The sequence below is a fragment of the Virgibacillus dokdonensis genome (assembly GCF_900166595.1).
Classification (GTDB): Bacteria; Bacillota; Bacilli; order Bacillales; family Amphibacillaceae; genus Virgibacillus; species Virgibacillus dokdonensis.
In genome coordinates, this window is record NZ_LT745763.1 from 2,306,859 (window position 1) to 2,422,201 (window position 115,343).

Here is a 115,343-nt window from a genome sequence, read left to right on the forward strand (position 1 = left end):
CTCTTGACGAACAATAACACCTTTAGAGAAATTTTCTTTACGTAAAATTTCCGCAATACCGTCCCGTATTTGACTTTTTGAAGCCATCCCAACAATACCGTAACACTCTACCGCAGCCCCTCCAGCAATCGTTGCAATTACTTCGTTTGTTATTGTTACTTGACCATCATTTGTATGCAGTTCAATGGACATTTGAATCCTCCTTTTAGTACCTGCTCACATTCTAAAAACATTCTACTACATGCAACTATATTTTAAAAGTCAAAGATGATTGCAATATAAAATTACCCCTTCTTACAATGTACGATTTCCATGCATCTGTCAAGCGTTTTTTCTTGATGTTCTATAGATTGTCTACTTTATTCATCTATTCATTGAGAAAACTTACAAAACCTGATCTAAACAAAATGCTTTAGAAATTTTAACGGAGACTCCTCGAAAATGGACAGTCATATTCTTCGTGCGATGTTTCACTGTCGTAGCTTTCCTTGTCCAGTGGAAAAGCGTAGTTTTTTCCACAGCGGTCACTAGCTACATTTCGCTTATGCATTTATAAAACAATTGTTGCATGAAACTGCCAGTAAAAGTGTACATGAATAGAGTACTGGAAATTTTGAGGTCATAATTATGTTGAGAAAAACTTGATACATACCAACGCAAAACAATAATTGCAAATAAACTAATGTTATGGTAAATTATATAAGTATGAGGTTTAAGTTGAAAAGAAAGAAGTAGGAGGGATAGCATGGCCAGAAAATGTGTTGTTACTGGACGCCAGACTCGCACTGGAAACCACCGCTCTCACGCAATGAATTCAAACAAGCGAAAATGGAAAGCTAATGTACAAAAAGTACGCATCATGGTAGATGGTAAACCGAAAAAAGTTTATGTTTCTGCACGCGCCCTAAAATCAGGGAAAGTGGAACGCGTATAATATACAGCTTCACACATTAGTTATAAATAAGCACCTTTTAATAAAGGTGCTTATTTATATGGAATTACAGTATATTATTGTAGTTTTTCTTATACTATATACCTTTAAACTTTTATACTTTCCTAGGGTATAAAAAAACAAGCCATGATCAATTTCATGGCCGCTTTTCAACAATAATTTATACCTCACTCGTCTTCTTGCAGTTTACTTCTCTTTCTTAAATGTACCAATAATCACTCTTACAAATCCACCTATAAACTTTGGGAGCTTAATCGTATAAAATTTCATGAGTTCGCCCTCCTCTTTACAAACAAAACTAACTAGAAATCTAATCACGGCTCTTTACTAATAATAATATGCCTTCTTTGTAAGAAAAAGTACCACTATTTCTAATTAGCTTGTTTGAAATACATAACGTGGACCCCCATGAAATATTCGCATTCGTTAAAGGGTAGTAAAAATGTGTTAGCGTAATACCTTTCACTTCTTTCGAAAAAGGCACGAAAGAAATGATCGGATAATTGATATCATGTAGAACTGTGTACTTGCCTGGAAACGTTAATTCTAAATAATTCGCTATGTCAATTATAATTCCACGAATCCCTTTCGATAAAATAACATAAAGCAATTGTACATTGATGAACTCGTGATCTTTACGCCCTCCTGATACACCAAATAAATAGATTGTGTCCGGATCCAGTTCATAAGCTTTGTTTAAAGCTAATTCTAAGTCTGTTTCGTCCTTTTCAGAAGGATAAACATGAACGTAGTGTGCATGTTTATCAATTAGCGATTTTTCCTCTTTCGTTGTAGAATCAAAATCCCCAATAGCATAGGTAATTGGCAAATCGTAAGTAGCTAAAACCCATGCACCTCGATCAGCACCTATCCAAAAATCCACCTCTTCCTTGTATGTTTTTAAATCAGGATGGTTTCCAGGTGCATTACCTACAATGCCTACTACAGTCACGTTAATTAGACCCCTTTACTGCCTGCAAAATTTCCTGCATCGCCTTGTTACGATCTTCTTGGGCAAAAATAGCACTTCCCGCTACGAGTACATCGGCACCAGCATCTACACATCGTTTGGCAGTTTTGGAGTTAACCCCTCCATCAACCTCAATCTCAAAAGAAAAACCAAAATCTTCACGCCACTTATTTACTAACTTTATTTTTCCTAACGTACCATCAATAAACGATTGTCCACCAAATCCAGGATTAACTGTCATAATTAAAATTATATCGATGTCAGGTAAAATAGGCAGTAACGTTTCAGCAGGAGTAGCAGGATTAATGACTACGCCTGTTTTCATTCCATGTTCTTTGATAAGCTGAATAGTTCTGTGTAAATGTTGGCAAACTTCTTGGTGCACTGTAATGATATCCGCTCCTGCCTTAGCAAATGAAGGTATAAATTGATCTGGATTTTCAATCATAAGATGAACATCCAACGGAAGATTTGTTACAGGACGAATTGCTTCAACGATTGGCGGTCCTAAAGTAATATTTGGTACAAAATGACCGTCCATCACGTCGACATGGATATAGTCAGCTCCAAATTGGTCTACTTCCTTCACTTCTTCCCCTAAACGAGCAAAATCTGCAGCTAAAATGGATGGTGCTAATTTTATCATATTAATACCTCGGCTTTCTTAATTTGATTTCTTCGTAAAAACGTACATAATGGTCATAGCGATAACCCGTTATTTCACCGTCTTCAACCGCTTGCTTAACGGCACATTTAGGCTCTTTTATATGCATGCAGCCACGGAATTTACAATTTGCTTTTCTTTCTCTTATCTCTGGAAAACAATCAGCTAGTTCAGATGCGCTTAAATCTTGAAATTCCAAAGAACTAAAACCGGGTGTATCTGCAACAAGTCCGCCAAACATAGGAAGTAATTCCACATGTCTTGTTGTATGTCTTCCTCGACCAAGACTATCGGAAATTTCTCCTGTTTTTAATGCAAGAGAAGGATCTATCGCATTGAGTAATGTTGTTTTTCCTACACCCGATTGCCCAGCAATGACTGTAATTTTATCTTTTAAATACCGTTTCAAAATGGATGTATGATCGGAATGCTTAACGGATAGTAACTCCACGTCATAACCGATTTTTTGATAATCTTTTTGATATTTTTCAAATCGATCTCTTTCCTTTTCCGCGACATCCAATTTGGTAAAGAAGATAACTGGCTTAATCAAATTGGATTCTACTAAAACCAGGAAACGATCAAGCAATGTTGCATTAAAAGCAGGCTTCATTGCAGAAGTAACTATGATTGCTTGATCAATATTTGCAATCGGCGGGCGAAGTAATTCGTTATCTCTTTCATGTATTTCTAAAATATATCCTTCATTGTCACCACTAAAGTCAAAGGTTACTACATCACCAACTAAAGGCGTTATTTTTTTTTTACGAAAAACTCCCCTGCCTTTACATTGGTACAGATCTCCGTCAGCTTGTACATAGTAAAAACCGCTTATAGCTTTAATTATTCTCCCTTTTGCCATCTATTCACCTTCTTTATAAGCAATTACTTTATTCGAAATAACTTCTCCATCTCGCTTTATAATGTATTCGGCCTCGCTATCAGGTGCAATTGTAAGTGAGAAAGTTACTTCTGTATCTTCGGTTATTTTTTCCTCCATATAAACTTCAGATAATTCATTCTCCATATCTTCAATATATATAGTCACCGTTTGCTCTGGAAGTTCTTCTTGTTCCTCTGTCTCTTTCTTAGGTTTATAAGGAACTGTATAAGCAACTTCATGCGTTTTAGGAGGCATTTCTTCAGGCCCGGAAGAAATGACTACGGTTACTGTCGCACCTTCTTCCAATTCAGTATCTGTTTCTGGATCTTGGCGAATAACTTCTCCTTCTGGCGTTGTATCAGAGTGATCTGTTTCTTTATTCATCTTTAGTCCATAGTTTTTTAAATATTCTTCAGCCTCTGCTTCTGTCATCCCTTTTAAATTATTTAAACGAACTGTCTTAGGCCCGCTACTAATGCGGAAGATTACCTTTGTCTCACTCGGTACAACTTCACTGTCTGGACTAGGTTGAATCTGTTCAATAATCTCTCCAATTGGTTTGTCTGAATTCACTTCGTACGGATCTAGCACCTCATAACCATCTTCTTCTAGCAAACGTTTTACCTGTTTAAAATCTTTTCCCACATAATCAGCAAAAGAAGCTGTTTCTTTACCTTTACTAATCAATAGCTTAATCGTCGACTCTTCCTTTATTGAGGAACCAGCGTTTGGATCGGTACCTACAACATTACCTTCTTCAACCTCATCGGAAAAAACTTCTTCCTTATCTACAATTAAGTTTAAATCTTCCAGCTTGGTCATTGCTTCTCTATCTGTCATATCTGTTACATCAGGTACAGTAACATCTTTTGGTTGGAATAAATCGGTAAAAAAGTACAATGCTAATAATCCAGCGACAAGTAAAAGTATACTACCTATTAAGATAATCCATTTCTTCTTGTTTTTTTTCTTTTTCGGTCTTTGTTTCTTTGTTTTTTTATCAGGTTGCTTTTTATCTACTTTCTTCTCGGACTCTGTATAAGATTTAGTTGTGTTAGAGGTGTGAATGATGGTTTCATCATTAGGTGACATTTCTACCTGATCTGTAATAATTGGAATTGCCTTCGTTTCTTCCCCCTTTTCTATCGGTGGAATAAACATTGGTTCATTTCGTTTGTTTGGATCAAGTGCTGTTTCTAGTGCATCTTGCATATCATCCACCGTTTCATAACGATGAAATGGGTCTTTGGCTGTTGCTTTTAAAACGATATTTTCTACACTTTGCGGGATGCTTGCGTTAAACTCACGTACAGAAGGTGTATTATTTTGCAAATGCTTTAAAGCAATAGAAACAGCTGATTGTCCCAAAAAAGGTAACTTTGCTGTTAATAATTCGTATAAAACAATCCCAAGCGAATAAATATCGGACTTTTTGGTAGCCATTCCTCCTCTTGCTTGCTCTGGTGATAAATAATGAACAGATCCTAGAATCGAATTTGTCTGTGTTAACGAAGTGGCACTTAAAGCAACAGCAATTCCAAAGTCTGTTACTTTCACTTGACCATTTGTATCAACTAGAATATTTTGCGGCTTTATGTCACGATGCACGATATCATTCTCATGCGCATGAGAAATAGCCGAGGTAATTTGTCCCATAATATCCAATGCTTCCTTAACTTCTATGGGACCTTTATTTTGTATGTATTCTTTTAAAGTCATGCCTTTTACATATTCCATGACCATATAAAGTAAATGATCTTCTTCGCCGACATCATATATATTCACGATATTTGGATGATTTAAACTTGTAGCAGCATGTGCTTCGCGATCAAAACGAGCGATAAATTCTTGGTCATTTGCATACTCCAAACGCAAACTTTTAAGCGCTACATCTCTTTCTAAAATGGTATCTCTGACTAAATAAACATTTGCCATACCACCACCGCCAATTGTTTCCTTAATCAGGTAGCGATCATTAATTAAGTGCCCTTTCATCAAGATGATTCACCTGCTCTCTCTTCAGGCTTATCGTGTTGTATTAAAACAAGAGAAATATTATCCTCACCGCCACGTTCATTTGCTACTTGAATCATCTTTTTCCCAATATGGCAAAGTTCCTCATCAGAATATATCATGGAATAAATTTCTTCATCTGTTAATTTATCAGTTAATCCGTCTGTACATAGTAACAGTAAATCATTTTGTTCTAGACTCAATGTGCGAACATCACATGTAACAGTTTCTTCTGTCCCTAGAGCCTTTAAAACGACATTTTTTCGTGGATGGTAAACAGCCTCTTCTTTAGAAATTTGCCCTGATTGAACAAGAGCATTTACAAAGGAATGATCTTCTGTAATCTGTTTCATCTGCTCATTATTGATTACATAAGCCCTACTATCACCAATATGTGCAATCGTTAAAGCGTCATCAAGAATAATCGCGATAACAATGGTCGTTCCCATTCCATGGCAAGCTTCATGTTCTTGAGCATGCTGAAAAATAGCTGTATTCGCTTCTTGAACAGCATCTTTCACCCATGCTTCAGCCATCTCCGGGGTATCTACTTGTTGTGTTTTTTCCCATTTATCTTGTAGCAATCTGGTAGCCATTTGACTAGCAACATCACCAGCTTGGTGCCCGCCCATGCCATCAGCTATAATTGCTTGAGCCTGGCCTGCAACATTATAAAACACGCCTCCAGAGTCTTCATTATGACTTCGAACTTGCCCGCGATCTGTTAAAAAATGAGCTTTCATTATTTCACTCCCTTATTCTGAGAGAAACGCAGCTTCGCTCTAAACCTTAACGAAAAGCAGCGCCCCTCTCTAACTACAAGCTTAAAAATACTTGTTTAAATATTTCTCAATGAAAAAGATTCCCTTCTGTACGCCATTTACTTCACGACGTATTGTTTATACATCTACAGTATTACACATTACCTCCCAGAAAAGAAGTCTATTTCATCCGTTTTTTCTTTAATCGTGTCATAAAGAAGCCATCCGTCTCAAATGAGTGAGGGAAGATTTGTAAACCCATTTCACTTACACCCGCTGAATCACGTAAGGGTCCTGGCAAATCAGTAAAAAATGTCTGGTCCACTTCAAAAGAAGGATGTTTGTCACAAAAAGCACGTACAACGTGTTCATTTTCTTGCTGGTCGACCGTACATGTGCTGTATACAAGTAGACCTTCTTGCTTTATTAAAGGAGCAACTGTTTCCAGTATTTCCTGTTGAATAAGAGATAACCGTTCTATATCTTGTTCGTGTTTATGATATTTTATTTCTGGTTTCCCTCTAATAACACCCAATCCTGAGCAAGGTGCATCAACTAAAATTCGATCAAAGCTTCCTTTTTGATACATACTTTGTAAATTACGCGCATCCTCTTTAGACGGATGTATAATGGACAATTCAAGTTCATTTGCCTTTGCTTGAATAAGCTTCACCTTTTTAGTATGAAGGTCGTAAGCATCGATTCTTCCTCTATTCTCCATTTTCTCAGCTATATGGGTGGCCTTTCCACCAGGAGCGCTACACGTATCAAGTACATGCATACCAGGTTGTAAACGTAAGATTTCTGCTACAAGCATCGAGGATTGATCCTGGATTGTGAGCCTTCCCTCTTTAAACCACTTGCTCTTTAACACTTTCCCTTCTTCAACAATGATTCCTTGTTGAGAAAAAAAGGAAGGACGCACTTTAAAACCACTTTCCGCCATTTCTTGCATTATTTCTTCCCTATTTGTTTTCAAAGGTTGAATACGAACAGACAATGGCTTGTGATTGGTATTGGCTATACACATTGCTTCTGTCGTCTCTTTTCCATACTGTTGGATCCATCGTTCTACTAACCATTTGGGATGGCTTGTTGTAATTGAAATTCTGGTTGCATCGTCCTTGATAGATGCTGTAGAAGGGACACCTCGTCTTTGCACGGTACGTAGAATTCCATTTACATAGGATGCGATACCTTTGTGTCCTCTTGCTTTCGCTATCTCAACAGCTTCATGAATAATCGCATGGTCTGGTATACGATCTAAATATACCATTTGATACATAGACATTCTTAATAAGACCTTTACCCATAAATCAGGAGTTTTCTTTCGATTTAAAAAAGACGCCAAATAATAATCTAATGTAATTTGTTGCTGCACTGTACCGTAAACTATCTCCGTAAATAATGCTTCGTCTTTTGGAGAAATATCACCTGTTCTTAATTCTTGATTTACAAGTAAATGACTGTATCCTTGATCTTTTTCAATTCGTATTAATGTATCTAACACTTTGCTTCGTAGCGATTCTGTTTTCATTATCATTATTCACCCATTACTTGACCAATTTGAATTCGATTCGGATTACCTTGTAAATAATCCTTAACTTTCATTCTTTTTTTACCAGCTGGTTGTATTTCTGTGATACGGAAACCTTTCTTGTCCCCACAAACAACGATGAAAGCACAGTTATCTGGTTTATCGACAACTTCTCCAGGTTGTCCGTCATACACCTTATCAATTGGTTCTCCCCACCAAATTTTCATTGGTTTGTCTTGCAAAGTCGTATAGGCCACTGGCCATGGATGTAAGCCACGAACATGATTGTATATCACGTGACTAGGTTTATTCCAATCAATTTCCTCCTGCTCCCGTTTAATATTAGCAGCAAAGGTTGCTTGATCGTGGTTTTGTTTCATTGCTTTTATGTCGCCTGCAAATAATTGAGGGAGCGTTTGTGTTAATAATTCCGAACCTGCTTTGGCCAATTTATCGTGTAAACTACCCACATGATCATCTGCATCAATCGATACCTTTTGTTGTGTCAGCATATCACCTGCATCTAATTTTTCTACCATATACATAATCGTAATTCCTGTCTCTTTTTTACCTTCCATAATGGCATAGTGAATGGGTGCTCCGCCTCGTAATTCTGGCAATAAGGAAGCATGTACATTGATGCAACCATATGGAGGTGCAGTTAATAACGCATTAGGCAATAGTTGACCATAAGCTGCAGTTACGATTAAATCAGGGCTATATGTCAATATCTCTTCGTAATTATCCTTTAACTTTTCTGGTTGAAAGACAGGAATATGATGTTTCTCTGCTTCCAATTTTACTGGTGGGGGGGCAAGCACCCGTTTTCTTCCTTTAGGTCGATCAGGCTGGGTAACAGCAAGAACAATTTCATAAGGCGAGTCTATTAATGTCCGTAAAATTGGTACTGCAAAATCGGGAGTTCCCATAAATACAATTCGCTTCATTTCACTACCTACTTTCTTTACATTAAATGATACGGTTGCATATCAATTGAAATCAACAAATCTTCTTTTTTTATTTGCTCCGAAAAAAGCGCAGCAATCTTCCGAAGTTTTGTTTGTAAATGAGGTTCATTTCTGTATTTTATCATGCATTGATATCGATATCTATTCTTTATTCGCGGTATAGGAGATGGAGTTGGGCCTAATATTATCGTTTGATTATGAACAACACTGGATAATTTTTGTACAAATTGTTGTGTTGTGTGAACGGCTTTCACTTGGTTTGTATGTGTAACAGTAATAAGTGCTAAAAAGAAATAAGGTGGATAATGAAATGTTTTTCGCATGACCATTTCCTTTTTATAAAAGCTTTGATAATCGTACTGACTTGCTAGTTGAATGCTATAATGATCAGGAGTATATGTTTGCACAATAACTTTACCATTCAATTCATGTCTACCTGCGCGACCGCTTACCTGCGTCAAAATTTGAAATGTTTTTTCAGATGAACGAAAGTCTGGCAAATGCAGCATAGAATCTGCAGTTAATACGCCAACCAATGTGACATTTTCAAAATCAAGCCCTTTAGCAATCATTTGTGTACCCAATAAAATATCAGCCTGTTTCGTTGCAAATTGGTGCAATAGCTTTTCATGGGACCCTTTTCTCCTTGTCGTATCAACGTCCATTCGAATAACACGCGCTTCTGGTATTAGTTTTAATAAAGCTTCCTCAACCCTTTGTGTGCCAGTTCCAAAATAGCGAATGGTTTCACTTCCGCATTCTGGACATTGCGTCGGCATTTGTTCCTCATATGCACAGTAATGACATTTTAACCGATGACTATACTTATGATAAGTTAAAGCAATATCACAATAAGGGCACTCTTTAACATGACCGCAATCTCGGCACATAACGAATGTAGAGTAGCCTCTCCGGTTTAATAATAGTACGATTTGTTCCCCTTTTTGCAAACAGGCCTCTATTTCCTTTTTTAAGGATCTGGAAAACATCGTTCGGTTACCTGCATGTAATTCTTTACGCATATCTACAATTTCTACTGGGGGCAACGGCTTGTCATTTGTTCGTTTGTTGAGCGTTTCTAGTTGATAAACACCTTTACTTGCTCTAGCATAGGATTCTAACATTGGCGTTGCACTTCCCAAAACGACAGGGCATTGATGATTCATTCCCCGTTGAATGGCAACATCTCTTGCATGATAACGCGGCTGATCTTCCTGCTTATAGGTTAATTCATGTTCCTCATCGATTATAATGACACCTAAGTTTTCAAATGGGGCAAAAACAGCTGACCTTGCACCGACAACGACTTGTACTTCTTTACGTTGTATGCGACGCCATTCATCGTATTTTTCACCTGCAGATAAAGCGCTATGCATGACTGCTACATTCGAGCCAAACCTTCCTTTAAATCGTTTAACCATTTGTGGCGTTAACGATATTTCTGGAACAAGGACAATGGCTTCCTCTCCTCTTTCAATGACTTCCTGAATAACTTGTAAATATATTTCTGTCTTTCCACTTCCCGTTATACCATGTAATAAAAAGACATTATGCTGTTTGTTTGTTACTGTTTCTTTTATAGGATTAATCGCTTCGGCTTGTTGCTCTGTCAATAATAACGGTTCTGTTCTAGTAAAATCTCCGGCTGCGTAAGGATCGCGATAAATCTCTTGTTGAAAAGTTTCTAACAATCCTTTCTTACGTAATGCATTCACTGTGCTATCCGTTGTACGTAGCTGCTTAAGCAAATAGCGTTTCTCAACTGGTTTTCGGTTTTGCAAAAAAAAGTGAAGAATTTGCTTCTGTTTTTTGGCTAGTTTAGATAAGTCTAAAGCCGCTTCCTCCAACTCATGCAAAGGCTTGGTAGGACGGACCATCGTTAGAAATTTTTTTGTAATTCGAGATTTTACTAAATACTCAATTGCTATATCGCCAGCTTTTACCGCTTCTGACAAACGAATATATCGTATATCGGAAGCAATAAACTCTTCATATGGAACAACATTCCTACCTGCAAACAAAAACTCCAGCTCCTCAGACAAACGAGCTTCTGAAAGACGTACGATTTCCTTTTTATAAGTGGCCTTCAATACTTGTGGTAACATCGCCTGAAAGGTCGTTATTTGCAAACTTATCGTTTCATAAGCTAACCATTTTCCAACACGTAATAATTCTTTTGTCAATACAGGCTCAAGATCAAGAACATCATTAAGAGACTTTAGATTAGAGAATTCGGAGCTACTTGCCTTTTCTACTACAAATCCCATCACTTTTCTCGGACCAAATGGCACAATAACCCGAACCCCGGGAGCGACAATATCAAGAAATTTTTCTGGAATGAGATAGTCAAACGTCTGGTCGATGGAACTAGCAGGGACATCGACAATTACTTTTGCTATATTCACGATCATTGATCCTCCAAATCTTCATGAATCAGTTTAACAATTTGTTCAGCTATCACCTGCTTTGTATTCAAAGTGAGGTTTTCCTTTCTCCCTTGTTTATTCAAATACGTAACGGCATTCGTGTCTCCAGCAAATCCGGAACCTTCAAGAGAAATATCGTTAACAATAATTGCATCCAGGTTCTTTTTCTGCAACTTTTTATAACCATTTTCGATCGGTGTTTCTGTTTCAGCAGCAAATCCTACAAGAAACTGATCCTCTTTTTGGTTACCCAACGTCTGTAATATATCTCTTGTACGTTCCATCTCGAGGTATAACGGACCAGGTTGCTTTTTCATTTTTTGATCATACGTGATGCTCGGACGATAATCAGCAACAGCTGCAGCTTTAATGATAATATCACTTTTAGTAGCGTGCTCCAGCATAGCTTCATACATTTCCTCAGCAGTTGTAACATCCACCCTTTCAATTTGATGGTGTTGTACTTGCACTTGACTTGGACCGGCTACCAACGTAACGGAAGCACCTGCATTAGCAGCTGCTTCTGCTATCGCAAAGCCCATTTTTCCGGAAGAACGATTCGTAAAATAACGGACTGGATCTATTTTTTCTTGTGTTGGTCCAGCAGAAATCAACATTTTCTTTCCTTTTAAAAATAATTGTGCCTTTTTCTGTTGATGTACTTCTATCGTTTTTATAATCTGCACCGGCTCTTCTAATCTGCCTTTTCCTACATAACCACAAGCTAAATAACCAGATCCAGGTTCGATAAAACGATACCCCCAGTCTACTAAAGTTTGCATGTTTTTTATAACTGCTGGATGTGCATACATGTGCACATTCATTGCAGGAGCAATATATACATCTGCTTGGGTAGCAAGTAATACCGTCGATAACATGTCATCAGCAATTCCGTTGGCAAGCTTTCCGATTATATTTGCAGTTGCTGGGGCAATAATTATAATATCAGCCCAATCAGCCACATCGATATGAGCAATTCTTTCTGGATCTTTTTCATCAAATGTGTCCGTATATACAGGGTTACGGGTAAGCGCTTGAAATGTTAAAGGTGTAACGAATTTCATTGCATTATCAGTCATGATCACCTTTACATTTGCTCCTTGTTGCGTCAACTTACTAGCGAGACTACAAGCCTTATAAGCTGCTATCCCTCCTGATACACCCAACACAATATTTTTGGAATAAACCATGTTTTTTGCTCCTTTCTTTTCATTTTCCAGTTGACCATGTTGTACTTGTTACTTCATTTTAAATAGGCCTATGCAGAAACTCCCTCGCAACTAAGTTTGCGAGGGAGTTTCTACGCTTCATTATGATAACCTCTTTCATCATCCCTGCAACTGGGAGATATTCCTTATAATTGACTTTTTCCCGCCTCTTCGTCAATAAATAACTTTCCTGCCTGAACTTCTTCCAGTGCCATACCAACGTATTGATAGGATTTTGGGTTATCAATTAACACTTTCTTCGTTTCGCTAATTTGTCTAGCTCTTCTGGCAGCGAGTGTAACAAGGCTATATTTTGAGTTAACTTTTTTTAGTAAAGAGTCTATCGATGGGTCTAGCATTATAATTCATCCTCCAATAATTGTTTATATTGTTTTGCAATGCGCTCCCGCTTTAAGTGTTCACTTTGAATAATCGCTTGAATTTTTTTCACAGCTAGAGCAACATCATCATTTACAACTACATAATCGTATTTGTCCATCATCTCAATTTCTTTTCTTGCCTCTTTTAGTCTGTTTAAGACAAGGTCTTGAGATTCTGTTCCTCTATGAACAATTCTATTTTTTAATTCCTCAAGGCTAGGTGGAAATAAAAAGATAAACACACCTTCGGGGAAGTTCTCCCTAACTTGTAAAGCACCCTGTACTTCTATTTCTAAAAATACATCATGCCCTGATTCCAATGTTTTTTCTACATACTCACGGGGTGTACCATAATAATTATTGACATATTTCGCATATTCTAACAGCTGTTTTTCTTTAATTAGTTGCTCAAAATCCTTCTTGGATTTATAAAAATAATCTACGCCTTCTTTTTCTCCTGGACGTTTTTCACGGGTCGTCATAGAAATGGAATACTTTAAATCTGTATCTTGATTAAACAGCGCCTTACGCACTGTTCCTTTCCCGACTCCGGAAGGCCCTGAAAGAATAAAAAGAATCCCTTTTTCTTCAATCAAATTATTTCCTCCTAATTATCGTCTGTAATTTCTTCATGACTCAATACACGTTGACCCACTGTTTCAGGTTGAACTGCAGACAGTACTACATGATCACTATCTGTGATGATAACTGCTCTTGTTCGTCTTCCGTAAGTTGCATCTACTAACTTATTATTTTCTCTGGCAACTGTAATAATTCGTTTAATTGGAGCTGATTCAGGCGAGACAATAGAAATCACTCGATTCGCTGAAACAACATTACCAAAACCAATATTTATTAGTCGTAAACTCAATATGAACCCTCCGTATATTCTTTCTCTCTATAATTTATATATTCCGTTCTAAAGATTGCTTGAATAGTGTATTACAAATGACCCTTATTTCTACATTGCTTCGCTTCGTTTTTATGACGATCGCGATACTCCTTAACGATTTTTCTTTTAAAAGGACATTTATTACTGAACCTGGCCTTCAGATCACTTTTTTAACAAGCTTCTATTATAAAAACAATTACATTTTAATTTTTATATAAGTGATATAAGAACGCCTTCCTTTCTTACACTATAGGGAAGTATAAAATTTTTAGGGTTTATTGTATCAGCAAAACGATGGTGTTTTATCGTCAGAAAGACTTGGCGATCGCCAAGTCTTTCTAATGCCCATGGATACCCTATTCAAGGTGTTTGCACGAGAAGATAGAAAAACTCCGGTTATGAATGCAGGCTGTTTTTAACAAAGTATTACTATGGTTACATATAAAAATGTCGGCGTTAATAGATAAGATTATAAACGATTGCTAGTTAAACACGAATGAAGTCACAAATATGTTTTCAACCTTTATTCATATTATACGTAAAAAAAGGTGCTTAACACAACTATTACTCCATATTTTGCACTTGTTCTTTAATTTTTTCAATTTCACTCTTGATCAAAATGGTATACTCACTAATTACTGTATCAACGGATTTCGAACCAATTGTATTTGCTTCACGAAGTAATTCTTGAGCAATAAATTCTAACTTCCTTCCAATCGGCTCTGTTAATATGATTGTTTGCTCCATCTGTGCTAAGTGGCTATGCATACGTATTATTTCTTCAGTAATATCGCCTTTTTCAGCTAATAAAACAATTTCTTGATATAATCTAGCTGTATCTTGTAGCGGTTCTTCCATAAAATGATCGGATACTCTACGTTTAATTCGCTCTCGATGTGCAGTTAAAGCAAACGGTTGACGTCCCTTTATTTTTTCTACATATTCTACTAGATTATGTATACGTGTCCGTAAATCTTTTAATAGAGAGACACCCTCTTTTTCCCTCATTTCTAATGCTTGTTTACTAGCATGATTGACTGCATTCATCAACAAGGAAATGTATTCATCCGATATGTTGTTCTCCTTTTCAGATACAGAAAATATCTCTGGAAAGCTAGTAATAACCGTCATTGGCAAATCTCCATTAAGCTGATATCGCTGCTTCAACTCTTGTAACTGCTCCATGTATTGATCTACTAGGTCCCAATTTGCTTCCACCGTTTTTTGTAGCAACGTTTCTCCATAAATTTGAATATATAATTCTACTCTTCCACGTTGAAAAAAGGTCTTGAGTATCCTTCTAAGTTGATCCTCCAAAAATATACATTGACTTGGAATTTTCATACTTACATCAAAATATCTATGATTCACCGTTTTAACCTCAACTGCTATCGTTAACTCATTCGTACCAACCTTCGCTCTTCCGTAGCTCGTCATACTTTTTGCCATACTAATCACTCCATCTATATCGTATTATACCCTCTGTTCCTTTTTATTGAAAAGAGATATGGTTGTCCGTTCTACTACAATCTCAATACAACTCATTATTTAATCGTGTAGAGAAAAAGACAGTTGTTTTAAAAAATTAAATAGTCACTTCTTCCTCCATGCAAAAGAAGCGTGCCATATGTTACGACGGCACGCTCAAATAGTTACTATTATTTTTTAGTAAAACCAAAAATAACGGTCGGTAACGAACTAAGAGCTAAGATTAACGCCCAGTCTCTTAAACTTAAAGATACTGTATGAAAAATAGGTTGTATTGGCGTCCAATAAATAACGACTAATAACAGTACAAGAGATGACAACACAGCTAATACAAGATACATATTTTCAAATGGGTTTCTTGCAAAAATAGATCGCTCACTCCGACAATCAAATACGTGAATCAATTGCGCCATTACTAATGTGGTAAAAGCAATCGTTTGGGCATAAGTTAGATGAGTTGGGTCATTTTGATATGCAATGATAAACCCGATGAGGGTGACAGCACCAATTACGATCCCCCTACTAATGATTTTATAGCCTAGTCCACGGGCAAATACTCCCTCATCTATACTCCTTGGATGTTTCTTCATCACATCCCCTTCTGCTTTATCCATCCCTAAAGCCATTGCTGGTAGTCCATCTGTAACTAAGTTCACCCATAAAATTTGTACAGGTACAAGTGGTAATGGTAAGGAAAGTAACATAGCAAACAACATAACTAAAATCTCACCAACATTGGAAGCTAACAAATAGCGAATAAATTTTCGTATATTTTCATAAATCGTTCGTCCTTCTTCAATTGCAGCTTTTATCGTAGCAAAATTATCATCCATTAGTATAAGCGAGGAGGCTTCTTTTGTTACATCTGTTCCGCTTTGCCCCATACTAATCCCAATATTACTCGCTTTTATAGCAGGTGCGTCATTTACGCCATCACCTGTCATCGCCACCACATGCCCCTTTTGTTGAAAAGCATGGACGATCCTTAATTTATGTTCTGGGGTAACACGTGCAAACACGTAAACATCTTCAATCGTATCTTCCAATTCTTGTTGAGACATATTGTTCATTTGATATCCTTCTAGTACGTTCCCATCTTCTGGCATTAGTTCTAAGTTTAACGCAATCGCCCGAGCTGTTTTAGCATGATCTCCTGTAATCATGACAGTTTTAATACCAGCGTTACGGCATTCTTGAACGGCTTTCTTTACTTCTTTCCGAGGTGGATCCATCATCCCGTAAACACCGATAAAAGTTAAATCTTTTTCAAGAACAGATGATAAAGCATCTTCATCATTGGACAACGGCTTTACAGCAATAGCTAATGTACGTAATGCTTTTTCTGCCATCTGATTAATGGCCTGTTCAATTGCAACTTGCCTTGGTGCCTTTAAAAGTTGTTTTCCCCCTTCTTCTAACACATATGCTGATCGAGGTAATAAAACTTCTGGTGCACCTTTCGTAATTAAAAAGCGGCGTTTCTCCTTATCTTCCACAATGACACTCATTCGTTTACGATCGGAATCAAACGGAAATTCCTTAATAATGTTATAGGCTTGTTTATCTTCTTCACTTAGCCCGATTTTTCTAGCTGCAATAACTAATGCCCCATCAGTTGGATTACCATCAATGGTATATTTACCTTTCTTTTTAGCCAGTGAAGCTTGATTGCAAAGTAAGCCATATAAAAGCATCGTTGACAAATGAGGAGAACTGTTCTTTATTTTTTCGTCGTTGCAAAAAAAATCTCCTTGTAAATCATATCCATCACCAGTTACGTATAGCTGTTTTCCATGAAGCAATACTTCCTTTACTGTCATTTTATTTTCCGTCATTGTTCCCGTCTTATCTGAACAAATAACCGAAGCACATCCCAATGTTTCAACTGCGGACAATTTACGAACGATTGCTTTTTTTCGGATCATACGTTGAACACCGAGGGAGAGTGCGACCGTTACAATAGCTGGCAGGCCTTCTGGAATAGCAGCAACTGCAAGCGAAACACCGGCTAAAAACATCGTATAAGCTGGCTGACCTTGTATAACACCTAATACGACGACTAAAGCAGTAAGCAGTAAGGCAATAACAATTAAAAACTTACCTAATTCTGCAAGTTTACGTTCTAGAGGTGTCATCACTTTCTTTGTATTTGCCATTAGAGAAGCAATTTGCCCCATAACCGTCTGCATGCCAGTGCCAACAACGATGCCAATTCCTGTTCCGCGAGTGACTAATGTCCCCATAAATCCCATATTAACTTGATCTTGTGCATCTAATTTAGCACGGTGGATAGCTTGGGCATGTTTTGATACTGGAAGCGATTCTCCAGTTAGTGCTGACTCTTCCGTTTCTAGACTATCTGAACGAATAATCCGTATATCTGCTGGTATACGGTCACCACTTGAAATCCGAACAATATCGCCAACAACTACATGTTTTGAAGGAATTCTTTCCCATTTTTTATCACGTAGAACATAAGCCATAGGAGCTGATAATTCTTTTAATTTATCAAGCGATTTTTCGGCCTTTTGCTCTTGAAAAAAACCGATACAACCATTGACGATTACAATGACCATAATTGCAATTGCATCGATATATTCACCTAACAGACCCGCAATTAATGTAGCTGCTAATAGAACAAGTACCATAAAATCTTGAAATTGCTTTATAAAAATCAACCATTTTGACATTTTTTTCTGCGCTTCTAAAACATTTTCTCCGTATTGCTTACGTCTTTTTTCCACTTGCTTAACAGATAAACCACGATTAGCAGTAACGTGCAACTTTTTTTCTACATCTTCTACTTCTAACTGATACCATTTCATCCTGCATTCCTCCAGATTCTTACCTTTCAATTTGCCATCATATCGGTTCTTTCCACCGTTCCTTTTACTTTAAATCCTATCCATCTACCAGAAAAAACTGCCTATATCTTATGTTTGTCTAACTAAAAAATGTTGCCACAACTAGAAAATGCATGTGTATAACATGTACATTCGAAAAACTTGGCTTGTCGGCAAACTTTATGACGGAAGGCGTAGTTTTTCTTATACTATAAACCCGTAAAGATTCATGCTTTCCTATAGTAGAACAAAAGATCGGGACGCCCGTTTAGCAATGTAGCGACTGGAACGAATCAACGAAAAATAAAGGAATCATGCCAAATAGGAGTATGCCGACGTCTGGCGGCAAGCCCGTTTTTAGTCGGCCTTCCTCTTAGCCACGAACCGATGATGACGTAGCGTAGGGCGATTCGTGAAGTCGCCTAGTTGCTGGCCTCATCCGCCGGACGTGGCTTATTCGGCTATGTTGTTATACACAAGCCACTAATTTTATACTTTTGTATAAAAAACCGCCTTCAAGTGCTTTTCATAATAGATCGTGACTCGACATACGAGCCATCATGCTTCGTATCTTTTAAAAGAGATCTATTCGAGCGGTTGCTCTTTGTACTACCTCTTTCCATATATGTATGCAGACTTGTCCACAAAAATGCTATAATTGCCATTGAGGTGATTAAGATGCCATTTGATGGTATAGTAACGTACGCGACAACGAACGAACTGCATACCAAATTAACAGCGGGAAAAATAACAAAAATCTATCAACCAACGGAAACGGAAGTATTATTTACCATTCGAAATCATGGACAGAATGCGGTTCTTTTATGTTCTATCCACCCTACTTACTCCCGAATACACCTAACCGAAGAAATGTTTCAAAATCCAAAAGAACCACCAATGTTTTGTATGGTGTTGAGAAAATATTTATCTGGAGCCATCATCAAAAAAATTGAACAACGGGGTTTGGAGAGAATTATCCAATTCACGATACAATCACGAAATGAAATTGGAGACATAACCAAGAAAAAATTAATAATGGAAATTATGGGGCGCCACAGCAATTTATTGCTTGTAGACGGGGAAGATGGACATATTATCGATAGTTTAAAACATGTTTCCAGCTGGCAAAACCGCCACCGGACCATTTTACCTGGACAAATTTATCAGCTGCCACCAGAACAAAATAAATTAAATCCGCTTTTAATTCGTCCAGAACAGCTTATTAAAAAGCTAGACTTTAATGCTGGAAAATTAGACACCCAAATTGTAAACCTACTTAGTGGATTTTCACCTATCGTTGCCAAAGAGATTGTTCATCAAGCCCATTTAGGTAATGAGAAAGTATATGAGCAAATATTTACTGACATGCAGCAACAACTGTTAGATAAAGACTTTACTCCTGTGATCTATCGAAATCAAAAAGAAGATTATCATGTTCTCCCACTAACGCATTTAAAAGGAGAAAAACAAACTTTCCTGACAACAAATGGCATGCTTGACCAGTTTTACACTGGAAAAGCAGAAAGAGATCGAGTGAAACAGCAAACGAAGGATTTAGCACGCTTGTTAAAAAATGAATTAGCCAAAAATAAACGGAAACAAAAAAAACATGCACAAACGATGCAAAAAGCACAACGAAAAGAACACTATCAAAAAGCAGGAGAATTGCTGACAGCTCACTTACATCTCGTAACGCAGGGTGACAAGCAAATAACCGTAGTAGACTATTATGACCCAGAGCAAAAACAGTTAACCATTGATTTAGATCCATTGAAAACACCAAGTGAAAATGCACAGGCATACTTTAAGACATATCAAAAACTAAAAACTTCAGAATTAAAAGTGAAGGAGGAGATAGCAAAAACAGAGCAGGAAATGGAGTATTTGGAGAGATTACTACAGCAAATTGAAACAGCAAGCATACAGGATATTGAAGAGATTCGTGAAGAACTTCGAGATGAAGGCTATTTAAAAAAACAGAAAGCAACCAAGAAAAAGAAAGCAAAAACAGCCAAACCAGTACCTGAAAAATATATTGCATCTGACGGAACAACAATATTAGTCGGTAAAAATAATAAACAAAATGAATATGTAACGATGAAATTAGCTGCTCGCGATGATATTTGGTTGCACACGAAAGACATACCTGGCTCACATGTTATTATTCGTTCCGCTTCTCCTTCAGAAGACACCATATTGGAAGCAGCTCAACTTGCAGCTTATTTTAGTAAATCACGTCAATCCTCGTCCGTTCCAGTAGATTATACAAAAATTCGTCACGTAAAAAAACCGAATGGTGCAAAACCAGGCTTTGTAACGTATGATAATCAAAAAACAGTTTTTGTTACGCCTAATGAACAACTCATCCAAAAATTAACACCATAAAAAACGAAGGCTAATCGCCAAGTATAGTGGCGAAAGCCTTCTTTGATCGCTAACTTATTTAGCAAGATGAATGTTTGCAAATTTAAACAGCTTGTGGTTTTAAGTGTACATCGATATTTCCTCTAGTCGCCTTGGAATAAGGACATACTTGATGCGCTTTTTCCACAAGCTCCTCTGCTTCGTTTTGGTCAACACCTTTTATTTTCACTGTTAACTCTACACCGATTTTAAAACCATTATCGTCCGTATCTTTTAGAAAGCTAACAGCTGCTGTCGTCAAGGAATCAATTTCTTTCTTTTCTTTGGAAGCAACTAAATTTAAGGCACCATCAAAACAGGATGCATATGTTGCTGCAAAAAGCTGTTCTGGGTTTGACCCCTTGTCTTCTTTATTCGTAGCTGGATTTACTAGTTTAAGATCAATTAAACCGTCATCTGATTGTACATGACCATCACGTCCATTTTTTGCTGTCGCCTTCGATGTAAAAATCACATTTGCCATCTTTAAGCACTCCTTTTTTATAGACCATAATCCCATGATCAAAATTACTTAAACACTTGATTTCTGATGTCACCATTACTTTATGATTTGCAAGTAACAGGGTGCCATTAGAAACCACGTACTAGTAATATACCTTCCTATTCGCACTTTTAAACATCAAGATTTAGATGGCGTTAAAAAGGATGTCAATTCTTCTATAAAATGATTCACTTGTGGTAAAGAACGAATTCCCTCTTGAAAACAAACCCATGTTTTTCTAGAGACAGGTTCCCCATTTAACAGAAGCGGTAAATAAGGATAGTCTTCTTTCATAAAATCAGAGACACTTTCAGGTAACACAGCCATTCCTAACCCTTGCTTCATTAATTGCTTGCACGTCTCTATTTGATCAACCGTCATTGTTTTAATCGGTTTTATTTTATCTTGATGTACATAGAGCCAATGATCTACTAATTCATGCATACTATCATCAGAACTAAATGCAATGAGTGGACGTTCTTTAATAGAATCTGCAGGAAACGCTTCTGTATCAAAAATATATAATGGATCATCAAATAATGGAAGACAAGTAGTCTCTTTCAATTTTTCTCCACGGATAATACAAACATGATAATCTTTATGATTTCGTTTAATGTCTTCACTAATACCTGTCACTAGATCGATGGCAACTTTAGGGAATTTGGCTGTAAATCTTCCTAACAAAGCTGGTAAATACCGTTGCGAGATAAGGGAAGAGCAAGCAATCGATAATGTCCCTTGCACTTCGTTACTAGATATAGCTAGTTTATTTTGCAATGCATTTTCTCGTTGTATTACCTCCATAGCGTGTTGTAAAATTATTTCCCCTTCTGGTGTTGGAATAAGCTTCTTCGGGGTACGAATAAATACATTATGTCCAAAATATTCCTCCATATATTTCAAACGTTGGGTTACTGCAGGCTGAGAAATCAGTACTGTTTTTGCTGTACCTCGAATGGTTCCAATTTCTTGCAACTTTAACAATAGTTTGTAGTCGTCTATTTTCATAAACTCCACTTCCTCACTTTGTTTTTCTTTAAATAAGTTGATAAAAATTGCTTATCAAATACTATAACTATTCAATATTTTAATTATATCATGACATGTTTTATGCTTAAGATACAAGATAAAAATAATTACCTAAGGAGGAGTTTATGCTGGAAAAGGAATTAGTAAAAAAACCGTTTGCTAAACGCCCACAAGATTATGTAACAAGTACTACGCATGCATTGGGAATTAGTCAAGAAGTAATAAGTACATGGCTAAACCCTGCACCTACGATGGAAATGTTAGATATAGCAACAGGAGGGGGACATGTTGCTAAACAACTATCCCCGTATGTACGTATCGTATACGCAACGGACTTAACCAAAGAAATGCTTGCAAATACGAAACAACATTTACAAGCACTAACTAACCTTATATATATTATTGTAGACGCAGAACAACTGCCCTTTTTAGATGCTTCATTTGACCTCATCACATGTCGAATTGCTGCACATCATTTTCCGAATCCTGACCAATTTATTCGTGAAGTAAAGCGCGTATTAAAAAAAGATGGAAAATTCCTGTTCATTGACAATATCGTTCCAAACAATAAACAGCACGAGCTATTCATGAATCAGGTGGAAAAAATGCGGGATGAAAGCCATGTCAAATTCCTTACTAAAGAAGAGTGGAAATGTCTATTTAAACAACATGGACTAAAAATAAGTCAGCAACATACTCATAAAAAGACGTTATCTGTTAATAAGTGGCTAGATCGCACTTTATGTCATGAAGATGAAAAAAACACCGTCAGCAAACGTCTATTACAAGCAGATACAGATATAACAAACTATTATCAAATTAAAAAAAGAAATGAGAAACCACTGCAGTTTTCTATTGATGAATGGTCGGTTTTAATGGAGCATGAAAAATAAAGTATGACCTTTTCTTCCTCACGGATTGCTCTTAGCCATATCAAAACGGAGGTCTAATGTAAGATTCAATACAATAGCCCTCCTTTCCATACGTAACCTTTTACTAATTGAGACTTTCTTTCCAAGCCAATAATTGTTTGCTATCCATTTGATTAATCTTGCCATCAGCTTCTAGCACTTGAATGAATGCATCAAATCCTGTAATCGTATGATAATGGAAACCAGATTCACGAAAAGCCACCTCCGCTTTTCTCAACCCATATGTAAAAATGGCTAACACACCTGTCACCTCAGCTCCAGCTGCATGTAAAGCTTTGGCTGACGCAATAGCTGAGCCACCTGTAGAAATTAAATCTTCAATCACAATTACTTTTTGGCCTTGCTCTACTTCTCCTTCAATTTGATTACCTTTCCCATGCGCTTTCGGCTTGGAACGAACATACACCATTGGCAAATCAAGCGCTTCAGCTAACCATGCGGCATGCGGTATACCTGCTGTTGCACAACCAGCAATACAATCCAATTGAATTTGTTGTTCTTTTATAATCCTTGCAAATGCCTGGGTGATTTTTCGGCGTACAATTGGGTACGACATCGTTAAACGATTATCGCAATAGATTGGTGATTTAATTCCTGATGTCCATGTAAAATATCCTTCTGTTTTAATCTGTACGGCTTTTATTTGTAATAACTCACGTATAACCTCTTCACCTGTTGCCATTTGCCCACTCTCCTTTAATTTGATCATATGCTTGTTTCGGTGAGTCAGCTTGCGTTACTGTTCTCCCTACAACGATCACACTAGCTCCATGTTGTTTGGCATAGCTTGGGGTAGCAATTCTTTTTTGGTCGTCATCTTGTGCATCCACCAATCGAATCCCAGGCGTGACCGTTAAAAAAGAATTGCCACATACATTCTTTACAGCATTTGCTTCGTAAACGGAACATACTACACCATCCGCACCGTTTTTTTCAGCAAGCTTTGCAAAATGAAGTACATTACTTTCTAACGTTCCAGGTAGTCGCAAATTTTGTTCCATATATGTCTGATCCATCGATGTTAGAATCGTAACTGCTAATAATTTGGTCTGAAAACGCGTATTTCCTTCCACTAATCCTTGCTTTGCTGCTTGAATCATAGCACTTCCACCTAAAGCATGAACATTGACCATATCTACTTCTAATTTTGCCAAATTACGCATCGCTTTTTTTACTGTTGTTGGTATATCATGTAGTTTTAAATCTAAAAATATGGAATGCCCATTTTGCTTTAATTTTTCTATTAACGCTGGGCCTTCACGATAAAATAACTCCATCCCTATTTTTACTGGAACACCAATTAAATCATGCTTTGTTAAAAATTGATTTGTTGTATGCCAGTTTGGAAAATCTAATGCCAGATAAATAGATGCAGTCATTAAACAATCCCCTTTCCAATGGCTTCTTTTACGGAGCTAAAACCATACTGCATTAGCGTATGTGGTAATTGATCAATAATTTCCTTACATACGTACGGGTTTTGAAAATTAGCTGTACCAACAGCAACAGCACTTGCTCCTGCTAATAGAAATTCTAATACGTCTTCCGCGTGCATAATGCCACCCATGCCAATAATTGGAATAGAAACATGTTGTTTCACGTCATAAATCATTCGTATAGCGATTGGTTTAATGGCAGGTCCAGATAACCCGCCCGTTTTATTCGCAATGACTGGTTTTCTTGTGGCTAAATGAATTTGCATACCTGTCAATGTATTAATCATAGACAAACCGTCTGCTCCTGCTTTTTCAACGGCTTTTGCCATGCCTACAATATCAGCAACATTCGGTGATAATTTAACATAGACCGGGAGATTTGTAGCTTCTTTTACAGCTTCAGTGACTTTCTGCGCCATAAAGGGATCTGTACCAAATTGAATACCTCCTTCTTTTACATTGGGGCAAGAAATATTCAACTCCAAAGCAGCTACTTGATCCGTATGCTGAAAAGCTTTGGCAACCTGCCGATACTCTTCAATCGTACTTCCTGCTATATTAGCAATTATTGGTATTGAAAATGAAGCGAGAAATGGCACCTCTGTTGCAATGATTTTTTTTACGCCAGGATTTTGTAGTCCAATAGCATTTAACATTCCAGCAGACGTTTCCGCTACCCGAGGCGTGGGGTTACCAAACCTAGACTCCATTGTTGCTGCTTTCATAATAACTGCGCCCAGTATACTAAGATCATAAAAATCACTATATTCTCTACCGAATCCAAAACAGCCAGAAGCTGGCATGATTGGGTTCTTTAGTGATAAACCTGGTAATTCCACTGCTAGACTCATTTTAGTTGCACCTCCTCTGCTGAGAAAACAGGGCCATCCTGGCATATTTTTTTATATCCTCCATGATCATCTGTTGGAATGACACAAGCAAAGCATGCTCCTACTCCACATCCCATCCGTTCCTCAAGAGATAGATATCCTGGAATATAATTCCAACGTTCTTTTACTGCCTGCAGCATTGGCAGAGGCCCACAGGAGTAATACTCGTCAATAGAAGGTAGTGCCTCCTTGGAAATATCGGTAACAAATCCTGTTTCACCGTAAGAACCGTCATTCGTTACAACAATCGTTTTCCCTAACTCTTGAAACTTCCCTTCATAAAACACATGTTCCTTCGATTGGAAACCTAGTACAGCGGTTATCGTCACTCCGCTTTCTGTTAACTTTTTAGCTAAGTAGTAAAGTGGTGGCACACCTATGCCTCCCCCGACGATTAAAACCGAATTCTTGGTAGCCTTCACTAGTGGAAATCCATTTCCATTCGGACCTAACACGTCAATGACATCACCAATTTGATAAGTGGATAACTTTCTTGTACCTTCACCAAGTATTTTAAACAAAATCGTAACTGTATGAACAGAAGGATCAGCATCAGCAATGGAAATGGGACGTCTGAGCATATGTCCATCAACATGTAAATGAAGGAATTGCCCAGGAACTGCTATTTGACTGACAGCCTTATTTTCAAGCACCATCTCAACTGTATCAAGGGCAACGGTTTGTTTTGATTTAATCTTTAAAAGTTGTTGCATTAGATCACGACCTTTTTCTGTTCCATTGGTTTAGCTTGAAACGTCATCGAATCTATAATGTACAAAATTGCATTTGCTGTATCTAAATTCGTTAAACAAGCAATGCCATGTTCTACAGTTTCCCTCCGAATCCGAAAACCGTCAGAGCGCGGTTGTTTTCCAGAAGTTAATGTGTTAATAACATATTGAACTTCCCCATTCTCAATAACAGAAAGCACATTTGGTTGTTGTGAACCAATTTTACCTACTTTTGTTACAGGAATATCGTTTCGTTGAATATAGTCAGCGGTACCTTCTGTTGCATACAATTGAAAGCCTAGTTGATGGAATCGCTTAGCAATATTGATCATCTCTTCTTTATCTTTGTCTGCTACCGTTAATAATACACTTCCTTCCTGCGGTAATGTAAGCCCAGAAGCGATTAAGCCTTTATATAGTGCTTTTTCTAATGTTTTATCATAACCAATTGCCTCACCCGTTGATTTCATTTCTGGTCCTAAGATCGTATCTACACTGCGTAACTTCTCAAAGGAAAAAACCGGAACCTTTACCGACACTTGTTCATCTTCTGGCAATATGCCCGTTTCATACCCCATATCCGTAAGCTTTTCCCCTAGGATACATTTGGTTGCTAAATTTGCCATCGTTACACCAGTAATTTTACTTAAAAATGGGATCGTCCGACTTGCTCTTGGATTCACTTCTAATACGTACACTTGTCCATCGCTAACAATAAATTGAATATTAATTAACCCTTTTACTTGTAATGCATGAGAAATTTTTGTAGCTGCGTGTAAGCATTGATTTTTTACGTTTTGACTTAATCGTTGTGGTGGATATACAGCAATAGAATCTCCAGAGTGAACTCCTGCTCGTTCAATATGCTCCATAATCCCGGGAACAATAACTGTTTCCCCATCACTAATTGCATCTACTTCTACTTCTAACCCAGTAATATATTTATCAATTAATATCGGATGTTGGTCATTTATATGCCCTGTTTTTGCTAAATAAGCTGCAAGCTCTGCATCATTGTGAACAATTTCCATTCTTGCTCCACCAATGACATAAGACGGACGAACTAGTACAGGATAACCTATGGACATAGCTACTTCTTTAGCCCGCTCCATCTTCATGACTGTTTTCCCTTTAGGGCGTAATAACTGTAACTGATCGACAAGTAATTCAAATTTATCTCTGTCTTCTGCTTGATCAATGGCTCGTAAGCTCGTTCCTAATATCTCCACTCCCCGACGCTCTAACCCAGCTGCAAGATTAATGGCCGTTTGACCGCCAAACTGAACAATAACTCCTTCAGGCTGCTCCAGTTCAATGACATGCATGACATCTTCTAAAGTAAGCGGTTCAAAATACAATTTGTCTGAAATGCTAAAATCCGTTGATACTGTTTCAGGATTATTATTCATAATGATTGCTTCGTATCCCATTTCTTTTAAAGCCAATACGGAGTGCACTGTAGCGTAATCAAACTCAATTCCTTGCCCAATTCGAATTGGACCTGAACCAAGTACAAGCACTTTTTTACGATTAGATGCAAGAGATTCATTTTCCATTTCATAGGTGCTGTAAAAATAAGGCGTTTCCGAAGCAAATTCAGCCGCACAGGTGTCTACCATTTTATATACAGGAAGAATCTCATGTTTTTTCCGCAAAGCGTAGACTTCATCTTCCGCTTTTCCCCATAAGCGGGCGATATGTGGATCAGAAAACCCACGCTCTTTTGCTTGTCTTAGTATGTCAGGAGATTCTACATACTCCAGCAAAGCCTCTTCCATTGCAATTAATTTTTGTAATTTCACTAAGAAAAATCGGTCAATCTTCGTAATTTGAAAAATATCTTCAATCGTCATGTTTCTTCGAAGTGCTTCTGCTAATACAAAGATTCGTTCATCATCCGCTTTTTTCATTCGTGCCTGCAAAGCTTGTTCATCTAATGTCGTTAAGTTTTCTAGCCACAATTCATCTGTTCCTATATCCAAAGAACGAACGCCTTTTAACAGAGATTCTTCAAAATTCCTTCCAATTGCCATTACTTCCCCAGTTGCTTTCATCTGTGTTCCTAATTTCCGATCTCCTGTAGTAAATTTGTCAAATGGGAAACGTGGAATTTTCGTAACCACATAATCAAGTGTTGGCTCAAAGCATGCATATGTTTTACCAGTAATCGGATTAATAATTTCATCAAGTGTTAAACCAACAGCAATTTTTGCTGCCATCTTTGCAATTGGGTAACCAGTAGCTTTTGATGCTAATGCAGATGATCTACTCACTCGTGGATTCACTTCGATAATGTAATATTGAAAGCTATTCGGATCTAGAGCAAGCTGAACATTACATCCTCCTTCTATTTCTAAAGCACGGATAATCTTCAAGGAAGCATTACGTAATAGCTGATATTCACGATCACTTAATGTTTGCGATGGAGCAACGACTATAGAGTCCCCTGTATGAATACCAACCGGATCAATATTTTCCATGTTACACACAACGATCGCTTGGTCGTTCTTGTCACGCATCACTTCATATTCGATCTCTTTGAATCCAGCAATGTTCTTTTCGATTAAACATTGATGAACCGGAGAAAGTTTTAAGCCGTTATGAGCAATTGTTAGCAACTCATCCCTCGTATTACACATACCTCCGCCAGTGCCTCCTAATGTATAGGCAGGACGGACTATAACAGGGTAACCTATTTTATCGGCAAATGCACAAGCTTCCTCCACCGTATGAACAATTTGGCTCGCAGGAACAGGCTCATTTAATTCATACATTAAATCTCTAAATCTTTCACGGTCTTCCGCTTTTTGGATAGCTTGCAAGGAAGTTCCCAATAAAGTTACATTATATTCTTCTAATATCCCTGTTTCATCTAGTGCAACGACTAAATTCAACCCTGTTTGACCACCTAGTGTTGGTAATAATGCATCTGGTTTCTCCATTCGTATAATTTTAGTTAAAAATTCAACGGTTAACGGTTCCATATATACTTTATCTGCTACTGTATGGTCTGTCATAATTGTTGCTGGGTTAGAATTAGCTAATACAACAGTATAACCTTCTTCTTTTAATGCTTGGCACGCTTGTGTTCCTGAATAATCAAATTCAGCTGCTTGACCAATTACGATTGGACCCGATCCAATTACTAGAATCTTAGACATCAACTTACTTTTAGGCATATACTTCTTCCTCCTTCATCACTTGCTCTGTTAGCTTTAAGAATGAGTCAAATAGATGGTTCGTATCTTCTGGGCCTGGAGAACTCTCTGGATGATATTGTACTGAAAAAGCTGGAAATAATTTATGTTTTATGCCTTCTACGGTACCATCGTTTAACGCTATTTGTGTTAACTCTAAATTTGTTTTTGCAAGCGATGCTCGCTGTACTGCATAACTATGGTTTTGTGAAGTAATATACGTTTTATTTGTAAGTAAGTCTTTTACGGGATGATTTGAACCACGATGCCCAAAAGTCATTTTTTCCGTTTCTGCTCCACAAGCTAAAGCAAGCAGCTGATGGCCTAGACAAATACCGAATACAGGAAGCTTCCCGACAACTTGTTGCAACATATTCATCGTCTCTGGTACATCTTTAGGGTCTCCAGGTCCATTTGTAACAAGTAATCCGTCTGCTTTTAAACGGAGTATGTCTTCTGCTGAATAATTGTAAGGAACAACTGTAATATGACAATTTCTCTTCGTTAATTCACGTAAAATTCCGTGTTTCATTCCACAATCTACCACAACAATCCGTTTACCTCGTCCTGGTACAACATAAGGCTTTAAAGTAGATGTTTTTTGTACTTGATTTTTCGCTAAATCTGTCTTATGTAGTTTCCGCACTATTTCTTCTGAAGGAATAGTAATGTCAGCAATTGCTCCTTTCATTGTCCCCTGTAAACGAATTGTTTTGGTTAATTTTCTCGTATCAATTCCAGCTATTCCAGGAATATGGTTTGCTTTTAAATAATCGTCCAACGTTTCTTCACTGCGGAAATTAGAAGGATATTCAGCAACCTCTTTCACAATAAACCCCTGGATAAATGGTGTTACAGTTTCCATATCATCACGATTAATTCCATAATTACCTGTTAACGGGTAAGTCATCATAACAATTTGTCCGCAATAGGACGGGTCCGTTATTACTTCCTGGTATCCTGTCATTCCTGTATTAAACACGACTTCTCCTATAGCTTCTTGGGTACTACCAAATCCATCACCGATAAAAACAGTTCCATCATCTAATACTAACTGACGTTTGCCCATTATTTTACCCCCTCATAAACGATGTTTCCAGCTGCTATCGTTAGCGTTGGAACACCTTGCACTTCCCACCCATGAAACGGTGTATTTTTTCCCTTAGAATAAAAATTATTTTTATCAATCTTATCTGTTTGTTGTAAATCAATAAGTGTAAGGTCAGCTATAGAGCCTGCTTGCAATGTACCATATGGTAATTCAAATATTTCCGCTGGTTTTGTTGCGAGCCAAGAAACAAGTTGTTGCAAGCTGATTTTTTCCGTCAAAACAAGATGTGTATGGAGTAAGGAAAATGCATGTTCTAAACCTACAATTCCAAACGGAGCCGTTAAGAGTTCTTGTTCTTTTTCTTCCTTTGCATGTGGTGCATGATCCGTTGCAATAAAATCAATCGTACCGTCGATTAATCCATTTAAAAGTGCCTCTTGATCCTGTTTAGATCGTAATGGGGGATTCATTTTAAAATTCGTATTAGCAGTGTGAATATCTGTTTCATTTAACAATAAATGATGTGGTGTTACCTCCGCTGTTACACGAATTCCAGCTCTTTTTGCATCTCGAATTATTCGTACAGACTCTTTTGTACTAACGTGACATACGTGATAATGGCAACCCGTGGCCTCTGCCAGCAGTACATCTCTAGCAATTTGCACAGACTCAGCTAGAGATGGAATACCAGGAACATTTAATCGTTTACTCACTTCCCCATCATGGACTACACCACCATAAACAATGGAATTATCTTCACAATGAGCAACAATTGCTTTATTTTGCGCCTTTGCAAGTTTCATTGCTTGAAGCATTAAATCAGCTGTTTGGACTCCGACACCATCGTCTGTAAACGCAAAAGTACCACCCTGCGCTAATGCAGGAATATCTGTTAGTTCTTTACCATGCAGTTGCTTCGTAATTGCCGCATAGGAAAGAACACGAACGACAGCGTCATCCTCGATTCTTTGTTGCAATTTTTGAACTGTCTCAACTTCATCAGGAACAGGATTCGTGTTTGGCATCGCACAAACAGTAGTGTATCCACCTCGAGCAGCTGCCTTCGTTCCTGTAAGAATGGTCTCCTTATGTTCACCTCCGGGCTCACGTAAATGGATGTGGACATCAACGAATCCAGGAAGAGCCAATCGTCCATTTCCGTCTATTTCCATGTCGGTCTGTTCTTCTATGGCAAAAGCTATTTTCTTTACCTTATCATTTTCAATCAGAATATCTCTTTTAACTAACTCCCCCGTAGGTAAAAGATGTTTGATGTTTTTCACTAATTTTTTCATCCATGATCCCCCATTCTTTTAGTACACTGCTCATAATTGCCATTCTTGCATAAACACCATTATTCATTTGCTTAAAAATCCTTGAGCGCTCACACTCTACTAAATCCGTATCAATTTCCACATTTCGATTTATTGGCGCCGGATGAAGAAGAATAGCATGTGATTGCATTCTTTTTTCACGTTGCTTCGTTAAGCCATATTTGTCTAAATAGCTTGTTGTTTTGTCATACGCTATTTGATGTCTTTCATGCTGAATGCGTAATAGCATAAGTGCATCCGTCATCTCTACGGCTTCGTCCATAGATATATAAGGAAACGGCAGCGCGTAGTCTTTGCACCCTTCAGCGGCAGTTAAATACACATTGGCACCCATTTTTTGTAACGTATACGCATTCGATTTGGCTACGCGGCTATGTGAAATATCCCCCGCAATGGCTATATTTATTCCTTTAAATCGATGAAACTCTTGATAAATCGTTAGTAAATCTAATAAACATTGCGTTGGATGTTCTTTCTTCCCTGCTCCTGCGTTAATGATTGGAATGGATAAATTACCCCTTAGTTCATCCATCCAACAATCATCCTGATGGCGAATAATTAACAGATTGGCACCAATAGCCTCAAACGTTTTAGCTGTATCGTATAGCGACTCTCCTTTTTGCGTACTAGAAAACTCCTTATTAAAGTCTAGAATATCCAACCCTAATTTGCGCTGTGCAACGTTAAAGCTCATCTTTGTCCGAGTACTCGGTTCAAAGAATAAATTTGCTGCAAATAGTTGCTGATCGATATGAAATGAAGATTCACGATAATGCTCCGCTAAGTGTAAAAAACTCATAATTTCCGTTTCTGTCCAGTCATCTAATGAAATAAAATGTCGCACCATTTTTCTTCACTCCTTTTGTTATATTTGAAACAAACTTTGTTGTTTTTTAAGCAATTAGTAGTGATATTTTATTTTGAATCCTTTTGAACAAACAATTAGTGTAGATTAAAGGCGTAAGCGTCCGTTTAGCAACGTAGCGAATGGAACGAATCAACTAAAGATTTAGGAATCATGCCCCTGCAAATGGGGTATACCAACGTCGTGCGGCAAGCCCGTTTTTAGTCGGTCTTCCTCTTAGCGACGAAATGATGAGATGATGACTTATCGTAGGGAATTCGTGAAGTCACCTCGTTGCTGGGCGATGGAGACGGACGTGGCTGTTCGGTTATTTCCATGTTCACCAGCACCTCACTTTAACTTCCTTATCTTTTTTTCTTGTCGCCACGTCTTATGGCGAATGCTGTAGTTTTTCTTATCTAAACCTTTAAACTTTCATACTTTCCTATAGTATAAAAAAACCTCTTTGCGCTAAAAGGTCGCAAAGAGGTAAACGTGTAGTGTATACACGTATTATCTTGGACAACCTTTCAGATCTCTCGTACCTGATTAAAGGTTTAGTCAAAATGTTTATTTTTCGTATATAGAAACTGTGTCTGCAGTCCCATCAATTTCTTCAAGCTTTACCATAATGATTTCTTTTTCGGAGGTAGGGATATTCTTTCCTACATAGTCAGCGCGTATTGGAAGCTCACGATGGCCTCTGTCAACCAAAACACCTAATTGAATTTGTGCTGGTCTTCCAATATCCATAACCGCATCCATTGCTGCCCGTACAGTTCTTCCTGTATATAGAACATCATCAATTAATACTACTTTTTTGCCATTGATATCCGTTGAAATGTGAGTTGCCTTTAGATCTGGATCTTCTCCTTCAATCGCTTTATCCAAGTCATCTCGGTATAATGTAATATCAAGATCACCGACTGGCACTTCCATGTTTTCAATTTGGTTAATCTTTTTTTGCAAACGTTTCGTGATTGGTACACCTCGTGTTTTTATACCAACAAGGACCAAATCTTCTCCGCCCTTATTTTTCTCTAATATTTCATGGGCAATTCTCGTTAACGCTCGATTAATTGCTGATGCATCAAGTAAATCTGCTTTTTTCTTCATCTTTTTCACCGTCCCATTTTAATTAGTTGTTTCCACTCCATACTGCTTTTCTCATTCGGGACTCAATATGCTCCGAGTATGACGACGACATACAAAAAGCCCTTTTATCCATGAGGAAAAAGGGCCTACTGTTCTAGAGTCATTCCGTAACCTTTTTAGCCTCACTGGACTATGTTTTAAAGGAGCTATTTAATTCTTCTTTGTAAGTATGGCAAATTACGTTTCATTTGTCAATACATTTTTTGAATATAAACAAGCAAATCCTGAAAATAAATCGGTAAATCTGTAGTAAAATGCATTTCTTCATTCTGGATTGGATGGTTAAAGCGTAGCTCTTTCGCATGCAATACTTGCCCATTTGTAGGCAATGTTTTTCTTGGGCCATATTTAGGATCTCCTACAATCGGATAACCGATATACTTCATATGAACACGTATTTGATGCGTTCTTCCTGTCTCTAATTGACATTCCACATGAGAAAAATCTTGGTAAGATTGAAGGACGCGGAAATGCGTGATAGCTTGCTTACCATTGTCAACAACAGCCATTTTTTGCCTATCTTTCGGGTCTCTGCCAATGGGAGCTTCTATTAATCCTTTTTCATGAGGAATTTGCCCGTGCACAATGGCTTGATATGTTCGCTTCATTGTTTTTTGAACTAACTGATTAGCCAACTGTTGATGCGCCTCATCATGCTTTGCTACTACAAGTAATCCACTCGTATCCTTGTCAAGCCGATGAACGATGCCGGGCCTTTCTACTCCATTTATTCCAGATAAATCGGTACAATGATAAAGTAAAGCATGCACTAACGTCCCACTCTGATGACCAGCAGAAGGATGGACAACCATCCCCTTAGGTTTATTTACGACTAAAATATCCTTATCTTCATAAACAATATCCAAATCAATGGCTTCTGGTATTAATGATAAAGGTTGTGTCTCTGGAACCATCCATTCAATCCGATCACCCTGCTGACATTTATAATTTGGTTTTATGCATGCACCATTTACCGTAACATAAGCTTCTTCAATCCATGATTGTACACGTGAACGAGAAACATTATTATTTTGCTCGGCTAACAACTTATCAACGCGTGTTTTATGCTCATGTTCACCAACAATATATTTATTCTTTGTCATGATGCTATTTTCCCTTTCTTTCGTTCTTCAAGAAACATAGTAATGATTATGAAAAAAACGCCTACGACTAAACTGGCATCTGCTATATTAAAAATCGGGAAATCATAACCAAGGATAATAAAGTCAAAAAAATCGACTACCTCTTTGCGAAACAAGCGATCAATAAAGTTACCAATCGCACCTCCCAATACAAAACTTAATGCTATTCCTAATAGTTTACTCTCTTTTGCATATGCTTGTATGTAATAGACAACGACAGCTACAACAATCACCGTAACAATATAAAAGAAGGTCATTTGTCCTTCTAGTATTCCCCAAGCAGCCCCTATATTACGATGGGAAGTAATGTAGAAGAAATTCTCTATCAGGGTGATCTGCTCTCCCAATTCCATTCTCGTCACTATTAGCCATTTACTAGCCTGATCAAGTACAATAATTAATAGTGCAATTATATAATACCAATACATGTTCTTTCCTCCGAAATTTTGTTTTAAACTTTAGTTTAATGGTAAACGTTACAAGCAAAAATAGCAATATATTTACGACTTTCGTACTGGTGTAAAAAAGGTTAAACCCCCGAGAAGGAGTTTAACCTTTTTTATATTAAATCGATGTAAGGTTTTTCACTACATCTGCACAACGGGTACAAAGTGTTGGGTGTTCTGCGTCTTCTCCAACGGTATTGGAGGCAACCCAGCAACGCTCACATTTTTCTCCAGGATGCTTCTCTACATACACATCGACATGCGTATACACCTTAGCATGCTCGCTTGTTTCCGCTAGGTTTACTTCTGAAACAATAAAGTACTGGTGAAGATGACCCATCGCTTGTAATACTTCTTTGGTTTTTACATCTTTTGAAATGATCGTTAATTTAGCTTCTAATGATTTACCAATCACTTTTTCATTTCTTGCTTCTTCTAAAGCTTTCAAGACATCATCACGAACAAGCATAAAATGATCCCATTTTTCAGCTACTTCATTCCATTCATTCATTTCATCTGGTTCCGGCATATCTGTTAACTGAACCCAATCTGCTTCTGTTTCAGGAATATACTCCCACACTTCTTCTGCAGTATGTGGAATGATAGGTGTCAATAACTTAACAATCGCTGTTAATATTTCATAATAACCTGTTTGAATACTTCGTCTACGCTTATTATCCGCTTGTTCAATGTAAAGTATATCTTTAGCAAAGTCCAAATAAAATGAGCTTAAATCAACAGCACAGAAATTATGAATTTGATGGAAAATTGGTGAAAACTCATAGTTGTCATAATTTTCCCTTACGCCGGCAACTAATTTCTTCAACCGATGTAGCATGTATTGATCTACTTCTTCCAAATCAGCATATGGAACACGATCCGTTGATGGTTGAAAATCACTAAGGTTTGCAAGCATAAAACGAATCGTATTACGAATTTTACGATATGCTTCTGAGATTTGTTTTAAAATGTCATCTGAAATACGAACATCTGCTTGATAATCTACAGATGATACCCACAGACGTAAAATATCAGCACCAAGCTGCTTCTGCACTTTAGTAGGTTGAATGACATTTCCTAAAGATTTACTCATTTTACGACCATCACCATCAAGTGCAAAGCCATGACTAATTACCGATTTATATGGCGCTTTTCCTGTCACAGCTACAGATGTGGATAAGGACGAGTTAAACCAACCACGATATTGATCGCTTCCTTCTAAATATACATCCGCTGGACGATGATGATCATCTCTACCAATTAATACAGCTTCATGAGAAGAACCAGAGTCAAACCAAACGTCCATAATATCCATTTCCTTTGTAAAAATGCCGTTTGGACTATTCTCTGAGGTGAACCCTTTTGGTAATAAATCTTTTGCTTCCCATTCAAACCAAATATTTGACCCATGCTCTTTAAACAGTTCGGATACATGGCTAATCGTTTCATCTGTGATAATTGGCGTACGATCTTCCCCATAAAAAACCGGAATTGGAACACCCCAAGCACGTTGTCTGGATATACACCAATCTTCACGATCTCTTACCATGTTATATAATCTTGTCTCTCCCCACTGTGGGTACCATTGAATATTTTTAATTTCTTCTAAAATAGTTTGGCGAAAGTCTTTAATGGACGCAAACCATTGTGACGTTGCTCGGAAAATAGTTGGTTTCTTCGTCCGCCAGTCATGCGGATAAGAATGGGTAATAAATTGTAATTTTAACAGAGCCCCAGTTTCTTCTAACTTTTCCGTAATCAGTTTATTCGCCTTATCATAGAAAAGCCCAGTAAATCCTGGTGCTTCGTCTGTAAACACCCCTTTTTCATCAACAGGACATAAAGCATCAATACCGTACTTTTTCGCTACATAAAAGTCTTCTTCCCCATGTCCAGGAGCATTGTGTACACAGCCTGTTCCAGTATCCGTAGTAACGTGATCACCAAGCATCACAAGCGAAGATCGATCGTAAAATGGGTGTTTCGTTAAAATATGTTCCGCTTGTTCACCACGAAATGTTTTTTCTATTTGATAAGCTTCCCACCCTAGCTCTTCAGCTACGGTTTCTAACAATGCATGTGCGATAACATACCTTTCTTTATCTACTGCTACAACAATGTACTCCAATTCTGGATGTAAACTAATTCCTAAGTTAGCAGGAATCGTCCAAGGCGTAGTTGTCCAAATAATCAACTTGTCTCCTGCATTTAGCAGTCCTTTCCCATCCGTTACTTCAAAGGCAACGTAAATAGACGGAGATCGTTTATCATGGTATTCTATCTCAGCTTCGGCTAAAGCAGACTCTGAAGAAGGTGACCAATAAACTGGCTTAAGTCCTTTATAAATATAGCCTTTTTTAGCCATCTCTCCAAACACTTTTATTTGTGCTGCTTCATAATCCTTTGTTAACGTAATATATGGGTTGTTCCAATCCCCGCGAATTCCTAATGTTTTAAATTGATTACGCTGATTATCCACCTGCTTTAACGCGTATTCTTCACAGAGCTTACGAAATTCAGCAATGCTTAACGCTTTACGATTGATTTTTTTCTTCTTTGTCAATGCTGTTTCAATAGGCAATCCATGTGTATCCCAACCAGGAACATATGGTGCGTAATAGCCACTCATAGACTTATATCTAATAATAAAATCTTTTAAGATTTTGTTCAATGCATGACCGATATGCAAATCCCCATTCGCATATGGTGGTCCATCATGCAAAATAAACGTTGGGCGTCCTTTTGTCCGTTCCAAGCTTTTTTCATATAGTTTGTTTTCGTCCCAATCTGCTTGTCGATTTGGCTCTTTATTTGGTAAATTACCACGCATTGGAAACGCGGTTTTCGGCATTAATAATGTTTCTTTATATTCCATTATTGCCTTCCTCCTTTAAGGTGTTGTTATTAAATGCTTCATCATACTTTTAATTATGAAGTCATTCACATCGTGACCCAATATCAGACAAACTTGGATTATAAAACTTCATTTTTCCACGAAATTGTCTGCTTTTCTAAACAAAAAAATCCTCTCAATCCCTCAAGGGACGAGAAGACTCGCGGTACCACCCTTATAAATATGGGAAATACTCTCCATATTCACTCGACATCGATAACGGGAATAACCGGTCATTATTACTATTTGTTCATAACGACAACTCAAGAGTGATTTTCTAAAAGTCCGACTGTATCAGGCTCCCACCATCCGCTGACTCGCTAAATCAGTTCATGCTTTTATACTCTCTCTTTCCATGCTTTGTTGTATTCTTATTTAAGTTTAATATATAATGAGCACTTCATCGAACAGAAAAACAGTTCTGTGTATGAATTATATGTAAAAAATAAAAAACCGTCAAGATTTACGTTTCGCTTTCTTCCAATTCAAGGTCCTCTCCTAGCTCTGAATCAAATAATTGATCCCAATCATCTGTTTCAATCATATCTAACTGCGCTTCTACAAGCATTTTCAGACGAGTTCGAAAAACTTTCGCCTGCTTCTTTAATTCTTCTACATCCATAGATATACGACGAGACTTTGTTAAAGCCTCATTAATAATTCGATCTGCATTTTTTTCTGCTTCTTTAATAATTAACTTAGATTCTTTTGAAGCATTTCCTTTTAGTTCTTCTGCGGTTTCTTGCGCAATTAGAATAGATTTATTAAGCGTCTCCTCAATATTGGTAAAATGTCCTATTTTTTGATTCAATTGATTTACTTGTTCTTGCAGATCATTTTTTTCCCTAATTACCATTTCATAATCTTTAATCACTTGATCAAGGAATTCATTTACTTCATCTTCATCATAACCTTTCCACTTTTTAGTGAATTCTTTGTTATGAATATCGAGTGGTGTTAATGGCACGATCGCCACCTCCTATTTACTGAATCTCATTTACCTTTACCTTTTACACAATGTACATTGCTAAAATAACGATTCGTTCAAATAAAAAACTTCACTTCAACCATGATCTTTCGTTCACTAATGTTTATTATACACTATTCATTTCAACAAAAACTACTTAATTCCTGCAAAATTTTATAGAAAGCTACACTTATTTCTATATTTAATGGCATAATAAAGAAATTTTAGCATGACATCTTACATAGAAATCAAGAGGTTGTGTCTCATTTTAATCGTGCTAATGTAATTTTTTGCTTATCTTTTTTTGATCGGCCTCGCACATTTACTAATTTACTCCTTCCTTTTCCTCGCAATGAAAGGACATCTCCTGCTTGGAGCGTAAATGACACATCATCTACAAGTTTATAATTTACTTTAACCGATAGCTTTTTAATATATTCAGTTGCTTCTTTTCTCGATAAACGATAAGCTTCCTTCACCACAACATCGAGTCTTAATGAAGAAACAGTTGTTTCTTGTTCTAGCCAAATAGGTTCTCTTAGGTTCCATTCATTTAAGGGACGTTCTTCCAACTTGACAGAGGCATGCTTTATCTTAGTTAAGTGAGACTTTACATAGAGGGCTATTTCTGAAGCAACTACCAATTGAACGAGTCCATTGTCTACCACAATATCCCCTAGTATCTGTCGTTTTAAACCGAGCGACAGGCAAGCTCCCATTACATCACGATGGGATAAATGTATGAATTTATCAGGAAAATGGCCTTCGAGTAAGGTTAATCCCGTATCCACCGCTTGTATATCTTCATATAATGGTGCAATCACAGCCCGCTTGCGTTCGGCAAATTTATGACCACCATTAAACAACAAGTTAACATCACTATCCTTCGTCGAAATAAGTATGGTAACTAGCTGTTGCTCTCGAGGGTCAAGGAAGTTAGTCAACTTAGGTTGATACGTTCGTTCTACTTGCTCTTTCCAAGACAGAATCTGATCAATAAAAGCTTCTTCCTCTTTACGAAAATGTTGATATAATTCCATCATCGAAACTCCTAAACAAATATCATAAAAATAGTTCACGAAAAATAGTCGCAATTCCACTTTCAGATTGCATTCACCATTTCACGAGTACGCTTAGATTAACATCCAATACAATTGCTGTAAACCGCCTTGAGCAAATCTTAAAACAATGATCGCAACAATTGGAGAAAAATCTATCATTCCTAGTGGTGGTATAAATTTACGAAACACTTCTAAATATGGTTCACAAATTTTAGTCAAAACTTCACCGAATGCCGATTCACGAGCGCCTGGAAACCAGGACATGAATATATAAATAATTAATGCAAATGTATAAACCGTAAAAGCCATATTTATTATTTGAAAAATTTCTTGCATGTATCCATTACCATCCTTTACCGTATTCTTCTTCAAGTGTATCTGTAATGGAACCAGTAACATTCACATTATCAGGTGTACATAGGAATGTTTTTGCTCCAAGTTTTTGAATGTCTCCGTTAACAGCATACACCGTTCCGCTTAAAAAATCGACGATGCGCATTGCCTGTTGGTTCTCCATGCGTTGTAAATTAATTACCACTGCACGACGGTTCACAATATTATCAGCAATTTCCTGTGCCTCGCTATACGTTCTTGGCTCACATAAAACAACTTTAGAAGTTGGATTATTCACACTTGTAAGGTTTACTACGTTTTTAGGTTTGTCTTTTGGTAGTGCTTGCTCAGCCTCAAACTGGTCAGCATCTACATATTCGTATTCATATTCATCTTCCATTGTGAAATAATTCTTCAGCTTATTTTTTATACTCATTACCTCACCCCACTAAGTTTGTACCAACTCGTATATGAGTAGCACCTTCTTCCACAGCAATTGTATAATCATTACTCATCCCCATAGACAAAAAGTTACAAGGAGCGTGTATCAAATTTTGCATTTGAATGTCATTACGTAATGTAGCTAAATGACGAAAAATACTTCTCAATCTTGCCTCATCTTTAATATGTGGTGCCATAGTCATCAAGCCAATTACCCGTATTTTTGAATACGTTTTTAAGTTTTCAATAAAGGTAAATAACTGTTCAGGACGCACACCATGTTTTGATTCTTCTCCACTAACATTTACTTGAATAAAACAGTCAATCTGTTTATTGGCTCGTTTCTCAATTTCTTTCGCTAAAGAAATCCGATCTAACGAATGCAATACATCAATATGGTTAATGACATCTTTCACTTTTCTTGACTGTAACGTTCCAATGAAATGCCAATTAGCTCGACCATGAAAATGGTTATATTTTTCTAAAAAGCCTTCCAAACGGTTTTCTCCAAGATCAGTAATCCCTGCTTGTAGCGTTTCTTCTGCTCGCTCTATTGTAACATATTTCGTCACTGCTATGATGGTAATATCCTCTTTTTTTCGCTGACATGCCTGACAAGCATGCGCAATATTTTCCTGAATCGTTTGTAAATTGCTTGCTACGTCCATTGTTGCTTATTCTCTCCTCTCATGTTGTCATGGTAAAAAGCCAATAAAACCTAACATTCGCCCTGTTTCCCCATGATCTCTGCGATGTGAGAAAAAAAGTGTTTCATCGCGATATGTGCAGTAATTTGTTACATCTATATTATTACGTAATACCCCTGATTGTAAAAGGATATCTACATTTAATTGTTTCAAATCTAGTAAGTAACGGTTTTCTGCCTTTGTATCAACTACGTTTGCTTTAAAAATTGTGGGGATTTGATTTACTACATGTGCATCCACTTCATAACACATTTTCGAAATGCATGGTCCTACGGTAACAAGTAAATTTTCTCTCTCAACTCCATATCGTTGTAACTTTTCGACCATATGCTTGGCCATTTGGTGAACCGTTCCTTTCCATCCAGCATGAGCAATTCCAATAAAAGATGTTACAGGATCATAAAAATATAGTGGGACACAGTCTGCAAAAAAAGCCGATAACATGATATTAGAGTGATTAGTAATGAGACCGTCAACTCCCTTTATGGCAGAATGATAATTTTGAGCACCTTTTCCCTTATCTGATGGACGAACAAAATGAATATTTGTTTGATGTACTTGCTGGCCACATACCCAGTTCTCCAAAGGGAATCGAACATTACGTGCAATACGTTCCCTGTTCAATAATACATTCTTTGACAAATCGTCTACATGGAAACCGACATTTAAGGATGTATAGCTCCCATCACTAACACCATCTTTTTTAGTTGTAAATCCAGCTACAATTCGTTCGTTTAATCGTTGCCATTTCTCTATATGTAAATACGTTGTTTGCAATGAATGAAAGACGTCACTCAATATAGCACCTCCTATAAATCCTAATCATGATATATTTTATCATAAATTGCATTTAATTTTTAACGTCTTATGTTACATTATTTTAACTGTATGAAATGGTTAGAAAAACTTGGCTTGTTGCCAAGTCTTATGGTGAAAGCTTTTTTTCATATACTATTACCAAAAATCTTGTACTTTCCATATTGCAAGAAAAACGTTTTCTATTTTAAATTTATGTGCTTGAGTTATAATATAATGTTGGCTTTTCCGCTTCTTTTACAAGAATAACATCGGTACCAATTCGTATTATTTGTTGCCAGTCAATCACTAATTCCTCGGATTTTCCAAATAGACCGCCTTTCTTATCCCTTGGAATAACAATAATAGCAGCTATTTTCCCCAACTTTGTATCTATTTCTAAATCATGTATATGACCAAGTTTCCTTCCACTATCCATAATAATAACCTCTTTTACTTGCAGTTCTGATAACCTAACCATCTTTCCACCTCTCTCAACATGCTTTTTTTCATCAGTTCAACAACCTCTAATAATTATATATATGCTAAATCAATGCATTCTTTCTTTATTTCTTATTTAAATCTGTACATTTATTACTGAATGAGAAAGAAGTCTACCACATGAGAAAGACTTGACATATCGCCAAGCCTTTAGAGAAAAAGCTGCAGTTTCTCTTACACCTAAGTTTTTCTATTATGCAAAAAAATAGAAGAGAGATCAAGTTTATCTTCTCTTCTACTTTTTTAATATTATAAAGTTACCGCAAGCCCCTTCATAAGCTGATAATGAGCGTCGTTAAATAGTGTCAACAGCACGATGTTCAGATTGTTGAGGAGGACTTTAGGTTACACCCTTCTTTCGGATTAACAAACCATCATGGTTTGAACCCCCATGAAAGAACAGTTCTATTCAAACATTTCATTGTTCATTTGTTTAATAGCTGCCTTTTCCAACCGAGACACTTGGGCTTGTGAGATTCCTATTTCATCAGCAACTTCCATTTGCGTCTTTCCTTGAAAAAAGCGCTTGTTTAAAATCATTTTTTCTCGATCATTTAATTGGTGCATCCCTTCCTTTAAAGATAATTTGTCCAGCCAAGTGGAGTCTTTTTCCTTGTCATCACTTATTTGATCCATGACATAGATAGGATCCCCACCATCATTATATATTGGTTCAAACAAAGATACAGGGTCTTGAATCGCATCTAAAGCAAAAACGACTTCTCCGTGGGGAATCCCCAATTCTTCTGCTATTTCCATTGGAGTTGGTTCTTTTGAAGTCTTGCTTATTAAATTTTCTCTCACCTGCAATGCTTTATACGCAATATCACGTAAGGATCTTGATACACGAATGGGATTATTATCTCGTAAGTATCTTCTGATTTCCCCAATAATCATCGGAACAGCATAAGTGGAAAATCTAACATTATGGGATAAATCAAAATTATCAATGGATTTCATTAATCCGATGCAGCCCACTTGAAACAAATCATCAACGTATTCTCCTCGATTATTAAACCGTTGTATTACACTTAGAACTAGTCTTAGATTTCCATTTACCAACTCTTCACGAGCAGCTAAATCATCTTCCTCCTGCATTTTTTTAAACAGTTTCCGCATTTCTTCGTTCTTTAATACGGGTAATTTTGATGTATCAACACCACATATTTCAACCTTATGTCTCGTCATTTATGTTCAACCCTCCCAGTTGGTGATGCTGTTCATGGACAGTATCTCCGTAATAGAGGGTTTTTATGCAATTCGTTATCTTAAATTCATGATGAAAAAACATGAAAACTTACCAACACAAGGTTAAACCATTTTATTAAATTCTTTTTTTAATCGTCGAATTATTTTTTTCTCCAATCTGGATATATAGGATTGGGAAATTCCTAACATATTGGCTACATCTTTTTGTGTTTTTTCTTCTTCACCAATAAGTCCAAAACGCAATTCCATAATTTGTTTTTCACGAGGGTTAAGCTGTGATAAGGCGTTTTTTAACAAATGCTTATCTACATTCGTTTCTAAATCTCGGGTTATAATATCTTCATCCGTCCCTAAAACATCAGAAAGCAATAATTCATTTCCGTCCCAATCTATATTCAATGGCTCATCAAAAGAAACTTCTGATTTTAATTTATTATTTCGTCGTAAATACATGAGAATTTCATTTTCAATGCAGCGAGATGCATACGTTGCCAATTTTATCTTTTTTTCTGGATTAAAGGTATTAACAGCTTTAATAAGACCGATTGTACCTATGCTAATTAAATCTTCAATATTAATTCCCGTGTTTTCAAATTTTCTAGCTATATAAACGACTAAACGTAAATTACGCTCTATTAAGATGGCTCTAGCCGATTTATCCCCTTTAGGCAATAAAGCTAATAATTCCTGCTCCTCCTCTTTAGACAAAGGTGGAGGTAGTGCTTCGCTACCACCAATGTAATAAATCTCTTCTGATTTTATACGTAGCTTTACTAATAATTTAAGCCACCATAAACGAAGACGCAATTTAGAAATTCTCAACATTTATCTCTCCTTTATGCACTATGAATGGTAGATGTTTGAATCATTCTCGGATGTAATAAACAATGATAACTTGCATCTTTTGTTAATTCTCCAAACTGAATCCCGATTAACGCTTTTCTTGTTGTAATTCGTTCTTCTCCATAGTAAATAATGATTCGTTCGGGACGTAGCGTAAATAGAAACATATTATTTCCTTCTACACCTTGATAAGGTACTATTTGTAAATATTTCTCCCACTCCGCTGGTAATGCTTCAATTTGAAAAGTATGATAGCAACGCTCCAGATCCGCCCAAGTCTGTTCAGAGAACCATTGCTTTAAAAACACTTCATCACATAGGACAACTGGTTTTTTAGTAATTGGATCGGTTAATTGATTTCCACTATCAATAAATCCTGTTGTTGAATAACTTTTTCCTTTCATTTCAATAGTTACTGGTAAAATTTGGTCATAACGAATTTTTTCTTGTACGTGCTTGTCCAAACGGAATTTTGTAAACAGCCACACTATTGGAAAACCAATTACTATAAACAACCAACTTATCGGATCACCGAAACCACTGTTATACGTTAAAAAGCCATTTGTATGCACATAAAATGGCCGTTGGAGTAAAAAGTGGATAGCCGTTAAACCACCTCCTATCGAAAAGCTTACAAAGTAAAATAATGCAAATAGCTTTACCCATCGATACTTATTTCTGTAGCCAAAGGCAACAATAATAATAATGCCAGATGCTACTATTTTCCCTGGCACACTAGTAGCAATAGATTCAGGAAAATAGATAGAAATAGGTACGGTCAAGGATGCAACGAACGCTCCAATAGCTAAACGAAGCTTTTTCGTATCATCTCTAGCCAATGCTTGGGTAAGCATTAGCAGCATAAAATCCAATAAAAAGTTCAACGCCCAAACTGCATCCAAGTAAATAGTCATATTGACTTCCCTTCAATTATCAGGAATCATCATTTTCTAGCTTTTAATAGTAAAGCTTGCCATAAAGTGAAGCTTCAATCAGTGGAGGGTTCTTTATCCCCGTAGATTGTTAGTAGCCCAGGGTATGGCCTAAGGGCCTTTGAACGAATCGGAGATCTAGGTGCTGTTATGTTCCATTTAGCTCACATCTCTAATTCTTGAAGCGGGAGTCTTACAGCACCTTATATCCGAGATAAATTATAGTGATTATAGTATAGCGAAGCAGACAAGAAAAGTCTGTCATATTCTGTATCGTATATTTGACTAATTTTCTCGAGATATTAGAAGGTTTGTCATTTATGTGTGTGACTTCATTTTATGTCAATTGTAGATATAGAGCCATTATTAGAAAGCCTTTGTTTTTCTTTTATACTATAAACCAAAAAATCTTAGGGAATATTCCCTAAGATTTCTTTAAACTGTTTTCTCACTTTTAACGATTTCTATTTCGGTTCCGGTTTCGCAAGAAGGTAGGAATATCTAATGTATCCTCTTCTTGGGCATGGCGCTGTTGCTGTTGAGGTTCAGGCTCTCTTTCTCTTTCCCTTCTTGACACTGTATCATTTGTACGAGTCGCTGCATGTTGCTGCTGTGCAGATCGCTGCTGTCTAGCAGGTTGTTCTGATTTTTGAACAGATTCATCAAAACCTGTAGCAATGACAGTGACTATAATTTCGTCTTTTAAATTTTCATTAATAACAGAACCAAATATTACGTTCACTTCATTATCTGCAGCAGAAGTCACTAAGTCCGCAGCTTCTTGCACTTCATATAAACTTAAATTTGTTCCACCGGTAATGTTCATTAAAATACCATGTGCGCCATCGATGGAAGTTTCAAGTAATGGTGAAGATATAGCTTTTTTAGCTGCTTCTGTCGCTCGAGTTTCACCTGTTGCGACACCGATTCCCATTAAAGCAGAACCTTTATCATACATAATTGTTTTAACGTCAGCAAAATCGACGTTAATTAACCCTGGTTTAGCAATTAAATCAGATATGCCTTGTACACCTTGACGTAATACATTATCAGCTTCACGGAAAGCCTCCAACATCGGTGTATTTTTATCTACTATTTCCAACAAACGGTCGTTTGGAATGACAATTAGCGTATCAACGCTTCCTTTTAACGCATCGATCCCTGAAATGGCTTGGGTGGAGCGTCTTCTTCCTTCAAAGGAAAATGGTCGAGTAACTACCCCGACTGTTAAAGCACCCAAATCTTTAGCAATTTGTGCTATAACAGGTGCAGCACCTGTTCCCGTTCCTCCCCCCATACCAGCAGTAACGAAGATCATATCTGCACCTTGTAACACTTCTTCCAGTTGCTCTTTACTTTCTTCAGCTGCTTTCTTTCCAACTTCTGGATTAGCACCAGCACCCAAACCTCTTGTCAATTTTTCACCTATTTGAATCTTTAATTCAGCTTTAGAAAGGTTTAATGCTTGCGCATCGGTATTTACTGCTATAAATTCTACACCTTCTACACCATGCTCAATCATACGATTGACAGCATTGTTACCTCCTCCACCTACTCCAATTACTTTTATTGTAGCTAATTCTTCCATATTCATATCAAATTCTAACATAGTTCGTTCCTCCTAATGTGCAAAATTACAAACGTTCTAGAAGCTAATTGAATAGAGGTTATTTTTCGTATATTAATAGAAAACTTTCATATAATAAAAGAAAGTGTCTACTTTAATCAAAAAAATACTTAAACAAATTAGCAATTTTAGCTTCTTTTTTCTTTGGTTCTTTCGTTTCATTTGCTTTCGCTTGTTTCTTTATACGTTTTGGTTGAGCGTCTGGATCTTGTGAAATGACAGTTGGAAATAAATCTTTTCCCTGTATTTTCGCATTCCAATAAGCAAATTGCAAGATACCAACGCCTGGAGTAAATTGTGGCTCCCGCACACCTATGTAATCGGGGATAGCAATTCGAACATTAGAACGAAATACGTCTTCAGCCAACTCAAGCACACCAGGCATTGCCATCGTTCCACCAGTTAATACATAACCCCCAGGTAATTCCTGATAACCCATTTGTCGTATTTCTTTCTCAGCAAAGGCATAAATTTCTTCCATCCTTGCCTCAATTATATCTGCTATTTCTAATTGATTCGACGTTTGTTTAGAATTACTTCCGATAATGGATACATCGAATACTTCTTCCTCCATTGCATCATCATAGAAGGCATGTCCAAAATTTAACTTTACATTTTCAGCTTCTTCTGTCGACGTACGTAATCCAATGGATAGATCTTTTGTGATATTGTCTCCGCCTAATTGTATAACACTAGATGAAACCAGATGGTCATTTTCGAAGATGGAAACTGTGGAGCAACCGCCGCCTACATCTATTAAAGCGACTCCCATGCTTTTTTCATCTTTCGATAAAGCAATTGTTCCGGCGGCAAGCGGTTGAAGGCAGATGTCCGCTACTTCGAGGTTAGCACGTTCTACACATTTTAAGATATTGTGCAAAATAGTTTTTGAACAAGTAATGATAGTCCCTTCCATTTCTAAACGTACGCCAATCATCCCTCTAGGGTCATTAATTTCATCTAACCCATCGACAATAAATTGTTTAGGAATAACATCAATGATTTCTCTTTCTGGAGGAATAGACATTACTTGCGCACCATCAATTACCCTTGTAACATCTTCATCCGTTATTTCACGGTTTTCGCTTTGAACTGCTACAACTCCGTGGCATGGTTGCAATTGAATGTGATTCCCATTCACTCCTACAACTACGCGTTCAATTTTCATACCAACCATTCTTTCGGCTTGGTCTACTGCATTACGAATGGAATGTACCGTTTGATCTATATCTATGATAGCTCCTTTTTTCATACCATTCGATTTAGCAGTACCTACACCAATAATATTTAATGAATCATTTAAAACCTCACCGATAATTACTTTTATTTTTGATGTACCTATATCTAGGCTTACTAAAATATCACTGTTGTTCAAAACAAGGCACCTCCCAAATTCAAAAGCTGCACAAAAGCAAACTTCTCTCCATAATATATTTTTATCTACTATACTTTTTTAGCGACAGATGTAATGTTCTTAGATTTATCATTTCCTATAATACACGCACAAAACGTAATATATAAATTTATTCCACATAAAACTAGTAATTCCCTTTATTTTTTAGTACTTTTTTTACACTATAGGAAAGTATAGATTTCTAGGGTTTATGGTTTAAGCAAAACGACGGCTTTAAAGTCATGTTTTTCTAACATGGCACTTATCCATTGAAATGAAATATTCGCGCCGTACAAATGGATTGTAGAAAAATACACTATAACTTATCTCTAAGCTGCTAATACACAAAGGTATCGCTTCATAAACCAAACAACATTTAAACACTATTTAAAACGATTTTTCTTTTCTAATATTCTTCATTTATGAACCAAAATGAAGGGGTTAAGTTCCTTATTTTCGGATGCTAAAATTATAGAGCTCACTACTTTTTTAATCGTATAAGAAACGCTAATATAGTCATTCGTAAAACAGATTCAAAATATGTCGTTTAGAAAAAATTGATTTATAAAAAGGATAGTTTTATATAAACACTTGACTGAGAAACAATCTTCTTAAGTTAAGAATCCATTAGATAATGGTTTCCTATTGCAAAAACAAAACGCTAATCCTCCTTCTCAGCCTTTTGTCCCTTCTTTCCATTGTGAAATGACTCGAAATATGCACCAACCCCAATATGAATAATTCCTTCGCTTTCTTCATCTAGTTGTGACACGATGGAGGGGTATATTTCCATACTATCAGCAAAGTTTGGAATGCGAGCATCAACGATAAAACCATCATTCATATATAACCGCATCTTATCGTTATTATCTTTTTCTGGTGTCCAATGCACTTCCGAAATTAGATTTCGAATCGTTTCAGGTAGTTTTTCCATTTCATTCGTTAACCTATGTAAATACGTTTCCTTATTAAACCCCTTTAATAGCGGAGCATCTCCATTATACGTTTTTTTTGCCATACTTTGAAGTGTTGTTCCATTACCTAATACTGGATAGTAAGTCGTTTCTTTTTGTGTGTAACCAACAAGTTCGTATTCTTCAACCGTGATGGAAACGGTCCAAGGTAATTTTCGACTTACCTTAGCAGAAGCAATAATTGGACTATCATTTAACATCGACTCTATCGCATCAGTATCAATTGTCCATATGTTTTTATTATCGGTTAAATCCGCTTGTTTTACAATTTCATTATCCTGTAAAAAAGAATTACCTTCTACTTGGATCGTACGTATATAACTTAACGGCGATTGTAAATAAACAATAATTGAAATCAAAATGAAAAAAATAGACAGGTAAAATAACAGCCTGCGGTTTGCCTTTTTTTTCCTTGCTTGTTTTAATTTTGGAATTCGATCTTCAATCGAAACGACTTTCTTCTGAGCCATCTCCATTTCTTCCTTTATCCTAAATTAACAACAAGAAATGGCATGTACATGCCATTTCAACTTGTTACTATGAGTATATCATATAATCTATGGAAAAATGTAGTGAGACTTAGGGAAATGTAAAGTTTTTTATTTCACTATCTTGTTCTGCTATGGTCCAAAAAATACTACTGGAGAACTTACATATTTTGGGTAATCGGAAAATAGTGTGGAAAGAGGGTTAAAAAGTACCCTCTTCCATAGCTTTAATCAGTGTGGAAAAATCAGCACCATAAACTTCTTCATATACCCATTCGTAACCAGTGTGTGACCAATTTGGGAATTGATCAGGTAACATTTTTCCGAAAGTGACTTCAACTTCTTTGAATTTCTTTTTCTTTTTAACTTTACGATAGCCTTGAGTAAACAAAATCTTCGCTCTAAGGGCCTCAAAAGAGTAACCACGACCAACATGATTCATTGTCTTGATTAAACGATTCAAGGATTCTGTATAAGCGTTTGTAATCGGAGAATTGAAGTAATTGAATATTTCCTCTTCCCAATTATTCATAGCCTTAATCAGATCTTCAAAATAAGTCATTAATTCTTTTGGTACATTTGAAAGCCAACTTTGATAGAGTTTATAGGCGTCGTTGATTGATTCGGCTTCATAGATGTCAAAAAAATGCTCTTTGAGTTCATAAGCCTGTCCAAGCACTGGAAAGTTTTGAGTCCATACTTGTAGCTTTATCTGGTCATCAAAATCTATTAAGTCTTTATTCCTTGTAAGAAGGACATAACGATCTCTCATAAGTTGTCTGCGTTCTTTCGCTGATACATTTTGTCGGTTAGCTTTTCGGATTTTCTCTAAGGCTTCATTGGCTAATTTAACAACATGAAATTTATCAATTACAATTTTGGCATGTGGTATCACTGCGTTAACAGCACTCTTATAAGGATTCCACATATCCATAGCTACCAGTTCAATTTTATCAATTTCTTGGAGCTTTGAAAGGTAACTGATAACAGTATCTTTATTTCGTTTTCGTAAAATGTTAATGACTGACTTGTTTTCAACATCTGTTATGACACAACGATAGTTTTTAAGCAAATGGACTTCATCAATACCAAGCCATTTAGGAGTTCTAAAATCAGTTTGAGCTTCAAGTTCTGTAACATAATCATTAAAGATGTTTCTTACAGTCTTTTCATCAATCCCTATATCATATGCAACACTGGTAAAGGTCTTTTCTAGACTTGCTACCTGAATCCAATCTAGAAGTCTATTGGTTACAGAACGATTTACATCCATATCAGGCAAGTTTTCAAAGAATGTTTCATTACATTCACGACACTTGTAACGTTGGCGTTTGATGAATAAGCCGACACGTTTTGCATGCATAGGTAAATCAAAAAACAACTGTTGCTTCTTACCGTGTTTATAAAGATTAGACACCGTACCACATTTATGACAATGGGAGGGAGGTGAAATAGTTGGCTGCACCAAGAACCTATAATCGTCCCTACTCTCTTCCATATCGAGAATTATATAATTTGCTAGATTAAGCATATTGATTGTCATCTGTTTTCTTCCTTTATTAATTATCGTTAAACCCGTTTATAAACTAGAAAGAAAATGAATAGCCCAGTAACAGAAATTAATAGAAACCGCTTTAAAGATTCTGCTATTTAGTTGTTTAAATTAAATACCTAAATGGTAAATCGCTCCTACATAGTAGAAAGTATTGATTTTGCATGTTTTCTCGCTATATCTCTTCGCTCTTGCATAGTTAACTTGTTAAATTGTTGATCATTAGGCAATATAAGATAACTTAAAAATACACCTCCCAACTGTCTTGCACAAAAGTCGATATCAACTTGATGATCTTTACGTTTGAAATGACATTCTAGTCCTTTTTTTATACTTGAAAAGATAATTTCTGGTAAGTTAATTTTATCTGTTAAATTTCCCCTTAAACTCTCTGATAAAAGCATCCTTATCAAATCATAATTTTTTGATAATACTTCTAGTCTGTTTTCAATAATGTTCGTTAAAAATAATTCAGTATCTTTTTCTTTTGCAATTTCTAAAACATGGGAACCAAACTTATTTTCTAATACATGTTTGATAACTGTAATAAATAGGTTCTCTTTCGTGGAATATCTCCGATACAATGTTACCTCTGCTACGCCTGCTTCTTTAGCAACTTCCTGCGTTGTCGCTTGTAATCCTTTTTTTATAAAAACAGAAATAGCTCCTTTAAAGATTTGATCCGTTTTATCCAGCAAATCTCATCACCTTCTCACTCTTTTTTGTATGATAAACCAGTATGTGAAAAATTAAGATGTTTGTTTTATTTTTACAAATCTGTCTAGTATAATCAAGATTGGCGGCATTACAATCAATGTAGAGAATAACGCAAGTGAAATGTTAGTGAGTGTCATCAGTCCAAAATTGTTCAAAATTACAAAATCGGATGCAAGCAAGGCACTAAATCCGCCAATTGTCGTAATGGCCGATACAAAAACGGCTTTACCAATGTTTTTGTTGGCCATTTTGATGGCTTCCCTGCTCTGGTAACCTTTCTCTCTTTCTTCATAATATCGTTCCATGATTAATACGGTAAACTCCGTGCCGATACCAATAATTAATGCTCCCAATGTCGCCGTTAGTGGTGTGTAACTCATATCCAAAAAGTACATTACTAAACCAGACCATCCTACAATGAATATAATAGGCAACAAAGGAATAAACGCCTTAACAGGATGCCTGTAAATAACTAATAAACTTAAGAATACAAGTCCCATTCCAATCAAGGTCATCTGATATCTGCCAGTTGTCAAGCCTTGAATCATCTCCACATCTAAAACGGATTTTCCTGTGATTGTTGTTTCAAGCATATCCAAATCATTATTTTCCAAATAAACACCTAAGTCATCAATGAATAATTCTAAATCATTTGCCTCTAAGTGTTCAATTCCTACGGTAATAACACCTTTTGTTTCTGATTCATTAAAGAAAAGTTTTAACTGGCTTTCTGGTATATTAGCAACTTCCTCCTTAAATTCTTCGCCATCAGGCAACTCTTCATTGTTCATTTGCTTCACAACGCTTGTGAGCGAGTTTGTTTTTACAACAACATCAGGAAATTCAGTTTCAAGGGATTCTGTCAAATCATCAACCCATGTATTCACTTGATCCGAGAAAATATCGTAGCTTTCATATACAATGGATATTTGATCTGTTGTGCCGAGAACATCCCGTAATTTATGAATGTCATTTAATTCCTGTGTATCCTGAGGCATGAAGGTTTCCATATCTGTTTCCGCATCAGCATCCAGATCCACCCAGATACCAAAAGCTGCAGTGACAGCTACGATTATGATAATTATCCAACGAAAGGTGATTGTTTTTCCCGTGATGCAATCAAGCACTTTATCCGTTTTGGAAGGTGATCTTTTTTGCCGTTGTTTCGGTTGTTTTCCTTTATCTTCACTAAAAAAATAATCTCTGGTAAATAGTATTGGAATTAAAAGAAATATCCCTAGAATAAAACTTACCACTAAGCCGATTGTTAACATTTTACCAAAGTCTTGTATCATTGGTACAGGTGATGCATACAGTGAAATAAATCCAAGTGCTGTCGCAATCATTGCAGTTAAGACTGCCGGCACCATCATTTTTATGGTTTTATTTAAACTATCCTTCGCTTTCTCTTTATCGTTATTCATTCGAATCCTCCTTCGCTATTTCCTCTGCATAACGGTTTTGGAACTGAATGGCATAATCGATACCAAGACCAATTAAAATTGGAAAAACAGCCATTGATACCATGGTAATTGGTATTTGTAACCAGCCCATTAAACCTACCGTTCCGATAACTGCAATGAGAACAGTTACTAATGGCAATAAACGCCAACGGACTTTAAAGACAATAGATAACACAATCACCATGATTATAAGTGCCAGCCCCATCATGGTTTGAATACTTTCCTGCATGGAAGAGCGAGTAGCATGATCAAGTACAGGTTTCCCTGATACCATTGTTTCTGCTGATTCAATTTCTTCCTTATCTAAATAGTTGTTTATCGTATCAATTACTTCCGTTTTTTCTGCATCCTCTGTATCTCCATTAAGTTTTATCATCATGGTCATGCTTTGATCATCTATAATTACTTCTTCAAACATTGGGCGAAGTTCATCGTCATCATCATAAATCATGTTATCCAGTGTGTCTTGATTCTCAGGTAATCCAGGGGTCATAATGTCTGAGTAATCATAGATGGTTTTCATGTTTTCACTTATGGTTTGTAAATTCTCACCCATTTCGGCTAGACCGTCAGCAAGTTGGCTTAGCATCTCTGCCTGTTCTTTCTGTTTTCCTTCTATTTCTTCCTTGAGCCCTTGCATTTCCTTTTCTTTTTCAGCTCGTTGTTCATCCATTTTTGCTTGCATTTCTTCCTGTTGAGTTTCCTGCTGTTCTTTCATTTCCTGCTTCATCTGTTCTTGTTTCTCTTGTTGCCCCTCTTGTCTTTGTGCTTGCATCTCTTTCTGTTTCTCTACCTGCTCTTGTATTTGTTCAAGCTGCCCGTTTTGCTGAATTAACTGTTCGTCCAGTTTCTGTTGTATATTATTTAGGCCTTCTATTGTTTGTTCGGGGATACCAGGAAGTTGTGCCGAATCTTCAGATATCTGTGTCATTTGTTGTGACAGTTGAATTAATCCCTGACTGGCTTCCTGTATCTGTTCCTTCTGAGGGGTATCTTCCATTCGTTCTGCCAGTTCACTTAAATTCTTCCCTAATTCATTCGTTTGACGACCAAATTCGGCATATCCATCTACCAGATTTGTTGTTCCTTCTTCCAAATTCCCCTGAGCCCCAATCATGTTGGAGAATCCTTCATTTAACTCAGCAATTTGTCCTTCTATATCCGGAAGTCTAATCTCACCAACCTCAGGAAGCTGACTCTCCGTTTCTCCAACTTCAGGTAACGACGGCTCTTCTATCTCAGGGAGCTTTGGTTCCTCCAGCTCAAGAAGTGCCATTTCTTGATCACTCTCAGCATTTCCCTTCAGCTCATCACTAATGTCAGTTAGTTGACTCCCCATTTCATTTAACCCATCAATTGTTTCAGAAATACCATCTTGAAACGTATCCGATTGGTTATTTGCAATTTCTTCCACAAGTGTAACTGGGCTTAATATACTGTATATCGAATCATTATTTTGCAGCACATCTTCTATCCCTTTCATATGCTTTAAATGATCAGGGGTCAGTAAATTTTCTGATTCATACAAAACAATAATCGATTCCCCACCAAATTCCTCCTCCAACATTAAGTTATCTTGATATACATCTGAGCTAGGTTCTACCAGCGTATCGTTCCCAGTAGCCATAAATACATCTTTTACGCCAACTGCTAATAGAACCACAATGATCATCATGATAAAAATGGACTTCATCGGAAAATTACTTAATACTTTCGCAAGTCTTTTTAACATATTCATGTACTTCCTCCTTTTTTTCACCACTTTAAATGTTTGTTAGTAATAACTTTCATTTTTTTATAAAAAATCTTCCAAACGGTTAAAACTTCTTCAATAATGTAAGTTACCACTAACACACATATTACCAATAAATATTTTGGTTGTAAAGAAAGTTTTAAACATAAGGAAAATCGTATTTGTATAAAGAAAAAATGTCGCTCCAGTCATTTGACCCTTTTCTCTAACTATATTTCTACATGATTATCCGATTTATGATTCTAAGAAAGCTAATTTTCTAAAATGATTTTCCACACGATAATCCGAATACCCCATATTTTAAACCTGCATTGTGGCGTTACCCCCTTTATTTTTATTATAAACTTAGAAAAGACTTGGCATATACTATAAACGTTAAATTTATCATTTCCTATAATATACATCGAAACCCCAGATGTAATCATCTGAGGTTTCTTGACAAACATGTCCCTTCATGCATATGCGTATATAAATGAACAAGTTATTTCTATGATTCATTCAGGGCGGATGATGACATGTTTATATTTTTGTATACTTACTAATATTTAACAAAATACCTACAGAGCAAAGAATTAATGTTAAGGAAGATCCTCCATAACTCAAAAATGGTAAAGTAATTCCAGTTACAGGAATTAGCCCAATGACGACACTAATATTAATCATTGCTTGTATCGCTAGCATGGACACGATGCCTAGAGCTAATAGACGGGCGAAACTATCTGGTGCTTCTAAGGATATTTTGATTCCTCTCCAAAACAACAAAAGAAATAATATAATCACAACCGTACCGCCAATAAATCCTAATTCCTCACCCAAGATAGCAAAGATAAAATCCGTTTGAGGTTCTGGTAAATAAAAATATTTTTGTAAACTATTCCCGAATCCTAATCCTAATAAACCACCTGGACCGATCGCATATAATGATTGAATAATTTGGAAACCATCTCCTAGCGGATCCTCCCATGGGTTCAAAAAAGCTGTAATCCGACTAATTCTATATGGTGCAGAAGCAATCAAACCAATAAAACCCACTAACCCTAGAGCTCCTAAACCAAAAAAATGAGATAATCTAGCGCCTGCAGTAAAGACCATCACCATACAAGTTAATACTAATACCATACCTGTTCCTAAATCTGGCTGCAACATAATTAAACCAAAAGCAGTAAATATCAATAGAATGGAAGGTAAAAACCCTTTTTTGAACGATGTAATATATTTTTGATATTTGGCTAAGTGGGAAGCTAGGAAAATAATCAAACCTAATTTCATAAATTCTGACGGTTGAATACTAAATGCCCCAATTCCAATCCAACTTTGCGCTCCTCCTCTTATCATGCCAATGCCAGGTATTAAAACAAGAAATAATAAACAAAAACAAACTAGTAAAATCAGCTTTGCATACTTTTTCCATGTTGTATAAGGAACATTCATAATAAGCAACATAGCTATTACTCCAGTACCCGCAAATAACAGTTGTCGTTTTACATAATAGAAGGAATCAGAAAACTTATACGCTGACCAAACATAAGATGAACTATAAACCATTACAACACCAATTACGAGCAATCCAATAATAACTCCCATTAAAATATAATCTGGTGAAGCATTTGTTGAACGGTTTGTTTTTTGTAGCAAAAATAACACCCCACTTTTGATTATTACCAGGGGGTGTTTAAAAAGGATGCATCAATAATAGAAATGCGTATAAGATTATTTTTGTTCGTGATTGTAAAATGAACCATCAACCAGTAAATATTTTCAGCGTAGGAGTAGACAATAATCATACGCCAAGGTAAGTAGTTTCCTTCGTCATTCGGTGATTACTGGTAAGCAATCTAACTTCTCAATACGTAAATAAGCTTTCCACATTGAAATAACTTCTAATTTCTAACACCCTTTTATTATCTATTAAACAAGCCCCTATACTAATGTATGCACGGCTTGTATAAACATGTCTCCTCTTTCTTCAAACGTGCGATATTGATCCCAGCTTGCACAAGCAGGTGATAACAAGATGACATCATTAGGTTCAGATATTTCATAAGCTTCCTGTACTGCTGTTTGCACATTTTTAGTTACACGAATATCAGAAACTTGCGCTTTCATTCCCAAATTTTCTAGTTTTGAAGCAGTTTCACCAAATAATACCATTGCTTTCACGTGCTGCATATATGGTAGGAGTTCGTCAAAACCGTTACCACGGTCTAATCCTCCTGCAAGTAGAATAATAGGTTGATTAAAGGCTGATAAAGCTTTTTGCGTAGCTAGACAATTGGTAGCTTTTGAATCATTATAAAACAATCGCTCACGGTGATTTTCTACAAATTGTAATCTGTGCTTCACACCTGTAAACATACTTAACACTTTTTGAATTCCTTCATTTGTTGCTCCACTTAACTTAGCAGCTGCTACACTAGCTAAAATATTCTCGTAATTATGCGATCCTAATAAGACAATATCCTTACGTTCCATAATTTTTTCTTCTTTAAAGTAGATCGCTTCGTTGTCAAGCCAAGCCCCATCGCTCTGTTTCCTTTTAACAGAAAATGGTATTTTTTGCGCTTTTGCAAGTTTAATAGCCTTTAACAAATTTTTATCTTCTGCGTTATAAACAAGAAAATCATCTTTCGTTTGGTTTTTAAAAATATTATATTTTGCTTGTTTATAGTTTTCCCATGTTTTGTGATAATCTAGATGGGCTTTAAATATATTAAGTAGTACAGCAATTTTCGGTTTAAATTTCTCGACGCCCATTAATTGAAAAGATGATAGCTCTAGTACAAGATTCTCTTTTGGATGCAAATTTTTTGCCACTTCAGTTGCAACAATGCCAATATTCCCTGCAACTTTAACAGGTTTTTCACTTTGCTTTAGCATTTCAGTAGTTAAAGTCGTCGTCGTTGTTTTACCATTAGAACCTGTTATTCCAATAATTGGTCCGCTTGCCAATTGACCCGCTATTTCAATTTCAGTTATTACAGGTATTCCCCTTTGTTGGGCTGCTACAACAATAGGGTTATCATAGGAAATACCAGGGTTTTTAACGATGACTTCTATCCCATCTAAAACACGAATAGGGTGAGAGCCGAGAATTAACTCTCCCCCTATCTCTACCCCCATCTCTACCCTCATCTTATTTAATTGGTTTACATTTGCATCAGATTCTGTTGCATTTTGATCATTTATTCGCACTTTTTTCCCCTGTTCGAGTAATGTGGTTGCGGCTGCCGTACCGCTTTTCGCTAGCCCCAAAACTAAAACATGCTCATAAGGGAAATCTTTTAATTTTCTCAACTTATACCCACCTCAATATAAATTCCTAACGCGGCAAAAACAAGCCCTACTAGCCAAAAGGTTGTAACTACTCGCCATTCTGACCATCCCAAAAGCTCATAATGATGATGTAATGGGCTCATTTTAAATACTCTTTTTCCAGTTGTTTTAAATGATATAACTTGTATGATAACAGATAATGTTTCAATAACGAACACGCCGCCAATAACAACTAAAATAATTTCAAGTTTTGTTAAAATAGCAATGATCGCAATTGCTCCACCTAAGGCTAAAGAGCCGGTATCGCCCATAAAGACCTTCGCAGGGTGCGCATTAAATACTAAAAAGCCAAGTAAAGCACCAACGATGGCCAGCGCAAATATTGCTACCTCACTTTGTGGATATCCATACAATGCTAACACGGCAAATGCACCAAAAGCAATGGCAGCAGTACCAGCTAGCAAACCGTCTAATCCATCTGTTAAATTTACTGCATTAGATGCTCCAACAAGCATAACTATAATTAAAAGAGCATATGCCCAGCCAAGCTCTAATTGGAAGGTCGTTCCGGGTACAGATATATAAGTAGGAAAACCTTGTGCTTTTAAGACAAAATAAACAACCAGCGCAGTAATAAGTTGCCCAAGTAATTTTTGCTTGGAAGTTAATCCGAGATTTCTTTTTTTCATTATTTTTATAAAATCATCCAAAAATCCAAGTAACCCGTATCCTACTAATACGAACAACAAAATCCACATTTCATAGTTAACCCCAACTGGATTTACTTTCCAACTCATAATGAGAGAGGTGATAACAATACTGAATACAATCATAATCCCTCCCATTGTCGGCGTCCCGGTTTTTTTTAGATGGGATTTAGGTCCTTCTTCTCTAATACTTTGCCCAAACTTCAATCTACGCAAAAATGGAATAAAAATAGGAGATAAAAGGACGGTAATTAAAAACGCTATTAAAATAGTTACCATTAACATAGTGATATTCATTACTTTTCCTCCTTCGTTAGAAACCGTCCATCAATTCATTGACTATCGTTTTAATTCAGCTAAAATCGATTCAAATTTTAGGCCTCTCGATGCTTTAAATAATATAATTGCCTCTTCATGTAAATGGGGTTTTATATCATGAAGCAATTCAGCCTTATTCGTATAATGTGCAGCAGAAATATTGCTTCCTTGTTCTATTACTGCCTCTGTAATATATTTAGAAGCTTCACCATATGTGTAGACATTTGTAATTGGATTTTCGATGACAGCAGCTACAGATCGATGAATCGCCTCTGTATGTGCTCCTAATTCTAAAATATCCCCTAAAACAAGAATTTTTTCAGAATAATCTTCAAGCTGTTTTATTACTTCAATGGCAGCCTTCATAGAAGTTGCCGAAGCATTATAAGCATCATTAATTAACGTCACACCATTTTTTCCGTTTATCTTTTCAAAGCGCATTCCTGTCTTTTTAATATGATAAAAAGCCAATTGAATCTGTTCTACATCGATGTTCATACAAATTGCAACAGAAATTGCTAACGTAGCATTTTTAGCATGGTGTTTTCCTAAAAACGGAATCGTGTATGACGTAGCTTTGTTTATTATAAACGATGTTGCGTTGTCTTGTATATAAACCTTTGTTATTTGATATATGTTATGTTCTGCAAAACCACAAGTAATCAGCTTTTTTTGACCATGACAATGCTGCAATAAAGGTTCATCACCATCTATAATAAGCGCTCCTTTATCGCTTAATCCAAGTAAAATTTCTAATTTAGCCTTCGCTATATTTTCTCTAGAGCCTAGAAACTCAATATGAGATTCACCAATATTAGTAATTATTGCATAATCTGGTTTAGCTATATTGGTTAATACTTTTATTTCACCAGCATGGTTCATTCCCATTTCAACAACTAAAACTTCGGTATCTGGCTTCATTGATAAGATGGTCAGTGGGACACCGATGTGATTATTAAGGTTCCCTTGCGTATAATGAGTCCGATAGGTCGTTTGCATAATAGCTGCAACCATATCCTTCGTAGATGTTTTACCATTTGACCCCGTAATACCAATCACAACTGGATTGATTTTCTCGCGATAGGCAGTAGCCAGTTTTTGTAAAGCAGCCAACGTATCTTCTACATAGAAGACCATTAATGAAGAAGATACAGCTTCAGGAAGCTCTTTTTGCTCACTCCATAAAACGGCAATAGCTCCGTTATCTACTGCTTGCAATACATAATCATGGCCATCAAAATTTTCACCAATAATCGGTACGAATAAACCATTGGTCATTTCTGTACGACTGTCGGTATAAACGCCATGAATCGTTTGTTGATTCGCACTTCCTTTATAATCCAAAAACACATGAGTAAGCCAATTCACCGTAAACATTAGGCACGCTCCTTAGCTAGAATGGCTTGACGAGCAACTTCACGGTCGTCAAAATCATATTTTGTATGGCCTATTTGCTGATACGTTTCATGCCCTTTTCCCGCAATGATAATCACGTCATCTTCTGTTGCTTGGTTTATCGCTTCCTGAATAGCAACTTTTCGATCAGCAATGACGTCAAATGCTGTATCTTGATCTAATCCACTCGTCATATCTTCAAGAATAGCTAATGGATCTTCTGTTCTCGGGTTATCAGAAGTGAAGATCGGCTTATCAGCATACTTTACTGCTATTTCAGCCATTAAAGGGCGCTTGGTTCGATCCCTGTCACCACCACAACCAACGACGACAAAAACACGATTTTCAGCAAACTCCTTCACCGTCTGTAATACGTTCTCTAACGAATCAGGTGTATGTGCATAATCTACAATGACAGCAAAAGACTGTCCTTCATTTACGGGCTCAAAGCGTCCATTAATGCCTTCAATTTGCTTAAACGCTTGTTGGATCGTATCCAAAGGAATGTTAGAAGCTATCGCCGTAGCAGAAGCTGCTAACATGTTATAAACGTTAAACATTCCCATTAATTTGCTTTCAATTCGAATATTACCTACTGGAGTGATCAAATGAAAGTGGGTTCCAGCAGCACCTAGTTCAATATCTTTCGCCATCACTTGGGAAGCTTGATGTATGCCATACGTTAGCACCTGTTGTGCTGTGCTTTGTTTTAGCACATCGCTCGCCGCTTCATCCTGATTAATAATGGCGTATTTACGCCTAGTATGATTATAATTGTTACCCATTTGTGCAAACAAAAGACTCTTTGCTCGCAAATAATCGTCCATATCTTTATGAAAATCTAAATGATCCTGAGAAAGATTTGTAAACACAGCAATATCATAATTACAGCCATGTACTCTTCCTTGAACAAGTGCATGGGAAGATACTTCCATAATCGCTTTGTCTACATTCTGTTGAACCATTTTATTAAATGTCTGTTGCAAAAAAAGCGCATCAGGAGTGGTGTTAACTACCGGATACGTCTCATCGCCGATTTTCATATGTATCGTACCAATAACACCTGTTTTTTGTTTCGCTAACTGAAATATCGTTTCTAGTAAGTAGGTTACTGTTGTTTTACCATTCGTTCCCGTAATACCAATTAGGGCAAGCTTGTCAGTGGGATTATCGTAAAATTCCACAGCAAGCATGGATAGAGCTCGATGTGTATCTGGAACTACTATAGTTGGTAGCTTCGTGTTCACAGATTTTTCTGCTATAATAGCTACTGCCCCATTAGCTTCGGCCTGAGGGACAAAATCATGACCATCCACCGTATATCCAGATATACATATAAATACATCTCCAGGCTCTACCTTTCGAGAATCCATAACAATACGGTTAACGGTTAGTTTTGCCATATGGTCTGTTGTGTGATAAAAAGGTATACTCGTTAATAATTCCTCTAAGTTCATTCGTAACATCCCATTCTTCATTGAATTATCTCATTATAACATTCTTCTTGTAAATGACTTTTAAGAGGGTGAAAACACCCTCTTTCTTTTTCGCCTATCTATTATAGCAAATTTAAATGTGTTTAACGATTATTTTCTGCTAAATACACTCTGATTTTTGATCCTTGCTCCACTTTCGTCCCTGGTTTAGGCGCTTGATCTACAATGTAGTCGCCATCACCACTTGTTTCAATGGATAAATTGGTCATATATTCCTGCAAATCTTTCTTCTTCATTCCCTTCACATCGGGCACCTCAATTTTAGGCTGTTCTGGCCATTGATAATCCTTTTCAATACCTTCTGTTCGCGGTTTTACATCCATTGCCCTTAGGCTATCTCCAATAATTGTTCCTACCACAGGGGCAGCCACAACCCCACCAAATTGCACTGCATTTTTTGGATTATCTACAGCAACATATACAACAATTTCAGGATCATCAGCTGGGGCAAAACCAATAAAAGAAACGACATAGTTATTTTCCATATATCTTCCATCCGGACCAACTTTTTGCGCTGTTCCAGTTTTTCCACCTACTCTATACCCATCGACATATGCAGGGCGCCCAGTTCCTTGAGCTACTACACTTTCCAAAGCATGGCGTATTTCATTGGAAGTATTTTCAGAAATAACTCTCTTTTTCATGGTCGGTTTAACTTGCTTTTGGACAGACTGAGTCGTTGAATTAATCCATTCCTCTGCAATATACGGCTCATATAAGAATCCTCCATTCACCGCTGCAGATACAGCCATTACTTGCTGAATTGGTGTTACCGAAACACCTTGACCGAAAGCTGTAGTAGCTAATTCAACTGGCCCAACATTTTCAGGTTTAAATAAAATCCCAGTACCCTCTCCTTGCAAATCAATTCCTGTTTTCTTTCCAAAACCAAACAGATCAATATACGAAAATAGTTTATCTTTTCCTAGCTTTTGACCAAGACTCACAAATCCTGGGTTACACGAGTTTTGCACTACTTCTAAATAGCTTTGGTGTCCATGTCCCCCACTTTTCCAACAATGTAATTCCGAACCTCCCACAGAGATATCGCCATCATCATGGTAATGGTCTTTATTTAAATCAACCACTTCTTCCTCTAATGCAGCAGCAAGTGTAATAATCTTAAATGTAGACCCAGGCTCATACGTACTCCAAATTGGTAAATTACGGTCAAAAATATCAGAGTCCACTTCCTGATAGTTTTCCGGATGAAAGTTTGGCCTAGATGTCATCCCAAGTACACCACCAGTCTTCGGATTAACAGCAATTGCCACTGCACCATCTGGGTTATATTTTGAGGCAACTAAATCCAATTCTCTTTCCATAATCGTTTGCACGCGTGTATCAATCGTTGTTTTTAAGTCAAGCCCATCTTCTGGTTCGGAGTATATATCTGCTAAGCGTTCCAGTCTTCTACCTTTAGCATCAGAATAAAATGATAAACTACCTTTATTTCCGCTAAGTTGTTCATCATAAAATAATTCCAAGCCCATTAGACCTTGATTATCTATCCCTGCAAAACCGAGGACATGAGATAAATCATCTCCAAACGGATAATGACGTTTTGAGTCTTTTGATAAATATACGCCATTCATATCTAATGTTCTAATTGCTAGCTCTTGTTTTTCGTTAATTTTTCTACCTTCCGGGTGAATATTTACACTTGAAGCATTCTTCGTAACATACTCAAACGCTTCATCCTCTGACATTTGTAAAATGGAGGCTAGTTTTTGAGCTGTTTTTTCAGCGTCATCTATCTGTCTAGGAACAACGACCACAGATGGAGCTGTTACATTTTCGGCTAGTACCTCTCCATTACGATCAAGAATTTTTCCTCTCTCTGGTTCAAATTCAATATCTCGCGTCCATAATTCTGTAGCTTGTCCCATCAACTCATCGCCAATTACAAATTGGACATAACCTAAACGAATATCGATAATAACAAACACCAATATTCCAATAAGAAAAACAGTGACAATCCTCTTTTTTGTAGTCACAGCAGATACACGTTTCATACTACATCTCCTTTTTAAAGACATGCTTGTATCCACTATATGAATAATAAAAAAGGATTAGAACACTGTTCTTTGTTATTTGTCGGTCTCCACAACGTATAGGAAGAAGGCCCCTTCAACTAATCTTTATTCTTTTTATTGTTTGGTAGTTCCAGCTCTATGCCAAGGTAATCTTTTGATTTAACAGCTGTTCCCTCTTTAATACTTTGGGTTTTAACATAACCATCACCAAACGTTTCTGTCTTTAATTCTAACAAACTAGACAGTTTTAGAGCATCGCGAAGTGACCAGCCGATTATGTTTGGCATTTTAGGTTTTTCCGTAATCATAATAATATGATCATTCGGCAACAATCGATCTCCTTTTTGTACATTACTTGAAACGACTTTACCTTTACCAACTGACGTTACACGTAAACCCTTTTTCGTCAATTCTTGTTTTAGAGTTTCTGAACTCTTCCCTATGAGTTCTGGGATTTTTATATGTTTTATTTGATCTGATTCTTGTTTATCTGGATCAATGTTTAAATAATGCAAGCCATTCTCCATCACATTTTTAAAAATAAATGCTACCGGGTCAGAACCCCTTTCCAAAGATCCATCTTCTTTTTCACCTAACTTTGGTTGTTTAACAGATACATACATCATTAATTGAGGGTCATCAATGGGTGCCATTCCTAAAAAGGAAAAAATATAATTTTCTCTACCTGTTAAATAACCACCTTTAGGATTAGGAATTTGCGCTGTCCCTGTTTTTCCACCAACTTTATAGCTCTTTAATCGGTAATCTTTACCAGTTGCGTGTTCTCCATTAACTGCCTGATCCAGAAGCTTAAGCACTTGTTGAGACGTTTCTTTAGAAATGGGTTCACCAACCACATCCGGTTTTTTTTCTTTTGTTGGCTTCTCTGTATTAGAACTTGTAATCTTATTAATAATATAAGGCTTTACCATTTTTCCATCGTTGGCAATAGCAGTGGCCGCCTTCATTTGCTGCATTGGAGTCATGGTTGTACCTTGACCAAATGCTGTAGTTAACTTTTCTGCTGGCCAATTATATAATATTTTGCCAATCACTTCATTTGGTAGATCAATATTTGTCTTTTGATCGAAATGAAAGGCTTTTAAATACTCAAGATATTTATCAGATCCGATTTTTTCCCACACAAGTTTAGACGCGGCGACATTAGAAGAACGCTCAAACCCTTCATTGTATGAAATAGGTCCCCAACCATTTCCACCATTATGATCATTAATAGGTGTTATTTGCTCATTGGGTTGATAGCGACCTGACTTATATGCTTCCGTTCCATTATAAACGCCTTCTTCTATCGCAGCCGCCCAAGTAAACATTTTCATTGTAGATCCAGGCTCAAATGGTGTCGATACAACATCATTATACCAATTTTCTACATTTTTAGGGTTATTTGGGTTATAACTTGGACGATTTCCCATTGCTATAACCTCTCCAGTCTTAGGATTCATCACTACTGCTGAAATACGTTCAGGTTCGTATTTCTTCTCAACTTGAGTTAAGGTATCTTCTAGTAAGGTCTGTATTTTTTGGTCGATCGTTAAATAGATATTTCCGCCATCCTCATTTTTCTTTACTATTTCTTTTGGATCAAGTAGTTTCTTATTATATTTATCACGTTGAAAAGCAATGTAACCATCTTCCCCACTTAAATGTTTATCCATTTCTTTCTCAATTCCCGTAACACCTTGCATTTTTTGCTTTGTAGTACTTTCTTGCTTATCCTTTACGTCCATCTCTTTCGCAAAACCAATTATTTGGGACGCAAAGGTGCCGTTCGGGTATGAGCGAACAGACTCTTCCCTGAAAAGAATCCCTGGCAAATGAAGTTCCTCAATTTCCTCTTTCTTTTGTAAAGACAAATCTCTACCTTTCTTACCAAATTCAACTTGGAAGCGATCGTTATCTATCCCTTCCTGCAAGCGAGCTAGTATGTCTTTTTCCTCCATATCTAATAGAGGAGCTAATTTTTTTGCTGTTTTCTCTGTTTCCTTAACATGTCTTGGTTCTTCTGCCCCATCAGAATATGTTTCATCGACTATTGCGTACATTCTATAGCTTGTTTGATCGTAGGCAAGTGTCATTCCGTTGTTATCAAATATCTTCCCGCGCTCTGCTGGGAGTTCATACGATGTTGTTCGTTGCTTATCAGCCCATGCTTCTAAAGAAACCCCATCAATTTCCGCAGTAGCTTGTATATAAAGAAATCTTCCTGATAATGTTAAAAATATACCCACAAAAAGAATGATAAAAATACCTGCCATAAAATGCGTTGTTTTGTTTTTCCTCATAACCTATCTATTCTCCTTGAATAATTATTCATCGATAGATTTTGCTTGCTTCACTTTTGCATCTTGAACTTGAAAACCGTTTTTCTTAGCAATGTCAATGATGCGCTCTGGTCGGCTTAACGAATTAATTTCATCTTTTAATAAATCATTCTCAGATTGTTGTACTTTTACTTTATTCTCTAGCTCTTGCATCTCGCGATTAATCGAGTCTGTGGATGAAGTAAATGAAACCATGTAGATACTGGCCGCTATAATAATTAGCCCAATAAGACTGTAAATGATTTTTTCACCTTTTGTTATCCAACCTTGCTTGGTAACTTTTACTGGAACCGATTGTTCCTGGGTCTTTTGCGGTTTTAGTTGCTCCCAGCTTCTTGCATGATTTGCACTCATTATTTTCTCCACCCTTCTTTATAAGTAAAATCGTCTTTCCATTCGGCTACTTTTTCAGCAACTCGAAGCTTAGCAGATCGTGATCTTCTATTTACATCCAGTTCATTCTCTGTTGCAACAATTGGTTTTCTTGTAACTAAACGAAAAGGAGCTTCATTTTCTTTTGGTAAAACTGGTAAATTACGTGGAGTTTCTTTGTCTGTACTCCATTTTTTAAAAGCTTGCTTACAAAGTCTATCCTCTAAAGAATGGAAAGTAATAACTGCTATTCGTCCGTTTATTCCTGTTACTTTTGCCGCTTGATGAAGGGCATCATTAAATACACCTAGTTCATCATTGACGGCAATTCTTAATGCTTGAAACACCCGTTTAGCTGGATGGCCGCCTTTACGTCGTGCGGGGGCAGGAATTGCTTCCTTAATTATTTCTACTAATTGATATGTCGTCTCAATCGGCGCTTTTTTTCTATGTTCTTCTATTTTTCTGGCGATTTGCTTAGAAAACTTTTCCTCTCCGTATTGAAAGAAAATCTTCACTAAAGCTTGATAATCCCAATAATTAACTACAAAATAAGCGTCAAGTTTTTGCTGTTGATTCATTCGCATGTCTAACTTAGCGTTATGTTGATAACTAAAACCGCGATCTCCTTTATCGAGCTGTGGTGAAGATACACCCAAATCAAATAAGACTCCATCTACTTTGTGAATATTTTCTTTTGATAATACAACCTCTAGTTCACTAAAATTAGCATGAATAAATCTTATACGTTCCTTATAAGACTGCAAACGACTTTTTGCTGCCTGTAATGCATGGATATCTTGATCAAAACCAAGTAACAAACCATCTTGATTTAACATGGAAGCTATCACTTCTGCATGTCCACCGCCACCTAGTGTACAATCTACATACACCCCATCTGGTTTAATGGCAAGGCCTTCTATGGTCTCATTTTTTAAAACACTTTTATGATCAAACATATAAACACCCTGTTCCCTTTCAAGCAAGCTAGTGTGTTAGTCCATTTTATCGCTAAAAGAACTAGCACAATTGCTTTAGATATCAAAATCCATTAAATTCTCAGCGATTTCAGCGAAAGATTCTTCAGAGTCTGTAACGTAAGATTCCCACTGTTCACTGGACCATATTTCTATGCGATTCGAAACACCAATAACAACACATTCTTTTTCAATGCCTGCATAGTTTCGTAATGATTGTGGAATATTTATTCTTCCCTGTTTATCAATTTCACATTCTACTGCGCCAGAAAAGAAGAACCTTGTAAACGCTCTGGCATCTTTTTTCGTTAGTGGGAGTTTTTTTAATTTTTCTTCTAATATGCTCCATTCTTCCATGGGGTACACAAATAAACATTGATCCAGCCCTCGGGTCACAACAAAGCTATCTCCAAGCTGGTCTCGAAACTTGGAAGGAACAATTATTCTTCCTTTTGCATCAATGTTATGTTGGAATTCACCCATAAACATATAGTCCGCCCACCTTCGTATACCCTATATTACCACATCCCCCCACTATTCACCACCAATTTTTTTATTATTGCTTTAGTTAGCTTGAAAATGGACATTTATACCTATTTAAAAGAACAAAGAAAAGACTGCCATAATAATAATGACAGCCTTTTTACATACAATTTATTTCAAGTGGGAGAAAGTAGCGCTTCAAAGCTAAGAACAAGCCCCTCTCCACAACATAGAATGTAAACTTATCTTTGGCCCCTTGAACGAATAACTTAAAGGTAAACAAGATAGTGGGAATTGTTAAAGGAATATGTATACTGTAACAATCGGTTTGTGAATGACATACCATACATATTTAACCAAGGAAGAGGATTCCAAATACGTTCTTGTAATCCATTTTCTGGGTGGAGCGTACATTCCAGTAAATCAAATGTGGCTAAATCATTTTGATACTGTAATTGCAGTTCCTTTATTAAGCGATTTTCTAAATATTGGATATGATTTTGAATATAGTCCAAATTCTTATTAGCTAACGCCCCTAAATCACTCCTCATAGAAGCAGCTAGATGACGCATGGGAGCATGAACTTTAGTTATTTGTTCTTGTACTTCCTGAGTAATTGTTTTTATGGAAGGATACGATGTTGTTGCTAGCCACTTCTCTTTTACTTCACGCACACCTTCATTAATCACTTGTTCTGCACTTAGTTGACAATGGGATAATAATTTATCAGTCGTACGATCAATAATGGATAAAGATAGCCTAGGTACCACTGGCGGCATTTTCATTTGCAAGTGATGAAATGCTGTCTTCAATGTAGACCAATAGCTTATTTCACCAGGTCCTGCTATAAATGCAAGGTTTGGAAATAATTTTTCTTGCATTAAGGGACGAGTAACTACATTATTATTTAATTTTTCTGGCGTATCTTTAGCAATTTGCTTTAGTTGTTCCGTTGTAAAATATATACTGTTCTGTTTGTTCGTCCATCCTTTTTCCTTCGATCGTTGCAACAATATGCGCTCACCATTCTCATAATAGAACAGATGGCCATCTACGGGTGTCGCAGATAGACCTACGGTGTAGCCTAAAGATTGTAATTGATCTAAGGAATCGCACACTGCTTTACTTATCTCTGGTTGACTTTCCACCATTTCCACAAAGTAATCACTTTCTAACTGGCGTACAGACTTATTTCCAGAATCGATTAGTACTACCCCTTCTTTAGGAAATAGACAGAAAATAAGTTTAGCAAAGAAATCAACAAACGTATGTGAAGATGATAAGCAGCTAATTATTTCATGGTACAACGTTTTTGTATGATTCGTCTCGCTTAATTGTTCAAATAATTTATCCAACCACTGCTTCAGTTTCGCGTGTTCCATTTCCATATCCGTTAAAGATGTTTTGGTTTGCACATGTTGCTTTAATATATTTTTTTGTATTTGATGTTCTTTACACATATAAACATGATTCACTTCTGCAAAATCATGATCTTCCCCTGCTATCCAAAAAACAGGTATGACTGGTACGCCTAACTCCGCTTCCTGTTCCCTTGCTAGCTGAATAATTGAAATTAGTTTATTAATCGTATATAGCGGCCCTGTTAGGAGACCAGCTTGCTGCCCACCGATAACGGTCACAGCTTGTGACTGACGTAATCTTTGAATGTTTTTCTGCGTGCTTTCAGGAGCTTGCCATTGTTTGTTTATGGACTGTAAAACATCACATAACTCCTGACGCTTATAAACGTTTTTTTGCAGATCATGATACCTATGCTTCCATTCACCGAATGCAGCGTAATCAAAAAACGAATGAATACTCGCCTCATTATTACGATAATCTTTCATTAAATTACTTTGTTGCTTTAAATTTATAGGTTCGATCCGCATCGATTCAAGCTCCTTTATATGTAATCTCCTCCATGTATTGTACATAATAATTTTAAAAATTTCATGCGATCTGTTCGAGCTTGATTCAGAAGTCTATTTGAACAAGCCATAGAAAATATAGAATTTCTATGGTTAACAGTATGAGCAAGACAATGGCGCTTCATCGCCATAAAACTTGGCAATAGCCAAGTTTTTCTAATGGTATCAACTTAAAAGCTCATTATTTCCTACACAGAAAAAAAGATACGTTGTATGATCCCTGTAACAATTAACAGTCCATATAACGTAATAAACAGTAAAAACATCAGTCGCCAAACTATTCTAATAGCTTTACTTAAAAGGACTTCCGTTCTCTTCTTCCACTGGAAAATAAGAACACCCACCAAAAGGAGTAGCAAAAGAATAATAATAGCAGCCGTCAACGACATGCCTATAACCATGTCTATCATTAATGTTACAGCTATCAAGTATAAAGGTGTAGTTACATATACTGCCAGATGAAAAGATTTGATTTTTTGCTCTGTTAACTTATAACTACAAACATACACAATCCATGTCGCTAAAAAAGGTAGAGAAATAAAAAAAGCAATAATATACATTATTCCATTCAACATAATATTCTTTCCTCCAATATACCACTGCTGTTATTATACTAATAGAAGTACTTTAAATCTATTTTATAAATAAGAACAGAAATGTGTTCAACAAACATGAATGCGCTTCACTTTATTTTCATCTTTACTTTTTTTATATTATAATAAATTCATAGAAAAACAAAAATAATTCTATAAAAACTGGGCTTACACCAAGACATTATGGTGGAACTTGTAGGTTTTTCTTATACTATAGGTGCGAAGTTTTAAACTTTTATATAGTGTAAAAAGGGAATTATTTTATTTGCAAGGGGGTAGAAAGATGGACAAAGTGAAAGTTGAAAAGCTTTTGATCAATTATAAGACATTGGAGAAGTTTAAACATTTTAAAGAGTACGGCAATCAAGAATTATCTATGTTAGAAGATTTGGAGAACAATTTGGTGGAAAACCAAAGTGATTCACCTTTTTACGGAATTTATATTGGCGACAGTATAATTGCTCGTATGAGCCTCTATAGAGTCAATCGAAAGTATGACTTTTATTTTGACCCACCTCAAGATTATCTAACTTTGTGGAAATTAGAAGTTCTTCCAGAATACCAAGGAAAAGGATATGGCAAAGCGTTAGTAGATTTTGCGAAAAGTTATCAATTACCAATAAAAACAAACCCTAGAATTAACTCTCATGCCTTTTGGGAAAAAATGGGCTTTCAAAAGGCGCAGTACAAAATGGAACGAGATTTGGGAGAAAATCCACTGATTTGGATGCCAGCAGGTGTGAAAGAAAACCACATAAAGGAGCAAGATGAAGCTTAGAAAAACGTGGCTTACCGCCAAATCTTTATGGCGGAAGCTGTAGTTTTTCTTATACTATAAACCCTAAAATCTTTATACTTTCCTATAGTGCTTGTAAAGAACTAGAGACATGAATTATCTTGCATTCATGTCTTCGTTCCTTTTTCCAGTTGTACATAATGGAATATAGATGATGCCAAATAGAGGCCATTCACTCTTGGTTAGGCTTTTCAGTAACAACAGATTTCAATAAGGCAGCCATCTCTTGCCATGCCTTTTCATAGCGAAGCAAAATGTATTTTAATTCCTCGTTTTCTTTCAGTAGTTTTTTTAGATGTAATTCATGTTCATTCAGATGCTCCGATGCAATCTGTTCATTCCCAGCTTTAATTCTTTCTAATAGCGAAATGACAGTTTGAAGCGGATCTTGGTTCCCTGCTTCTGGAACAGGCCAGCTATAATTAATATTTTCACTCTTACGCTCTTCTTTTGCTCGTTGAACCTCATTTTGATATTGTTTTCGAATTGTTGCATTCCATCTAAATCCACAGGCTGCAGGAGTTCTAGACAGTCTATGAGCTACTTCCCTAAATGCTTCCAACTGGGTCTTTCCTTCTTTTATATAACGTAGAACGGTTTCTGCTAATAGGACATCCTCATCTTTCGTCCATGCGTCTTGCCTTGTAACATTCATAACACCCCTCCTTATACATTTGCTATCAATGTATGCAAAAACTAGGAGTGGTAGAATAAAAGGTTTGTGTTTTTCTTTAAAAAATTGCCCATACTTTTCTCTAAAACATCATTTCTACGCAAGTGAAGCTACAATTACAAAAGCTATAATCCTTTCCATAGATAATAAACTAGGCACATGAAAATATTAGAAAACTTGGCTTCTCCCCAAGTCTAATGGTGAAAGCCTTTATTTTTCTTATACTATAACCGACCAAAAAAATTTTATACGTTCCTATAGTGGAACAAATAACATGTAACAGATACGTTTATTATATTCCAGGTAGATTAAAAGGCAAGCCACGTTTGTGACCTGCCCCAAACTTACAATGCATATGAAATGAAAAAGATCCAAGAATTATAAAGTTTCTCAGATCTTTGACTCAACATGTTAGAATTACATTTTATTATTGACTGACTACTTCTTTACCATCGTAGTGACCACATGCTTTACAAACGTGGTGCGGTTTCGTCAACTCCCCACAATTTGAACATTCTACCATGCCAGGCACATGTAATTTTTTATGCGTACGACGTTGGTTTTTCACCTTTTTTGAAGTTCTTCTTTTAGGTACTGCCATGACTTACACCTCCTTCATAGAAAGATAAGATAAACTTAATCGTTCTTCTCATCTTTATTAAACAATGATTCCAATTTCCTAAAACGCTCATCTATTGATTTTGCGTTATTTTGTTTGGAAGTAAATTGCCAGCCTTTACCTTCTGTTATATAATCAGGTCGACTGTTTTCTTCCTCTGAAAATACGCGATACGGAACCTCTAGCAAGATATTTTCCTTAATTAACGGGGTTAAATCAAGCACCTCTCCATCAATTGGGTGAATTTCAGCTTCGATTTCAGCTTCCGATCTATATAACGACGTTGTAAATACTTCATCTGTTTGGATAGCAAACGGATAATGAACATCTTCTAACGTTCGGGCACACGGAAGCACCATTTCACCGTGAATACGTAAGGAAAAAATAATATTATCTCCTTGAAAAAAACACGTTCCTTGAACTTCTACTTCGCCAATATGACGAATATCGTTGTTCATCTCTTCCAATTCGGAAACATCTTCCGTTTCTGAAAAAGTAAAAGGTTCCTTATAAGCATTCTTCTTTAATTGAGCTAACGCAAATTTCATAGTTCTCACCTCAAGGCAACAAGAGTAATTTTAAAAGAAAAACATGATTTTGTCAACATATTCTCTTTACACATTTCCTATCTTACCCAATTCTATTCCACTATAACATATAGATAAACAAGACACACACTTATCATTGAAACTGTATGTATCAAGTTTTTCTCTACATAGTTATAACCCCATTGTTTTGCGTTATAGATAAAGTATAAGATTTTTAAGAAAAACCATGCATGCAAAATGCAGCTAGCTTAATAATATCAACTGCACTATTAATTACTGGCCTGTTTTTTCACAAACCTAGAACCTGGTATTCCTTTGTTTCATTCATATAACCTTATGAATGAATTCCATGAGAAGGACTCTGTCAAAATGTGTTTGCCAGCTAAGCATACGTTTTATAATGAAGCATCTTCTCTTTTTCCGCTAACAATTAGTCTTCATATCAGACAGGGAAATATTTATATATATTAAAATTCCTTTCATGTTCAATTAGCTTTTCTAATACACCGATTTCATGCATGCACATATCATCCTATTCTGATACAATTAAAATTAACTTAAATCCTTTAAGATTTTAACAATGAAACAAATGGTTGATAATGCATATTGTACGTATTTAAACAGATAGTTAAGAACTATTTTAGGAGTTGATAAAATGAACGCATGCGGATTAATTGTTGAATACAATCCTTTTCATAATGGACATGTTTATCACGTACAACATGCAAAAAAACTAGCTAAAACAGATTGTATCATCGCTGTTATGAGTGGTTCGTTCTTACAGCGTGGAGAGCCAGCAATGATAGATAAATTTCATCGAGCAAAAGCTGCCCTAGGAGAAGGCGTTGATATTGTAATCGAACTTCCTTACACTTTCGCCGTTCAAAGCAGTGAGTTGTTCGCGAAAGGGGCAGTCCTTGCACTCCATGCTCTACAAGTTTCCAGTATTTGTTTTGGCAGTGAATCAGGAGACATTAACCATTTCAAAGAAAGTTACCAAAAGCTAACGAAACATATCGATACATACCAAGCGGCACTTAAACAGAATTTGAATAGAGGGTTAGCTTTTCCTGAAGCAAGTAAAAAAGCGTATGAAATAATTGGGCTTTCTTCTATGAATTTAACTCAACCAAATAATATACTAGGCTTTAGCTATTTGAAAACAATTTATGACTATCATTTACCTATTCAACCACTGACCATTCAAAGAACGCAAAGTGGTTATCATGATAAAACCATTCATGGATCCATTGCAAGTGCTACGAGTATTCGAGAAGCCATACAAAAAGAAGGTTCGATCTCTGCATCTATTCGCAATACCATCCCGCAAACAACGTATGAACAGTTAATTGCTTATAAACGAACAGCTTCTACTTGGCATACATGGGAAGCATATTTCTCTTTGCTTCACTATCGTGTTTCTACGATGAGCGTCCAAGAACTTTCTTTAATCCAAGGTGTAGACGAGGGGCTAGAGTATCGCATTAAAAAAACCGCGAAACATGCCCATACATTTCAAGATTGGATGGAAAAGCTAAAAACAAAAAGGTATACATGGACACGTTTACAACGCATGTGTGTACATATCTTAACCAACACAAAAAAAAGTGACATAGAAGCGTTAAATGATTTAACTGCGATACCGTATGTACGTATTCTCGGCTTTACAAAACAAGGACAAAAATACTTGCATGAGCGAAAAAAGACCTTGATAACGCCTATTATCCATCAAATGAGCCGGAACATGCATCCAATGCTACAAATGGAAGAAAAAGCAAGCAATGCCTATTATAGTATTTTGCCCATAGCGACAAAACAAAATTTGCTCAAGCAAGAGCGCTCCCCTCTATCTAGCTAAGATTAGAAAGACTTAGCTTATCACCAAATTTTTATAGTGGAACCTTTCCTGGAAATTTCTTGAATAAAACAAAAGACCTACCCTTCAAACATACTCGGGGGCAGGTCTTTTCACTATTTTAATTCTTCTAAATAAGTAATCGCGTCCTTAAACGTGTCTACTGGAACAATTTCCATATCCGTTTCAATTTCTTTTGCTTTTTCTAAAGCAATTTGATAATTGGACCCTTCTTTTCCTTGTTCGTTAGGAGCGAAAAATATATCTACCCCTTCCCTATCTGCAGCAACTACTTTTTTATCAATCCCGCCAATGCGATACACATTGCCGTCATAATCAATTTCTCCAGTACCTGCAATTTCATAACCGTGTGTGATGTCCTCTTCTGTCAATTGATCATAAATTTCCAATGCAAACATTAAACCAGCACTAGGACCACCAATCTGGCCACTAGAGAACTTCACTTCTGGATCAACAGAAACAGCCCGATCTGTTACTAACTGAATGCCAATGCCAGGTTTATTATCTAAATCTTTTAATGCTTCTAAAGTAATTGATTCCGTCATCGTTTTTTCTTCACGGACAAATTTAACAGTTATACTGTCACCAACTTGCTTCGTTCCAATATAATCGAGCAAATCATCAGCTTGGTTCACCTTTTTATCGTCTATCCCTATAATGCGATCGCCCATCTCTAACTTACCTTCTGCCGGCATGCTTTCTACAACCATTGCAACATATACCCCGTTAAAATCAATGGAAATCTCCTTATCCGCTGATTGGTAGGCTACTACCGTGGAAGCCTCTTGAGAATTTTCCATCATTTGTAACTGTACATGCATATATTCATCATCTGTGATCCCTTCAGGAAATACTTCATCAATTGGTAGCACATCATGATGAGGTAATATTTTCGCCAAAAGAAACTGCATAGGGGTAGCTTTAGCACCACTAACTGTTACTAAATGCATATCTCCTTCACTAGCAAAACCATCTTCAACTTCAACAATCGGGTTGAGGGCATCAGCTCCGCCAGGTTTGTAAATATAATACGGTAATTGAAATATTGCTAAAAAATAAACTGCTACGACAACCAACAATATATGTATAATATACTTTTTTTTCATTATCTTCCCTCCGCATACGAATTCTTACCCTAACATAGTGATATCTAACATCCACTCCAAATATGTATGCGTTATATCACACCATGCTACAATTCTCTTCCATAGACTTTCTCCTTAAACGCAAGATAATCACTCAACTAAAAACTCAGATCTTTACCCCGACTTTTAAAAACAATTTCAAAGGCAATATTACATCACTTATGAAAGTATTGGCATAAAATCAGGATACTAAAGCGTATATTTAAGTATACTCGTATTTGAAAAACTTTCTTACCGCTAATTCTTTATGAAGGAAGCTACCGTTTTTCTTATATTACAACCCTTAAAACTTTCTGCTTTTTATAGTCCTAGATTGTAAAATTAAGCGAGACACCAAAAAAGACATGTCATGATATACTCAACGAATAACCAACCAAAGTTAAGGAGAGTGTATCTGACATGTCCTACACCCATCTTACCAAAACAGAACTGGTATTCATAGAGGAATATCATGAATTCGGCCTTTCTGGTCGAAAAATTGCCAATAAATTAAAGCGCGGCCATGAAGCTGTTTATCGTGTTATTAGACAACTGAAAGAAGGACTTACTGCGATAGACGTTTATCTACAATATCAAGCGAATAAAGCGACATGTGGTCGTAAAAAGATTCAATTAACACCTAACGAAAAAGCCTATATTCATGAAAAAGTCCGCGATGGCTGGACGCCTGATGTAATAATCGGACGAAACGAAAAGACTATCTCCTGCAGCATGCGCACGCTTTATCGAAAGTTTTCATCAGGCGAATTTAACCAAAATGATTTACCTATGCAAGGCAAACGCAAACCAAATGGTCACCAGGAAAGAAGAGGAAAACAAAAATTTCGCCGCACCATCCTTGATCGTGATCACGATCACCCAAATTACAAGAAAGAATTTGGTCATCTAGAAGGAGATACCATTGTGGGACGTCATCACAAGAGCGCTGTCATCACGCTTGTTGAGCGTTTAACAAAATGCATCATCGCAATTAAACCAGCTGGTAGACAGGCAACCAATATTGAAACATCGCTCAATCAATGGTTTGAGCGATTACCAAAACACTTATTTAAGTCCATTATCTTTGACTGCGGGAAAGAGTTTTCCAATTGGAAATCCATCAGCAATGAACAAGATGTTGATATTTATTTTGCAGATCCTGGAACGCCATCCCAAAGGGGGCTAAATGAGCATTCCAACGGTCTTCTGAGAAAGAATGGGCTACCAAAAGAAATGGACTTTAATCCTGTGTCACAAGAGTATATTTCTGAGGTTGCACTCCGAAGGAATAACATACCAAGGAAATCATTGAAATACAAAACACCAATGGAGTGTTTCATAGATTATGTCGGTCAGGATTTTGATAAAAGCATGTTGTCTCGCTTAATTTGACAAATCAAAAGTACAAAAAACCGAGTGAACATATTTACACAAGAAACGATATTCCAATTTTACTACTAACATTTAAATAAGTACAGAGTAAGGAAAAAATGGTGGGAGGCACTACTTTTGGCACAAATATTAAAAACAATCCTTTATTCTATTACCACTATATTTATTGCCATATCTTTAATAAGATTTCCAGATCAATCATTGGAAGCAAGTATTCGTGGATTAAATCTTTGGTGGGAGGTCGTGTTCCCTTCGCTACTCCCCTTTTTCATCATCGCTGAATTGCTAATTAGTTTTGGTGTCGTTCAATTCATAGGTGTTTTATTCGAGCCAGTTATGCGCCCTTTGTTTAACGTACCTGGTACAGGCAGTTTCGGTTGGTTTATGGGCATGGCTAGCGGCTACCCGACAGGAGCCAAAATAGCTACTCGCTTAAGGGAAGAACAACAATTAACAAGAATTGAAGCCGAGAGATTAGTAGCTTTTACAAATGCGTCAAGCCCACTATTTATTTTCGCTGCTATTTCTGTAGGTTTTTTTCAAAATGCTTCTTTAGGCGTATTACTTGCAGTATGCCATTATTTGGGTAATACATTTGTCGGAATTTGCATGCGTTTTTATGGAAACAAGAAAGATCGGTCTCATCAAGAAAGGTTAAGTAAAACACCCAACTATTCTATACGTAAAGCTTTTTCAGCTATGCATTGTACGAGATTGGAAGATAAGCGTCCATTGGGAGAAGTTCTAGGTGATGCGGTGGTTCATTCTGTAAAAACGTTAGTAATGGTTGGTGGATTCATCGTATTATTCTCTGTATTAACAAAATTACTCTTTTTAACAGGCATTTCTGCTTTTATCGGTCGGTTTTTAGGAGATTTATTAACTTTCTTTTCCATATCAAGCGATTTTGGTTTACCTATACTTTCTGGACTGTTTGAAATTACCATCGGTGTTCAGAGTATCTCGGTTGTTCAAGATACACTGTTTTTACAAGCAGTTTTAGTCAGTTTTATACTTGGTTTTAACGGTTTTTCTGTCCAAGCCCAAGTAGCGAGCATTCTTGCTAAAACAGATATCCGATTTGCCCCATATTTTTTTGCCCGTATTCTTCACGGTCTATTTGCAAGCATATTAACGATTCTTCTGTATAAACCTTTATATATTGACCGAAAAGTTTTTGATATGCAAGTAGTTCCTGTACATCATAATGTACCTGAGAATACATGGAGTGTAATTTTTGAAAATTTAGTAGCCATTGGGCCGTTAGTAACAATCGTTTTTATTGGATTTTCTCTGCTCCTCTTATATAATCGAAGACAAAACTGATTGGAAGCAGGAGGGGGGGAAACAGTCTTCCATTGCGGGAAAAGATTGCATGAAAAAAATTTTTCGGCTTCTATTATTACGCAGGTTGTAATAGTCTCAAAAAATTTGATTTATACGATAGTCTTAGATTTTTTAATTTTCTACAGCGAAAAAAGGGATTCGGTGCTGCTATCTCCTATTTATACTTGTCTAAAGCTCATCTCTCCATTCTCGAAGTGAGCCTTACAGCACCTTATATCCCATGCAAATCACATATAATGAAAATGATTTAGTTGCTTAATAAATACGTAGAATGGTATATTTTTCTATATTACATACTTCCAAAAATTTTGCACTTATACCATTATGTAATTGCTTTTGTTACTCGTAATCCTATCATATATTCAATATTGCAATTTTATTTAAATTTACGAGCTAAAGCTTTCTCAACAACATTAGGAACCATATCACTAACATTCGCGCGGTATTTGGCAACTTCTTTAACAATACTGGAGCTCAAAAAAGAATACTGATTATTCGTCATCATAAAAAAAGTTTCTATGTCTGCATAAAGCTGCCTATTCATCGACGTAATTTGCATTTCATATTCAAAATCACTAACAGCACGCAAGCCACGAATAACAGCTTGAGCATTTTTGGATTTTGCATAATCCATAAGTAAACTACTAGATGAATCTACAGTTACATTGGGTAAATCGCTTGTACAAGCTTTCAACAATTCTATTCTTTCTTCCACCGTAAATAATGGGTCTTTTGATTGATTATTAAATACAGTGACGATAACATGATCAAAAATTTTAGCGCCACGCTGAATAATATCTAGATGTCCATAGGTTACGGGATCAAAACTCCCCGGACAAATCGCCAATCTAGTCAAGATAAGCGCTCCCTTCTATTTAACTTTGTAGATGGTCGTACAAATTGTACCTCCATAACTCGCTTGTTTGACAATGGAAAGACGAGGATGTGCAACAGGTAATTGCTCGGATATATCATGCTCACAATATACCCATGTATTCGTAGTTACCAGGTTCAAGTCCAACATTTTTTGTAACATTTCTTCAAGCTTTACTTTCCCATAAGGAGGATCTAATAGGACTAACTGGAAAGACAACTGACGCTTAGCAGCTGCTTGCAAAGCTCGAAATGCATCCGCACGAAACACTTCAGATCGACTAACGAGATCCAATTTCTGTAGATTTTCATTTATAATATGTATCGCTTGTGGTGATTTATCCACAAAAATCGTTCGATCTATCCCTCTACTCAATGCTTCTATTCCTAAACCGCCACTTCCAGCAAATAAGTCTAGTGCATTACCACCATCAAAAAAGGGACCCATAATTTGAAAAACGGCTTCCTTCACTTTATCGGTTGTTGGACGAGTCATACGGCCTGGAACTGCCTTTAATTGCCTTCCTTTATGCTCTCCAGCAATTATTCGCATTGCTTCACCTCCACTTTACCATTATTCGACATTTATCCTAACACAAAAATAGGAAAACGAAAAACAATAACAGGGAAACCTAAAAATAATCCACATCATGTATATTATTCAAAGAAACGTCCATACTAATGTAATGAATCAGCTATAAATAACTTTGGCTGTTTCATTAAACGGAGAAGACTTACACTTCCCCATAAGTTCTTCTTCCGGTTTCTCCTCTCCCTTTGCCTTTTTGTTTTCTTTACTAGGAAACAAAGGGACCTGTAGAACTATTTCTGCAGGTTTTTTCTTTTTTAAATCCCCATTTTATAATCGTATTGTTTTGCTTTATCTGGTTTAGCATTTTCAAAGTTTGTTTCTACAAACGGCTTATATGACCTGTCCACCTTAGAAACAAATGCTAGCTTCAGTAGTTTTTTTTCCACTTTTTCTACTTCTTGTTGATTTACATATATAACCGCATATTTCATTTTTTTAGAACTATACAGCAAATGTCCATATCGCTTAATTTGCTTTAAGTTCTTCATATGCTGGAACCAGACGATTAAGCCTTGACGTTCTGCCCGCAATTTTTTCACCTCGCTCCCCTACAGTTAAATCAATAATTTAAAAATCAAACCACGGGTACCCTGGGCTTCCTTAAAGAATTAGCTATGTTTTATATATTTAGCAACAATGAGTGGGGATGAAAGAAGAAGCCCCCCCCTCTCATTGAAGATGCACTTTATACTTCATTTGTTCATGGTATCAGATCCATACGATTATGTTCCTCTACCCATTTAAGAAGCGCAACCACAGCTACCACCACTACCGCAACCACAGCCGCTATCACTTAGAGCCGCTCCATCTTTAGGCACTTTAATTTGTTCACTTACACTATATGCTATATATTGACTGACATCATCTAATAGTTTTTGCAAATTGCGCTCAGCAATTTTAAAGGAAGCGACTTTGTCATTCATATCCATTTCACGCTTTACTCTACGCACTTCCTTCATAATAGAATTATAATCTGGATGATATCTGCCAAACCGTTGTATATCTTCATAATGCTCTTTTATCGAGGAAAAAGCTTGAATGAGCTTCTGTGCCTCTGCATCTGCTTGTAGTTCCTTCTGAGCATGATGATAAGCTTCCATAACATCAGAACCTAAGATCATTTTAGTTAGTTCTTCTGATTGATCTAGGAGTGCTACGTAGTCCATTGTCGCTATCATCCTAACACCTCCTCCTTCATAGTACCATTTTTTATAGTATGTGAAAATATTTAGTCTTTCATTGCTCCAGCGAACTGCATTAACATACTAACCATTTGCATATGCTGATTCACCTTTTCTATTTGTTGAGGAAATGTTTTCCCATAGAACCTTTTTGCTTCTTTTTTCACTTCTGGTAACAGAGAAGGGTCGCGGGATAAATAACGATACCAAACTGGATTCATACGGACAAATTGTAAAAGTTCAGGTTGCTGTTTTAAATAGTCATAACATAACGGATCCATATTTATTCTCCTTAATCACGAAACCATCCCATCCGTTCGTTGGTTGGTTGTTTCGTGTCCTTTGTCTGCTTAAATTGCGAAATTATTTCTTGAATGGTAGATATAGAAGAACTAAATTGCTCCATTTGACGTTGCACCTTTTCTAAATCCATTGATTCTGTCATCTTTAATAGTTGACTAAATAGTTCTTTATTATTTTCATTCGACTGATTATCTTTTGATTTATTTTCAATATTATCTTCATCTGCTTGTTTAAATTTATCCCAGTAAGGATCATCATCACCAAGTAATACCCATTTTTCATATATGTCTTGCCACGGTTTTCCGCTTTTACGGACTTCTTTGATCAATTGTGGGTGCTTATTAATAAATTGCTTAAATGCACTTACAGAAGGGTGTAAATCTTGATCACTCATACATAGTCACCTCTTTTGCATATAGTCATATGTACTAATTAGTTTATGCTATAAGTGAACGCTTGTGATTAACAAGTACTTGCCCCTACTTATATTTATATTGTTTGAAGCATATGATTTTTCTCAAGCCTTGGTTACTATCAACATTACACTGTTCACTTTTAGAAAAACTGAAAGCCTTTGTTTTTCTAAAACTTTAAGTCACTATCGTTGCAGAACAAAGGCGCAAGCGCCCGTTTAGCAACGTAACGAGTGGAACGAATCAACTAAAGTTTTAGGAATCATGCTCCTGCAATAGGAGTATGCCGGCGTCCTCCGGCAAGCTCGGCTTTAGTCGGCCTTCCTATTTAGAACGAACCGATAATGACTTATCGTAGGGCAATGGAGTGAAGAAGGTTGCCTAGTTGCTGGGCGCCGGAGCCGGACGTGGCTAAATAACTTAGTTAGTTTATCTACAGTTGCAAAATTTAATGATTTCCAATAATTTCCTAAACCATAAAAAATGGTTAGGAGCAGTTGGTCATTAGCTCCTAACCGTTTGGTTCTAACAATGTACAATCTAATATTTTTTTGGAATAGCTCCTAACTTACTGCTTACTAAAAAGGTTTAGCCAAAAAATTTTGCGTATAATATAATCGGTATACACCAACACCTAAGTGAGTATATTTATCACTTAACAAAGCTTCTCTATGACCTTTACTATTCAACCAACCTTCCATTGCAGCAGCAGCATCTGGGTATTGCGCTGCAATATTTTCACCTGCTGCGACAAAGGATACTTCTCCTTCCTCTAAACGTTCTTTTAAACCTCTTCCATCTTGACTGGAATGAGAAAAATATTTATTAACAGCCATATCTTTGCTGTGAAAATAGGCAACTTCTCCAACTGATTTTTCCCACTGTAACTTATCTTTATTCCGTTGTTGCCGCATAATATTGGTAATATCTAGCACTTGTTGTTCCATACCGGCTTCTACTTTTTCCCATTCCTCATCAGACAAACTCGGTTTTTCTGGGATTTTACCTCTATATCGCAATTCATATGGTTGATGCTTTAAAAGAGCATCAATGTCAACAATTCGGATAGAAGATAATTGTTGTTGAAAAGTATCAAAATAAAGTTGCATGAAAATAGAGTCAGAAATTTTTACTAATGGTCTCGTTTTTCTATCGTCAGCGCTTAGCTTAAATGTGTAAGAAGCAAGTCCGTCCCGATAATTTACTTCTTCTTTAAATTGAAAATGCTTTTGCACCTTTTCATAACTTTCTCCAATGGCAACAGGTTTGATATTTGTTCCTTTGCCAGTCGCATAAATAGTCTGAATCGTTCCATCTATCAACCCGAATTGAATATATTGGTCCTTATCATTTGTATAAACCCACCACGTGTAACCATAAGCACTTAAATCTTTTCTAACTGGCTCGCCTAATTCTTCTTCTAATTGCTCACTTGATTTGCCATACCATTTAAATATATCACCTTCTAAAGCAATATCGGGTCTATCTTCTGGTACGTCTTTTGTTTTAATCATTTGCTGTTTTTCTTTTACTGTATCACTAATTATTTGCATCGTTTCTTTGGGAGATGTTTCACTACTTTCCAACAAATAAAAACCGACAACAGCGACTACTGCTAAAAGTAAGAGGTTTCGTATAAATCGCATTATTCGCTTCTCCTTTTCATTTTTCATGAAGCTTATAGTAAGGTTTTCAATCTCCATATACTTTGATTACTTACAAGAAAACGGAATGAATTCTGACAACAGATAACACACGAGCACCAACCCTACTATTTAAAAATCACTTTATACGATGTATATGTTGCATCAAATATATCATGCTATTTATTCTAGTATTTTACTGTATCATAATAAAAAAAAGCAATTACGGCAAATATTTATATTGCATCGTGTCTTTTTCATTGAAAGTTGTTATATTTCATACTAATATAGTATAGTGAGGATAACAAGGTGAGGTGGGAAAATGAAATTAGAAAATACTGGATTAGAAGAAGAAATCATTGATTTAAAACCGCTTGATCATGTAACAGCAAAACATGCTTTTATCCGGGCAGGGCAATGGGATTATGAGCGGGTTACGTATGATTATCGGATCGACTCTGACGAGAAAGGCATTACATACTATATTCGAATCCAAGGCTATGCGGTAGAAGGCGATGTAGATCGTGGTGATGCAGTCATTCAAATGTTAACGCCGTTATTAGGTAAACATTACTATCCGCATGGGGTTGAATATGGGGAAGAAGAGAATTTCCCAAGTGATATAGTAGAACGAGCTAAAAGTCATATTAGTCAACTAAAAACAGAGATAAACCAACTAAAACAATAATTTAATCTCCTTAGATATGGAATTAATTTACAAACAAACCGACGCCATCCGATAATGAAGGTAGTCGGTTTTCTATATTTAACGACAATATTTAGATATTTTATAGCCCTTTTTGCAGTAGATTTCCTCTCTTTTCATTGTAGTCGAAATATATTCTCCCCGTAATAGTAATTAATTCTGTTCAAATTAGCTATTTAATGCTATATTTTTTATAAGTATATCGTTATTGCTTGATAATGAAAGGAGCCAGCATATTACTTTGTTTCGCAATATAACTAAACGTCATTGGTCACTAATTTTTTTAACTATTTTATTAATCTTATTTTTCATTTTTGTTTTACCAATATCCATTCCTTTGATTGTGGCTTTTGTAACAGCACTTATTTTAAACCCAATAATAAGATTAGTGCAAAAAAAATTAAAGGTCAATCGGAAATTATCCGTAACCATTGTTTTTTTATTGTTTTTAATCATTCTTGGAGTAGTAGGAACGTTTACTATTACACGGGCGGTTACCCAAGTTGTTAATTTTGTAGAAGAAGTGCCACAACATTTTAATGAGTTAAATAGGATTTACCAGGATTGGGAAGGGCAAGTTCAACGTTACACAGATGACCTCCCAAATGAATTTGTAAGACAAGTATCTTCAAGTATTGAAGCAAATTTGAATACTTTAACGACCAACGCAAAAGAAACGATTACTATTGAACGAATTGCGCAACTTGTTTCATCCATTCCGCAGTATTTAATTAGCTTTATCGTATATTTAATTGCTTTGTTTCTTTTCATGCTGGAGTTGCCTATCCTTAAAGCAAAGATGTACCACATGATGACAAAGGAAACAGCAGAAAAAGTATCGTTTATGAATCAACGAGTGACAAACGTGTTTTTAGGTTTCTTTAAAGCGCAGTTCCTAGTTAGCTTAATCATTTTAGCTGTAACTTTAATTGGTCTTTTGTTTATTGCTCCCGAAGTTGCCATTATTATGACATTAATTATTTGGATTGTGGATTTAATCCCTATCATCGGCTCGATAGCTGTCCTCGGGCCATGGGCGCTATTTATGTTTATGGCGGGGGATACAACCCTTGGAATACAATTGTCTATACTAGCTATTATTTTACTGGCCATTCGTAGAATCGTTGAACCGAAAGTAATGGGCCAGCATATAGGACTCTCTCCATTGGCCACGTTAATCTCTATGTTTATCGGCTTAAAATTATTAGGATTACTAGGATTTATACTTGGCCCACTGATCGTAATTACCTTCCATTCGGCTAAAGAAGCTGGAATTATTAAGTGGAATATAAAAATCTAATGTAATTCTTAAAGACTTTTCTCTGATATGCTACAGCTATTTAATTAATAAAAAAATGGGAAGTTACCAGAACTTCCCATTTTTTTATGTTCCTAAGATAGCTTTAATTAAACTCGTTGTTTCCCCACCATCATATAAAATGTACAATAATAAATATACTGCCACTCCTGTAATAGCTGTAAAAAACCAAATAACACTAGTAATTGGTCCAATTTTTCTATGTACACGAATATTGCGCTTAAATGCTAATATTAGGGTTACTATACCAAAAACAGCACCTGTAGTTGCCAAAGTAATGTGAAATATCAAGAAAATTGTATAATATATTTCTAAACCTTGTGGCCCTCCAAAACTCGTATTCCCGATAAATATTGTTCTGGACATGTAAATAATGAAGAATATAATAGCACTAACTGCAGCTGTTATCATAGCTTTTTTATGTTTTACTGCTTCTCCTTTTACTATAAAACGCCAGCCAATAGCTACAAAAATAGCGCTTATAACAATAAAAAAAGTACTTATTGTTGGTAAAATTGGCATACTAAATCCACTCTCCTATCTAATAAATCAAGAAACAAGTAGCATACTTATTCTTTCCATTTTAACAAGTTAAACTTTAACAAGCGAAGCACTTACCTAAAAAAAGTAAAAATTATTATTCGCACGGTAAGAGGCTTGCAAATTACATAAAACACAGATAGTGCAAGTAGTCTTTTTTTGTTAGATACATAGGGTTACTTAAAAGAAATGAATCTTCCTTTCGCGAGGGATTCTTTTCCTACGAAAGAGTATGGTGTATAGACCTTTGTATTAGATAGATAACATGGCTTTCCGCCATTTTTTATGCGGAAAAGCGCTGTCGTTTTCTTATATGATTAACGCTAAAAACTTTATACTTTCCTATAGTGCAAAAAGAGGGTTAGGCACCTGACCCACTAGACTTGTTCAACTCGCTTCTTGGGAGTTTTACACCTTAAATCTGGGATAAATCAAGCATTAAGGCGCCAATATCTATCCAGTTATTTGCGACAATTCAAGTTTTAAAGAAATATTCTTGTCACCTTTTATATAGGAACAGATAAAAATTAAGTTTGGGGTTCCCCACTACACTATCTATGCGTATATTTATTGAGAATGTTGTACATCGGCTGGCATAGGATCAACCTTTAAACTTTCATCTGTGAACCATTTAAAGAAAACCCTTGCCAATATAAAACCATAAGTGATTTCTTGCATAATTTTCATAATGATTCCACCAAGCTGCTGATCCTCCAACGTGCTCATTGGCGAAAACATTTCAGGTCCACTAATTTGTACAGCTAACCCATCTAGTACGTCTCCAGGTACACATAAAGCGAGTGCTTGTAACCAGGCTCCATTTTGACTGTACGCCGAAAACAACGGAACATCTGCAAATATAATTAGAACACATGCCGGAGTTATTAAAACCCCATTCGCAAAAATATAGCCAATCTTTAAAACTGGTCTCATTGAATCCATTTCTTTTATCGGAGACAAAATTGGCCACCAGACGATAAAAGCAGCTACTAAAATAATTAAAGAAATGGACGTATGTGCAATTTGTGTAGATTTGGCAAAGTCAAAAACAGCAGGAATATGGTACAGCGAAAATAACCCATTAAATAAAAGTAACGATATCAATGGTTTTGTCAACAAGCGAAAAGCTGGTTCTATGAATGGCGCATGAATCACTTTTTTCCAAATCCACACTGGAATACTTTTAATGACTAAAATAGGGAAAATTAAGTAATATACAGCCATTTGGATCATATGTGCCGTTAACATCATATGTGATAATAAATCTGTTGGAGCACCTTTCACTGCATACAACAATACGAGCGCAAGCAAAAACATACCTTGCTGCAGTTTAGATGGTTTTTCATCACCACCGAATTTATGTCGGTATGGTCCAGTTATTAGAAAGTAAACCATTCCTAACCCAATTACGAACAATAGAAAATAAGGACTCCATAAAGCTCGGAAGCCAAAAATTTGTAATTCTAGCCACATGATAATCACCTCAAAAGGATTGTCTTATTCATTATAACTTACTTATCGTCGTGTAGACATTAAAAAAGTTTGACATTTTTTCAAAACATTCTTAGAAATGAAAAAGGTCGGGAACACCCGACCTTTTTTACCACCATACAATAGCTACTAAAGCAGCTATCGTTAATAGTGCAGCGAATACCCCGCCATAAATCATCATAGCTGGAAACTCATGGCCTCTATCTTTCATATGCATAAAATAATAAAATTGGAACCCAACTTGAACGAGCGCTAAGATCAGTAGTAACGGAACTGCAAACATCTTATCCATAGCTTCTGTTGCTACAATAGAGAAAGCAACAATCGTAAAACCAATCATTAATGCAAATGTAATCAGTTGCTTTTTCATTTCTTCCTTATTTTTTTGTTTCTGAAATGAATTGGTATTGGTGTTATCTGTCATGTATTAGCCCACCTTTCCCATCAAGTATACAACCGTAAAGATAAATACCCATACAACATCAATGAAATGCCAGTAAAGGCTAAACGTGTAATATTTAGGGGCGTTATACAAATTTAGTCCACGTTTTGCATTTCGCACCATTAATGCGATAAGCCAGCTGAGCCCAAAGACAACGTGACCTCCGTGAAAACCAACAAGTGTATAAAATGCTGAGCCAAATGCCGATGACCTAAATGTAAAACCAAAGCCTGTAATATAGTGGTAAAACTCATAAATTTCGCATGCTAGAAATCCAATCCCTAAAAAGGCTGTAATTCCAAGCCATAGATGCATTTTTTTAAAGTCGTTATTTTTCATATGATACATCGCATAAACACTAGTCAATGAACTAGTCAATAATAACATTGTCATAAGAAAAACAAGCTCTAAACCAAATATATCCTGACCACTTGGACCGCCAGCTGTCGAGTTACGAAGAGCAAGATATGTTCCAAACAAACTTGCAAACAATACAGTTTCTCCACCTAGAAAAAACCATAAGCCTAAAAATTTATTTTTCCCTTCTAACGTTGCTTTTTCTGGTTCTTGTGGCATCGTTTCAGGGTTTAAGGAATGATCGTGACTCATTTAGTCCGCCTCCCTTTCTAGTTCTTCTTTGCTGATATGATAGCCGTGATCATCTTTTAATGAACGAATCAGCATAGATCCTAACGCAATTCCCATCCCAACAAATATGGCTAAATTCCAAGCTTGGTGATCGGTCTGATAAATAAAGCCGAATCCAGCAACAAAGAACCCAAGAGACATGGCAAAAGGTAATATCGACCCATTTGGCATATGAACATCCCCTAGTGGCTCAGCAGGAGTCATTTTGCCTTTACCATCCATTTTTTCAATCCATAATGGATCCAGACCACGCACAAGTGGTAGTTGTTTAAAGTTATAGTATGGAGGCGGTGATGGTATTGCCCATTCTAGAGTACGACCATCATAAGGGTCTCCAGCAGGCTTTTCTCCTTTTACTGCTGTGTAGATAATGTTAATTAAAAATATAGTTGCAGCAATAGCCATTAAGAACGTACCAATCGTACTAATAAAGTTACCCGTATCTAGACCTTGGTCTTCTAAGAACACCCAATAACGTCTTGGCATCCCCATAAGCCCTAAGAAATGCTGAATAAAGAACGTTAAGTGGAATCCAATGAAGAATAACCAGAAACCTATTTCCCCTAATTTTTCATTTAATATTCTACCAAACATTTTTGGCCACCAATAATGTAGACCAGCAAAAATACCAAAAACTACTCCACCAACGATAACATAGTGGAAATGGGCTACAACGAAGTAAGAATCATGGTATTGGTAGTCAGCTACAGCTGAAGCAAGCATAACCCCAGTCATACCACCAATTGTAAATGACGGAATAAACCCTAATGCCCAAAGCATAGCTGAATTAATCGTTATGCTTCCACCCCACATCGTTGCTAGCCAGTTAAAGATTTTTATTCCTGTTGGCACAGCAATCGCCATCGTGGCAATCGCAAAAATAGCGTTCGCTACCGGCCCTAAACCTACTGTAAACATATGGTGTGCCCAAACCATAAAGCCTAAAAAGGCAATTAGAATGGTTGCAAAGACCATAGCTGTATAACCAAATAGACGCTTTTTGGAGAAAGTTGGAATAACTTCGCTGAACACTCCAAAAGCTGGCAATATTAAAATATATACCTCTGGATGCCCGAAGATCCAAAATAAATGTTGCCAAATTACAGAGTTACCACCTAAAGCGACATTGAAAAACGCCGATCCAAACATGCGGTCAAACATCAGTAAGAATAGACCTACTGTTAATGCTGGGAACGCAAATAAAATTAATGTACTAGTGACAAAAGTAGTCCATGAAAATAATGGCATGCGCATATATGTCATCCCTGGAGCACGCATCGTCACAATGGTTACAAGAAAATTAATTCCCCCAATTAGTGTACCCGCACCAGAAATTTGTAAGCCTAGGACATAAAAGTCAATACCATGTGTTGGAGATTCCACAGATAACGGTGTATAAGCAGTCCAACCTGAATCTGGTGCTCCACCTAAAAACCAACTACAGTTTAATAGAATGCCTCCAAACATAAATAACCAAAATCCTAATGAGTTTAAAAACGGGAACGCCACATCGCGTGCACCAATCTGCAATGGCATGACAGCGTTCATTAATCCTAGTAACAAAGGCATAGCTGCAAGAAAGATCATCGTCGTTCCATGCATAGTAAACATTTCATTGTATAAGCCTGCACTAATAAAATCATTTTCAGGCGCAATTAATTGTATACGAATAAACATCGCTTCGAGCCCACCGAGGATAAAGAAAAACCCTCCGCCAATCAAATATAAATGAGCTATTTTTTTATGGTCAACAGTTGTCAAATAATCCCACAAAAAAGCTCCGAAGCCCTTTTTTTGAGCAGCTGCAATACTCAAATCATAAACCTCCCTTTTCAATCTTCCACCCTTTATTAATTAGTTACCTGCACTTTCTGGAGTAATTTCAGATGGCTTTAATTGCAGCAAATATTCTGCAATGCTGTCTGCTTCTTCTTCAGATAGTTCAGGGTATTTACCAGTCATTAAGTTACCTGGTTTTATGGATTCTGGATCCAATAACCAGTCCACAAGGTTTTGCTTGTTTGTTTCAAGATAACCAACAATTTTTGTCCGATCTCCAAAGTTCGTTAGGTTTGGTCCCACTGCATTTGGCGATGAACCGATCGCATGACAACTCAAACAATTATTTGCTTCCATCGCTGCTTTTCCATCTTGAGCAACCGCATCTTGTGGTTCTTCTTCGGGATCTACACTTTGCATATCAGCTACCCATTGTTCATATTCTTCTGGACTCACAGCTATAACCTTAAAGTCCATAAGTGAATGTGATGGGCCACATAGCTCTGCACATTTGCCCCAATAAACCCCTTCTTCATTTGCTTCAATATACATTGTGTTTTCGTTTTCAGGATTCACATCCATTTTCCCTGAAATACTTGGCACCCATAAAGAGTGAATAACATCTGAGGATTTCATGTTTAAGTATACTTTTTCTCCAGTAGGAATGTATAAATCCTGACTTGTTTGCACTTCTTCATCTGCATAGCTAAAATGCCACCAATATTGATTACCAGTAACGTCAACATTAATGTGATCACTTTTACCAGACTCATCAGCCAAATCAAAAGTAGCAGCAACAGTCGGTACTGCAAGGATCAACACTAAAATAATTGGAATCACTGTCCAAATAGTTTCTAGTTTTTTACTACCTTCCACCTGCTTTGGAATGTAATTCTCCTGCCCTTTCTTTTTGCGAAAGCGAACAATCGCTATCAAATAAACAGAAAGAACAACAATAAATACAAAAGTCATAATTACTGTTGAAAGTACAATTAAATTCATGGAAGACTCTGCACCATACCCCTTTGGTACAAGAGCCGTTAAGTTTTCCTTTCCACATCCCGCAAGGATGATGGCTAGAAAACTTAAGAGGAATACAAATTTAAATTTTCCCATCCAACCTTTCATGTATCCATACCTCTCTTTCTTTTCTTGTTGCTCCTTATATAAAAAAACATTAAGGACAAAATTTAACTAAATGGCGAATTCCACGTTACAACAACCATCAATAAAAAGAGGATGGTTAAATAATTTAAAGAGTAAATAAAGATAATATTCGCCCATTTAATACCATCTTTCATAAAGAAACCACTCATTCCAAGCCCTAGCCATCCAACATTTAACAAGGTCGCCAAGATGACAAATGTTGTGCCTAAAGAAGTTAAATAAAATGGCAACGGCAATAAACATGCGATATAAATGGTGATTTGTCGCTTGGTCATTTCAAAACCATGGACTGCGGGCAACATAGGTATTCTTGCCGCTTTATATTCTTCATTCTTTCGCATTGCTAATGCTAAAAAATGAGGTGTTTGCCAAATGAACATAATTAAAAATAATATAAGCGGAACGATATGAAAGTTCGGGTTTACTGCAGCCCAACCAATGAGTGGTGGCGCAGCACCAGAAAAGCTACCAACTGTCGTATTAAGTGTATATTTTCTCTTTGACCACATCGTATATAGCACTACATAGAAAAACCAGCCTAGAAACGCAAACAACATTGCTTCTATGGTTGTAAATAGTAAAAGTAAAAGACCAGCAAAAGATGTAATTAACCCTAGTCCGAGTACCGTCGGAAGCGAGATCGTACCCGTTACAGTTGGTCGAGTTTTCGTTCGCTTCATAACTGGATCAATATCAACGTCATACCAGTTATTAAGCATACATCCACCTGCAATCACCAAAGTACTTCCTAACATCGTAATAATAAACGTACCGATGTAATCCGTAAATGTATATCCACTATAATAAATTGCCAACCAAAATCCAGTAAAAACTGTAATTAAATTGGAGTTAATAATTCCTATTTTTATTAGTGATTTAATATCATCAAGTGTAGAAACTGGCTTGTTTTTTTCGGTTGATGACGTATTCGTAATAACCTGTGAAGTAGCTGCCTCTACTTTATCCATCCCTTTCCCCCCTTTACACCATTGTAGAAACAAATGATACATGCTTTCGAATGAAAATCGTGACAGCGTTACAAAAATTTGATTGTATCTTAAAATTATTTCTACAAATCTAATACTATATTAAAAAACCCCCTCATGCCTATTCTACTTCAAATTAAGTAATTTTTTGTGACGTTTTTGTGAATCATTTGTTACAAATGCGAACTGTTTTAAATTAGTTAGCGAATCACCTATGTATGCAGTCTTTCTCCCCCAATTATCTAAGTTGCAACTTATTCCCCTACACTATTTCTAGCAAACATACGAAAACAATGCAAGCGTTTTTTATTTTTATAGTGAAAATAGTTTGTTTTCATGTTAAGATAAATGCAGTTTTTGCAAAGACATGATCACCTGCTAATATTAACACAATCCTTTAACAGATTGAACTGTTTCTAATTAATTCTTTGCTTTTTAGACGCTACTAATATTATGATGAATCTAGCAGAAAATTTCTGCTATCACATAACTGAAGCTACTATCTTTCAGAATTTGTACATATAAAGGGCGTCTTCAAACATTGGGGGTTTTCTTCCATTCCCCACGATTTAGGTGCTATGATCTCTCACTTTGACTTGAAATTGGAGTTTACAGCACTTTATATACAGGATCAACAAATAGTTTTGTAGAAAATAATTCTCAAAATCCCCCTTCTGTACTTACTCTAAGGATGATGCTTCCTCCCTTATTTCTATGATGTTTTTGAACGAATGTGTAGATGAAAAGGTATACTTTAAACTACACTAGCGTGAATAATACATAAAAAGCGAGGCAATAATATGATAAAAAGCTTAAAATGGTTATCTATTGTAGCGACACTTGGAATGACATTTGTGTTGCTTGGGGGTGCTCTTGTAACAAAAACCGGCTCAGAAGATGGCTGTGGAAATAGCTGGCCTTTATGCGAAGGGGAATGGCTGCCTTCTGAAATTACACCGGAATTAATTATTGAACTAAGCCATCGATTAGTTACTGGTGTAGTTGGATTTGCCGTTATAGGTTTGGCGATTTTAGCCTGGATTAAACTTGGGCATGTTCGCGAGGTTAAATTTCTTTCTATACTTTCCGTTTTATTTTTAATTTTACAAGCACTTATTGGAGCGGCAGCTGTGGTATGGGGACAATCTGATTTCGCCCTTGCTGCACACTTCGGAATTTCATTAATTTCGTTTGCTGCTGTATTTCTGTTAATGTTACTTATTTTTGAGGTGGATAAAAAATTCGATGCAAAGTCACTTTTAATAAAAAAAGCGCATCGATTGGAAATTTATGCTTTAACCATCTACACGATGCTCGTCGTTTATTCCGGAGCCCTCGTGCGCCACACTGACGCAAATTTAGTTTGTAAAAGTTGGCCTTTTTGTAACAATCAGGCTCCACTAGACTTTTCTAATTACGTTATACCGCAATGGATTCAAATGGGACACAGACTTGCTGCAGGGATTTTATTTTTATGGACGGTTATATTCGCTTTTCGAATGATACGTACCTACAAGAATAACAAGTTAATGTACTGGGGTTGGTGGACGGTTATTAGTCTAATAACTTTACAGGTATTCTTTGGTGCTATGATTATATTTACACGATTGCACTTAGCTACCGCTTTAATGCATGCACTTATTATATCGCTATTTTTTGGCATGTTAACGTATTTTATTCTACACGCGACACGCAGTGCTAAATATGCAAAACAAATAGATAACAATAAAATCAACGACGCAAATTTCATCGTAAATAATTAAAGAGAATCTTCAATTAACGGGAAGCTTTCATCCCACTGATGGTTAGTGGTCCGAGGGTATGACCTAAAGGGTGTCTCACAAAAAAGAGGATTTAAATGCTGTTTGTTATCTCCCACTTAGACTTGTTCAGCTCACATCTCCAATTGTTGAAGTGGGAGTCTTAAAGCACCGTATATCTAAGATAAAATATTTTTAATAACATATGACTTTCTATTATAAATGCGAAGCAACCATCATTTTCACTTACAGTTTTTAAAAAATCTATGGGGATCGACAAGTCTTCATGACGTTAAGCCAAGTTTTTAAACCCTAAAAACTTGGCTCATATCGGCTAATTTTTGAACTTTCGTAGAGAAAGCATCTCTTTAGGCGAGGAATTTAATTTCGCCATTGTTAAAACCCCTACTTAACAAACATTTCTATCACGTAAAAAAGAGCAGGAATTAAACCTGCTCTTTTGCTTGTTAATTAAGGCTTGTGGATAACGAAATAACCAAATATTCACGTCCTGCTCCCTCGCCCAGCAACTAGGCGACTTCACGAAATCGCCCTACGATAAGTCATCATCGGTTCGTCGTCTCACCGCGACCCTTATCTCCGTTGATTCGTTCCATTCGCTTCGTTGCTAAACGAGCGCCTGGACCTTTTATTCTAATTCAATAAGTAGATCATCTACAGCGATACTATCGCCATCTTTTACATTAACTTGCTTAATAACTCCTGTAAATGGAGCTTGGACAGTTGTTTCCATTTTCATAGCTTCATTAATCAATAAATGGTCTCCCTTATTAACATGATCCCCTGATTGACAAAGAACTTTTATTACTGTCCCTGGCATTGTAGCACCAATATGTTTTTCATTACTTTTATCTACTTTTGGCCTCATTTCAACCTCAGATTGAATGCTTTGATCCTTCACAACAATCTCTCTCGTTTGCCCATTCAATTCAAAGTATACAACACGGGTGCCATCTTCTCTAGGTTCTGAAATAGAAACAAGTTTTACAATTAATGTTTTCCCTTGTTCAATTTCTACTTCAACCGTTTCACCAAGTCTCATCCCATAGAAGAAAGTCGGTGTATCCAACACACTTACATCGCCGTATTTGTCATGGAATTTATGATATTCCATAAAAACTTTAGGGTAAAGAGCGTGAGATATTAAATCAAAGCTAGTTACTTGTCGGTCTAAGGATTTAAACAATGTTTCCTTTAGCTGCGTAAAGTCAACTGGTTCTAGCAATTCACCTGGACGTGTTTTGATAGGGTCTTTTCCTTTCAGAATGATTCGTTGCAATTCTGGTGGGAAACCCTGATAAGGCTGTCCAATGTAGCCTTGTACAAATTCTATTACAGAATCCGGAAAGTCAATCGTTTCTCCACGTTCATAAATATCATCTTCTGTTAAATTATTTTGTACCATAAATAAAGTCATATCACCAATCACTTTTGACGAAGGGGTAACTTTAACAATATCACCAAACATATCATTCACTTGTCGAAACATTGTTTTCACTTCATTCCAACGATCTTCAAGCCCTACAGCTTTGGCTTGTTGCTTCAAATTACTATACTGACCTCCAGGCATTTCATGCATATAAATTTCAGTATGTGGTGCCTTCATTCCACTTTCAAAATCACGATAGTATTCACGTATACCTTCCCAATAATAAGAAAGCTCTTCATAAGCATTTACATCCACTTTTGGTTGACGTTCATGCCCTTCTAATGCGTGATATAAAGTCTGTGCACTAGGTTGAGAAGTTAGACCAGCCATTGGCCCAGCTGCAACATCTACAGCGTCTACTCCAGCATCGATAGCTCGGGCATATAAATAAATTCCATTTCCACTGGTGTCATGTGTATGCAGATGAATTGGTAAGTCAATCGTCTCTTTTAATGTAGACACCAATTGATATGCCGCTTCCGGTTTTAATAATCCTGCCATATCCTTAATACCGAGAATATGCGCTCCTGACGCTTTTAAATCTTTAGCTAAATTTTTATAATAGCTGATATCATACTTTGTTCGTCCAGTATCTAAAATATTGCCTGTATAACACATAGTAGCTTCTGCAATTTTATTATTGTTGCGTACTTCTTCTATTGCTAATTGCATACCTTCTACCCAGTTTAGACTGTCAAAAATTCGGAACACATCAATGCCGGCTGTTGCGCTTTTCTCAACAAATTCTTTAATTACATTATCTGGGTAATTCTTATAACCTACCGCATTACTTGCACGAAGCAGCATTTGTAGCAATATATTTGGCATACTTGCACGAAGCTTTAACAAGCGATCCCATGGGTCTTCTTTTAAAAAGCGGTAAGCTACATCAAATGTGGCTCCACCCCACATTTCGACTGAAAATAAATTTGGAAGCAATCTAGCGGTAGGTTCCGCGATACGATGCAAATCCTTCGTACGAACTCTTGTCGCTAATAAAGATTGGTGTGCATCACGAAACGTTGTGTCGGTTAACAACACCTCTTTTTGTTCTTTTAACCACTTTGCTAACTCATCAGGACCATGTTTATCTAAAATTTGCTTTGTACCTGAAGCTATTGGGTTAGATGTATTAACGTTGGGAAGATTTAAATCATCAAAAACAGGTTTTTCTTTATTACCATCTTTATCTACACCATTTACCGTCGTATTTCCAATGTATGTTAGCATTTTCGTTCCACGATCTTTTCGTTTTGGAAATACAAATAATTCAGGTGTGTTATCAACAAATGTCGTATTATAGACCCCATTTAAGAAATTTTTGTGTAAAATAACATTTTGTAAAAATGGGATGTTTGTTTTTATACCACGTATACGAAATTCTTTTAAGTTTCTGACCATTTTTTGTGCAGCTTGATTAAAATTTAACGCCCAAGTAGACACTTTAACTAACAATGAATCATAGTGCGGTGAAATAACAGAACCTTGAAATCCATTCCCCGCATCTAATCGGACACCAAATCCTCCACCAGATCGGTAAGCCATAATCCTTCCAGTATCTGGCATAAAGTTATTCAGCGGATCTTCTGTCGTTACACGCGATTGGATAGCATACCCTGTAGTAACAATTTTATCCTGCTCTGGAATACCAATGGAATCGTCATGTAAACTTCTTCCTTCAGCGACTTTAATTTGCGTCTGGACAATGTCAACACCAGTAATCATTTCAGTAATCGTATGCTCTACTTGAACCCTTGGGTTTACTTCAATAAAGAAGAATTCATCCTCAGTCACTAAAAACTCTACAGTACCAGCGTTTAAATAGTTAACATTTTTCATTAGTTTGACCGCAGCTTCACATATTTTCATACGCAATTCTTCAGGCAAAGATATACTTGGAGCAACCTCTACTAATTTTTGATGTCTTCGCTGCACAGAGCAGTCTCTTTCATACAAATGAATGATATTCTCATGTTGATCTCCAATAATTTGAACTTCAATATGTTTTGGGTTTTCAATGAGTTTTTCTAAGTAAATTTCATCATTACCAAATGCAGCCCTAGCCTCAGACTTAGCACGATCGTACGCCTCCGCAAGCCCCTGCTTACTTCGAACGATACGCATACCTCGTCCTCCACCGCCTAGAGTGGCTTTAATAATGATTGGAAAACCATGATCCCTCGCAAACTGCTCCACCTCTTCCAAAGAGTTGACCGGGCCACCGCTTCCTGGTATAACAGGTAAACCTGCCTGTGTAGCTTGGTACCGAGCTTTTACTTTGTCCCCAAACATATCTAAATGATTACTTGTTGGACCGATGAAAATAATTCCTTCCTCTTCACATCGCTTAGCAAAGTTAATATTTTCAGATAAGAATCCATAGCCAGGATGAATGGCATCTACACCTACTTGCTTAGCTAACTGGATAATACCTTCAATATCCAGATATGCATCAATTGGCTTCTTTCCTTCTCCAATTAAATACGCCTCGTCCGCTTTATAACGGTGATAGGAACTTAAATCTTCTTTGGAATAGATTGCAACAGTACGAATATTTAATTCGGTACATGCCCGAAAAACACGAATTGCAATTTCCCCTCGATTGGCAACTAATACTTTGTTGATTTGTTTAAGTTGTGCCATGTTCTCCCTCCTCGATATGTTTGTGATATGTTACGAGTATTTTGATTTTCTCCTGCTGGTTCTAATTCTCTTTTTTTAATATGCATAGCAATATTATTTAAAATCCCCATTGATATTAATAACACCAAAAGAGATGAACCGCCATAACTTACAAATGGTAATGGCACTCCTGTAATTGGTAATAAGCCGCTAATTGCTCCTAAGTTAATAAATGCTTGTATTCCCACCATGGAAGAGATGCCAATCGCTAGTAAAGAGCCAAAGCTATCCTTCACTTTTCTAGAGATAAACAACCCTCTTAATACAATGATAGATAACATACCAATAACAATAACAACACCGATAAAACCTAACTCCTCAGCAACTACCGCCATAATAAAATCTGTATGCGCTTCTGTTAAGTACCCTAATTTTTGTACACTTTGCCCTAAACCTTCACCAGCTAATCCACCGTTTCCAATTGCCACATAAGATTGGATTAACTGGTAGCCGTGAGATGCAGGAGTTTCAAATGGCTGATAAGCACCCGTAAATCGAGTGAGTCGCTCATCGGTGGCCATATACGGTAACGTCATCAATAAAAACATCAAACCGATAAATAGAAGTAGGGATAAGTGCTTAAAACGGATACCTGAACTAAAAATAACTGAACATGCAATTAAGAAAACAATGGAAGCTGTTCCAATGTCCGGTTGTAAAACGATAAGCGCTAGAATAATGCCTGTAATAATAAGAGGTGGTAAAACAGCTTTACTAAATTCACGAATATATTCCTGCTTTTTGGAATATACAGAAGCTAAGTACATAACAATCGCAATTTTAGCAAATTCTGCTGGTTGAATTCCCAATATCCAGGATTGTGCATTGTTCACTTCTGAACCAAATAGTAATACCCCAATCAATAACAGTATTACTCCTAGTATAATAGGTTTGATTAGTTTTTGGTAGTAGCGATATGGAAAAGCAGAGCATAAAATAAATCCTATTAGCCCTATTCCAAAACGGATAGATTGTTGCGTTAAATAATGATTAGCAGCATGCCCTTGAACAACAGCAAAAACCATGCTTGCACTATAGATCATTACTAAGCCAAAAGCTGCTAACAAAATGGGCGTTATTATTAGTGTATAATCATAAAATTTTAATTTTTGTAGCATATTCTTCTCCCTACTAAATATGTAATACAAAAGCTTTATTCAAAACGATATAATAATTTTTAACAACTCTTCAGCGTGCTCATTCTATGTACTGCAAAACTACGCATAGGATGTCAACTATACTTTAAACTGAAAGCTAGTATTACAGATATTTGAAACAAAAAAACCTTGCCAGTAATGATCATGCAGGCAAAGTTTTTGCTTCTATGTCGTTCTCGCAAAAACCGAAGATAGTAGGATTATACGGAATTTTGCGCTGCTTCATGCAGAATATTTAACTTCCTCTCCAGATCTTCTAATATTTCTTTACCTTCACTTTCGCTAATTAAATTTAATCGAACAGCAAAATCGATCTCCCTGGAAAGCCCAAACATTTGTGTATCCAACACTTCTTCGTATAATGGACATTGTGGCATTGTTAAATTATCTATTTGAACTTCTATAAGTCGCAAAATTTTGTCAGCATCAGCCTTAAGAAGGGCATGGGCTTTTTCGCGATGATTTACAGTCACCTCTTGCATCAAATCTATCCCCTCCGTTTTCAAAGACTTCTTTCTATATTATATTATCGTTAGTGCTTGCAAAATGCAAATAAAAAAATATATTTAGGGCTTTTCGTATTGCTTAAAAAAGTTATCATTATTTGTTTATTTAAACTAAATTTTATTATAACTTAAAAACGTGTTCTAATCGAGTAGTTTTAAATTTCTATTCCTCTCTAACTTAACCCAAAATGAATGCAATTATCTTCAAGGTTTGCTATCCTATATAAGAATTCTACTATGAGGTGATTTAAATGATCGTGCCAATTAAAGGGAAAGTAAAATATCCTATTACCTTAGATCCTACTGTTTGGATATTCGATGATCGTAAAGTCGAATTTGAACATGCTTTTTTAAACGAACATGTTGCAGTGGATGAGGATGAAACATTAAAACAAGCATCACAAAGATGGGAAAGGGAAATTTCTGAACAAGTTAAACCACCAGTAAATCGAAGTATAAAAAAGTATGAGCGCGAAAAAATGTTGAGTAGTTCATACGTTATTCCGTTAGAAGATTTTTTAAATCATGCAGAGATTAGCGCAAGCGCAACAGAAGCTGTTTTAATTCGCGAGCTTGAAAACGTCATCATTCCTTTGAAAGATCTGTTCAATAGCTATTTCTTATTTTCGAAGGATGGTAAGCCGCTGAAAACAGATGGACCAGTACATCTATATTACAAAGATGGTTCCAATAAGCATGATCCTATTACACATATTAAAAGCGTTTCTATCCAGTAATGTATAGAGAATCTTTTTTAACGTGGTTTATTTTACATTAAATAATTGATTGAAGTTATCGCCTTTCTATGAGACCTCCACTTTTGTCCTATTAATTGTTTTTCAATTGGTACGGATGAGGTCCTTGAGAAAGGTGATACAAAAATATAAGCCAATAAATCGTTATTCTCCGTTCGTTAATTATTTTTACTAAAACTTTTCTATCGCCAAGTTTCATGGCGGCGAAATAAAGCCTTTACTTTTTTCTTCATCCTATACTTTCCTATAGTGCAAAGTATTACTTCACAACCATCCAAAAGTTAGCCTAATATATTTTTCCACCTGTATATTTCCCTAATTTCTAAACAAACTAAGCCTAATAGCACAGTCCAAAGAGAGGAAGAATAACATTTGCTGAACATTACAACCTCTTATAAGGTGAATAAATGGAGGAATGACAATGAGATTAGCTTTTATGGGAATCACGTTTCTTATCTTGTTTATATTTACAGCTTGTACGCAAGAAGATCGTGAAGAAGCTATTACAAACGAAGAAACAAATCAAAGATTTGAACAAGTTAAAAACTCAGAACCAACAAAACAAAAAGCGTTGACTAACAAAGAAATCGCAAACCATTTGGCTAATATTGCTAGCGATGTACCAAATGTTAACGATGCGGTATCAATTGTAGCTGGTCCTTATGCAGTAGTAGGAATAGACGTTGATAAAGACCTCGATCGTTCAAGAGTTGGCACTATTAAATATAGCGTTTTAGAAGCATTGTATAATGACCCATATGGTAAAACAGCTGTTGTGGTTGCAGACGCTGATGGTAATGAACGAATTCGTGGGATAGTGGATAAGATGGAACAAGGTCAACCTGTATACGGTTTGATGGATGAATTAGCCGCCGTTGTTGGGCGATATATGCCGGAATTTCCCATTAACAAAAATCGACCACAGGAAAGTGATCCAAATAAAGAGGTAATTCCTGAAGAAGAAAAAGAGCAACTTGAAGATACGGAGGAAGAACAATCCAATCATCATAAACAGAATGCATCGTGAACTACTCCAACCACTTAACAAGGCTTGAAGCGGCTGTCTCACAGCAATTTCGGGATAAAATTTATGAATCTTATGCTTTCCTATAGTGTAAAAAAGTTTCCGCTCCTAAGCGGAAACTTTTTTATTGTTGGTACTCACTTGTATTAGCTTCTTTATTTTCATTGTAATATTGAACGCCAAACTGCGAACCTTCCGATACCATTTTTGCATTTTCAAGTTGTTCCAAACCTTTATCCTCTGACTGATCTGGTACACCCGCCTCTTCAAGAGTAGAACGGATACTATTCTGATAATTTTTAACTTTCCTTTTTACGTTATCTCTTTTATCTTTGTTTTTTAGAAAGTACCCAGCAACTGTAGCTCCAATTACTCCTGCGGCACCAGCAGAGTATAAATATTTTTTCTTCATCGAATCGTCCTTTCTTTTCTTCTTATATATCCTTACCCTTTTCACAATTTGCCCAAACATAAAATTGTGATATACTAATTCATAAACAAAATACGTATGCAGCTCAAATCTTTCATAAAACATGCTGAATAAATTATATACTTGTCCTATTTATTCTTTGACATTGAGGTGAAAATATGCAAGTGAAATGTACCATTTGCGATTCAGTTGAAAGCATTGATGATCATTGCTTTGAAGCAAAACGCTTAAGAAATAAAAGAATCCTTATGCACTTATGTCAGACGTGCTACGATAGAGTTGAAAAAAAGACGTTGGCAAGACATGCAACAGGTAAGTTCCGCTTATATTCAGAAAAAAAACCCGTTGATGAATTTATTTAATTTTAGAATATAAAAACCCAGAAGATTAAGTTTCTTCTGGGTTTTTAACGCATCCTCTTGAGCTTCAAATTCATTTCCATAGTTAAAACGAAATATGAAAATATAAGTTACGAGCGATTTTTTCTTTCTTGATATAAACGAAAACGATAAATTGCTAATACAAGTGATATCACGATTAAGCTTTCCGTGATCGGAAGTTGAAATATACTAAAAATAGTTAATAAATAAACTCCCAAAGCAAGCATGATATATACAATTATTGTTTTTATAAGGGTAAGCTTTCTTGCAAATCCAAGTTTAAATGAAATAATACTAAAAATTAAGTTCAAAATGTATAACGTCAAAAACATATGATCTGTACCGAATTGTTCTAAAATAAAATTGAACACAAAGCTAAAACTTCCTTCCATAGCCATCCCCCTGTTATCTATCTCATTTCCATATTCCATCATACTAAAATCTATTATGTTTCGCCAGTTATAATCTTATCAAATAATGCAATACATTTTGAATTCTCGTCTTCATTCATTTATACTAGAAGTTGAAGAAGAGGTGGATTGGGAATGAAGAAGTTAAATATACCGATGCTGCTTTTAGCAATACTTGTAATTGGCATGTTTGTCGGCGTAGGTGCTGCTATAGCTTATCGTAATACTTGGTTGGTGGTTTTATTTTTATTATTAGGTTTTACGTTGATGGGAACTGGGATTCATTTAAAAAAAGCAAGGGAGTGACAAATCACTTCCTTGCTTTTTTTATATAATTAGCTATAATTTTCTCTTGAATTAATGGATTTCCAGAAGCGACAGATGTTTTTGAAAGCATGTCGAGTGTATCGCCATCTATAGTAGTTGTTACTCCTCCAACTTCGCTAATAATGACCATTCCCGCTGCATAATCCCACGGTGACAGACTCAATGTTAAATAACTATCGATAATACCTTCTGCGACAAATGCAAATTCCAATGCCGCCGAACCGTAAGTCCTCGACCCTCTCACATCTTTTACAAGCTTTTGCATCCATTTTTCGTCAACGAGAGGGTTTTCACATAGCCAAAAGTGATTCATACTAACGATTGCTTCCTCGAAAAGGATATCACGATGAAGTTGTGGAAGCTTCTTATTATTCTTATAAGCACCTTCTCCTCTTTTTGCGCTATATAATACATCTTCCATTACGTTATAAATAAGTCCGATTTCTCCAATACCATTATTAAAAATACCGATTGAAATCGCAAAATTCCTTTTTTGATGGACAAAATTCATCGTGCCATCAATAGGATCAATAATCCAAACGATACCGTTCATGGAATCTAGCTGATCACCGTATCCTTCTTCGCTTAAAATAAAATGATCAGTAAACGTAGATTTAATGTTGTTTGCGAGAAAAGCTTCGGTTGAACGATCCATCTCAGTTACTAAATCATTCGCATTTGATTTTGTATCAATAGTTAATGGATTATGAATTTGTTGCCTTATTTGCTCGCCTGCTTCGTATATCCACTTTGTAGCTTGAGAAAAAATCATATCACGCTGCGCTTTGTTCATCTGTATACTCCTCCATTCAATTCTACATATAATAGTACCAAATTTTAAATACGCCGTCATGAAGTTTAGCTAATTAAGGGAACTAGTTAAAATTTATTGTTTTAATTTTTCTCACCTATTTATTTAATATCATATCGGCCATTTCCGAATGAAGGCTATTTATAGGATACAACAGATGATATACATCTTACTATGATACATGTATTATTAACAATAAGCTTGCAATAAAAATCTCATCTACATTATTATGCTTTTAAATCCAACCATTGCTTTCTTAAGCAAATGAGCCGTTCTTTGCTTTTTATTATTTCAATTGCATCTTCTTTTTTCATCGCGTCATAAAGTGTTAACAATTCATAATCAATTTCCATACGAATGACCTGCAAATTGTCCAATGATTTTTCTTTATATAATGTTCCTAATACGTACTTCACATTTTCACATCCTTTCGTTAAATACTTTTTATTCCAAAAGTGTACTTTAAATATATTTATGATTGGTTTTCCTATTTGGTTCGACAAGTAACATCCAGTTTCTTAAATTTATTTTCATTTAAACCTAAATTTGAAATATATCTCAGGCTACGATGTACTCGTTAAAACAAAATGCTACTATACAACATAACGTGAATAACTTGACTTGTACTTTTACATATTAAATAATGATAATCAAATAGGCATAGCTTATTTCATTTAGGCAACTTGTTTAAATGATAAGTGGCAAACCTTATCAGCAGATATTCCTATCCGTATTTAAGCACACTGCTACATGTAGAAATAATTTTTCATGTATATACAGCCCAAACTCAGCAACTAAACAAATTCAGCATATACTATCACGATTTAAAGTCCCTCTAATGCTTTAAAGCAGGGATATTAACGATATTTTATAGGAGAGGACGATGATGATGACCTTTAAAGGATTTGAGAAAGCAGATTTTGATACATTTTATATTGAAGGCCTCGGAGAAAGAATGGAAGCAATTCAAACAAGAATCCAACCAAAATTTCAACAGATTGGCAATGAACTAGTAGATTTCTTAGCTGCACAGCTTGGGAATGAAATGTTTCTACATATTGCTAAACATGCTAGAAGAACAGTCAATCCCCCTCAAGATACGTGGTTAGCTGTAGCTGATAATAAACGAGGATATAAAAAACACCCGCATTTTCAAGTAGGTGTATTCGATGATCATGTATTTGTATGGTTAGCGCTTATTTATGAGTTAGACCATAAATCAAAAATTGCACAAACCTATTTAAACCATTTTGACCAATTAAAACAACTTCCTCAAAGTTTTATGTATTCATTAGATCATACTAAAAAAGATGCCAAACCACTATTAGAATTAGATAAAAAAGATGTAGAAAGGTTTAGAGATGTGAAGAAAGCGGAATTTTTAATTGGGAAGCATTTTGCCAAACATGATGAACGCATTTATGACGGAAATATCCTTATAGAGGAGTTAAAATCTACTGTTCATCCATTGATACCTTTTTATAAACTGGCTCTACAAAGCAAAACTAATTATACAAAATAAGTATCATTTATTAATTGTCCAACGTAAAGAATATTAAAAAAGGAGAGAAGCTCTACAAATGCTTCTCTCTTCTACTTCATTTTTATAAAATGGTCTTCGGTTATCTTTACATATTTAAGTACATGAAAGCTAGAATATCCCGAACCTTGTTTAAAAGTAGCAAACAACTTCTTTTCTTCACTTTTACTAGGAACTACTTGTTTAAACTTCCGGTAAGCTGCTATTATAACTTTCCTTTCAACCTTTCTTTCATATGCCTGCTCAATTAAGCTGAAAAACTGCACAACATAAATAATTTCTTCTTTTGTCCATGTATTGTCAATTGGATAGTGATAATTCAAATTACTTCCTCCATATACACGTTCATTTCATTCCCACACCTTCAGTTTAATCAAAAAAATTGAGGGCATGCAAGTATCTTCATACAAGATTTAAGAAAATGTACCCTATTCCAAGTTCCTTAACTAAACATTTTTTATTTTACTATCTCATTTTAAAGACATGGTAATAATAATTCCATTAATAAAAAACTACCTCAAGGGTAGCTTTTTTATTATAATATGGTGCTTGTAGTAATGAAACAATCGAATAGTCACTTCCGGCGCTCAGCATTTAGCGACTTCACGAAATCTTCCTACGATAAGTCATCATCAGTTGTCACTAAGAGGAAGAACGACTAAAAACGGGCTTGCCGCCCGACGTCAGCATACCCCTGTTTTAGTGGCATGATTCCTTTATCTCAATAGATTCGTTCCATTAGCTACGTTACTAAACGGGCGCTCACAGGCCTTTGTTCTTATGCTTATTTATTTTCACGACACGTTGGACAAGTACCATAAAGAGTTGTTACTTTTTCTTCTTCATATTGCTCAATAATTGTTTGGCAATCTTGACAAACTATTGTACCCATTAAATCCAACTCCTCTTCATAATGATAACGTATTCATATTATAATATGTCACATTTTAAAAATCAAGCCTAATTAGTATAACACTTTTTTTACATTATGGACGATAATTGCCTTTTACCATTTTGAAGCAGTATTATACGATAATGCATTCCTCTGTTCTCCCTATCCTCGTTAAAGATATGAACCTTTTTATAAAGGTTATTAGCGTAGATTTAGCACTTAAAAACCAAAGTATATCAAAATGGAACACTGATAGCTCCACTTTATTTCTCTTCGTAATGAAATGCTGTAGAAGGGCTGCATTCGTCTTATATATGGCGGTATATACCCCCATCAAAACAGTAAAAAGCCTCCACAGGAACAAATACTTCTAACTCAAATAAATATGAATCAGAAATACAATGATGTGGAGACTTTCTATTTAAAATAACTACTTATTGTTTACTTAACGTTTGAATTTGTTTAGGATCAACCATCTCATACCCTTTATCCCTTAATCCTTTAACAATATCTGCTAATGCTTCATTTGTCCATTCCCGATCATGCATTAGCAAATTGGCTCCCGGTTTTAGTAGGGAATAATCAACCCCCGCTTCTGGACCTTCTCCGCTTACCATTGCTTTTTTCAGTTTAGCAGCATCTTGATATGGCGCGAAATAATCATACCCATATGTCCAGTTCATAACGACCATTCCTTGTTCTTTAGCCACTTGTCTGGAGTGGTCACTATTCATACCATGAGGGGCGCGGAAGAATTTCGGGCGTTCTCCAATAACCTCTTCAATTTGATCATTCACACGAACAATTTCTTCTGTCTGTTCCTGCTCAGTCAAATCTGGTAACTTAGGGTGGCTATATGTATGATTTCCGATAACAAAACCCATCTCATGGATTTGTTTTAGCATATCCTTTTGTTCTTCTGTTTCTAAAAAATGTCCATTTACAAAGAATATTGCATTGGCTTCTAGCTCTTTTAATGTCTTAGCCATATCCAACGCATGCTTATCTGGTATGTCATCAATTGTTAACAAAACTACTTTTTCATTGGTATTCTCATCAATTGGTACTATCGTAGCATTGTCCGAAACCTTATACTTAGGGTTAGGGGCTTCGTTTACCACACTTTTCTCTGTTTGGTTATCTTCTTTTTGTGGCTTCTGTTCTTCCTTACGTTGATCCTGTTTATTTTCTTCAGCCTTATCTGCATGTGCTGGTTGCGATTTTTCATCACTCGAACCGCATGCGACTATGAATAGTCCAATGAAGATGAAAGTAACCACTAGTATAGCTTTCTTCATATAGTTCCTCCTGTCCGAGCTCCTGTTAAAGTGGCAACTTCTATTATAGATTGCTGGAAAATAAATGACAACAAAAATCTACATTTTTCTTGTTTATGATGACCTAAAGGACTTCTTAGAAAAACTTGACTTATCGATGACGAAATTCTTCGTTTTTTTATATAAATCAAAAAAATCTTATGCTTTCCTATAGCTAAAAAAAGGGAATTAAGTGCTGCTAATATTCACTACTACCGGCTTGTCTAGCTTTCGTCCTACAATTAAATTGAAAGTCTTAGGAGTTCTTTATTAAAATACAACGAACATTTTAGCCCACTTTAATAACGATTTTGAACTCCGTATAATTATCGAAAGAATTATTTAAATATAAAAAATCATTCAAATACGCATCAATTATTTTCTTTGTTTTTTCATATAACTGCAACTAGAAAATGCATGATGACAAGTTTTGAGCTTTTTTAAGTATGATTAATTAGAGGAAGGATATAGTAAAATAGCAAGGTTTGTTATTTGAACAATCTTTGTGCTTATGTTTTAATACAATAAGTACGTCTACATAGTTTTCCAAAAAAATAAAAATAGAAAGGATTATTTTTGTGAAGAAAGTAACGCGAGTATTCTATATTTCAGCAATTGCTGCAGTACTTTTCATTATTTGGGGAATCATTCCGGAAGACGTATTGCCAAATGCCAACTTAGACAATGTCACGAATACAATTCAGACATTTCTCGTAGATGAGTTTGGTTGGTTCTATTTATTGAGTGCAACTTCATTTGTTATTTTTGCGATCTATCTCATTTTTTCAAAATATGGCAATATTAAACTAGGCCGACCTGGAGACAAGCCGGAATACAACTATTTAACATGGTTTGCTATGTTATTTAGCGCTGGTATGGGGATTGGTCTTGTGTTCTGGGGAGCTGCCGAACCTTTATCCCACTTTCATGATCCACCATTTGGAGCTGAAGAAACAAATGATGCAGCTAAAACAGCGATGCAATACAGTTTCTTCCATTGGGGGATTCATCCCTGGGCTATTTACGCGACTCTCGCCTTAGCGTTAGCCTATTTTAAATTCCGCAAACAGGCACCAGGTGTTGTTAGTGCCATTCTTGAACCGCTCTTTGGTGATCGAATTAAAGGTTTATGGGGGACATCGATTGATTTCATCGTTGTTTTCGCCACTATATTTGGCGTTTCTACATCACTTGGCTTAGGAGCTATTCAAATTAGCGGCGGTCTCTCATACGTTACCGGATTAGAATCAACTATTACCCTCCAACTTATAATCATTGGGATTGTGACCGTATTATATATGACTTCAGCCATGACAGGGCTAAATAGAGGAATTAAGTATTTAAGTAATGCTAATCTTGCTTTAGCAGTATTACTAATGTTGTTCGTATTAGTCTTAGGTCCAACCAACTTTATAATGAATTACTTTACTACAACATTAGGTAGTTATGTGCAAAACCTACCTAGCATGAGCTTACGTATGACCCCTTTCAATGAGGAGAATTCTACGTGGCTAAATAACTGGACATTCTTTTATTGGGCTTGGTGGATTGCTTGGGCACCATTTGTAGGTACTTTTATAGCAAGAGTTTCTCGAGGTAGAACTATAAGAGAGTTTGTCTTAGGCGTACTGCTCGTACCTACCATTTTCGGTGCTCTATGGTTTTCAGTATTCGGAGGATCTTCTATTCATTTAGAAACGACTCAAGGTGCAAATATCATGCAGAGTATTAATGAGTTTGGTGAAGAGACAGCATTATTTGCTGTGTTGGAACATTTTCCTATTGGTACCTTTATATCCATTCTTGCTATCTTATTAATTTGTACTTTCTTTATTACTTCTGCCGACTCTGCTACCTTTGTTCTTGGAATGCAAACTACTGGCGGAAGTTTAGATCCAGCCAATTCAGTTAAGTTTATATGGGGTATTATTCAATCAAGTGCTGCAGCTGTATTGTTATGGCAAGGTGGCTTGAATGCTTTACAAACAGCCTCGATAATCGCAGCGTTTCCTTTTGCCATTATAATGATTTTAGTGATCATTTCTCTTGTCAAGTCCTTCAGGCAAGAAGCGAAAGACCATAACTTAGCAACGAAAAGAAAAAGCTAGAGCTCATGCTCTAGCTTTTTCTACAATAATAGGACACAAAACTGTGGCTTTCATCATAATGAAAATATTTAGGCACTGGCATCTCCAGCTTAGACTTCACACATCTTCCCATTCTTGAAATAGAAGCCTTTCACACCTTATATGTTAGGTTAAAGGTTATAATTCATCTTATCTTTTAAAGACACCTGTACATCGCTTAAATAGTTTTTCTTCTAATTTTTCTTCTCTTTGCTAATTCTATCTCAGAATTGAATTACTTCAGCAAAAGTACCAAGTTTACTTCATTTTATTATCGGGAAATCGTAATGTAACATTTTTTACTTTTAGATATCTTATATTACTACCTCTAACAGCACATTATCAACTTTATAACAGTTGCATGACATAAAACTTCAGTCTATCTAAATTTGATAAACTAAAGCTATCGACATTACATGACAAGTGGGTGACCAACAATTAAAAAACTAATTATTTTTTTAGTAATTGTTTGTGTACTAGTAAATGGCTGCAAAACGTTCAATGCTTCTACTATTAACGTAATTTCCTTTCAACCAAAAAAATATGATATCTTTTTTTATACACACCAAACGAATGATTCGGTAGAAAATCAATATTTTGATGCTATCATTGAGGTGAAAGCAAATTTCCCAACCGAATTTAGCAAAGTAAACACAAGAAAAACAGCTTTGAATGAGATTGATGAGAAAATAGATCCTAAGTATCCTACTTTAATTATCAGAAAAGACGGAAAAACTATTGAACGAATTAGTGGTCAAACGCCTAAACATGTAATCATTAGTAAACTTGAAAAACTAATGTAAAAAAGTAAGATTAATAAACATAGAATATTTAATGGAATGCTAAAAAGGAGCTGTCGCAAAATGCATAAAATGCATTTGCTGACAGCTCCTTTTTATATATGAGATTGCTCGTTTTAAGATGCATTATTTTATTTATGGTGATAAAGGGAAATTTAATTGGTTTTTGACGCACTTAAATAAGCCTCGCCTTTTTTTATTTTTTTAAGCTGTCTTTAATGGATGATAATAGAGGTTTAGGCGATTAGCTTGGATTTTCGTATGTATTTTATTGAGATTATAACCAAATGCCAGGATTAAAAGTTCGTTTCGTACATTGCCTGTTCCTCGCGTATGAAACTTCTTCAGATGATAATCTTCCTTCAGTACGCCGAACGTTCCTTCCACTTGAATGGAACGATTCATACGGTACAGTGTGCCTGTTTCTGTTAGAATATTTTCTTGCGCTGTTTCCCGGTATGCCAGAAATTCCTTGGCTACATGCAGTTGGCGATTCCCTTTCGCTTTTGTACATTTTTCTTTGGGCGGACAACCTGTACAATCTTCACATTCGTAGACGGTTACCTTAGATTGATAGCCAGTCTGCGAGGTTCGCGTGTAGTTTCTAATGGCATGCAGTTGCTGGTTATTGGCACAGGTATAGGTATCTGTGCTTTTATCATAAGCCATGTTTTCTCGGTGTCTGATGTCCTTTTTGAAAGAAACTTTTTTCTTGCGTTCATGATTTTGCGGCTTGATATAGGCCGTCTGTTTTTGCTTCTTTAAATACACGTAATTTTCTTCGCTTTCATATCCAGAATCTGCGACGATGTTGCGATAGGTAAAGGGAAGATGTTCCTTTAAGTATTGAAGCATTGGAATCAATGTTGTTGTGTCGTTTCGATCGGAAAACGCATTGATCCCAACGATAAATTCCGCATCCACGGCAGCTTGGACATTATAAGCTGGTTTGAGTTGACCATTCCTCATAGGATCATCTTTCATTCGCATAAATGTGGCATTATGGTCTGTTTTAGAATAACTGTTTCGTTTCTCTCCCATAATCTGATTGGAAGTATCGTAGTGTTCTTTACGTTGAAGCATTTCCTTTACTTGTTCATGATAACGTTGAAGGACCGTTTTTCTTTTCCCTTTTCCATAAACGAACGTGATGTTTTCTTTCGCTTTTACTTTCTCCAGGAAAACAAGCACTTTTTTCAAATCTTCTAAAAAGGTCTCGTAAGGACTGGTGAAAATCTGACAGTATGTTGTATTGATCTGTTCCAGCAGGGCTTGCCATTTGGTATACATCTTGGCTTCATGTTTGGTGATTGCCTTTTTCCATACGAAAGAATACCGATTGGCATACGCTTCGATTTTGGTGCCATCGATATAGATGGTTTCACCGGTAATCGCTTCTTGTTGATAAAGCCACACGACTTGTTGAAAGAAGAGCTGTTCCATCACCGTATCGGTCAGATATTTTTGCTTGAAACGACTGATAGTAGAATGATCAGGAGCTGCATACCCTTGAAGAAGCCAACGGAAATTGATATCCCGACGACATGCTTTTTCTATCCCTCGGGAAGAGTAGATTTTTTGCGAGGCTGCGTAGGTAATGACCTTAAATAGAATGACTGGATCGACTGCTGGTTTTCTCCCTTTGGAAGCGTATGCCTGTAGTAGTTCTCTATAATCCATCCTTTCACATAAGAGGCAGTGGAGCCGGACCGAATCATCCATAGGAATCATTTCTTCTACATCCATCGGTAAATATAATTGATAATTTGCTGCAATTTGCGTATACTGGGCTTGTATTATTCTTTTATTTGTCATAAATCAATAATACATGAGAGCAGACCCTTTGTGGTCTGTTTTTTTGTGTATACACAAAAAAGCTGTTACACAATCAATTACCTGATTGTGCAACAGCCCCTCTTTACTATACTTATAGCATATGAATTGGTGTACCTAGAGCTACTTCAGCAGCTTCCATGGTGATTTCACCTAATGTTGGATGAGCATGGATCGTTAATGCGATATCTTCTGCTGTCATACCAGCTTCAATTGCAAGACCTAATTCAGAAATCATATCACTTGCATTTGGTCCAGCAATTTGTGCACCGATTACTAGGCCATCGTCCTTACGAGTAATTAGTTTCATAAATCCATCACTATCGTTTAATGAAAGAGCACGGCCATTAGCTGCAAATGGGAATTTAGCAGCTTTGACATCAAATCCAGCATCTTTCGCTTCTTGTTCGGAATAACCGACCGTAGCCAATTCTGGATCTGAGAACACAACTGCGGGCATACTTAAGTAATCAATTACAGCTTTTTCTCCACTGATAGCTTCTGCAGCAACTTTTCCTTCATAGGATGCTTTATGTGCTAATGGAGGCCCGGCAACAATATCACCTATTGCATAGATGTTATCAACATTCGTGCGACATTGATTATCAATTTTAATTAGTCCACGTTCATCTTTTTCAATGCCAACCTGCTCTAAGCCAATATCTTCTGTATTTGGACGGCGGCCAACCGTAACTAATACATAGTCTGCTTCAACGGTTTCTTCTTTACCTTTTACTTCATACGTTACTTTGACACCGTCTTTAGATTCTTCTACACCTTTAGCCATTGCTTCTGTAATAATTGTAACGTCTTTTTTCTTCAAACGTTTTTTCACAACTTGACTCATTTGCTTCTCAAAACCGCCTAAGATTTCTTTCGCACCTTCAAGAACAACAATTTCTGTTCCGAAATTCGCATAAGCAGTTCCAAGCTCCGTACCAATATATCCGCCACCGATAACTACCATTTTCTTCGGAATTTCTTTCAGGTTTAAAGCACCAGTCGAGTCCAATACTCGATCTGAAAATTTAAAGTTAGGGA

At 36.4% G+C, this 115,343-nt stretch carries 105 protein-coding genes, 1 pseudogene and 1 other annotated feature (2 of these 107 cut by a window edge); of the genes and pseudogenes, 17 read left to right on the forward strand and 89 right to left on the reverse strand.

Annotated features, from left to right (window positions below; translation table 11 throughout):
• On the reverse strand, positions 1-192 hold the 5' portion of the coding sequence (locus tag B2C77_RS12420; RefSeq protein ID WP_073005170.1) for an Asp23/Gls24 family envelope stress response protein. Its footprint begins 171 nt before the window's first position; the window shows 192 of its 363 coding nt (coding positions 1-192); it begins with the start codon at positions 190-192; the stop codon falls past the left edge of the window.
• 553 nt (positions 193-745) lie between these two features.
• Here B2C77_RS12420 and rpmB point away from each other — a divergent pair.
• Positions 746-934: a 50S ribosomal protein L28 gene (rpmB, locus tag B2C77_RS12425; RefSeq protein WP_073005172.1), complete on the forward strand. Its 189-nt coding sequence runs from the start codon at positions 746-748 to the stop codon at positions 932-934.
• 204 nt (positions 935-1,138) lie between these two features.
• On the opposite strand, the gene spoVM is transcribed toward rpmB, so the two are convergent.
• From spoVM to B2C77_RS12500, 15 genes are all read right to left on the reverse strand, one after another.
• A complete protein-coding gene (spoVM, locus tag B2C77_RS12430; protein ID WP_073005173.1) occupies positions 1,139-1,222 on the reverse strand; it encodes a stage V sporulation protein SpoVM in 84 nt (27 codons plus the stop codon).
• 40 nt (positions 1,223-1,262) lie between these two features.
• Positions 1,263-1,904: a thiamine diphosphokinase gene (locus B2C77_RS12435; RefSeq protein WP_077704219.1), complete on the reverse strand. Its 642-nt coding sequence runs from the start codon at positions 1,902-1,904 to the stop codon at positions 1,263-1,265.
• 1 nt (position 1,905) lies between these two features.
• Positions 1,906-2,568 (reverse strand): ribulose-phosphate 3-epimerase, encoded by a 663-nt coding sequence (rpe, locus tag B2C77_RS12440; RefSeq protein WP_077704222.1) that lies wholly within the window; start codon positions 2,566-2,568, stop codon positions 1,906-1,908.
• A 1-nt stretch (position 2,569) separates the two neighbouring features.
• Positions 2,570-3,448 (reverse strand): ribosome small subunit-dependent GTPase A, encoded by an 879-nt coding sequence (rsgA, locus tag B2C77_RS12445; RefSeq protein ID WP_077704223.1) that lies wholly within the window; start codon positions 3,446-3,448, stop codon positions 2,570-2,572.
• A complete protein-coding gene (gene pknB / locus B2C77_RS12450; protein ID WP_438272978.1) occupies positions 3,449-5,464 on the reverse strand; it encodes a Stk1 family PASTA domain-containing Ser/Thr kinase in 2,016 nt (671 codons plus the stop codon).
• On the reverse strand, positions 5,464-6,225 hold the full coding sequence (locus B2C77_RS12455; protein ID WP_077704225.1) for a Stp1/IreP family PP2C-type Ser/Thr phosphatase: 762 nt from the start codon (positions 6,223-6,225) through the stop codon (positions 5,464-5,466). The genes pknB and B2C77_RS12455 overlap by 1 nt, the downstream gene beginning before the upstream one ends.
• Positions 6,226-6,424: 199 nt before the next feature.
• On the reverse strand, positions 6,425-7,780 hold the full coding sequence (gene rsmB, locus B2C77_RS12460) for a 16S rRNA (cytosine(967)-C(5))-methyltransferase RsmB (protein ID WP_077704227.1): 1,356 nt from the start codon (positions 7,778-7,780) through the stop codon (positions 6,425-6,427).
• Between the two features lie 5 nt (positions 7,781-7,785).
• Complete coding sequence (gene fmt, locus B2C77_RS12465) at positions 7,786-8,727, reverse strand: methionyl-tRNA formyltransferase (RefSeq protein WP_077704230.1); 942 nt, start codon at positions 8,725-8,727, stop codon at positions 7,786-7,788.
• Between the two features lie 17 nt (positions 8,728-8,744).
• Entirely contained in the window at positions 8,745-11,153 is a 2,409-nt protein-coding gene (gene priA, locus B2C77_RS12470) for a primosomal protein N' (RefSeq protein ID WP_077706904.1), read from the reverse strand.
• Positions 11,154-11,155: 2 nt separating this feature from the next.
• The gene (gene coaBC / locus B2C77_RS12475) at positions 11,156-12,364 is read right to left on the reverse strand and encodes a bifunctional phosphopantothenoylcysteine decarboxylase/phosphopantothenate--cysteine ligase CoaBC (protein ID WP_077704233.1); all 1,209 of its coding nucleotides are present in this window, start codon (positions 12,362-12,364) and stop codon (positions 11,156-11,158) included.
• A 164-nt stretch (positions 12,365-12,528) separates the two neighbouring features.
• Entirely contained in the window at positions 12,529-12,744 is a 216-nt protein-coding gene (gene rpoZ, locus B2C77_RS12480) for a DNA-directed RNA polymerase subunit omega (RefSeq protein WP_101934024.1), read from the reverse strand.
• A complete protein-coding gene (gene gmk, locus B2C77_RS12485; RefSeq protein ID WP_077704235.1) occupies positions 12,741-13,358 on the reverse strand; it encodes a guanylate kinase in 618 nt (205 codons plus the stop codon). The genes rpoZ and gmk overlap by 4 nt, the downstream gene beginning before the upstream one ends.
• A gap of 11 nt (positions 13,359-13,369) precedes the next feature.
• The gene (gene remA, locus B2C77_RS12490; protein ID WP_073005196.1) at positions 13,370-13,633 is read right to left on the reverse strand and encodes an extracellular matrix/biofilm regulator RemA; all 264 of its coding nucleotides are present in this window, start codon (positions 13,631-13,633) and stop codon (positions 13,370-13,372) included.
• 585 nt (positions 13,634-14,218) lie between these two features.
• Positions 14,219-15,103: a YicC/YloC family endoribonuclease gene (locus tag B2C77_RS12495; protein ID WP_077704238.1), complete on the reverse strand. Its 885-nt coding sequence runs from the start codon at positions 15,101-15,103 to the stop codon at positions 14,219-14,221.
• A gap of 209 nt (positions 15,104-15,312) precedes the next feature.
• Positions 15,313-17,967, reverse strand: a complete 2,655-nt coding sequence (locus B2C77_RS12500; protein WP_077704241.1) for a calcium-translocating P-type ATPase, SERCA-type — start codon at positions 17,965-17,967, stop codon at positions 15,313-15,315.
• Positions 17,968-18,663: 696 nt separating this feature from the next.
• On the opposite strand from B2C77_RS12500, the gene B2C77_RS12505 reads away from it, so the two are divergent.
• Positions 18,664-20,370, forward strand: a complete 1,707-nt coding sequence (locus B2C77_RS12505) for an Rqc2 family fibronectin-binding protein (RefSeq protein ID WP_077704244.1) — start codon at positions 18,664-18,666, stop codon at positions 20,368-20,370.
• Between the two features lie 82 nt (positions 20,371-20,452).
• Here the strand turns inward: B2C77_RS12505 and B2C77_RS12510 are convergent, their stop codons facing one another.
• Entirely contained in the window at positions 20,453-20,872 is a 420-nt protein-coding gene (locus tag B2C77_RS12510; RefSeq protein WP_073005204.1) for an organic hydroperoxide resistance protein, read from the reverse strand.
• A gap of 156 nt (positions 20,873-21,028) precedes the next feature.
• A complete protein-coding gene (locus B2C77_RS12515) occupies positions 21,029-21,898 on the reverse strand; it encodes a LysR family transcriptional regulator (protein WP_077704247.1) in 870 nt (289 codons plus the stop codon).
• 146 nt (positions 21,899-22,044) lie between these two features.
• Here B2C77_RS12515 and B2C77_RS12520 point away from each other — a divergent pair, with 146 nt between their 5' ends.
• Entirely contained in the window at positions 22,045-22,812 is a 768-nt protein-coding gene (locus B2C77_RS12520) for a class I SAM-dependent methyltransferase (protein WP_077704250.1), read from the forward strand.
• A 103-nt stretch (positions 22,813-22,915) separates the two neighbouring features.
• Here the strand turns inward: B2C77_RS12520 and pyrE are convergent, their stop codons facing one another.
• The 41 genes and pseudogenes from pyrE to B2C77_RS12725 form a co-directional block, all read right to left on the reverse strand.
• The gene (gene pyrE / locus B2C77_RS12525) at positions 22,916-23,533 is read right to left on the reverse strand and encodes an orotate phosphoribosyltransferase (protein WP_077704255.1); all 618 of its coding nucleotides are present in this window, start codon (positions 23,531-23,533) and stop codon (positions 22,916-22,918) included.
• Positions 23,520-24,230 (reverse strand): orotidine-5'-phosphate decarboxylase, encoded by a 711-nt coding sequence (gene pyrF / locus B2C77_RS12530; RefSeq protein ID WP_077704259.1) that lies wholly within the window; start codon positions 24,228-24,230, stop codon positions 23,520-23,522. Before pyrF ends, pyrE begins: the two co-directional genes overlap by 14 nt.
• Positions 24,230-25,138 (reverse strand): dihydroorotate dehydrogenase, encoded by a 909-nt coding sequence (locus B2C77_RS12535; protein ID WP_077704263.1) that lies wholly within the window; start codon positions 25,136-25,138, stop codon positions 24,230-24,232. Before B2C77_RS12535 ends, pyrF begins: the two co-directional genes overlap by 1 nt.
• Positions 25,135-25,890, reverse strand: coding sequence for a dihydroorotate dehydrogenase electron transfer subunit (locus B2C77_RS12540; protein WP_077704267.1), 756 nt, complete (start codon positions 25,888-25,890; stop codon positions 25,135-25,137). The genes B2C77_RS12535 and B2C77_RS12540 overlap by 4 nt, the downstream gene beginning before the upstream one ends.
• The gene (carB, locus tag B2C77_RS12545; RefSeq protein ID WP_077704270.1) at positions 25,890-29,087 is read right to left on the reverse strand and encodes a carbamoyl-phosphate synthase large subunit; all 3,198 of its coding nucleotides are present in this window, start codon (positions 29,085-29,087) and stop codon (positions 25,890-25,892) included. Before carB ends, B2C77_RS12540 begins: the two co-directional genes overlap by 1 nt.
• On the reverse strand, positions 29,080-30,174 hold the full coding sequence (gene carA / locus B2C77_RS12550; RefSeq protein WP_077704275.1) for a glutamine-hydrolyzing carbamoyl-phosphate synthase small subunit: 1,095 nt from the start codon (positions 30,172-30,174) through the stop codon (positions 29,080-29,082). Before carA ends, carB begins: the two co-directional genes overlap by 8 nt.
• A complete protein-coding gene (pyrC, locus tag B2C77_RS12555; RefSeq protein ID WP_077704278.1) occupies positions 30,174-31,451 on the reverse strand; it encodes a dihydroorotase in 1,278 nt (425 codons plus the stop codon). The genes carA and pyrC overlap by 1 nt, the downstream gene beginning before the upstream one ends.
• On the reverse strand, positions 31,396-32,334 hold the full coding sequence (locus B2C77_RS12560) for an aspartate carbamoyltransferase catalytic subunit (RefSeq protein ID WP_077706905.1): 939 nt from the start codon (positions 32,332-32,334) through the stop codon (positions 31,396-31,398). The genes pyrC and B2C77_RS12560 overlap by 56 nt, the downstream gene beginning before the upstream one ends.
• Before the next feature lie 570 nt (positions 32,335-32,904).
• Positions 32,905-33,450, reverse strand: a complete 546-nt coding sequence (gene pyrR, locus B2C77_RS12565) for a bifunctional pyr operon transcriptional regulator/uracil phosphoribosyltransferase PyrR (RefSeq protein WP_077704281.1) — start codon at positions 33,448-33,450, stop codon at positions 32,905-32,907.
• A 230-nt stretch (positions 33,451-33,680) separates the two neighbouring features.
• On the reverse strand, positions 33,681-34,592 hold the full coding sequence (locus tag B2C77_RS12570) for an RluA family pseudouridine synthase (RefSeq protein WP_077704284.1): 912 nt from the start codon (positions 34,590-34,592) through the stop codon (positions 33,681-33,683).
• Positions 34,589-35,068: pseudogene (gene lspA, locus B2C77_RS12575) on the reverse strand (signal peptidase II); the annotation flags it as partial. The gene B2C77_RS12570 and the pseudogene lspA, both read right to left, overlap by 4 nt.
• Before the next feature lie 127 nt (positions 35,069-35,195).
• Positions 35,196-37,952: an isoleucine--tRNA ligase gene (ileS, locus tag B2C77_RS12580; RefSeq protein ID WP_077704289.1), complete on the reverse strand. Its 2,757-nt coding sequence runs from the start codon at positions 37,950-37,952 to the stop codon at positions 35,196-35,198.
• A gap of 162 nt (positions 37,953-38,114) precedes the next feature.
• Positions 38,115-38,335, reverse strand: a binding site (T-box leader).
• Between the two features lie 98 nt (positions 38,336-38,433).
• Positions 38,434-38,937: a DivIVA domain-containing protein gene (locus tag B2C77_RS12585; protein ID WP_077704292.1), complete on the reverse strand. Its 504-nt coding sequence runs from the start codon at positions 38,935-38,937 to the stop codon at positions 38,434-38,436.
• Between the two features lie 263 nt (positions 38,938-39,200).
• Complete coding sequence (locus B2C77_RS12590) at positions 39,201-39,980, reverse strand: YlmH family RNA-binding protein (RefSeq protein ID WP_367946642.1); 780 nt, start codon at positions 39,978-39,980, stop codon at positions 39,201-39,203.
• Positions 39,981-40,070: 90 nt separating this feature from the next.
• Positions 40,071-40,334 (reverse strand): YggT family protein, encoded by a 264-nt coding sequence (locus tag B2C77_RS12595; RefSeq protein WP_077704299.1) that lies wholly within the window; start codon positions 40,332-40,334, stop codon positions 40,071-40,073.
• Positions 40,335-40,341: 7 nt separating this feature from the next.
• Positions 40,342-40,767 carry a cell division protein SepF gene (locus B2C77_RS12600; protein ID WP_077704302.1) on the reverse strand — a complete coding sequence of 142 codons (426 nt, stop codon included), beginning with the start codon at positions 40,765-40,767 and terminating at the stop codon, positions 40,342-40,344.
• Positions 40,768-40,771: 4 nt separating this feature from the next.
• The gene (locus B2C77_RS12605; RefSeq protein ID WP_077704305.1) at positions 40,772-41,440 is read right to left on the reverse strand and encodes a YggS family pyridoxal phosphate-dependent enzyme; all 669 of its coding nucleotides are present in this window, start codon (positions 41,438-41,440) and stop codon (positions 40,772-40,774) included.
• A gap of 27 nt (positions 41,441-41,467) precedes the next feature.
• Positions 41,468-42,277, reverse strand: a complete 810-nt coding sequence (pgeF, locus tag B2C77_RS12610; protein ID WP_077704308.1) for a peptidoglycan editing factor PgeF — start codon at positions 42,275-42,277, stop codon at positions 41,468-41,470.
• Positions 42,278-42,488: 211 nt separating this feature from the next.
• Positions 42,489-42,755, reverse strand: a complete 267-nt coding sequence (locus tag B2C77_RS12615) for a YlmC/YmxH family sporulation protein (RefSeq protein ID WP_077704311.1) — start codon at positions 42,753-42,755, stop codon at positions 42,489-42,491.
• 425 nt (positions 42,756-43,180) lie between these two features.
• Complete coding sequence (gene sigG, locus B2C77_RS12620; protein WP_077704314.1) at positions 43,181-43,963, reverse strand: RNA polymerase sporulation sigma factor SigG; 783 nt, start codon at positions 43,961-43,963, stop codon at positions 43,181-43,183.
• A 123-nt stretch (positions 43,964-44,086) separates the two neighbouring features.
• The gene (gene sigE, locus B2C77_RS12625; RefSeq protein ID WP_073005714.1) at positions 44,087-44,806 is read right to left on the reverse strand and encodes an RNA polymerase sporulation sigma factor SigE; all 720 of its coding nucleotides are present in this window, start codon (positions 44,804-44,806) and stop codon (positions 44,087-44,089) included.
• 14 nt (positions 44,807-44,820) lie between these two features.
• A complete protein-coding gene (spoIIGA, locus tag B2C77_RS12630) occupies positions 44,821-45,741 on the reverse strand; it encodes a sigma-E processing peptidase SpoIIGA (protein WP_077704316.1) in 921 nt (306 codons plus the stop codon).
• Between the two features lie 472 nt (positions 45,742-46,213).
• Positions 46,214-47,368, reverse strand: a complete 1,155-nt coding sequence (gene ftsZ / locus B2C77_RS12635) for a cell division protein FtsZ (RefSeq protein ID WP_077704320.1) — start codon at positions 47,366-47,368, stop codon at positions 46,214-46,216.
• 112 nt (positions 47,369-47,480) lie between these two features.
• Positions 47,481-48,761: a cell division protein FtsA gene (ftsA, locus tag B2C77_RS12640; RefSeq protein ID WP_077704323.1), complete on the reverse strand. Its 1,281-nt coding sequence runs from the start codon at positions 48,759-48,761 to the stop codon at positions 47,481-47,483.
• A 679-nt stretch (positions 48,762-49,440) separates the two neighbouring features.
• Positions 49,441-50,223 (reverse strand): cell division protein FtsQ/DivIB, encoded by a 783-nt coding sequence (locus tag B2C77_RS12645; protein WP_077704327.1) that lies wholly within the window; start codon positions 50,221-50,223, stop codon positions 49,441-49,443.
• Between the two features lie 220 nt (positions 50,224-50,443).
• Entirely contained in the window at positions 50,444-51,784 is a 1,341-nt protein-coding gene (locus B2C77_RS12650) for an ISL3 family transposase (RefSeq protein ID WP_077704331.1), read from the reverse strand.
• Between the two features lie 146 nt (positions 51,785-51,930).
• Positions 51,931-52,491: a TetR/AcrR family transcriptional regulator gene (locus tag B2C77_RS12655; RefSeq protein WP_077704334.1), complete on the reverse strand. Its 561-nt coding sequence runs from the start codon at positions 52,489-52,491 to the stop codon at positions 51,931-51,933.
• Positions 52,492-52,542: 51 nt separating this feature from the next.
• Positions 52,543-53,934: an efflux RND transporter permease subunit gene (locus B2C77_RS12660; protein ID WP_077704337.1), complete on the reverse strand. Its 1,392-nt coding sequence runs from the start codon at positions 53,932-53,934 to the stop codon at positions 52,543-52,545.
• Positions 53,927-55,711, reverse strand: coding sequence for an MMPL family transporter (locus B2C77_RS12665; protein WP_077704340.1), 1,785 nt, complete (start codon positions 55,709-55,711; stop codon positions 53,927-53,929). Before B2C77_RS12665 ends, B2C77_RS12660 begins: the two co-directional genes overlap by 8 nt.
• 534 nt (positions 55,712-56,245) lie before the next feature.
• Complete coding sequence (gene spoVE / locus B2C77_RS12670; RefSeq protein WP_077706906.1) at positions 56,246-57,310, reverse strand: stage V sporulation protein E; 1,065 nt, start codon at positions 57,308-57,310, stop codon at positions 56,246-56,248.
• 336 nt (positions 57,311-57,646) lie between these two features.
• Positions 57,647-59,020, reverse strand: a complete 1,374-nt coding sequence (gene murD, locus B2C77_RS12675; RefSeq protein WP_077704343.1) for a UDP-N-acetylmuramoyl-L-alanine--D-glutamate ligase — start codon at positions 59,018-59,020, stop codon at positions 57,647-57,649.
• Positions 59,017-60,003 carry a phospho-N-acetylmuramoyl-pentapeptide-transferase gene (gene mraY / locus B2C77_RS12680; protein WP_077704346.1) on the reverse strand — a complete coding sequence of 329 codons (987 nt, stop codon included), beginning with the start codon at positions 60,001-60,003 and terminating at the stop codon, positions 59,017-59,019. Before mraY ends, murD begins: the two co-directional genes overlap by 4 nt.
• A 42-nt stretch (positions 60,004-60,045) precedes the next feature.
• Positions 60,046-61,401 (reverse strand): UDP-N-acetylmuramoyl-tripeptide--D-alanyl-D-alanine ligase, encoded by a 1,356-nt coding sequence (locus tag B2C77_RS12685; protein ID WP_077704348.1) that lies wholly within the window; start codon positions 61,399-61,401, stop codon positions 60,046-60,048.
• The gene (locus B2C77_RS12690; RefSeq protein WP_077706907.1) at positions 61,401-62,876 is read right to left on the reverse strand and encodes a UDP-N-acetylmuramoyl-L-alanyl-D-glutamate--2,6-diaminopimelate ligase; all 1,476 of its coding nucleotides are present in this window, start codon (positions 62,874-62,876) and stop codon (positions 61,401-61,403) included. The genes B2C77_RS12685 and B2C77_RS12690 overlap by 1 nt, the downstream gene beginning before the upstream one ends.
• A gap of 122 nt (positions 62,877-62,998) precedes the next feature.
• Entirely contained in the window at positions 62,999-64,930 is a 1,932-nt protein-coding gene (locus B2C77_RS12695; RefSeq protein WP_077704351.1) for a stage V sporulation protein D, read from the reverse strand.
• A gap of 119 nt (positions 64,931-65,049) precedes the next feature.
• Positions 65,050-67,254, reverse strand: a complete 2,205-nt coding sequence (locus B2C77_RS12700; RefSeq protein WP_077704354.1) for a penicillin-binding protein — start codon at positions 67,252-67,254, stop codon at positions 65,050-65,052.
• A gap of 24 nt (positions 67,255-67,278) precedes the next feature.
• Entirely contained in the window at positions 67,279-67,647 is a 369-nt protein-coding gene (gene ftsL, locus B2C77_RS12705) for a cell division protein FtsL (RefSeq protein WP_073005281.1), read from the reverse strand.
• Entirely contained in the window at positions 67,647-68,624 is a 978-nt protein-coding gene (gene rsmH, locus B2C77_RS12710; RefSeq protein WP_077704357.1) for a 16S rRNA (cytosine(1402)-N(4))-methyltransferase RsmH, read from the reverse strand. Before rsmH ends, ftsL begins: the two co-directional genes overlap by 1 nt.
• Positions 68,625-68,699: 75 nt before the next feature.
• Positions 68,700-69,131, reverse strand: coding sequence for a division/cell wall cluster transcriptional repressor MraZ (mraZ, locus tag B2C77_RS12715; protein WP_077704360.1), 432 nt, complete (start codon positions 69,129-69,131; stop codon positions 68,700-68,702).
• Positions 69,132-69,394: 263 nt separating this feature from the next.
• On the reverse strand, positions 69,395-71,014 hold the full coding sequence (bshC, locus tag B2C77_RS12720) for a bacillithiol biosynthesis cysteine-adding enzyme BshC (protein WP_077704362.1): 1,620 nt from the start codon (positions 71,012-71,014) through the stop codon (positions 69,395-69,397).
• Positions 71,015-71,241: 227 nt separating this feature from the next.
• On the reverse strand, positions 71,242-71,628 hold the full coding sequence (locus B2C77_RS12725) for a DUF3397 domain-containing protein (protein ID WP_077704365.1): 387 nt from the start codon (positions 71,626-71,628) through the stop codon (positions 71,242-71,244).
• 301 nt (positions 71,629-71,929) lie between these two features.
• Between B2C77_RS12725 and B2C77_RS12730 the strand changes: the two genes are divergently transcribed.
• On the forward strand, positions 71,930-72,424 hold the full coding sequence (locus B2C77_RS12730) for an N-acetyltransferase (protein WP_077704368.1): 495 nt from the start codon (positions 71,930-71,932) through the stop codon (positions 72,422-72,424).
• 190 nt (positions 72,425-72,614) lie between these two features.
• On the opposite strand, the gene B2C77_RS12735 is transcribed toward B2C77_RS12730, so the two are convergent.
• From B2C77_RS12735 to B2C77_RS12745, 3 genes are all read right to left on the reverse strand, one after another.
• Positions 72,615-73,097 carry an RsfA family transcriptional regulator gene (locus B2C77_RS12735; RefSeq protein WP_077704371.1) on the reverse strand — a complete coding sequence of 161 codons (483 nt, stop codon included), beginning with the start codon at positions 73,095-73,097 and terminating at the stop codon, positions 72,615-72,617.
• A gap of 445 nt (positions 73,098-73,542) precedes the next feature.
• Entirely contained in the window at positions 73,543-73,716 is a 174-nt protein-coding gene (gene rpmF / locus B2C77_RS12740; protein WP_050352640.1) for a 50S ribosomal protein L32, read from the reverse strand.
• A 35-nt stretch (positions 73,717-73,751) separates the two neighbouring features.
• Positions 73,752-74,282 (reverse strand): YceD family protein, encoded by a 531-nt coding sequence (locus B2C77_RS12745; RefSeq protein ID WP_077704374.1) that lies wholly within the window; start codon positions 74,280-74,282, stop codon positions 73,752-73,754.
• 655 nt (positions 74,283-74,937) lie between these two features.
• On the opposite strand from B2C77_RS12745, the gene B2C77_RS12750 reads away from it, so the two are divergent.
• Positions 74,938-76,140 carry a nucleotidyltransferase gene (locus B2C77_RS12750; protein WP_077704376.1) on the forward strand — a complete coding sequence of 401 codons (1,203 nt, stop codon included), beginning with the start codon at positions 74,938-74,940 and terminating at the stop codon, positions 76,138-76,140.
• Between the two features lie 113 nt (positions 76,141-76,253).
• On the opposite strand, the gene B2C77_RS12755 is transcribed toward B2C77_RS12750, so the two are convergent.
• Positions 76,254-77,264, reverse strand: a complete 1,011-nt coding sequence (locus B2C77_RS12755; protein WP_077704379.1) for a SepM family pheromone-processing serine protease — start codon at positions 77,262-77,264, stop codon at positions 76,254-76,256.
• 438 nt (positions 77,265-77,702) lie between these two features.
• Between B2C77_RS12755 and B2C77_RS12760 the strand changes: the two genes are divergently transcribed.
• Complete coding sequence (locus tag B2C77_RS12760) at positions 77,703-78,674, forward strand: IS30 family transposase (protein WP_077702006.1); 972 nt, start codon at positions 77,703-77,705, stop codon at positions 78,672-78,674.
• A 117-nt stretch (positions 78,675-78,791) separates the two neighbouring features.
• Complete coding sequence (gene ylbJ, locus B2C77_RS12765) at positions 78,792-80,000, forward strand: sporulation integral membrane protein YlbJ (RefSeq protein ID WP_077704382.1); 1,209 nt, start codon at positions 78,792-78,794, stop codon at positions 79,998-80,000.
• A gap of 397 nt (positions 80,001-80,397) precedes the next feature.
• Here the strand turns inward: ylbJ and coaD are convergent, their stop codons facing one another.
• From coaD to B2C77_RS12800, 7 genes are all read right to left on the reverse strand, one after another.
• Positions 80,398-80,877 carry a pantetheine-phosphate adenylyltransferase gene (gene coaD / locus B2C77_RS12770; protein WP_077704385.1) on the reverse strand — a complete coding sequence of 160 codons (480 nt, stop codon included), beginning with the start codon at positions 80,875-80,877 and terminating at the stop codon, positions 80,398-80,400.
• Positions 80,878-80,892: 15 nt separating this feature from the next.
• Positions 80,893-81,447, reverse strand: coding sequence for a 16S rRNA (guanine(966)-N(2))-methyltransferase RsmD (rsmD, locus tag B2C77_RS12775; RefSeq protein WP_077704388.1), 555 nt, complete (start codon positions 81,445-81,447; stop codon positions 80,893-80,895).
• A 293-nt stretch (positions 81,448-81,740) separates the two neighbouring features.
• Positions 81,741-82,016: a YlbG family protein gene (locus B2C77_RS12780; protein WP_073005732.1), complete on the reverse strand. Its 276-nt coding sequence runs from the start codon at positions 82,014-82,016 to the stop codon at positions 81,741-81,743.
• Between the two features lie 210 nt (positions 82,017-82,226).
• Positions 82,227-82,664, reverse strand: a complete 438-nt coding sequence (locus B2C77_RS12785) for a YlbF/YmcA family competence regulator (RefSeq protein WP_077704391.1) — start codon at positions 82,662-82,664, stop codon at positions 82,227-82,229.
• Between the two features lie 50 nt (positions 82,665-82,714).
• Positions 82,715-82,948: a YlbE-like family protein gene (locus B2C77_RS12790; RefSeq protein WP_077704394.1), complete on the reverse strand. Its 234-nt coding sequence runs from the start codon at positions 82,946-82,948 to the stop codon at positions 82,715-82,717.
• 11 nt (positions 82,949-82,959) lie between these two features.
• A complete protein-coding gene (gene ylbD / locus B2C77_RS12795; RefSeq protein ID WP_077704397.1) occupies positions 82,960-83,364 on the reverse strand; it encodes a spore coat protein YlbD in 405 nt (134 codons plus the stop codon).
• A gap of 597 nt (positions 83,365-83,961) precedes the next feature.
• On the reverse strand, positions 83,962-85,029 hold the full coding sequence (locus B2C77_RS12800; RefSeq protein WP_077704400.1) for a CAP domain-containing protein: 1,068 nt from the start codon (positions 85,027-85,029) through the stop codon (positions 83,962-83,964).
• Between the two features lie 319 nt (positions 85,030-85,348).
• Between B2C77_RS12800 and B2C77_RS12805 the strand changes: the two genes are divergently transcribed.
• Positions 85,349-85,714 (forward strand): YugN family protein, encoded by a 366-nt coding sequence (locus B2C77_RS12805; RefSeq protein ID WP_073005322.1) that lies wholly within the window; start codon positions 85,349-85,351, stop codon positions 85,712-85,714.
• Positions 85,715-85,973: 259 nt separating this feature from the next.
• Complete coding sequence (gene ytvI / locus B2C77_RS12810) at positions 85,974-87,032, forward strand: sporulation integral membrane protein YtvI (protein WP_077704403.1); 1,059 nt, start codon at positions 85,974-85,976, stop codon at positions 87,030-87,032.
• 84 nt (positions 87,033-87,116) lie between these two features.
• On the opposite strand, the gene B2C77_RS12815 is transcribed toward ytvI, so the two are convergent.
• The 7 genes from B2C77_RS12815 to cyoE form a co-directional block, all read right to left on the reverse strand.
• Entirely contained in the window at positions 87,117-87,572 is a 456-nt protein-coding gene (locus B2C77_RS12815; RefSeq protein WP_077704406.1) for a DUF420 domain-containing protein, read from the reverse strand.
• Positions 87,573-88,157: 585 nt separating this feature from the next.
• Positions 88,158-89,063 carry a cytochrome c oxidase assembly factor CtaG gene (gene ctaG, locus B2C77_RS12820; RefSeq protein WP_077704408.1) on the reverse strand — a complete coding sequence of 302 codons (906 nt, stop codon included), beginning with the start codon at positions 89,061-89,063 and terminating at the stop codon, positions 88,158-88,160.
• Between the two features lie 127 nt (positions 89,064-89,190).
• Positions 89,191-89,505 (reverse strand): cytochrome c oxidase subunit IVB, encoded by a 315-nt coding sequence (gene ctaF, locus B2C77_RS12825; RefSeq protein WP_077704411.1) that lies wholly within the window; start codon positions 89,503-89,505, stop codon positions 89,191-89,193.
• Positions 89,506-89,508: 3 nt separating this feature from the next.
• The gene (locus B2C77_RS12830) at positions 89,509-90,132 is read right to left on the reverse strand and encodes a cytochrome (ubi)quinol oxidase subunit III (protein ID WP_077704414.1); all 624 of its coding nucleotides are present in this window, start codon (positions 90,130-90,132) and stop codon (positions 89,509-89,511) included.
• Positions 90,133-91,986, reverse strand: a complete 1,854-nt coding sequence (gene ctaD / locus B2C77_RS12835) for a cytochrome c oxidase subunit I (RefSeq protein WP_077704416.1) — start codon at positions 91,984-91,986, stop codon at positions 90,133-90,135.
• A 39-nt stretch (positions 91,987-92,025) separates the two neighbouring features.
• Positions 92,026-93,078, reverse strand: a complete 1,053-nt coding sequence (gene coxB, locus B2C77_RS12840; protein WP_077704419.1) for a cytochrome c oxidase subunit II — start codon at positions 93,076-93,078, stop codon at positions 92,026-92,028.
• Between the two features lie 62 nt (positions 93,079-93,140).
• Positions 93,141-94,085, reverse strand: a complete 945-nt coding sequence (cyoE, locus tag B2C77_RS12845) for a heme o synthase (RefSeq protein WP_077704422.1) — start codon at positions 94,083-94,085, stop codon at positions 93,141-93,143.
• 818 nt (positions 94,086-94,903) lie between these two features.
• Here cyoE and B2C77_RS12850 point away from each other — a divergent pair.
• The gene (locus tag B2C77_RS12850) at positions 94,904-95,866 is read left to right on the forward strand and encodes a COX15/CtaA family protein (protein WP_077704425.1); all 963 of its coding nucleotides are present in this window, start codon (positions 94,904-94,906) and stop codon (positions 95,864-95,866) included.
• 646 nt (positions 95,867-96,512) lie between these two features.
• On the opposite strand, the gene pyc is transcribed toward B2C77_RS12850, so the two are convergent.
• The 3 genes from pyc to B2C77_RS12865 all read right to left on the reverse strand — a co-directional run bounded on the left by pyc (position 96,513) and on the right by B2C77_RS12865 (position 101,634).
• Complete coding sequence (gene pyc, locus B2C77_RS12855) at positions 96,513-99,956, reverse strand: pyruvate carboxylase (protein WP_077704428.1); 3,444 nt, start codon at positions 99,954-99,956, stop codon at positions 96,513-96,515.
• Positions 99,923-101,113, reverse strand: a complete 1,191-nt coding sequence (locus B2C77_RS12860) for an FtsW/RodA/SpoVE family cell cycle protein (protein ID WP_077704431.1) — start codon at positions 101,111-101,113, stop codon at positions 99,923-99,925. Before B2C77_RS12860 ends, pyc begins: the two co-directional genes overlap by 34 nt.
• A 239-nt stretch (positions 101,114-101,352) precedes the next feature.
• The gene (locus B2C77_RS12865) at positions 101,353-101,634 is read right to left on the reverse strand and encodes an Fpa/YlaN family protein (protein WP_073005346.1); all 282 of its coding nucleotides are present in this window, start codon (positions 101,632-101,634) and stop codon (positions 101,353-101,355) included.
• A gap of 275 nt (positions 101,635-101,909) precedes the next feature.
• Here B2C77_RS12865 and B2C77_RS12870 point away from each other — a divergent pair, with 275 nt between their 5' ends.
• Together B2C77_RS12870 and B2C77_RS12875 are read left to right on the forward strand one after the other, a co-directional pair.
• Positions 101,910-102,395, forward strand: coding sequence for a hypothetical protein (locus B2C77_RS12870; RefSeq protein WP_077704434.1), 486 nt, complete (start codon positions 101,910-101,912; stop codon positions 102,393-102,395).
• Between the two features lie 439 nt (positions 102,396-102,834).
• Positions 102,835-103,440 carry a YhcN/YlaJ family sporulation lipoprotein gene (locus B2C77_RS12875; RefSeq protein WP_237342741.1) on the forward strand — a complete coding sequence of 202 codons (606 nt, stop codon included), beginning with the start codon at positions 102,835-102,837 and terminating at the stop codon, positions 103,438-103,440.
• 121 nt (positions 103,441-103,561) lie between these two features.
• Here the strand turns inward: B2C77_RS12875 and B2C77_RS12880 are convergent, their stop codons facing one another.
• Positions 103,562-103,849 (reverse strand): YbyB family protein, encoded by a 288-nt coding sequence (locus B2C77_RS12880; protein WP_077704439.1) that lies wholly within the window; start codon positions 103,847-103,849, stop codon positions 103,562-103,564.
• A 176-nt stretch (positions 103,850-104,025) separates the two neighbouring features.
• On the opposite strand from B2C77_RS12880, the gene B2C77_RS12885 reads away from it, so the two are divergent.
• Entirely contained in the window at positions 104,026-104,229 is a 204-nt protein-coding gene (locus B2C77_RS12885; RefSeq protein ID WP_077704442.1) for a YlaI family protein, read from the forward strand.
• A 107-nt stretch (positions 104,230-104,336) separates the two neighbouring features.
• Here the strand turns inward: B2C77_RS12885 and B2C77_RS12890 are convergent, their stop codons facing one another.
• The gene (locus B2C77_RS12890) at positions 104,337-104,639 is read right to left on the reverse strand and encodes a YlaH-like family protein (protein WP_077704445.1); all 303 of its coding nucleotides are present in this window, start codon (positions 104,637-104,639) and stop codon (positions 104,337-104,339) included.
• A 153-nt stretch (positions 104,640-104,792) separates the two neighbouring features.
• Here B2C77_RS12890 and B2C77_RS21690 point away from each other — a divergent pair, with 153 nt between their 5' ends.
• Positions 104,793-104,963 (forward strand): DUF5325 family protein, encoded by a 171-nt coding sequence (locus B2C77_RS21690; RefSeq protein WP_164085538.1) that lies wholly within the window; start codon positions 104,793-104,795, stop codon positions 104,961-104,963.
• A 4-nt stretch (positions 104,964-104,967) separates the two neighbouring features.
• On the opposite strand, the gene B2C77_RS12895 is transcribed toward B2C77_RS21690, so the two are convergent.
• Together B2C77_RS12895 and B2C77_RS12900 are read right to left on the reverse strand one after the other, a co-directional pair.
• Positions 104,968-105,777, reverse strand: coding sequence for an inositol monophosphatase family protein (locus tag B2C77_RS12895; RefSeq protein ID WP_077704448.1), 810 nt, complete (start codon positions 105,775-105,777; stop codon positions 104,968-104,970).
• 245 nt (positions 105,778-106,022) lie between these two features.
• Positions 106,023-106,211 carry a YkzI domain-containing protein gene (locus B2C77_RS12900; RefSeq protein WP_077706908.1) on the reverse strand — a complete coding sequence of 63 codons (189 nt, stop codon included), beginning with the start codon at positions 106,209-106,211 and terminating at the stop codon, positions 106,023-106,025.
• Between the two features lie 473 nt (positions 106,212-106,684).
• Here B2C77_RS12900 and B2C77_RS12905 point away from each other — a divergent pair, with 473 nt between their 5' ends.
• Positions 106,685-107,317 carry a YktB family protein gene (locus tag B2C77_RS12905; RefSeq protein WP_077706909.1) on the forward strand — a complete coding sequence of 211 codons (633 nt, stop codon included), beginning with the start codon at positions 106,685-106,687 and terminating at the stop codon, positions 107,315-107,317.
• A 71-nt stretch (positions 107,318-107,388) separates the two neighbouring features.
• On the opposite strand, the gene B2C77_RS12910 is transcribed toward B2C77_RS12905, so the two are convergent.
• The 3 genes from B2C77_RS12910 to B2C77_RS12920 form a co-directional block, all read right to left on the reverse strand.
• Positions 107,389-107,658 (reverse strand): UPF0223 family protein, encoded by a 270-nt coding sequence (locus tag B2C77_RS12910; protein WP_077704451.1) that lies wholly within the window; start codon positions 107,656-107,658, stop codon positions 107,389-107,391.
• 461 nt (positions 107,659-108,119) lie between these two features.
• Positions 108,120-108,227 (reverse strand): GapA-binding peptide SR1P, encoded by a 108-nt coding sequence (locus B2C77_RS12915; RefSeq protein WP_077704453.1) that lies wholly within the window; start codon positions 108,225-108,227, stop codon positions 108,120-108,122.
• Between the two features lie 434 nt (positions 108,228-108,661).
• Positions 108,662-109,525 (reverse strand): polysaccharide deacetylase family protein, encoded by an 864-nt coding sequence (locus B2C77_RS12920; protein WP_077704456.1) that lies wholly within the window; start codon positions 109,523-109,525, stop codon positions 108,662-108,664.
• A 596-nt stretch (positions 109,526-110,121) separates the two neighbouring features.
• Here B2C77_RS12920 and B2C77_RS12925 point away from each other — a divergent pair.
• Both B2C77_RS12925 and B2C77_RS12930 read left to right on the forward strand, forming a co-directional pair.
• On the forward strand, positions 110,122-111,651 hold the full coding sequence (locus tag B2C77_RS12925; protein ID WP_077704458.1) for a glycine betaine uptake BCCT transporter: 1,530 nt from the start codon (positions 110,122-110,124) through the stop codon (positions 111,649-111,651).
• Between the two features lie 632 nt (positions 111,652-112,283).
• The gene (locus tag B2C77_RS12930) at positions 112,284-112,472 is read left to right on the forward strand and encodes a YbbN family protein (protein WP_077704461.1); all 189 of its coding nucleotides are present in this window, start codon (positions 112,284-112,286) and stop codon (positions 112,470-112,472) included.
• 201 nt (positions 112,473-112,673) lie between these two features.
• Here B2C77_RS12930 and B2C77_RS12935 read toward each other — a convergent pair whose 3' ends face one another.
• Positions 112,674-114,284, reverse strand: coding sequence for an IS1182 family transposase (locus B2C77_RS12935; RefSeq protein ID WP_077704464.1), 1,611 nt, complete (start codon positions 114,282-114,284; stop codon positions 112,674-112,676).
• Positions 114,285-114,396: 112 nt separating this feature from the next.
• Positions 114,397-115,343, reverse strand: the 3' portion of a protein-coding gene (gene lpdA / locus B2C77_RS12940) for a dihydrolipoyl dehydrogenase (protein WP_077704467.1). It continues 460 nt past the right edge of the window; 947 of the gene's 1,407 nt are visible here — the last part of the coding sequence; its start codon lies beyond the right edge, outside the window — the gene reads right to left on this strand; the stop codon is at positions 114,397-114,399.

Coding starts and splice junctions, on each gene's coding strand:
- rpmB (WP_073005172.1), top strand. CDS start 746: ATGGCCAGAAAATGTGTTGTTACTGGACGCCAGACTCGCACTGGAAAC.
- spoVM (WP_073005173.1), bottom strand. CDS start 1,222: ATGAAATTTTATACGATTAAGCTCCCAAAGTTTATAGGTGGATTTGTA.
- rpe (WP_077704222.1), bottom strand. CDS start 2,568: ATGATAAAATTAGCACCATCCATTTTAGCTGCAGATTTTGCTCGTTTA.
- rsgA (WP_077704223.1), bottom strand. CDS start 3,448: ATGGCAAAAGGGAGAATAATTAAAGCTATAAGCGGTTTTTACTATGTA.
- pknB (WP_438272978.1), bottom strand. CDS start 5,464: ATGAAAGGGCACTTAATTAATGATCGCTACCTGATTAAGGAAACAATT.
- B2C77_RS12455 (WP_077704225.1), bottom strand. CDS start 6,225: ATGAAAGCTCATTTTTTAACAGATCGCGGGCAAGTTCGAAGTCATAAT.
- rsmB (WP_077704227.1), bottom strand. CDS start 7,780: ATGAAAACAGAATCGCTACGAAGCAAAGTGTTAGATACATTAATACGA.
- fmt (WP_077704230.1), bottom strand. CDS start 8,727: ATGAAGCGAATTGTATTTATGGGAACTCCCGATTTTGCAGTACCAATT.
- coaBC (WP_077704233.1), bottom strand. CDS start 12,364: ATGGTTTATTCCAAAAATATTGTGTTGGGTGTATCAGGAGGGATAGCA.
- B2C77_RS12495 (WP_077704238.1), bottom strand. CDS start 15,103: ATGGCAAAAAGTATGACGAGCTACGGAAGAGCGAAGGTTGGTACGAAT.
- B2C77_RS12500 (WP_077704241.1), bottom strand. CDS start 17,967: ATGAAATGGTATCAGTTAGAAGTAGAAGATGTAGAAAAAAAGTTGCAC.
- B2C77_RS12505 (WP_077704244.1), top strand. CDS start 18,664: ATGCCATTTGATGGTATAGTAACGTACGCGACAACGAACGAACTGCAT.
- B2C77_RS12510 (WP_073005204.1), bottom strand. CDS start 20,872: ATGGCAAATGTGATTTTTACATCGAAGGCGACAGCAAAAAATGGACGT.
- B2C77_RS12515 (WP_077704247.1), bottom strand. CDS start 21,898: ATGAAAATAGACGACTACAAACTATTGTTAAAGTTGCAAGAAATTGGA.
- B2C77_RS12520 (WP_077704250.1), top strand. CDS start 22,045: ATGCTGGAAAAGGAATTAGTAAAAAAACCGTTTGCTAAACGCCCACAA.
- pyrE (WP_077704255.1), bottom strand. CDS start 23,533: ATGGCAACAGGTGAAGAGGTTATACGTGAGTTATTACAAATAAAAGCC.
- pyrF (WP_077704259.1), bottom strand. CDS start 24,230: ATGACTGCATCTATTTATCTGGCATTAGATTTTCCAAACTGGCATACA.
- B2C77_RS12535 (WP_077704263.1), bottom strand. CDS start 25,138: ATGAGTCTAGCAGTGGAATTACCAGGTTTATCACTAAAGAACCCAATC.
- B2C77_RS12540 (WP_077704267.1), bottom strand. CDS start 25,890: ATGCAACAACTTTTAAAGATTAAATCAAAACAAACCGTTGCCCTTGAT.
- carB (WP_077704270.1), bottom strand. CDS start 29,087: ATGCCTAAAAGTAAGTTGATGTCTAAGATTCTAGTAATTGGATCGGGT.
- carA (WP_077704275.1), bottom strand. CDS start 30,174: ATGGGCAAACGTCAGTTAGTATTAGATGATGGAACTGTTTTTATCGGT.
- pyrC (WP_077704278.1), bottom strand. CDS start 31,451: ATGAAAAAATTAGTGAAAAACATCAAACATCTTTTACCTACGGGGGAG.
- pyrR (WP_077704281.1), bottom strand. CDS start 33,450: ATGAAGAAAAAAGCAGATTTACTTGATGCATCAGCAATTAATCGAGCG.
- B2C77_RS12570 (WP_077704284.1), bottom strand. CDS start 34,592: ATGACAAAGAATAAATATATTGTTGGTGAACATGAGCATAAAACACGC.
- ileS (WP_077704289.1), bottom strand. CDS start 37,952: ATGGAATATAAAGAAACATTATTAATGCCGAAAACCGCGTTTCCAATG.
- B2C77_RS12590 (WP_367946642.1), bottom strand. CDS start 39,980: ATGATGGAATTATATCAACATTTTCGTAAAGAGGAAGAAGCTTTTATT.
- B2C77_RS12595 (WP_077704299.1), bottom strand. CDS start 40,334: ATGCAAGAAATTTTTCAAATAATAAATATGGCTTTTACGGTTTATACA.
- B2C77_RS12600 (WP_077704302.1), bottom strand. CDS start 40,767: ATGAGTATAAAAAATAAGCTGAAGAATTATTTCACAATGGAAGATGAA.
- B2C77_RS12605 (WP_077704305.1), bottom strand. CDS start 41,440: ATGGACGTAGCAAGCAATTTACAAACGATTCAGGAAAATATTGCGCAT.
- B2C77_RS12615 (WP_077704311.1), bottom strand. CDS start 42,755: ATGGTTAGGTTATCAGAACTGCAAGTAAAAGAGGTTATTATTATGGAT.
- sigG (WP_077704314.1), bottom strand. CDS start 43,963: ATGACGAGACATAAGGTTGAAATATGTGGTGTTGATACATCAAAATTA.
- spoIIGA (WP_077704316.1), bottom strand. CDS start 45,741: ATGACTATTTACTTGGATGCAGTTTGGGCGTTGAACTTTTTATTGGAT.
- ftsZ (WP_077704320.1), bottom strand. CDS start 47,368: ATGTTAGAATTTGATATGAATATGGAAGAATTAGCTACAATAAAAGTA.
- B2C77_RS12645 (WP_077704327.1), bottom strand. CDS start 50,223: ATGGCTCAGAAGAAAGTCGTTTCGATTGAAGATCGAATTCCAAAATTA.
- B2C77_RS12650 (WP_077704331.1), bottom strand. CDS start 51,784: ATGACAATCAATATGCTTAATCTAGCAAATTATATAATTCTCGATATG.
- B2C77_RS12660 (WP_077704337.1), bottom strand. CDS start 53,934: ATGAATAACGATAAAGAGAAAGCGAAGGATAGTTTAAATAAAACCATA.
- B2C77_RS12665 (WP_077704340.1), bottom strand. CDS start 55,711: ATGAATATGTTAAAAAGACTTGCGAAAGTATTAAGTAATTTTCCGATG.
- spoVE (WP_077706906.1), bottom strand. CDS start 57,310: ATGGGAGTTATTATTGGATTGCTCGTAATTGGTGTTGTAATGGTTTAT.
- mraY (WP_077704346.1), bottom strand. CDS start 60,003: ATGAATATCACTATGTTAATGGTAACTATTTTAATAGCGTTTTTAATT.
- B2C77_RS12685 (WP_077704348.1), bottom strand. CDS start 61,401: ATGTTTACGGTGAATTGGCTTACTCATGTGTTTTTGGATTATAAAGGA.
- B2C77_RS12690 (WP_077706907.1), bottom strand. CDS start 62,876: ATGAACTTAGAGGAATTATTAACGAGTATACCTTTTTATCACACAACA.
- B2C77_RS12695 (WP_077704351.1), bottom strand. CDS start 64,930: ATGAAACGTGTATCTGCTGTGACTACAAAAAAGAGGATTGTCACTGTT.
- B2C77_RS12700 (WP_077704354.1), bottom strand. CDS start 67,254: ATGAGGAAAAACAAAACAACGCATTTTATGGCAGGTATTTTTATCATT.
- ftsL (WP_073005281.1), bottom strand. CDS start 67,647: ATGAGTGCAAATCATGCAAGAAGCTGGGAGCAACTAAAACCGCAAAAG.
- rsmH (WP_077704357.1), bottom strand. CDS start 68,624: ATGTTTGATCATAAAAGTGTTTTAAAAAATGAGACCATAGAAGGCCTT.
- mraZ (WP_077704360.1), bottom strand. CDS start 69,131: ATGTTTATGGGTGAATTCCAACATAACATTGATGCAAAAGGAAGAATA.
- bshC (WP_077704362.1), bottom strand. CDS start 71,014: ATGCGGATCGAACCTATAAATTTAAAGCAACAAAGTAATTTAATGAAA.
- B2C77_RS12725 (WP_077704365.1), bottom strand. CDS start 71,628: ATGTTGAATGGAATAATGTATATTATTGCTTTTTTTATTTCTCTACCT.
- B2C77_RS12730 (WP_077704368.1), top strand. CDS start 71,930: ATGGACAAAGTGAAAGTTGAAAAGCTTTTGATCAATTATAAGACATTG.
- B2C77_RS12735 (WP_077704371.1), bottom strand. CDS start 73,097: ATGAATGTTACAAGGCAAGACGCATGGACGAAAGATGAGGATGTCCTA.
- rpmF (WP_050352640.1), bottom strand. CDS start 73,716: ATGGCAGTACCTAAAAGAAGAACTTCAAAAAAGGTGAAAAACCAACGT.
- B2C77_RS12745 (WP_077704374.1), bottom strand. CDS start 74,282: ATGAAATTTGCGTTAGCTCAATTAAAGAAGAATGCTTATAAGGAACCT.
- B2C77_RS12750 (WP_077704376.1), top strand. CDS start 74,938: ATGAACGCATGCGGATTAATTGTTGAATACAATCCTTTTCATAATGGA.
- B2C77_RS12755 (WP_077704379.1), bottom strand. CDS start 77,264: ATGAAAAAAAAGTATATTATACATATATTGTTGGTTGTCGTAGCAGTT.
- B2C77_RS12760 (WP_077702006.1), top strand. CDS start 77,703: ATGTCCTACACCCATCTTACCAAAACAGAACTGGTATTCATAGAGGAA.
- rsmD (WP_077704388.1), bottom strand. CDS start 81,447: ATGCGAATAATTGCTGGAGAGCATAAAGGAAGGCAATTAAAGGCAGTT.
- B2C77_RS12785 (WP_077704391.1), bottom strand. CDS start 82,664: ATGATAGCGACAATGGACTACGTAGCACTCCTAGATCAATCAGAAGAA.
- B2C77_RS12790 (WP_077704394.1), bottom strand. CDS start 82,948: ATGGATCCGTTATGTTATGACTATTTAAAACAGCAACCTGAACTTTTA.
- ylbD (WP_077704397.1), bottom strand. CDS start 83,364: ATGAGTGATCAAGATTTACACCCTTCTGTAAGTGCATTTAAGCAATTT.
- B2C77_RS12800 (WP_077704400.1), bottom strand. CDS start 85,029: ATGCGATTTATACGAAACCTCTTACTTTTAGCAGTAGTCGCTGTTGTC.
- B2C77_RS12805 (WP_073005322.1), top strand. CDS start 85,349: ATGAAATTAGAAAATACTGGATTAGAAGAAGAAATCATTGATTTAAAA.
- B2C77_RS12815 (WP_077704406.1), bottom strand. CDS start 87,572: ATGCCAATTTTACCAACAATAAGTACTTTTTTTATTGTTATAAGCGCT.
- ctaG (WP_077704408.1), bottom strand. CDS start 89,063: ATGTGGCTAGAATTACAAATTTTTGGCTTCCGAGCTTTATGGAGTCCT.
- ctaF (WP_077704411.1), bottom strand. CDS start 89,505: ATGACAGATAACACCAATACCAATTCATTTCAGAAACAAAAAAATAAG.
- B2C77_RS12830 (WP_077704414.1), bottom strand. CDS start 90,132: ATGAGTCACGATCATTCCTTAAACCCTGAAACGATGCCACAAGAACCA.
- coxB (WP_077704419.1), bottom strand. CDS start 93,078: ATGAAAGGTTGGATGGGAAAATTTAAATTTGTATTCCTCTTAAGTTTT.
- cyoE (WP_077704422.1), bottom strand. CDS start 94,085: ATGGATAAAGTAGAGGCAGCTACTTCACAGGTTATTACGAATACGTCA.
- B2C77_RS12850 (WP_077704425.1), top strand. CDS start 94,904: ATGATAAAAAGCTTAAAATGGTTATCTATTGTAGCGACACTTGGAATG.
- pyc (WP_077704428.1), bottom strand. CDS start 99,956: ATGGCACAACTTAAACAAATCAACAAAGTATTAGTTGCCAATCGAGGG.
- B2C77_RS12860 (WP_077704431.1), bottom strand. CDS start 101,113: ATGCTACAAAAATTAAAATTTTATGATTATACACTAATAATAACGCCC.
- B2C77_RS12865 (WP_073005346.1), bottom strand. CDS start 101,634: ATGCAAGAGGTGACTGTAAATCATCGCGAAAAAGCCCATGCCCTTCTT.
- B2C77_RS12870 (WP_077704434.1), top strand. CDS start 101,910: ATGATCGTGCCAATTAAAGGGAAAGTAAAATATCCTATTACCTTAGAT.
- B2C77_RS12875 (WP_237342741.1), top strand. CDS start 102,835: ATGAGATTAGCTTTTATGGGAATCACGTTTCTTATCTTGTTTATATTT.
- B2C77_RS12880 (WP_077704439.1), bottom strand. CDS start 103,849: ATGAAGAAAAAATATTTATACTCTGCTGGTGCCGCAGGAGTAATTGGA.
- B2C77_RS12885 (WP_077704442.1), top strand. CDS start 104,026: ATGCAAGTGAAATGTACCATTTGCGATTCAGTTGAAAGCATTGATGAT.
- B2C77_RS12890 (WP_077704445.1), bottom strand. CDS start 104,639: ATGGAAGGAAGTTTTAGCTTTGTGTTCAATTTTATTTTAGAACAATTC.
- B2C77_RS21690 (WP_164085538.1), top strand. CDS start 104,793: ATGAAGAAGTTAAATATACCGATGCTGCTTTTAGCAATACTTGTAATT.
- B2C77_RS12895 (WP_077704448.1), bottom strand. CDS start 105,777: ATGAACAAAGCGCAGCGTGATATGATTTTTTCTCAAGCTACAAAGTGG.
- B2C77_RS12905 (WP_077706909.1), top strand. CDS start 106,685: ATGACCTTTAAAGGATTTGAGAAAGCAGATTTTGATACATTTTATATT.
- B2C77_RS12915 (WP_077704453.1), bottom strand. CDS start 108,227: ATGGGTACAATAGTTTGTCAAGATTGCCAAACAATTATTGAGCAATAT.
- B2C77_RS12920 (WP_077704456.1), bottom strand. CDS start 109,525: ATGAAGAAAGCTATACTAGTGGTTACTTTCATCTTCATTGGACTATTC.
- B2C77_RS12935 (WP_077704464.1), bottom strand. CDS start 114,284: ATGACAAATAAAAGAATAATACAAGCCCAGTATACGCAAATTGCAGCA.